A 115343-nucleotide genomic window follows, 5' to 3' on the forward strand; every position below is an offset into this window, starting at 1 on the left:
AGGTTGTTAGAACAACCCGGATAATTTTAATTTGAATGCTCGCAGCCTTGCGCTAAAGAAAGATCTACCAACGCGCACATGGACCTCGAGCGCTTCAATTGCCCTGAGCTTTAGCTCGGGGTATTTAATGGATATAAATTGGGCTTTAGCCCTTTAAAAGAAGGCTGTTAGAACAACACAGAATTTGGACGCAAGATTAAGCCTCTCGGCAAATGATTACACAATCATCCCTGCCGCTACTGTTTCATTTGTTCCTTCATCAATCAAAATAACACTTCCGGTGATTCTGTTCTTACGGTAACTGTCGAAAGATAACGGCTGGGCTGTGCGTATCTTGACGCGGGCGATTTCGTTCATGGTGAGATGGTCGACGTTTTCGATGCGTTGTAGGGAACTGATGTCCAGCTTATATTGAATTTCTTTTAATACCCCACGGACTTCTTTAGTATTGTGGCGCACATACAATTTTGTATTCAGGTTCACCGGACGTTGATTCATCCAGCATAACATCAGATCAATGTCTTGTTCAGTCTGCGGATGGTTATTCGGTTTAGCAATGATGTCGCCGCGGCTGATATCAATCTCGTCTTCCAATGTCATGGTAACAGACATCGGCGCAAACGCTTCGTCCAACAATTTTCCGCCTAACTCAATGGTCTTAATCTTGGAAGTAAAACCTGATGGCAACACCATGATTTCTTCTCCCGGCCGGAAGATACCGCCCCCTATCCTTCCTGCATAGCCTCTGAAATCAGGATACTCTTTGGACTGCGGACGAATAACATATTGCACTGGAAAACGGCTGTCAATATGATTGTAATCGCTTTCGATATGGACAGTCTCCAGCATGTGCATTAAGGTTGCACCGTCATACCATGGCATGTTTTCTGAACGATTTACAACATTGTCGCCTACCAATGCGCTGATTGGCACAAATTGAATATCCGAGACCTCCAGCTTGGATGAAAAAGCTTTATAATCTTCTACGATTTTGTCAAAAACTTCTTCGCTATAATTAACCAGGTCCATTTTATTCACACACACAATAACGTGCGGGATCTTTAACAAAGAAGCGATGAACGAGTGGCGATGCGTTTGCTCTACCAGTCCCTTGCGTGCGTCAATTAAGATTAACGCGAGGTTAGCGGTTGAAGCGCCTGTCACCATGTTTCGTGTATATTGAATATGCCCAGGTGTGTCAGCAATAATGAACTTGCGCTTGGGGGTTGCAAAGTAACGGTAGGCAACATCGATCGTGATCCCTTGTTCACGTTCGGACTTCAGCCCATCCGTTAATAAGGAGAGGTCGACATAATCAAAACCTTTTTTGGCACTCGATGCTTCAACAGCCTCAAGTTGGTCTTCAAAAATAGATTTACTATCGTACAACAAACGGCCGATGAGTGTACTCTTTCCATCGTCAACGCTACCGGCGGTTGTGAAGCGGAGTAATTGATTATTAATGTACATTGGCTGGGTGTTTGAGTGTTTATGTGTTTGGGTGTTTATGTTAGGGACACTGCAAGTTTGTAAGCCGACGCGTTGTTAACACTTCATTCCCCTTCACATCAACAGTTTTATTTTTCGTATTTTTTAATTCTGATTTCAATTTCAAATCTGTCCGACTAAAAATAACCGGACTTCTTCCTGTCTTCCATGGCTGTTTCAGAGCGTTTATCATCGGCCCGTGTACCTCTTTCGGTTTTACGGGAGGCTGCTACTTCTTCAATAATTTTTTCCAGTGTATCGGCGGTTGATTCGACGGCGCCTGTGATCGGCATATCGCCGCACGTGCGGAAGCGTACTATCTTTCTCGTTGGGGTCTCACCTGGTTTTAGTTTAAGCCATGGAGAGGTGGACAAGATTGCATTATCACGAACGATGACTTCACGTTCGTGTGAGAAGTACAATTTAGGAATCGGAATTTGTTCGGTGTAAATATATTGCCAAACATCCATTTCAGTCCAGTTGGAAATCGGAAACACGCGAAAATGTTCACCCATGTGTTTACGTCCATTAAATAAATTCCATAACTCGGGGCGTTGGTTCTTCGGATCCCACTGACCGAACTCATCACGGTGTGAAAAGAATCTTTCTTTTGCACGCGCCTTTTCTTCATCGCGCCGTGCACCACCCATGGCCGCATCAAACTTATATTTTTCGATCGTGTCCAGTAGGGTCACCGTTTGAAGCGCATTTCGGCTGGCATTCCATCCTGTTTCTTCTTTCACACGACCTTTATCGATGCTTTCCTGTACAGAGCCAACGATTAATTTTACGCCGAGCTCGTTCACCAGCCAGTCACGGTATTCCATCGTCTCCGGGAAGTTATGTCCGGTGTCGATGTGGACCAAAGGAAAAGGAATTCGTGCGGGATAAAATGCCTTTCTCGATAAGTAAGCCAGCACAATCGAATCTTTTCCACCTGAAAATAACAAAGCAGGCTTCTCAAACTGCGCCACCACTTCGCGAATCACAAATATCGCTTCCGATTCTAATTCTTTTAAATGACTTAAATAATATTGGCTCATGTTTAAATTTTCAGCTACATTCAATTTTGTCATACGTTCTTCAACAAGTTTATTGGTTTTACCGTGGACTAATTCTCGGTAAAACAAACTCCATTAACTTTCCAATCGATTCATCAACACTCAAGCTTCCCGTCGGGATAACCACATCGGCATGCGTTGGAGCTTCATAAGGCGAATCGATTCCCGTGAAATTTTTCACCTCACCCGCACGGGCTTTTTTATACAATCCTTTTACGTCGCGTTGTTCGCATACTTCAATGGGAGCGTCAACAAACACTTCGATATAATTTTCTGAACCTACAATTTTTTTTACCTGGTCCCGGTCAGCCTGAAAAGGTGAAATAAAAGCTGAAAGGACAATGACACCAGCGTCGAGCAAAAGTTTAGACACCTCTCCTATCCTGCGAATGTTTTCAATCCTGGCTTCATCGGTGAATGACAAATCTTTATTCAGTCCTGCGCGAATGTTATCGCCGTCCAGCAAATACGTTTTATATCCAAGATTATGGAGTTGGGCTTCTAGTTGAACAGCAAGTGTCGATTTTCCGGACCCGGATAATCCTGTGAACCATATCAACGTAGCATGTTGATTCATCAACTGCTCACGTTGCTGCTTACTCACTTTTGTTTTAATGGGATATATATTATTCACGGGCGTCAATTACAATGTTAGGGATGATGGTTGAGACCGCTTAAATACTTAAGTACAGCGAACCAAAATATGCGAGACTCATAGTTTAAAGCCTGAACAATTTGCGGGGATAAGGCCGACCGTTTATGCTGCATATTCAATAGAAATCTATAAATCCACCAAACCACTAGATTATTGGGATGCAAAGGTAGAATTTATGGATAAATGTACAACTAAGGAATGTCGCGGCGGCGATTAAGAATGTAGAATTTACCCTCGCCATTTGCGTCGTGCGAACCTGGCTTGGGACTAAGCAACAATTTGGGTTTTAAATAAATAGGATTCGTAGGTCGCTTCAATCGTTTGATGTGATCTGCTGGTTGGCTCATGAGATCAACATGCAGCCGTCAAAGAAACTTTAGACTCAATTTCCAATAAGTATGAATCATCCCTAAAAATTCCGCCATCTCGTCCAACGGAATCATGTTCGGTCCGTCGCTTAAGGCTTTTTTAGGATTAGGGTGAGTTTCAATGAAGAAACCGTCAACCCCAGCAGCTGCTGCGGCGCGGGCCAAAAACGGTGCAAATTCACGTTGTCCGCCAGAAGATCCACCCATGCCGCCCGGTTGTTGAACCGAATGGGTTACGTCAAAGATGACAGGAGAATATTGGCGCATGATCGGCAAAGAACGCATGTCGACCACCAGGTTATGGTAACCAAAGCTTGCTCCGCGTTCTGTTAAGAACACTTTGTCGTTTCCTTCTCCTTTAACTTTGTCAACGGCATATTTCATGTCCTCAGGAGCCATAAACTGTCCTTTCTTAACCTTGACAGCTTTGCCAGTGCGTGCGGCAGCTTTTAATAAATCGGTCTGACGACACAAGAATGCCGGTATCTGCAAAACATCTACTACCGTTGCTACTTCGGCGCATTGATAGGATTCATGTACGTCGGTCACGATAGGAACATTAAGATCCTTTTTTACGCGTGAGAGAATTTCGAGGCCGTCTTCAATGGAAGGTCCGCGATAAGAACCCGATGAAGTTCGGTTAGCTTTATCAAACGAAGATTTGAAAACATAGTCAATGCCGAGGGCTTCACACAACGTTTTTACTTTCGTTCCAGTCTCGATGCAAATGTCATAACTCTCAGCTGCACAAGGCCCGGCAAACAACACCATCCGGTCGCCACCGAGAATGATGTTATCTGTGATCTGTACTTTATCTGTATATTTTTCCATTTCGTTATGTAGTTAAGTCTGGAAGGGCACACCTCGCAAAAAACGTTATCGCTCCTGCTTATGAACACCGTTTCGATGCTTACACCTTCCTTCTTCGCTCCGCTTCAAGCATTGCTTCAAATTTGTCCTGCGCAGCCAATACCAGGTCGCCAACCTCGCGCAGTACTCCCTCGCCCCCTTTCGCGGTTGTTGTGAGGTCAGTTCTTTCTTTTATATATTCAAAGGTATCCGCAGGACAAATGCTAAAACCTGCCAATTCAAAAACACAAAGATCATTGATATCATCACCGATAAAGGCAACTTCTTTCAACTTAAGGCTATAGTGATTAGCCAGTTTCTCAAACGTTGCAGCTTTGTCAACAATGCCCTGATGACAAAAATCGAGCTTCAATTCTGCACAACGTTTCTGGGTTACACCGGAATCACGCCCTGAAATAGCGCCTACGACAATTCCGGCTTTTTTCAGATGACTGATAATGTAACCATCTTTGACACTGAAGTTCTTGATTTCTTTACCGGTTTCATCATAGATGATTTTTCCATCGCTGAGCACCCCATCGATATCAAAAAAGATGGCTCTGATATTCCTGGCCTTCTTTATCTGACCCTTTGAATATTGTGAAAGAATGATCTTCAACTGATTTACGTTATATTTCTACAAATATTACCGGCCGAAAATAATAAAAGGTTTTTACTTTATACCGGATTTAAGGTTTGAGGCATGCAATTGGAATTTTAGACGCGGTTAAAGCGGGAAATTCCTGGCCTGAATGCGATCAATAGTGTAAGAATTCTTGGCATTAACGTCAAGATGACAAACCTCAAGCCTTAAACTTTGAACCTCGGACTACAACATGCGTATCAAATTCTTTTTTTCTTTAGCCATAACGTTATTATTAATATATCTGCTGGACAATCGTTGGGTTGTCGGTGATACGCCTGTTCCAGCGATCGGAAGATTTTTAGATCCTTTCCATGGGTTTTGGCAGAATATAGAATCAAGAACACCGCAGGGCTTCAATGCAGTAAATCTTCCACACATTAAGGACAAAGTCAAAATTGTATTTGATAGTCTCGACATACCCCACATTTTCGCAAACAATGACGAAGACTTGTATTATGCACAGGGTTATGTCACGGCCATGCATCGTTTATGGCAAATGGAATTTCAAACCCACGCCGCCGCCGGCAGAGTCTCGGAGATAACGGGTGCAGGGAAAGACAGCGTCATTTTAAACTATGATCGAGGGCAACGCAGGCAAGGCATGACCTATGCGGCGGAAAATGCGCTGGAGGCATTGAACGATGACAAGACAGCAAGAATGATGATCAGGCAATACACGGCTGGTGTAAATGCTTATATTAAATCGCTGGAATATAAAAACCTTCCGTTTGAATATAAGCTGTTGAATTACGATCCGGAACCGTGGACACCACTGAAAAGTGCATTGCTTTTAAAATCGATGGCACAAACGCTTAACATGGGTGACAAAGATATCGAGATGACCAACGCCCTTAAACTGTATGGAAAAAACATCGTCGATTTGCTCTATCCAGACCGTGATATCCAGGAGGATCCAATTGTTAGCAAACCAGAAAACTGGAAATTCAAACCGGTACTTTCGGACAGTATTCCAATGGCTATTCCGGAAGAGCTGGTTAAAATAAGCAATAAAATTCCACAACAGGATCCTACCACCGGCAGCAACAACTGGGCTGTGAGTGGCAGTAAAACTAAATCAGGATCTCCGATATTGTGTGGAGATCCGCACCTGAACTTAAACCTGCCGTCGCTTTGGTATGTGGTGCAATTAAATGCCCCGGGAATAAATTGCATGGGTGCGTCGCTGCCAGGTACCCCAACCGTTATCATCGGCTTTAACGATTCGATCGCATGGAGTGTTACCAATGCCCAGCGCGACCTCGTAGATTGGTTCAAGATTACTTTCCAGGATCAGAAAAAAGAAAAATATTTGCTGGACGGTAATTGGGTGGATTCAAGAAAGGTGATTGAAGCATTTCGAGTACGCGATCAGCATGTCTTTTACGATACGGTGGTCTACACCCAATGGGGACCGGTGACGTATGATGAGCGTTTTAATGCAGAAAATAACTTAAAGCACTATGCTTTCCGTTGGATCTCGCACGATGCTTCCAATGAATTCCTTACGTTTTATCAGCTGAACAGAGCCAGGAATCATACTGAATTCAGCGAGGCGCTAGACTCCTATGCGTCACCTGCGCAGAATTTTGTTTTCGCTTCAGCCTCTGGTGATATCGCCGTACGTGTCCAGGGAAGATACCCTGCGCGACGGAAAGACGAGGGGAAATTTGTATTAGACGGTAGCAAAAGTTTTAATGGGTGGCACGCTTATATTCCAAACGAACAAAATGTGATGGATAAAAATCCTACACGGGGATTTGTTAGCTCAGCCAATCAATATCCGGTGGATGATCAATATCCGTACTTTATAACGGCAACGCATTTTGAAAATTATCGTAACCGGAGGATCAACCAGGTACTCAGTGAACTATCTGCCATTACGCCCACTGATATGATGAAATTGCAGAATGATAATTACAACCTGCGGGCTGCTGAAAGTTTACCGTATTTTTTACAACACCTGGATACGACAGCATTCAGTGCGGAAGAAAAGAAGGCCTATCAGGTTCTAAAATCGTGGGATTACACTAACTCAAAAGAATCTATCGGTGCAAGTTACTATGAAGCCTGGTGGGGTAATTTTATGCCGCTTGTGTGGGATGAACTAAATCAGGAAAAAGTTTCTTTAAGCAGGCCTACTACCTTCAACACCATTAAACTTACCAAAGAAAAACCGGACTTGATTTTCTTTGACATTCAATCAACACCAGAAAAAGAGACAGCACCGGATGTCATTCGAAAGTCATTTAGCTTTGGCGTTGAAGATATCGAGGACTGGGTCGCGGAGCATACCGACAGTATGGCTACGGAGAAGACCGTACCCGCTTGGGCGGATTATAAAGATAGCTACCTCACCCATCTCTTGCGGTTGGAGCAGATGAACATACATATCAGGGCCGGTGGTGGCCGTGATATCGTCAATGCCCACTCACGTACGCACGGACCATCGTGGCGCATGATTGTTAGCCTGGAAAAGACAGGCCCGCGCGCCTGGGCTACGTATCCAGGGGGACAATCTGCAAATCCTGGAAGCAGTCACTATACCGACATGTTAGGCCGGTGGTTAGATGGCAAATATTTTCCTTTACATTTTTTAAAGACACCGGTAGAAGCAAAAGGTATTACCACGCGCACCTTTGAACTAAATCCTATTCAGCAATGAAGGACTACTCCACTTTGAATCTAACGTATCGCGGTGTTGTATCGATCGCGGATGACTATAACAACGACCCATCGCATAGGCACTTCATGTCTGCGCCTCAACGTCCCGCACTTCAACGACTCCCCGCATGAAATTCCTCCTCCAGATATTCGGTATTATCGTACTAGGACATATGTTCTCCATATTTTTACCGTGGTATTTTATCGCATTGGCCGCGTTTGTCATGGGCTACGGTTTAAAATCAAAGGCCAATTTTGTTGCGGGATTTCTCGGTGTCGCTATGCTTTGGGTTCTCAAGGCATGGCTGATGGATTCAGCGGGCAATTCTGATTTGACCGAACGCGTAGCAAGTATTTTTATGCTGAAGAACAAAGCGTTATTATTTATGGTGATGGGAGTTGTGGGTGGGCTGGTCGGAGGTTTTGGCGCGTTGACCGGGGCACTCTTGAAAAAAAATGTGGAGACGCGGAAAATATAAGTGCACATGGTGTTAGAGACGCAATGCGTGTGGAGACGCAATGCATTGCGTCTCTACGACATGTTTTTTAACAATTCCGCTTTTAACTTTTCCATGCCGGTAGATGCCTTCTCCGGAATTTTATGCAGGTAGGGTATGTGCGTTAAGGCAGGAATGTTTGGATCTACAACATATTTTGGGGATTCGAACGGGACGTAATCAATTAACCCTGCGGCTGGATACACGACCATCGACGTCCCAACAACAATAAAAATGTCGGCGCGTCGGGCATGTTCAGAAGCCACTCCCATAAGTGGAACCATCTCCCCGAACCAAACAATGTTCGGACGAAGCTGAGATCCTTCTTCGCACTTGTCACCAAATTTAAGTTCCCACCCATTAATTGGGTAAACCAGATTTTCGTTCTTCGTACTTCTGGATTCAAACAAACTTCCATGAAGATGGATTACGTTGGAAGATCCCGCGCGTTCATGCAGGTTATCAACATTCTGTGTGACGATTGTAACATCAAAATATTTCTCCAGTTCCGCGAGAATTTCATGACCTCTGTTCGGCATAACTTCGAGGGCACGTTTTCTCCGTTGATTATAAAACTCTAACACCAACTGCGGATTTTTCTCCCACCCTTCGGGCGTTGCCACTTCCATTACATCATAACCTTCCCACAAACCATCTGCATCACGAAAAGTTGGAATCCCACTTTCCGCGCTTATACCTGCCCCGGTGAGTACGGTTATTTTTTTCATAACGTTTGGTTACGCTGCCTTAGTCAGCATCAGGTAGCGTGTTAGTGCGTTTTTTTTTAACGGAATTGTCGTTACCTATGATGCACCGTCAATTGTCTTTTACACAATACTACCGTCCAGGCTAGACGCTTCTCCCTTGCATGACTTATTTCTTTTTCTTGGCAGGAGCCTTCTTCGCCGTCTTTTTCGCAACCTTCTTGGCAACTTTTGCCGGCTTTTTGGCAGCTGCTTTGGCAACCTCTTCCTTAACAGGTTCCTTTTTCTTTGCCGCACCAAAACGGCCGCGTTTTTCGGGAGCATTTTCTGCCAGCGTCAAACATTCCTCAAGTGTAAGGTCCTTCGGTTCTTTACCTTTAGGAATCTTAACGTTCTTCTTCCCTACTTTAATATACGGTCCAAATCGTCCGTTTAGAATTTGTACTTCAGGATTTTCATCAAACAGCTTAATCGTTTTGTTGGCGTCCGAAATACGTTTTGCCTGGATCAGTTCGATCGCACGCTCTGGCGTGATGTCATAAGGATCAATATCCTTGGGAATAGAGACGAATTTTTTATCGTGCAGCACATAAGGGCCGAACCTTCCGATATTGACAACCACCGGCTTCTCTTCAAACAGGCCGAGGTCGCGCGGCATTTTGAAAAGTTCAAGTGCATCTTCCAGGGAAATATTTTCTATGAACTGCCCTTGACGCAGACTGGCAAACTTTGGTTTCTCACCACCGCTATCGTCCGGGTTTTCTCCAATCTGCGCATACGCTCCAAATTTTCCCAGCTTGGCATAGACATTCTTACCGGTCTTCGGATCAACACCTAACTCTTTGGATTTACCTACTGAAGAGCGTTCAACTTTTTCTGTAGCAGATACTTTCTTATGGAAAGGCCGATAGAAATTGTCGATCATCTTCTTCCAGTTGAGTTTGCCGGATGCAATCTCGTCGAACTCTTGCTCTATTTCCGATGTGAAAGAAAAATCAGTGATATCAGGAAAATGTTCCACCAGAAAATCATTCACCACCATCGCGGTATTGGTAGGGAATAATTTATTCTTTTCCGCGCCGGTAATTTCAGTATCCTCTACGTTGGTGATGTTGTTTTCTTTCAAGGTAAGCACCTTGTATTTCCGTTCCACACCTTCCCTCGCTTCTTTTACAACATATCCCCTTTTCTGGATCGTTGTAATGGTAGGCGCATAAGTAGAAGGTCGTCCAATCCCTAGCTCTTCCAATTTCTTCACGAGACTTGCTTCCGTATATCGCGGCGGATGCCTTGAAAATATCTGACGGGCTACCAGTTCATCGAGAGACAAATTTTGTCCGATAGATAACGGCGGCAATACTTTGCTGTTTTCTTCCTCATCCTCATCATCACCGGATTCCATGTACACTTTTAAGAATCCTTCAAACTTCACTACCTCACCGGATGCAATCAACGTTTTGGGGTTTGTCGAAATGCCAATCGTTGCAGTGGTCTTTTCTAATTCAGCATCTGCCATTTGAGATGCAATGGCCCGTTTCCAGATGAGTTCGTACAACCGAAGCCCGTTCCGGTCCATACCCGGGTCCATCATGGAAAAATCGGTGGGTCTTATCGCTTCGTGAGCTTCCTGTGCTGAAGAAGATTTTGTTTTGAATTGACGCGGCTGAAAATATTCTTTACCAAAGGCTGCATAAACCTGGTTCTTAGCACCTTCCCGCGCTTCATCCGAAAGATTAACCGAGTCGGTACGCATGTAACTGATCTTCCCAGCTTCATAAAGTTTTTGCGCGACCATCATCGTCTGTATGACAGAGAATCCCAATTTACGCGCAGCTTCCTGTTGCAATGTTGAAGTTGTAAAAGGCGGCGCAGGACTACGCTTCGAGGGCCTTGTCTGCAGATCGGTGATCGTAAACTTCGCACCTTTACATGATTCTAAAAATTGATTGGCTTCCTCTTCCGTGTCAAACCGTTCGGGAAGTTCAGCTACTAAAGTTTTGCCATTACCAAGGTCGAAAAGCGCATTTACCTTAAATGACGACTTTGTTTTAAAATCACTGATTTCGCGTTCGCGGTCAACAATCAACCGTACGGCTACCGATTGTACACGGCCAGCAGATAAACCTGTTTTTATTTTCTTCCATAATATAGGAGACAGCTCGTATCCTACCAGCCGGTCCAAAACGCGTCGCGCCTGTTGTGCATTTACAAGATCGATATCAATGCCACGCGGACTTTGTAACGAGTTGAGGATAGCCTTCTTAGTGATTTCTGTAAACACGATGCGACGTGTCTTGGCATCGGTCAAGTCAAGCACCTCTTTTAAGTGCCAGGAAATTGCTTCTCCCTCACGGTCCTCGTCGCTTGCCAGATACACAGTTTGCGCATCGTCAGCAAGTTTTTTCAGTTTTGAAATTATGTCTTTCTTGTCAGGACTAACTTCGTAAGTGGGCTCAAAATTATTTTCAATATCGATTGCACCGCTTCCTTTCGGCAAATCGCGGATGTGGCCCATGCTTGATGCCACTTTAAATTCCTTCCCTAGATATCCTTCTATGGTCTTCGCTTTCGCAGGTGATTCAACTATTACTAAATTCTTTGACATTCTATTTTTTTATCGTTCAAGGGCACCAAATATCCGCAAATTTTTAAAAAATCAAATTTCGCTTCCGTCAGAGGGGTTAATTATCAGGTGCAAGCGAGTCTTTGTTTAATGCCATTTTAGCTCTTAAATCCACTTGTTTAGCAATTTTCTTATACAACATTAATCTTTTTACTTTACCTTAAGAATTTACTTTATAAACGTGATTTAATTTCAATTATGCCGAGATACTTGTATTTGGTGCGACATGCGGAAAGCAAAGAAAAACAAGTTGGTCAGGACGATTGCGACCGTCGACTTACTCCACGCGGAATGCGCGAAGCGCTTTTAATGGGTACTTATCTTTATAAAGAAAAGACTACACTGGATGTTATTATCTCAAGCACTGCCGAACGTGCAAAAGCAACGGCCGGGCTCATGGCCGACGGATTAAAACTTGATCCTAAAGACATTGTGTTTACGGACGAGCTATACGAGGCGTCAACGCGAACTTTCTTTCATTATATATCTGAGCTGGATGACACAAAAAAGAAAATCATGTGTGTTACGCATAATCCGTTCGTCTCATACGTCGCCGAGTATCTTACGAAAGAAGAAATTGGAGATATGGCACCAGGCTCTTTAGTTACTATTAAGTTCGACATCGCTTCGTGGAAAGAAATTGGTGAAGGCAATGGCGAGTTGGAAAACTATATTTATCCCGAAATGTTAAACGATAACTAGTTTTAACATTGTTTTGTGCATGACAAGATCCATGTACGACTGGGGCACGGCGCAGGGATTTTATTTTTTTACTTCTCTGTTATTCGTGCCTCTCTTGTAAGTGGACTTTGTTGAAACTGCACAACCTAAACCCTTATGCCATCCAAACAAGAAATCATCAACAGTTTCGATCCAAACGGTCCCGGAGTTGCCGGAAACTTATTTGGTTTGCCTTTTACTGAAGAACACGCCGAGATTGTAATTTTACCCTTGCCCTGGGAAATTACGGTTTCCTATGGCACGGGCACATCCGCCGGGCCTCAAGCTATTCTCAAAGCGTCATCGCAGGTTGATCTGTATGTAAAAGACATTCCCGACGCCTGGAAACTTGGCGTGTCCATGCTTCCCATTGCTGCTGAGTTAGCAACTGAAAGTAAAAAGTTGCGTGAGCTTGCTTCCATGCACATTGCACGGCTGGAGAAAGGCGAAGCTTTTGATCCCTCCGATCCATTATTAAAAACCATGAATGATGCCAGCGAAAATCTTAACATCTATGTTAAATCAACCACACAGAAATATCTCAAAGCTGGCAAACTGATCGGTCTTGTCGGAGGTGAACATAGTGTCCCGCTCGGATTTTTCCGCGCATTGAGTGAAACGTATGAGCGCTTTGGAATATTACAGATCGATGCGCATGCAGATCTCAGGAAAGCTTATGAAGGCTTTACATACTCACATGCCTCCATCATGTACAACGCTTTAAAGCTACCTGCCATCGGGCGGATCGTTCAAGTTGGTGTTCGTGATTATTGTGAAGAAGAATCGAATGTTATGCAACGGGCGATGGGCCGTGTTGTAACATACTTCGATGAGGACATTAAAGAAAAATTGTATGGAGGAAGAACCTGGGATGCGCTGTGTGATGAAATAATCGGACAGCTTCCAAAATATGTTTACATCAGTTTTGACATCGACGGCTTGGATCCGAAGCTCTGTCCTTGTACGGGAACACCCGTGCCAGGTGGATTAGAATTTTATCAAGCGATGCACCTGATCAAAAAGCTTGTTGAATCGAAACGGAAAATTATAGGTTTCGATCTTTGTGAAGTTTCACCAGGACGTGATGACTGGGATGCTAATGTCGGTGCACGGGTTCTATATCAACTCTGTAATTGGTGCGCCGTGTCACAAGGGAAGTTAAGTAAAGTCAGTTCGAAGTAACGTCAATATTACCAGCATCATATTGGAAAGCTCAAAACTTCCGGCAGCAATCACTATATTACCCGACTACCGATCACACGATAACCGCTTACCTTCAAACAATGAGCAACCTCATCAGTACACTCGCTACCGGCATATGGACACCGGTACTGTTTCTGCTCATCCTGGGCGGTTTGTTCTTTCTGATTTACTCCCGATTTATTCCATACAAATATATAGGGCATTCCATCGCGATTCTGCGCGGAAAATATGATAATCCAAATGATCCCGGACAGATCAACGCATACGAAGCATTGTCAACGGCGCTCGCGTCAACCGTTGGAATGGGAAATATTGCAGGGGTTGCTGCGGCCATTTCAATCGGTGGGCCCGGAGCATTATTTTGGATGTGGGTTACAGCATTGGTTGGGATGTCGACAAACTTTTTTACAAGTACATTGTCAGTGATGTACAAAGGAAAAGATTCTGAAGGTGAAATTCAGGGAGGCCCCATGTATGTGATCCGTGAAGCACTAGGGAAACCGTTGTACCCGTTGGCAGTAATGTTTTGCCTGTGTGCATCCATAGGGTGTTTGCCGATTTTTCAGGCCAATCAGTTGACGCAGATCATCGTTGATATCGGTATTTCATCCGCGGGTATGAAGTCGGCCGCTTTTCATATTGGTAACTTTGAAGTCAACATTGCCAAGCTCGTCATTGGTTCGACTTTGATGATTATTTCAGGCGTTGTAATTATTGGCGGCATTCAACGCATTGGAAACTGGGCGGGTAAGATGGTCCCGTTGATGATCGTTATTTATTTCCTTTCAGTCATTACAATTCTTATTATTAATATCAGCGAGGTACCAACCTACCTGGTCATGATTTTCACGGATGCATTTGCTGCCAAGCACTACCATGGTGATCCTTTGTTTGGAGGCATTTTAGGCGGACTTATCGTTACCGGTGTTCGTCGGGCCTCGTTCTCGAACGAAGCCGGAATCGGTACAGCGCCCATGGCATTGGGCGCATCTAAAAGCAGAGAGCCTATCCGTGAGGGACTGGTGTCTATGCTTAGCCCTGCCATTGATACCTTGCTTGTCTGCACGTTGACGGCGCTTGCCATCCTCGTAACAGATGTTTGGAAGACCTCAGGCGCAAATGGTGTTACGTTAACAGTTACCGCCTTTGAAAAGGCACTGGGCGAACCGGGAAAAATCCTGCTCTTAATCAGCGCCTTCTTTTTTGCTATCACATCATTATTTTCCTACAGCTATTACGGGAATAAGGCTATGTCATTTTTACTAGGTGTGAAAGTCGGCAAATTTTACGATTACTTTTATCTGCTGACCATCATCTTTGGGGCAATTCTTTCTATGCAAGACATTATGAACATTATTGATATAGCCTATGCGTTAATGTCTATTCCTACCATGGTTTCAGGATTTATACTTGCGCCTAAAGTGATGAACGAAGCAAAGCGTTACTTTGCCCGGCTACGTGCAAAAGAGTCTCATTAGAACGGATTCAAAAAACCGTAGATAAGTGCCGCGCTTCAGAGATTGAGTCGAAATGCAAAGATGATGAGTTTGTTAGATGATAGTGATTAGACATTCAAAAAATGGTGCCACCTTTTAATGCAACCTCCGGCGTACACCCTTAATCCCACTTGCCTTCTCCCCTGGAAACACTGTATCGACCGGCGCCGCTAAATACCAAAACAACCGCGGTCATCAGATACAACATATTTGTTTCAATCATCCATCCACCGTAATCATTTACCGAGAACACGATGTCCGGATGAGCTATGAGAATACTCAATAACATGTTGAAGGCAATTATCAATGCTGCAATTCGTGTTTTGAAACCTAGCAATACAAAGATGGGTGCGACAAATTCTCCAACGATGTTGCCATACGCCAAAAACTCCGGCATTCCGGCGTTTGCGACAATTACCTTGACGTGATCGATTTCAACAAAAACTTTATGAAAACCATGAAATAATAAAATGCCTCCGCAGGTGATGCGAAGTAAGAGTTTAGCCAGGTCTTGGTTATCCATGAATGATTGATTTGCTAACTAGCCATGGAGATGGGCTTTACTTCCGACTTGACAGGAAAATCAAACAACCCGTGTGCTTTGATGGCCTCCTCAACTTTGTGAGGCACAAATTTTTCCCAGCCTGCTTCACCCTTCCTGATCATGGCCAATACATTGTCGGAGATGATGTGCAAATTTTTGACATTGGCTTCACCAATCTCTTCCAGTTTGTTATTATCCACCAGGTAACGGAATAAGCTCTTTAGGTGTGATGGAAGCTCAGCTTCAAAATCCTTTAACGTGAATAACTCTTTCGAGTTCTTTTTCCACGCGGGGTAAATATAAAGTTTCACATTTGTTCCGAACAGGGAAGCAAAACATTCTAATATACCGCCACGAAGATTTTCATAAGTTTTCTCTTCAAATACTTTCTGCAAAGCATATATACCCAACGTGATTCCGATCTTTTTTCCCTTCGTAATCTTCGAGAGATATTCAACCAGCCGGTAATATTCAAAGTAATTGGAAATCAACACATTTTGTCCGAGGGAACAAAGAATATCAGCGCGATGTAAAAAATCTTTGTCATCAATATTTCCATCGAAGCCTAAATCGTTCAGCGTTAGTTCTGAAATCAATACAATGTTCGAACGATCAACATCCGATTCCTGGCGAAAATGCCTTCGGGACGCGAGCAACATGTCGACATTGACATGCGTAGGCGGCCGAAATCTTCCGCGTAGCACAAGTACATTTTTTTTATACAACTCATCGGACGGCTGCATAACATTTCCATCCGGACCAAACATAGCGGCTTTGGTCAATCCGCCCTTTACCAGCTTCAATGCCATCAACCGGTTATCTACATGTTTAAAATCCGGACCATTCAGCCGGAACATATCGATTTCGATTCTTCGCAAGGTCAGACCGTCCATCAATGACATGAGAATTTCTTCCGGATCTGACAGAAACATACAGGAATACAAGAGGTTCACCCCGACAATTCCTAATGCATATTGTTGTTGCAGCGGATCGGTATCATGCATCTTGACGTGAATGATGCAGTCATTGGATTCACTTTTGGGCGTAAGTTGAAAACGCAGGCCGATCCAACCATGTCCCTGGTTGGTCCGCTCGTAATTCAATACTTCCACAGTGTCAGCAAAAGCAAAAAAGCGCGTTGTATCAATCCGGTGCGGGAGACGTTCCGGTAACAACACATATTCATGATCCAGCATTCTGATCAACCGCTCCTCGCACACATACCGATCGCCCACACCATAGATTGCGTCGCTGAACTTCATATCGTAAGCTGACATCGTTTTAGCAACCGTGCCTGACGCGCCACCGACCTTAAAAAAATTGGCCGCTACTTCCTGACCTGCACCAATTTCAGCAAATGAACCGTAAATGGCTTTGCTTAGATTGATGCGTAATGCCTTTTCTTGAGTAGTAAGTTTTCTGAATTCTTCCATACGCATTATTCTCTTCCTGAACGCCAATCAACCGTTCCAAGATACCGTTAATCATGGACGGTTGAAAGTTAAATTTTGCCTAAGTTATTACAGCTAAAATAGTAAACCGCGTATTGATGAATTTGGTTTTAATACGGAATTCTAACAACTATAAACTTCTCATGCTCACTTGTTTCGTTATTTGATAATTAAACTTTAACGTCTATTTTGCCTGCTATTCAAACGATTCAATACGTCAAACATGTCGAGCAGGGGTAATTTTTCAGGCCGGATTGGTTTCATTTTAACGGCCGCCGGTTCAGCTGTAGGCTTAGGCAATATCTGGAAGTTTCCTTACCTCGCCGGGCAGAATGGCGGGGCGGTATTTCTTTTCATTTACCTGTTTTGTGTTTTTGTATTGTGTTATCCAGTGATGGTAGGAGAAATCTCGATTGGACGACATGCCGGCCTCGACGCCTACGGCTCTTACAATAAGTTAGGGGGTAAGAAATGGGGGTACCTCGGTCTGTTTGGAATTATGATCGGCATTTTTATCCTTTCATTTTACAACGTAGTGGCCGGATGGGCCTTTGGATATTTTCTGCACATATCCTTTGGTGATCTCCTGAACGAAACAGACTTCAGCTCTTTCTTCGGATTGTTTGTTAACGACATATTTGATCTGACAAGCGCTAAGGGTTTGGCTAATTCAAATTTTATCTTCTCCATGGTGTTTATGGCGATGACAGCTTTTATTGTAGCCAAGGGTATACAAAAAGGTATCGAAGCAGCAAACAAAATCATGATGCCGACGCTGTACATCATCCTGATATGCATTATTGTCTATAGCTTGACGTTGCCGAATGCCATGTCAGGTGTCAGATATTACTTGATTCCGGACCTGGAAGAACTAAAAATTCAAACGCTTTTCGAGGGGTTGAAGCAAGCATTTTTTTCGCTTTCCCTTGGTATGGGGACGTTGATGACCTATGGTTCTTACTTAAAGAAAAGTGAAAACATCACCTCCTCCGTTGCGACTATATCATTGGCAGATACTTCCGTTGCCTTTCTTGCAGGACTAATGGTTTTTCCGCTGATACACTTCCTCCAGTTTAAACTTCAGATTACAGAAGTAGCACAAGCTGGGCCGCCGCTGATATTCATTGTGCTACCACAGATATTTCATGAAATGGGACCGCTGCTTGGACGCATCGTAGGAGGACTATTCTTTCTACTGGTATGTTTTGCCGCGCTGACATCAACTATTTCATTACTGGAAGTTCCTGTGGCGTACCTGGTTGACCAAAAGAAGATGGACCGTAAAAAGGTGTCTTGGGGTACCGCCCTGCTTATCTTTGTTATTGGCCTTCCTGTGATGGCTAGCCAGGGGATGATTCCAGCGTTGAACAATCTGCCCTTTTATAAAGGGCAAGATTATTTAGTATTCGTCGCCGACATGTGCGACATCGGTCTGACAGTGGGCGGTTGCCTGATGTGTATATTCATTACCACCCGTTGGAAAATTGAAAACATGCACAGTGAACTGGAAAATGGCAATCCAAATTACCGAACTTCTTTCCTTAAAAAATATCTGAACTTTACCATCCAATATGTTTGTCCGGTGTTGCTCGGCATACTTTCGATATTGATTATTTACGACAAGTTTGTTGGAATTTGAGTGGATGATTTAAAGTGCTGAGTTAATGCTGTTGTCGATCGTAACTCAGTGCTCAAAACTTACTGTCGCATAAAACTATCCCTTGCCTCCTGTTTCATCTCTTCCCATTCTTCAGGCGGCGGCGGCGTACCACGATCAAATTCTTTTAGTAGCCAACTTACCAATTCCTTTTTCATTCCAAACTGTTGAACAGCGTTTTCACAAAATTCAATCTCGTGCGGGTCAACCACTTCATCCGCATACACCATCAGAATAAGATCGTATAACAAGTTCATACGATCATTATGATTATCGGGGACATTCACCTCAAATTTTTCATCTGCCTCTATCAGCAATCTTACTTGCCGATCTTTCATGCCGTATTTGTTGCCGATTTTATAAAGTAATGCTTCTTCTTTCGGATGCATGTTGCCATCAGCTTTTGCCAACGCCAAAAGATTTTTAATGTGATTCTTTTTGTATGAAAGATATTGGTGTTCGAAAAAACCCATCATAGGAGTTAATGTTAATGTGATTTGATTAGGAATTAAAAATTACTGAGTTGACTGTATCCCCATATGCTCTTCCTTAAGAACACGTCTTAATATTTTTCCGACGTTGCTTTTTGGTAGGTCATCTCGGAAAACAATATGCCTGGGAACTTTATAGTTAGTAAGATTTTCATGACAATAGGTTTTAAGTTCTTGTTCGGTGAGGGTCGGATCTTTTTTAACAACATATATTTTAATAACCTCACCTGATTTTGGATCGGGCACCCCAATCGCAGCTACTTCCTTCACTTTCGCAAAAGATGCTATCACATTCTCCACTTCGTTTGGAAATACATTGAAGCCGGACACTTTGATCATATCTTTCTTGCGATCTACGATTTTGAAAAAACCGTCAGCCTCCATTAAACCGATATCGCCCGTGCGGAACCATCCTCCTGGAAAGAACACACCTTCATTGTCTTTTTGCCAATATCCCGACATAACCTGTGGGCCACGCGCACAGATCTCTCCGGTTTCGCCTTGTGGTAACTGGTTTCCGCTGTCATCGAAAATGGCAACTTCAGTGTTGGGCATAGGTAATCCAATCGTTCCTTTTCTATGTGTGCCATCCAACGGATTACAACATAACACAGGAGATGTTTCGCTTAACCCATAACCTTCGACGAGCGGTTTGCCCGTTACTTCGAGCCATCGATCTGCAACAGCATCCTGGACAGCCATACCACCGCCAACGGCACCGTGCAAAGCGGAAAAATCCACGTCTTTAAAATCCGGATTGTTAAGCAATCCATTAAAAAGCGTATTTACTCCAGTCAGGATGGTGAATTTGTGTTTCTTCAACTCTTTCACAAAACCCTTGATGTCGCGCGCATTGGTAATCAAGACATTTTTGACGCCCGTATTAAACATGAGAACACCATTTACGGTAAGTGCAAAAATATGATAGAGTGGAATAGCAGTAACCATTACATTCTCCCGATTAACATTCATGTAGGGTTTGAACCATTGTTTAATCATGGAATTGTGGCCTATGATGTTTGCATGTGAAAGTTGAGCGCCTTTCGATACGCCTGTAGTCCCACCGGTATATTGTAGCACGGCAATGTCGCTCAAAGCAAAGTCTGGCTTGGTCAGCGTGAGTGAAGCTCCCTTCTGGAGTGCTTCTTTAAAAGAATGCGCCTGAGGTACACGGTAAGCAGGAACCATTTTCTTTACTTTCTTAACTACAAAATTCACGAGGGCACCCTTTAGCGTGCCGAGCATATCCCCTAATTGGGTTATGATGATATGTTTGATGGGATTATGAGCAACAACTTTTTCTAGATTGAAACAAAAATTAGCGACGATCACAATCGCCGAAATTTCTGCATCCTTAAACTGGTATTCCATTTCACGCGCCGTATAGAGTGGATTTGTGTTCACGACGATCAATCCCGCCCGTATGGCACCCATGAAAGCAACAGGGAACTGTAAAAGATTAGGCATTTGGATCGCGATGCGTTCCCCTTTTTTTAGGCCGAGGTCTTTTTGAAGATAGGCCGCAAAATCACCGGAAAGTTTATAGAGCTGATCATAGGTTAGTTTTACACCCATGTTTTCATATGCAACCTGGTCTTTATAACGTTTACAACTATCTTCAAAGAGTTCCACGAGATTTTGATATTCATACAATGGAATTTCGTGGGCCACTACTTTTGGATACTTTTTAAACCAGGGGAAATCCTTCATAAAAAATGATTGAAGATGAATACATAAAGCAAACGATTGTTGGCCAGCAAATCAATAGGATGTCAGAAAGCAGGCAAAAAAAAACCCATCCAGCCATAGGCGGGATGGGCAGCTCCGAATAACTCATTAACCTAAACTGAGCTTGCTGTAGAGGAAGGAGTCGAACCTTCACGGAGAGGTTAGGTTCAGAAACCTGATCTTATCTAAGAATTCTTGAGATAAGATCAGGGTGCTTTACTTTATTCCTTTATTCCACCCTCGAGACCAGAGGGCATGTCTGCCTCCCGATAGTTATCGGGATCAACACCCTACAATGTTATCCGCGTTTTGCGGTTTGTGTGTGTGTGAGTGTGTTTGCTGTAGAGGAAGGAGTCGAACCTTCACGGAGAGGTTAGGTTCAGAAACCTGATCTTATCTAAGAATCCTTGAGATAAGATCAGGGTGCTTCACTTTATTCCTTTATTCCACCCTCGAGACCGGAGGGCATGTCTGCCAATTTCAACACCCTACAATGTTATCCGCGTTAAACGGTTTGTGTGCGTGTGAGTGTGTTTGCTGTAGAGGGAGGGATCGAACCTCCACGGAGCAGTTAGGTCGCCAAAGGCTGGACTTTATCCCGTACTCTCCACCCTCGAGACCGGAGGGCTTGTCTGCCAAGTTTCAACACCCTACAATGTTGGATTTTATAACTGGTGATTCGCTGTTTTGAATCTGGTCCGTTGTAAAATCTTTAACAAAGTAACGAATAAACTAGTGGTTCAATCAATAAATGATTCGAATATTTATATATTTTTTAATATTATTTCATAATTTTGAATAATACTTAAAACCCAATACAAATATGACGGAAAATTATAAAGTTGATAATATCGACTTGAAGATTCTCGAAATTCTCATGCAGGACGCCAAAAAACCATATACAGAGGTAGCGAAAAAGGCTTTTGTATCTGGAGGGACAGTCCACGTACGGATGAATAAATTGGAAGAGGCTGGAATCGTGGAGAAAACTACATTAAAGGTTAACTATGCAAAGTTGGGATATGATATTACTGCGTTTATCGGGATATTTCTCCAAAAAAGTGCCTTATATGATCAGGTGATGGCAAAGCTTAAAGCCATTCCTGAAATAACGAATATCCATTATACCACCGGCAACTATAGCATGTTTACTAAAATCCATTGTAAGGATACAAACCATCTGAAAATCGTTTTACACGATAAAATCCAACAAGTTGAGGGAATTGAAAGAACTGAAACAATGATCTCGCTTGAAGAAAGCCTGGATCGAAGTCTTAACCTGACCTAACCAGGAGTTTTGGAAGGTAAATGTGAATCCGACCTAAAAAGCGGCTTTACGCCCGAAACTTTAAACTTTAAACCTTCTAGTTTAAACTTATTAATTGTTACTTTTGTATTGTTTAAAATCAGTCTAAATAGGCTTCAATGAGTAAGGATAATCAGGTACTTGAAGAATTAACCTCAAAAGAATACGAGCACGGCTGGACTACTAATATAGAGACAGACTCGGCGCCGAAAGGTCTTAATGAGGATATCATCCGTTTTATCTCTGCCAAAAAAAATGAACCCGAATGGTTACTTGAATGGAGATTAAAAGCATACCGGCAGTGGACCAAGATGGTGGAACCGAAGTGGCCGAACGTCACGTACCCTCCTATCAATTATCAAGACCTGATTTATTATTCTGCGCCTAAACAAAAGGTTCAGCCAAAAAATTTAGAGGATGTCGATCCGGAATTAATCAAGACATTTGAAAAACTAGGCATTTCACTCACGGAACAAAAACGTTTGACTGGTGTCGCGGTAGATGCCGTGATCGATAGTGTTTCAGTAGCTACCACATATAAGTCAACATTAGCAGAACTCGGAATCATTTTCTGTTCCTTCAGCGAAGCTGTAAAAGAACACCCGGACTTAGTGAAAAAATACATGGGCTCGGTTGTGCCTGTGAACGATAATTACTTTGCAGCATTGAATTCTGCCGTATTCACGGACGGATCATTCTGTTATATTCCCAAAGGGGTTCGTTGCCCAATGGAATTATCGACATACTTTAGAATCAACGCCGCCAATACAGGGCAATTTGAAAGAACGCTGATCGTAGCAGATGAAGGCTCGTACGTGAGTTACCTCGAAGGATGTACCGCTCCCATGCGCGACGAAAATCAACTCCATGCAGCGGTAGTGGAAATCTATGCGATGAAAGATGCACAGGTAAAATATTCTACCGTACAAAATTGGTACCCTGGCGATAAGGATGGCAAAGGCGGTATTTACAACTTTGTGACTAAGCGCGGTCTGTGTTTTGGGGATGGATCAAAAATTTCTTGGACACAGGTTGAGACCGGTTCTTCCATTACATGGAAATATCCATCCTGCATTTTGAAGGGCGATAACTCCATGGGTGAATTTTATTCAGTTGCTGTAACGAACAATTATCAGCAAGCTGATACGGGAACAAAAATGATTCACATTGGGAAGAACACAAAGTCGCGCATCGTATCAAAAGGGATATCGGCAGGACACTCTCAAAACAGTTATCGCGGTCAGGTAAAGATTATGAAGCGTGCGGAAAATGCAAGAAACTTTTCCCAATGCGACTCTCTATTAATGGGCGATAAATGTGGCGCACATACATTTCCTTATATCGATGTTGAAAACAAAACAGCACGCATAGAACACGAAGCAACGACTTCGAAGATCGGTGAAGACCAAATCTTTTATTGTCTGCAACGCGGAATAGACGAGGAGTCAGCGGTTGCTTTGATCGTGAACGGCTATGCAAAGGAAGTGCTGAACCAATTGCCTATGGAATTTGCAGTTGAAGCACAGAAGCTGCTTGCCCTGACGCTGGAGGGAAGTGTAGGCTAGTCAACAATCTTAATTCGAACTACAGAATATGTTAAGCATAAAAAATCTTCAAGCAAAAATCGAGGATAAACAAATCCTGAATGGTATTAACCTGGAAATAAAACCGGGCGAAGTCCACGCCATTATGGGCCCAAACGGTTCGGGCAAAAGTACATTGGCATCGGTACTTGCCGGAAGAGAAGAGTACGAAGTAACCGCCGGGCAAGTGGACTTCCTGGGAAAAAATCTATTGGAAATGGCGCCAGAAGAGCGTGCTCGCGAAGGGGTTTTCCTGGCGTTTCAATATCCCGTGGAGATCCCAGGGGTGAGCACCATAAACTTCATGAAAACAGCCATGAACCAAATACGAGTTCATCGCGGTCAACAGCCGTTGGATGCTGTTTCCTTTTTAAAAGTGATGAAGGAAAAAATGAAATTGGTTGAAATTGATCAGTCGCTCTTAAATCGTTCGCTGAATGAAGGATTTTCTGGTGGTGAAAAAAAGCGGAATGAGATTTTTCAAATGGCAATGCTTGAACCTAAGCTTTCCATCCTGGATGAAACTGATTCTGGTTTGGATATAGATGCCTTAAGGATTGTTGCCAACGGTGTAAACAAATTAAGAAATAAAGCAAATGCAGTTATTGTTGTAACCCACTATCAACGACTGCTCGATTATATCGTACCTGATTTTGTCCATGTGTTATATAAGGGAAAAATAGTTAAGTCGGGTACTAAAGAACTTGCTCTTGAGCTGGAAGCGAAGGGCTATGATTGGATAAAAGATGAGTTGGCCTTAGCCTAAAGTTGATGCACATGGATGTAACAGTAAATGAAAGAAACATATCTTCAGAAGTTGGACAGTTAATTGAAAAGACACTGGCTGTTGAGCAATCCTTTCCGGATTTACGAAAGGAAGCTTATCTCACGTTTCAACGGTTAGGCTTACCTGCCAATAAAGCCGAAGAGTACAAGGACACGCCGATCGCCCGCACATTACAAAAGAATTTTAATTTTCAGTCTGCTTCCGTTAAGGGAAAGATTGACCCGACACAATTCTTCATTCCCTTAGTTGAAGCAAATGTTATTGTTTTTATAAATGGTTTTTTTTCGAAAGAACATTCAACCATTATTTCACCTGAATCTGAAATATCCATTTTACCACTCAAGGAAGCAGTGAAAGGTAATAATCCACTTGTGTTGAAACATTTGGGTAAATACGCAGATTTTAAATCAGATGCGCTGACGGCCTGGAATACGGCCGCGTGGACGGATGGCGTATTCTTGCATATCAAGAAAAACCAAACCGTTGAAAAGCCTGTTGTCATTTATTATATTCAGGATGGTTCTGACCAGGAGGGCCTAAGCATAAACAGAAATCTGATCGTCTCAGAAACTAATAGTAAATGCACGATCATCGAGAAATCTGATTCAGTTGGAAAACAAAATCACTTTTCAAATACCGTTACCGAAGGTGTGGTCAATGAGAACGCCGAATTAAATTTTTATTTCATCCAGAATGATTCCGGAAACCGGTATCAATACAATCTGACACAATTTTATCAATCGAATTATAGCCGCGTTAATACATTTACATTCACCTTGAATGGTAAATTGATCCGTAATAACCTGCAGCTTTCACTTGATGGGGAAGGCATTGAATCACACATGTTTGGTTTGTACCTGCTGGACAATGATACCCTCGCAGATAACCACACCGTTGTTGATCATAAAAAAGCTAATTCCTTTAGTAACGAATTGTATAAAGGCATCATGGATGGTAGTTCAAAAGGTGTGTTTAATGGTAAGATATATGTAAGGCCAAATGCGCAAAAGACCAATGCGTTTCAGGCAAATCGCAACATCCTGCTAACAGATAAAGCTACTGTCAATACAAAGCCACAGCTTGAAATTTGGGCAGATGATGTAAAATGTTCGCACGGTTGCACTACGGGACAACTGGATGAAGAAGCTATGTTCTACCTGCAGACTCGTGGTATCAGTAAAGAGACTGCACGAGCTATGGTATTGTATGCCTTTGCAGGAGAAATTTTGGATAACGTTGCCCATGCTGAACTAAAGACCTACCTGGATCAGTTAGTAAGTGAAAGGCTACACAAAAATTTTTGAGTTATGACGACCTCCCCTGCTCCTTCCATACGATTTGATGTAGAAAAAATCAGGAAAGAGTTTCCCATACTAAATCAAAAAGTAAACGGGCATGATTTGGTTTACTTTGACAATGCCGCAACTTCCCAAAAACCACTGCAGGTAATTAATACTTTAGTTGATTACTACACAGGCTACAATGCCAATATTCATCGCGGTATTCATACACTCGCGGAGAAAGCTACACGCGCTTACGAAGCCACGCGTGAAGCAGCTAAAGACTTTATCAATGCACAGCATCTCGAAGAAATTATATTTATAACACGCGGGGTAACGGAAGCAATTAACCTGGTTGCACATTCCTATGGTCGCACGTTCATCGGCAAGGGTGACGAGATCATTGTTTCTGAATTAGAGCACCACTCCAACATTGTACCCTGGCAAATGGTCTGCGAAATGAAAGACGCAGAACTTAAAGTGATACCAGTACTTGATAATGGCGAAATAGATTTGGAAGCATTTAAAAAATTGCTGACCTCCAAAACCAAACTGGTCGTCGTTAATCATGCTTCCAATGCATTGGGTACTATCAACCCTGTAAAAGAAATGGCAAGGCTTGCGCACGAAGCCGGTGCTTTGATCCTGGTCGATGGTGCTCAAGCTGCAGCGCATTTACCTGTTGATGTTCAAAACCTGGATTGTGATTTTTATTGTATTTCAGCCCACAAGATGTATGGTCCCACCGGTGCGGGAATACTATATGGCAAAAGATCACTGCTAGAAAAAATGCCTCCTTTTTTTGGCGGTGGAGAGATGATCAAGGAGGTCACGTTCAAAAAAACCACTTACAATGACTTGCCCTATAAATTTGAAGCAGGAACGCCGAACATTGCGGATGTTATTGCACTGAAACCTGCTATTGAATTTATTCAGTCGCTTGGAAAAGCAACCATTGCCGCACATGAACACGAGCTGCTGAAGTACGCAACGAGTGAGCTATCGGCATTAAAAGGAATCAGGCTCATTGGAACTGCTGCTCAAAAGGTAAGCATCGTATCATTTGTCGTTGAAGGTATCCACCATTTTGATATCGGCCAAATGCTCGATACAAGAGGTATTGCGGTAAGAACAGGACATCATTGTGCACAACCCCTGATGGAGCGCTTTGGTATAGAGGGAACGGTTCGGGCTTCATTTGCTGTTTACAATACGAAGCCGGAAATTGATAAACTTGTAGAAGGCTTGGATAGAGTAATCAGCTTTATGAAATAACGATACTCATCCATGAAACTTTGAATCCTGATAAGGCACCTATGACGATCAATGAAATTCAGGAAGAAATTATAAGCGAATTTTCCTTACTCGACGGCGATATGGAGATGACAGTCTTTTACATCATGGAGTTGGGTCAGAAGTTGCCTGAGATGAACAATGCCGATAAAACGGACACCAATATTGTAAAAGGTTGCCAGTCCAAGGTATGGATGACGGCTTCTTTTGATCATGACAAAGTATATTTTATTGCTGACAGCAACACAGCGATAACAAAAGGCTTGGTTAGTCTTTTGATTCGAATATTTAATGGGCAAACGCCTGATCAAATTCTGAATGCTGATCTTTACTTTATGCGGAAAATTGGCATGGAACGATTCATTGGTACCCAGCGTTCCAATGGTTTCGCCGCCATGATAAAACAGATGAAGCTATACGCATTAGCTTTCAAAACTAAAATGGAAGTTAAACCCTGATGGAACCGGTAGAAAACATTGATCAAAAAAAAGTCTCAGACACAGTCATCCCTGATCTTCAGGAGAAAGTACTGGCTGCAATCAAGACTGTTTATGACCCTGAAATTCCCGTCGATATTTATGAGCTCGGTTTGATTTACGAGATCAATATTTACCCTGTAAATAATGTTTATATTCAAATGACTTTAACTTCTCCCTCCTGCCCGTCTGCTGAGGTTATTCCAGGGGAAGTGGAGCAAAAGATAAAAACTATTGAGGGCATCAATGATGTAAAAGTCGAAGTTACCTTTGATCCTCCGTATTCACAGGACATGATGTCGGAAGCGGCCAAGCTTGAACTTGGATTTCTATAATTTGTTATAATTTTTACGATATAATTCAAATAAAACTATGTACCCAGAACAATTAGTAGCCCCCATGCGCAACGACTTAACCAGTCTGGGCTTCACTGAATTTAAAACTCCTGAAGAGGTTGAAAGCAACCTAACCGATCAGAAGGGGACGACACTTTTGGTGATCAATTCAGTATGCGGCTGTGCAGCAGGAGCAGCACGTCCGGGAGTAAAATGGGCGCTTCAGCATTCAGATAAGAAGCCGAATCGACTAGCCACTGTATTTGCCGGAGTAGATAAAGAAGCCGTGGCAAAAGCACGGGAATTTACCCTCCCATATCCACCGTCTTCACCTTCTATTGCGCTTTTTAAGGATGGTGAATTGGTTCATTTTGTTGAACGCCATCATATTGAAGGACGTAACGCGCAAATGATCGGCGAACATTTACTAGAAGTATTCGACGAATACTGTTAAGCCCAAACATGTTATGTAGAGACGCAATGCATTGCGTCTCTACATAACGTTTTTATTTGCCCAATTAAAGACCACGCTCCAAAATCAATCGCGTCTCCTCCAGGTCTAACTCATATTCAATCTTCCTTAAGGCCTCATCCCCTATTTTCCCATCACGGCGCAAACGGATCACCAATTGGCGTTCTTTATCCAGCAACTCTTGTTGAATGCGATGAAATTCAATTATCTGTTGATCGTCTATTTTCTTTTTGCTTTGGACCTGATCTTTAAGAATTCTTTGCATCCGGATTTCATATTTGGTTTTGATTTGATTCAAAACTTCATCACTAAGTGCTAAAGAATAATTCTCTTCGATGTGCTCAATAATGGAAGAAGCAATTTGTAATCGGGCTGCTTGTTCAATTTCATGTTCATGGTTATCCTGTTTGATTCCCAACATTTTTATCAGTGGGCGCAAGCTTAGGCCCTGGATTACCAAGGTAGAAAAAATAACTGTGAAGGTGAGAAAGATAATCAAGCTTCGGTTTGGAAATGGCGCTGAACCGGCCGCCGTTAAGGGCAAGGCAAGGGCTGCGGCCAATGATACAACGCCACGCATACCCGACCATGCTACGATGGTAACAAGTCTCAGGCTCACCTCTGGCTCCCTTTCACGAATTTTTTTACTTAGCCGCGGAATATACGCTCCTGGATATACCCAGATAATCCTCCCTACAATTACAGCAAGGCTCACAATGCCTCCATACTTGAGCAAAGTTGTAAATGAATGTTCCTCAATGGTCTCTAGAATTAAGGGCAACTGTAATCCAATCAGAATAAAAATGACCCCGTTCAGGATGAAGGTAACCGTATTCCACACTCCATAGGATTGCAAGCGCGTCTGTTGTGAGAACACGACAGAAGAATTGTAGGACATATACAGTCCGCAGGTAACAACACTTAACACACCGGATACATGGATGCTTTCCGCCGTCAGGTAGCAGATATAAGGAGCCAGCAATGTGAACGTGGTATCAGTCGTCGGGTTATCCGGTGTGATTTTATGAATCCATTTAAAAACGATCCCGAGCACAAGCCCTAAAACGATTCCTATGCCCGCAACAAATACAAATTGAATGCTGGCATTCCATAAACTGAAAACACCAGTTACCACCGCAGCCACCGCGTACTTATATACAATCAAACCCGTTGCATCATTAACCAAACTCTCCCCTTCTAAGATGGTCGTTACTCGCTTAGGCACAATCAACCCTTTAGTAGCAGCAGCTGCGGCAACAGCGTCTGGCGGGGATATAATGGCTCCTAAAACGAAAGCTTCATGCCACCCGAAACCGGGAATAAAACTATGTGCAATCCAGGCAACGGCACAGGTGGTGAAAACAACACAGCCGGTCGCTAAAAGCGTGATGGGCCTCCTGGCTTTTTTAAAATCAATCCAGGAAGTTGTCCAGGCTGCGGCATATAGAATTGGAGGAAGAAAAACCAGAAATACAACCTCAGGGTTTAAGGTAATGGGATGTAAGTTGGGCACAAGTCCGATGCCAATACCAGTTATTACCAGCAGGATTGGATACGGTATTCTGATTTTGTCTGTGATCTCTGCCAGGGCTGTAACAACAGCCAGCAGTATAACCACCGTCGCCATGTTCTCCATTAAGTTCTATTGAAGAGATGCAAAATATCCGGTGGATACAACATTGACAAACATACCAGGGGTTTAAGCAAAAACAAACTTTAAAAGAAGTCATCGACGCATCCTCCGTCTCTAACCCCCTTAATCTATTGTTAGAAACTAAAGCGTGACAGAAAATCGCGGAGTTCGTCCTTCAGGGATCTGGGATTGCTGATTCCCAAACTTCCATTGATGAGGTCGTTCGACTTTACATTGATCTCATTCATTTTTAAATGTTGATTGATGAAGATGAACTCCAGTTCAGGGATTAATTGTTTGAGTTCGTCTACGATGTCGAAAACTTTGATGCTTCTCTCGACTAGGTTGTACGTGCCGCTGGGAACGTTGCTGGATAATAAATTATTCAGGGCTTTAGCAACCAGATCTATATGGATAAATGGTCTCGATTGTTTACCATTTCCCTGAATGGTTACGATCTTGTTGAAGTTAGCTTCGAAAGCAAATTTGTTCATCACAGAATCAAACCTCATACTTTTACTGTAACCATAAACATTGCCACAACGGAAGATATAGGTGTCAATTTTCTTGTCCATCAAACGCCGTACATGCTCCTCTCCCCGGAATTTTGAAATCGCATAAAACGTCTTGGGGTTGGGCTCGGCATTTTCATCTAAAGGTACTTCAGAAGCCCCATAAATACCTGTACTCGAGGCAAATATGAACTTCTTGATAGAGTTACTTTCCTCTACGGCATAGACCAACTCGGCTGTTCCCCAATGATTCACTTGTTCGTAAGCATGGGAATCAGAAACAGCAAAAGGCGTGGTTACTTTGGCGGCCAGATGGAAAACAACATCTACTCCTTTTAATGCTTTTCGCAGCGATCGGGAGTCGAGTAGCTCACCCTTTACAAAAGTCAATTTCTGGTGCTTTTGAAGCTTCAGGCCGAGAAACAAATTGTAATTCATCCGGCTTAGATTATCATAAACGATAACCTTTTCGACCGCCTCATTAGATACTAACAAACTAACTAATTCAGTGCCGATGTAACCGGCACCACCCGTAACCAATACCTTCATTCCTTTTTTACTTGTTAATTAAATCTGTGTGCAGGCCGCATTCGATTTTGTTCATTCCGAACCATCGGGCTTCACGCTCCTGCATTTCGGGGTCCAATTTACGAGTGCAAGGCTCACAACCTATGCTCACAAATCCTTTTTCTTCAAGCGGATGCTTTGGAAGGTTATGTTCTTTTTGATACAGCCAGATCATACGCGCATTCCAATCCAGCATAGGATGAAAGCGAAGGCACCCGTGCTTGGCAGGCTGTTCAACCTTCATGGCAGCGCGGATTGCACTTTGATCCGCACGCACACCATTGATCCATACATCGTGCGCTAATAAGATCGCGTCCATTGGCTGGGTTTTATTCAGGTGGCAGCAGTGGTCAGGATCCGAAGTAAAAAGTAGTCGTCCTTCCGGGTCACGTTGCATAAACTTGGGCACATCCGGTTTTAAATCAATTGTATTGAGTTTAAATAACTCGGTGATGTAGTCCCTGAACCTAACGGTTTCCGGAAAATGATACCCTGTGTTAATAAAATAGACCGGTATAGTATTGTCGATTTTGCTGAGGATGTGAACCAAAACCAGGCTGTGTGATTGAAAGGATGAGGTGGTAAAAAGGCTTTTCCCCGCAGCTTTGTAGGCTTCGACTTGCTGTTTAATTTCGTCAATTTTCATTTAACCCTTTGTTTACTTAAAGTACCCTAACTTGCTTATTTTCAGAAATAATTTAAACAATTTGTGAATAATTACTTTAAACGTATTATTTTCGAATCCCTTAATCAAACTTTTTAAACTTGAACCCTAAGTACCGATTTCTTTTAGTAGTCCTGCTCACGCTTTTAGCCCTTTGTAGCCAAGTGGTATTTTAAGACAAGCACCAAAGGTAAGAATGCTTACATGGGAGTCCAGGCCTTTCTAACAAACATTCTGCATGGAAAAATCCATTTCATGCCCGATTACTTTTTAAGTATATCGCAGACCTGTTTTGTAACTTTAACAATTAATGCGATCTAATATTGACAGGTTTAACGTAAACGACAACGCGACGTTGATGAATTCGTTAACTTGTATTCATGGTCAATCAAAGGATTGCTTTAGATTGCGGTCGATCAGATGAGGAACCTTTTAGGTAGAATCATGTTATTTTAAACACGATGAAGGTAAAGGTATCGCGGAAGGAACATTTTAATGCAGCACATAGACTTTACAATCCCGAATGGTCTGATGACCAGAATGCCAAAGTTTTCGGAAAATGCAGCAATCCCAATTACCATGGCCATAATTATGAAGTGATCGTAAGTGTCACCGGAGAACCTGATCCGAGAACAGGATATGTATTCGACATGAAATTATTAAGTGATTTGATCCGCGAAAATGTGTTATCGAAGCTGGATCACAAAAACTTGAATTTAGATACTGAATTTTTCAAGAATCTGAACCCGACGGCTGAAAACATTGCAGTTGTTATCTGGAGGATACTCAGACAGAAAATAGACTCCGACCTTGAACTGAAAATCACTTTATATGAGACAGAAAGAAATTTTGTTGAATATCCAGCCTCTTAAAACCCCAGATGACGATAGCGATGATCATTTCATGTCATCCTTTGAAACACCTCTTAGGCCGGATGCATTCGAATTGGATGATGAAGTGAAAATCGAACGCATTGAAAAACACTTTCGCGAAATCATGACGATTCTAGGGTTAGATCTAACGGATGACAGTCTGAATGGTACGCCCAGAAGAGTAGCCAAAATGTACGTGAAAGAAGTGTTCAGCGGGCTGAATCCAAAGAACCGGCCCCATGCACGCCTTTTTGAAAATAAGTATAATTATGATCAGATGCTCGTGGAAAAAGACATCACGTTTTATTCTCATTGCGAGCACCACTTCGTACCTATATACGGCAAAGCACATGTCGCTTATTTTTCCGCTGGAAAGGTTATTGGGCTTTCAAAAATTAACAGGATTGTCCAGTACTTCTCTAAAAGACCACAGGTCCAGGAAAGACTTACGGTCCAGATTGGCAAAGAGATTGAACGTGTTTTACATACGCAGGATGTTGGCGTTGTAGTCGATGCTAACCATATGTGCGTTGCTTCCCGCGGTGTTGGGGACACCAACAGTAAAACAGGTACTGCCTACTTCTCGGGCAAATTCAAAGACGAAAATATCAAACGGGAATTTCTTAACTACATCAACGCTAAGTAATTGAAAGAGATTTCTTGATCGGATAAGTGGCTGGCATTGCTGTCAGCCATTTTCTTTACTAACAAACACAGCAAGCGACGCACTCTGCAGCCGGTAACTATTGGACATCCATTTATGGAAAAAGCCAGTGGGTCACCCTCAGCAGCCGCTATTCGGAACAAAAAATTATTACTTTTGCTTCTGCTAAAAAATTAAACCTATGGTATTCGATTTAGACATGATCCAGGCTTTGTACAGTAAGATGCCGTCGCGCATTGCCAAAGCCCGAAGTATTGTAAAAAGACCTCTTACACTTTCTGAAAAAATCCTTTACTCCCACCTTGACGCTAATCAGAAAGTTGAGAATTTTGGAAGAGGTAAGTCGTACGTGGACTTTGCGCCAGATCGTGTAGCCATGCAAGATGCCACAGCTCAGATGGCACTTTTACAATTCATGTCTGCCGGTAGGCCAAGGGTAGCTGTACCTTCAACGGTACACTGTGACCACCTTATTGTTGCTCGTACGGGTGCCAAAGAAGATTTGACCATTGCAAATGATGAAAGCCGCGAAGTATTTGATTTTCTTTCTTCAGTCTCCAATAAATATGGGATAGGTTTCTGGAAACCTGGCGCCGGGATTATTCACCAGGTAGTCCTTGAGAACTATGCTTTTCCGGGCGGTATGATGATCGGAACAGATTCACATACAGTAAATGCCGGCGGTCTTGGTATGATTGCCATTGGTGTCGGTGGAGCTGATGCCGTGGATGTTATGTCGGGTATGGCATGGGAACTTAAGTTTCCGAAACTTATTGGAATAAAACTGACCGGAAGACTAAATGGCTGGACCGCTGCAAAGGATGTAATATTAAAAGTCGCCGGACTTCTTACCGTAAAAGGCGGAACCGGCGCGATCATAGAATATTTTGGAGAAGGTGCCACGTCCATGAGCTGTACCGGTAAAGGTACTATTTGTAATATGGGTGCAGAAGTTGGCGCAACTACGTCTACTTTCGGATATGATGAATCGATGGAACGGTATCTGATTGCGACGGGGCGAACGGAAGTGGCAAAGCTTGCCAACAGTATTAAAGAACACCTTGTAGGTGACCCAGAAGTTTATGCAGAGCCTGAGAAATATTTTGACCAGGTCTTAGAAATCAACCTATCCGAACTTGAGCCACATTTGAACGGACCTTTCACGCCCGACCTGGCAACTCCGATTTCAAAAATGAAAGAAGAAGCGGCACGCAACGGATGGCCAACACACATCGAAGTAGGTTTGATCGGTTCATGTACAAACTCTTCTTACGAAGATATCTCCCGTGCGGCAAGTCTTGCACGACAGGTATCGGACAAAGGACTAAAGACGAAATCAGAATTTACAATTACGCCAGGATCTGAACAGGTTCGCTATACTATCGAACGCGATGGCTTTATCGATACTTTTGACAAGATCGGCGCCAAGGTATTTGCAAATGCGTGTGGCCCTTGCATTGGTATGTGGAACCGTGTTGGCGCAGAAAAGAAAGAGAAAAATACGATTGTTCACTCCTTCAACAGAAATTTCCAGTCACGTAATGATGGTAACCCCAATACCTATGCTTTTGTGGGTTCCCCTGAACTTGTAACTGCATTGGCAATTGCGGGAGACCTTACTTTCAACCCGATGACGGATACCTTAACCAATGAATCCGGACAACAAGTAAGACTTGATCCTCCAACGGGAGACGAACTGCCGGTAAAAGGCTTTGATGTTAAGGATGCAGGGTTCGTTGCTCCGGCAAAAGATGGAAGCAAAGTGGAAGTTAAGGTAAGCCCTACCTCTGACCGCCTTCAGTTGCTGGAACCTTTCAAACCTTGGGAAGGAACGGATCTGAGAGACTTACGCGTGTTGATCAAGGCCAAAGGCAAATGTACCACCGACCACATTTCGATGGCGGGTAAATGGTTGAAATACCGCGGGCACCTGGACAACATTTCAAACAATCTGCTTATCGGCGCGACCAACTTTTTCAACGAGAAAATTAACAGCGTTAAAAACACAATTACCGGTCAATATGATGAGGTGCCGAAAGTTCAGCGCTTTTACAAAAGCCAGGGAATCGGAACTATCGTAATAGGTGATGAAAACTATGGAGAAGGTTCCTCACGAGAACACGCTGCTATGGAACCTCGCCATCTGGGGGTGCGGGTTATACTCGTAAAATCTTTTGCGCGGATTCACGAGACAAACCTGAAAAAACAAGGTATGCTCGCATTGACTTTTTCAAATAAAGAAGACTACAATAAGGTTCAGGAAGACGATAAGGTCGATATCATTGGCTTAACTGAATTCACGCCGGAAAAACCATTGACACTTGTTCTTCACCATAGCGACGGCACACAGGATAGTATTTCCGTCAACCACACCTATAATAAGAACCAGATCGAATGGTTCAAGGCAGGATCCGCACTAAACCTGATGGGCATTATTGCCAGAAAAGCGGCAGAAAAAGCTCAAGCGGAAAAAAAGGGTATCCTTGAAAAAGTAGCAACAGCTGTTAAGAAAGTCGTAAAAAAGGTAATGCCAAAAGCGACTGTTAAAAAAAGTGCCAGCAAGGTTGTTGCTAAAAAGTCAGCAAAAAAATCAGCTGTAAAGACAGCCAAAACACCTGCTAAAAAGGTTGTAGCTAAAAAAGCGAAAGCCAAAGTTTCGGCTAAACCCGCGAAAAAAGTTGCAAAAAAATCGGCGCCTAAGCCTGTCAAAGTGGTTAAAAAGCCATCAAAGAGCGCAGCTAAAAAGAGAAGATAGATGTAATGATTATTCGATTGAAAGAGTCCTGCAAAACAGGACTCTTTCAATTTTCGCCTATTCCTACCGTTGATCGAACCCGGTGATTGCGATGAGTTTTTGTCAGCACAATCTGAGCTAGCCGATTTTCTTTCTCTTTGCGTTTTCTTCCCCACCAGATATAAAAACCTGTAATGGGTAGTGAAGCTACAATCAAACTCGCGAAGAAAGCCAGCATCTTACCGGGCAATCCCAGAACAGCGCCGGTATGAATATCATAATTCATTCGAATAAGACGGTCTGCAAAAGTCGCACTTTCCAATTTTCCAAAAACATGCTGTACGGGAAGTTCCGCCAAAGTATACTGGTCAAAATAACGGTAATCTGTTTGCCAGTAAGTTTCATCATCCGGATTGATGCTTACTTCAATACTTGAAGATGGCGTCACAGGAATGTGCACTTCAATAACACTGCTTCTCGGCGTTTCAGATTTTATTTTAGCATAGATCCTGTCTATTGCCGGAATTTGTTCTGTAGCTATTTGAACCGTTGTGTCCGACTCGGGCTCAGCGTACATAAGGGACTTTTCGCCACCGGCAAGTTTATGGTAGCCCTCGGCAAACCATTGAAATCCCCACACCAATCCGGTAACGGCTAAAATAATCGCCACCCAGGACGCATAGAAACCGAGTACATTATGCAAGTCGTAATTTTTTCTGCGCCACCGCGCATTCCAACGAATCGAGAATCTTTGTTTGGTGGCGTTTTTATTTTTGGGCCACCAAAGGATGATACCGGAAATCAACATTACCGTGAACAGTAGCGTAGCGGTTGCAGCCACGGGTTGCCCGATTTCATGGGGTAGCCACAAATAAAAATGACCATCGAGTATAAAGGGAAAAAATCCTGCCTGAGCGTCTTTAACTTTCAACACCTCTCCCGTGAATGGATTTAGGTAGACGAGATAATAGTATTCCGGCTCTGCACTGTAAAATATCACCTCGGCTGCATGCCCTGGCTTGGCATAAAGCACAGCATGGATATGCTTTCCTGGTAACTCCTTTTCTGCAATAGCCTTTAATTTTGATGGTGGTAAAACGGGTGCTTCCCGATGTTCTACAAACCGGTAAGGTTGTGTCAGGTTTTGAATCTCTTCCTGAAAAGCATATAGGCAACCCGTGATGGCAAGGATGAACACCACCAACCCGGACGATATACCAATCCAAAGATGAATTCTGCTTATAGTTTTTTTAAATGTCACCGTACTTTACGTTAAAATTTATAGCCAATACTGAATCTCGCATTACGCGGAGCGTCTGTCTGCCAGTAATAGGCATTCAGGAACGGATAATAAGAACCGCTGTACAAGTATTCATTCAGAACATTAAAAACATTGAGCGTAACGCGGATATTATTTCTTTCCCAAAAAGCTCCTGCATCAAGCTTGAAATAATCCGGAAGATTTTGATTCGGATCTGGCGAAGGATCCCAATACGTTTCTCTCTCCGATAAATAAGTAAAGCCTGCCGAGAAACCTACTCCTTTAAATACACCTCCTTGTATTTTATAATTTAACCATGCGTTAGTAGTATGCTTTGCGAATCCTGGTACGATGTCGCCTTCTTCCACATCCGTAATACCGTCGGCGACCTTCACGACACGTGAGTCTGTGTAAGCATAGTTAACAATAATACCGAGACCCTCGATGATTGTTCCTTTGACATCAAACTCTACGCCCTGCGACCGCTTTTGACCTAGCTCTATGCTGAGACCGGATGCAGGCGGACTATTGGGATCGGTTACCAGCTCATTGTTTTTAAGTATCCGATAAACAGACAGGGTAGAATTCCACTTCCCTCCTGCCCAATCTCTTTTAATTCCAGCTTCTATATTGTTTCCAGTAATTGGCTGCACATCATCTCCATTGGCAAGTCGTCCTGCCTGGGGAATAAAGGCCTGGTCATACAACGCATAGGCTGAAGTAAACTTATTTAAGGACACACTTAAGCCGACGCGCGGTGTAACATGCTTGGCACTTTGAGCTTCTCCACCCCATTCGGATTGTTTTATGTTGGTATAACGGCCGGCCAGCGTAAGCCGGACCTTGTTCTGCGCAAATGCAAGTTCATCCTGCACATAAACAGCAGTGTACCGTTGATCCATTAACCCGCCGGCTGCCTGCGCCCGTCCTTCAAGTGGAGAAGAAAAATCGAACTGGGGATATCCATTAACCGGCGTCGAATACACTGGAGCATTGGTGTCGAAAGCTGCGCCGGCAGAATCCAGCATGTGATATTGACCCCAGTCTGCAAAGTATTCCTTGTTTGCAACATCGATACCTGCTAATATTCTTTGATAAATCATCCCAGTAGTAATTTTTCCATTGACAAAAAGCTGCGCCATGTTCATATTGCTTTTCGCATCCCAACTACTGGTAGCTCTTAACATGGTACCATCGGGATTTACGGCTGCTGGCCATAAAGAACTTCCTTGTTGACTATAGTTAAAGCGAGATGCTTGTGCCGTTACTTTCCATTCGTTGTTTAACTCATGTTGCAGATTTAAAAAGAAACTGTGGTCATTGATTGTGGTTGCTGGCATACCAGCTGGTAAAGATGTGAAATCACGAGGAAGTGTGGCGTAGCCATCGGTAGAAAACACATAGAAGGATCCAACATCGCTCATTTTTGCACGTTGGAAGGTATATTCAAACGTAAGCTTGGTTTTTTCATCAAGTAGATACGACAATACGGGCGCAACAACGTATCTATTATTAAATTCGTTAGCCCTATGCGATTTCTTATTCTGAGCTGATACATTAAGCCTGTATAAAAATTTCCCATTCTGAGTGAGTTTTCCATCCAAGTCCAGCGCCGTTCTGTAGAGATCAAAGCTACCAATAGTAAAGGTAACCTCTCCTTTCGTCTGTCCTGTAGGTTTTTTTGTAACCACATTATACAAGCCACTAGGGTCACCGTTGGCCAGCATAAACCCAGCAGGCCCTTTTACAAATTCAATGTGATCGACAAAACTCATGTCTTCGGTAAGCGGACCCCAATAAGAATTTACTACATTAAAACCGTTTCTAAATGCCTGAATTTGAGAGCCCCGGGCTGTTATGTTGGTATAAAGATCACCCCAATGCTCGAGTCTGACTGCACCGCTTACATTGCGTATCAAACCATCACTCATGCTAATCACCTGCTGATCTTTCAACATATCTTTAGTAACGATTTGAATATTCTGGGGCGTCTCCAACAGTGGTGATTGAAGGCGAAGCGTAGAGGATGGTGCGTCCACTTTGTATCCATCGCGATTACCTTCTATGACGACTTCGGATAATTGTGCTGAAGTTTCATGCAAAACAAAGTCTACGTGCGTGGTAACGCCACTTTGTACCTGAATCACTTTTTCGATTGGATTAAATCCGATGGAACTTGCCAGTAATACATGAGTACCCGTAGAAACGTTGGATATTTCGAATTTTCCTTCATGATCTGTAGTGGCACCTTTTCCGGTGTCTTTTATGGATACATTTACATACTCGGCTCCCTTGCCGTCTACTGTAGAGATAGTGCCTGTAATATTTCCTGTCTGCGCCAAAAGCGGCGTTGTGAACATTATTAACAGGGTTGTCACCAGGAATCTATGTATCGGTTTATTGAGATAAAAACATTTCATTTGAATACTATGGTTAGTTTATTTTTAAAATTGTTCAAAGTTATATATGTGTATATGCGCACATCAATCGCTTTAAAAGGCTAATTATTACCTACCCTCTGGAGGGTAGGCCAATACCCTCGAAAGGTTTACGGCGGGTACTTGCTAATCGGAAGACCAATCGGCTATCACGTAAAGGATAGACGATGTTCGGATATGTTTTACGTTTTTCCCCGCGCGGTACGTTCATGCAGCCTGATCTATTATGGTTCATGAGATCAAAAGAAGAAGGTCTATTGCTTTTATGCGTAGGAGTTTGTTTCGATGCTGAGGTCATAAATGATCAATAATTATGTGTATTGAATTCTGACAAAAATATCGTCGCAGCACCCTGCGGCACAATCGCTTGTCAAGGCGATTCTTAACTACCTTATCGAGCGTATACAAATCGCGGTAACCGTTAATGAATTGGTAAATGGGTTTGCGAAATCGCATTTAAGTTTGAAAATTTCAGTCTGAATCGTTTATACTTACGCCCCGTTATGAAACATGCTATTCGAACTTGCTGCTTACTTGTTCTTGCCCTCTCCGGATATTGCCAGAAAGCGGATACCCCTTACGTTATTATGATATCTTTTGATGGTTTCCGGTACGATTATGTAGACAAATTTAATGCGCCGCATTTCAAACGATTTAGAATGAACGGTACGCAGGCAGAAGCGCTAATCCCCGTATTTCCAAGTAAAACTTTTCCGAATCACTACAGTATTGTAACAGGATTGTATGCAGGTCATCATGGTCTGGTGGACAATAATTTTTTCGACCCTCATCGAAATGAATTTTACGAAATGAAAAATACGGCGCGTAAAACCGATCCATATTACTATGGCGGTAAACCGCTCTGGAAATTGGCTCGTGAACAGGGAGTAAAATCAGCATCATTTTTTTGGGTAGGCTCTGAGTTACCGCAGCCCGGATTACATCCGGATTATTATTATCCATACGATGACACGATTCCAGACACGGTCCGAGTCCGACAGGTTATTAATTGGTTAAAGCTTCCTGAAAAAGAACGGCCCCATTTAATAACACTTTATTTTTCATCGCCTGATCATGAAGGGCATACTTATGGGCCCTCGTCAACTGAAACGCGAAACGCCGTGCTGCATGCCGATCAAATGGTTGGCAAACTCCGGAAAGCTATTGAAGCTATTCCACTGCCGGTGAACATCATCATCGTTTCCGACCATGGCATGGAAGAATTAACGGAAAATCCTGAAACCTATATTTTTCTAGATGATATTCTTGATCGAAGTGATACTACCATTAAAGTTTCAAACGGTGGCACTCAGGCTCATGTTTATATTAATAATAAATCAAAAGTTGACTCAATCTATCGCCGGCTCAAAACAGGATCAAAAAAATATTCCGTTTACACCGCCGACGAATTTCCAAGCCATTGGCATTACAGCTCGACGCGCGCTGGAGATATATTGATGACAGCAAATCAAGGGTTTTATATTGTTACTCAAGAGAAGAAATCATTTTTGTCTTCTATCAAGACGGGGAAATATTTTGGAGCGCACGGATATGATGCGTCAGTCGTAAAGAATATGCGAGGCATCTTTTACGCAATGGGCCCTAATATTAAATCTGGAAAGAAAATTCCGGCGTTTGAAAATATCCACATCTACCCATTTATTGCTTCCTTGCTGGGGCTGACAACGCCTGTGGTAGACGGAGACCCACGCGTGTTAAAAGACATTATCGTACGTTAAATCGTTTGACCTGCGGGTCGTGACTAACTTAGTGCCTTATAAGTTGCCAGAATTCCACAGGCGAAAAAGACATGTCCAAATACAATGGCAACCAAATATTGAGCAAGGGATAAGCGAGGAGGATTTGGATGAATAGCAATGAATATTCTCCATCCGATAGCTCCGACGATTCCGTTAATTAATCCTAACCAGCTTGCCGTAAAAAAGTCTTCCCCAACGTAGTTGTTGGTCCATAACCAAAAATAAACGAAGGTAAATCCGATACCTACTAAGTAGTGAGCAATAATACCAACTACAATGGCCGATGGTTGATCAGACAAACCCTTTTCAGTAGTGGTTTGAAAAGTGAGCATGGTGCCTAAAATTTTGACCACCTTAAATCGATCGTTGGCTAAATAAGCGATGCTGTACATCACAGCAGTCATTACTGCCGTGCCAATCACACCTGCAACTCCAATTTTAAACAACATCGGGTATAAGTTTTTTCATCAACAGTTAAACCCTGCAATATGTTATACGGGTAATTCGTACTCCCCCACCACTCCTGGCAACAATCGGAACAATTTAAAAAAGAATAAGTAAAAAATTCACTTAAATCTCCCAGGTATGAATAATAGCAAGTAGTGAAAATTTCTCCTCTAGCTTTTATTCAAATTTGCTCGGAAAGAATAGATAAGTACTGATGATAAGTTTGTTGGCAATTCTGGTTGGAATACTCGTATGCTCATATACAATATCACAGAAATCTAATCCCAATTTAAAACACCAAACAAGTGAGCATGGCTTATCTCAGCCCCACTTTATCTATCCGCAACAACGCCGAATAGCATCCGTTCGTGCCTGTAACGATTGCAATTTGAAAAAATTTGATCGATATAAAATAAAGCAGACTCTATCGATACCACTGGCATCGAATCCTGCGATCGACGATTATATCGATAAACCCTTAAATTAGGTACCTGGTGTATATACTGAGGAAATGTATACAGCATTTAAATGCAAATAACAAATTGGCCTCGTAAGGGAATGAAAACAACATCCACATACACATCATCACTCTTAAACATTAGGGCGCCAATATATCTCGTTCAAGGGCTGCTGGTTCTATTCGTTCTGTCCAGCCCAGCGTTTTCTCAAAACAATATTAAGTTTGATAATATCGGCATTCGTGAGGGGCTATCTCACAGCCACGTTAAGGGTATACTGCAAGACAAGGATGGTATCATGTGGTTCTCAACACATGACGGCTTAAATAAATATGACGGCTATAAATTTACGATCTACAAAAACATCCCCAACGATAGCACTAGTCTAAGTCATAATAATTTATGGCGGATCATTGAAGACAGGCATGGTAATATATGGATTGCTACATGGGGTGGTGGATTAAACATGTTTGATCGTACAACCGAAAACTTCATTCAATATCGTAACGATGTCAATAACGAAAACTCCATTTCAGATGATTTTGTTTACAGCGTCCTGGAAGATCGTGAAGGTAACATCTGGGCGGGCACAAACAATGGCGGACTAAACCTCTTGGACGTTAAAACAAAAAAAATTACACGTTTCGTCTTCGACGAGAATAATCCCAGCGGCATCAGTGACAACGAAATAAGACACTTGTATGAGGACCAAAATGGAAATATCTGGGTGGCTACCGGAAATGGTGGGCTAAATGTACTTAATCCCAAAACCAGAATATTCAAACACTATAGACACGACGTCAATAATCCTAACTCCATTGCGAGTGATCACCTTCGCGTCATTACACAAGATAAAGCAGGTCGAGTGTGGGTTGGTACTTATGGAGCAGGTTTCGATTTATTTCTACCCGACAAAGAACAGTTTCAGCACTTCGTTCATGCCCTAAACAATAACAACAGCTTATCACATAATGCAGTACAATATATCCAGGAAGGCCCCAACGGAAACCTATGGATAGGTACCGAAAATGGAGGATTAACAATCTACGATCCATCATATAATACTTTTTGGAATTATCTGCATGACGATATCGATCAGCAAAGCATCAATGATAATTCATTATACTATCTCTTTAAAGACAAACAAGAGATCATGTGGATAGGTACTTTCAATGGTGGTGTCAATTTGGTGAACCCCGATAACAAGTTTACACATTACCGTCACACTTCATCGCCGAATAGTCTTAGCAACAACCTGGTGCTCGCCATCTACGAAGATAAAGATGAAAATTTATGGATAGGTACGGATGGTGGAGGTTTGAATAAGTATGAAAAAAAATCAAGAAAATTCACACACTTAAAAAATGAGGTTGGCAATCCAAATTCAATTTGTGGAAATTACGTGATAACTGTAACAGAAGACAGAAAGGGAAACATTTGGGCTGGGACGTGGGGCAATGGGATAACAGTCTTTAATCCGAAAAAAAATACATACCGGCATTACAACAATGATTCCTCAAATCCCGGTGGTCTAACCAATAATAACGTTTGGGATATTTTTGAAGACGGCGAAGGTATAATTTGGATTGGTACATATGGCGGCGGGCTCTATGAATACGATCCGGAAACCGAAAATTTTTCACAATACCTTTTCAAATCAAATGATCCAGAAACTGTCAGTCTTAATACCATCTATTTTATTACTGAAGATAGTAAGGGATATATCTGGGTGGCGACAGATGGTGGCGGGATAAATCGATTGGATAAAAAAACAAAAAAAATTAAACGGTATGTTCATGATCAATCGAAAAATAGTTTAAGTCATAATCGCGTGATTAGTATTCACGAAGACAGATTTGGCAATTTATGGATAGGTACAAATCATGGCTTAAACTTTTTTAATTCAAAGAATGAAAAATTTACCGTTTACGACACGAAAGATGGCCTTGCCGCTGACGGAGTATTGGGTATTCTGGAGGATGATCAGGGAATGTTATGGGTAAGTACAAATAAAGGAGTTTCAAAATTCGATCCAGTCTCAAAGAGCTTTCAAAACTACACAACTGCAGATGGTCTTCAACCTGGCGACCTTAGTCAGGCATTCTGCCGAAGTAAATCAGGATTAATGTATTTCGGAGGAAAAAGCGGCTTTAGCGAATTTCATCCCGAACGAATGACCTCCAAAACCTATATACCGCCATTGGTTTTTACAGGGTTCGACATTTTTAACAAACCAGTATTTAAATCTTCCGACCCAACTGTTAATGGCATTTTATCCGTACCAATTTCGCAGGCGAAAGCGGTAACATTATCTTATCAACATTCTGTCTTCTCCGTTCAATTCGCCTCGCTCAATTATTCTAATCCACAACGCAGGGCATACCAGTATCTACTCGAAGGTTTTGATAACGACTGGACTATACTGAACGAAAACCACGCAGCAACTTACACTAACCTTGATCCCGGGTCTTACACTTTCAAGGTCAAGTCATTGAACAGCGAAGGAGCATGGTCAGATCAAATTGCTGAACTGAAAATCACCATCACTCCCCCGTTCTGGAAAACGTGGTGGTTCAGAACGCTAGGAGCAATTCTTCTTATTGGAGGAATAGTTTATTTCTTACGTGTCCGAGTTTATCTTATACACAAGCAAAAACTTGAATTGGAAACCCAAGTTCAGTTGCGTACGGAAGAAGTTATTCGTCAAAAAGAAAGACTGCAATTACAAGCAGGCGACATGAAGGTGCTAAACGAACAGCTACAGGCACAAACTGAATTCCTTCAGACTATCAATGTTGAACTTGAACATCAGAAAGAGGACGCTGAGAAAGCGCGCCATGAAGCTGAGCGCGCGAATCAGGCCAAGAGTGTTTTCCTGGCGATGATGAGTCATGAAATACGTACGCCAATGAACGGAGTTATTGGCATGGCTTCCCTGCTAACCGAAACAAAACTGGACGTGGAGCAGCAAGAGTACGCAGAAACAATTCGAAATTCCGGCGAGAATTTGTTGTCCATCATTAATGACATTCTGGACTTTTCAAAGATTGAATCCGGTAAAATGGAGCTCGATGTACAAGACATGGATTTACGTTCATGTATTGAAGAAGTGCTCGACCTTTTTGGAGCTAAGGCTGCCATAACAGGCCTGGATCTACTCTATCAAATCGATCATGACGTTCCAACGATGATTCTGGGCGACGCCCTAAGGATAAAACAAGTTCTTATAAACCTGGTCGGCAACGCGATCAAGTTTACAAAAGCAGGAGAAGTGTATGTGGGTGTCAGCGTAAAAAGCCACGAGCATGATAAATATGAACTTTCCTTTGAGATACGTGACACAGGAATAGGCATACCACAGGAAAAAATTGATAGGTTGTTCAAAGCATTCTCCCAAGTTGATTCTTCTACCACGCGTAGATATGGAGGAACGGGCCTCGGATTGGTAATATGCGAAAAGCTTGTGACGTTAATGGGTGGATCGATATCTGTTCACAGCATTTCCGGTCAAGGGACTACATTTACTTTTAGCATACAGGTATTGCCAAGCAAAAATGCAGTACTCAATTATGTAAATTTCAACGCAGACGGACTACAAGGCAAAAAGGTTTTGGTCATTGATGATAACCGAACGAATAGAAATATTTTAAAAACACAATTGATACAATGGAAGTTTGTTCCGTGCCTTGCTAGCAGTGCTGCAGAAGCCTTGCATATGCTCTCGGAAGACCGAATGTACGACCTCGTGATTACGGATATGCAGATGCCTGACATGGATGGCATCAGTTTAGCCGCCAGGATACGCGACATGAATTATAAGCTACCAATTATATTGTTGAGCTCCATTGGCAATGAACAACGGAACGAGTATGGGCATTTATTCGCACAAGTATTAGCAAAACCGGTTAAGCAAAAGGTATTATCAAATGCCATCGCTGGCGTGTTAAAAAAATTAGCTAGAAATAATATCGCCGTTGAAACGTCAACCAAGCTGTCTGAAGATTTCGCACGACAATTTCCGTTGAAGATATTGATTGCCGAGGATAATCCAGTGAACCAAACGCTGGCACTACGCACACTTACAAAATTGGGCTACAGTGCAGCAGTTGCTGAAAACGGTCTCCGCACACTCGAAGAATTTCAAAACCATCAATATGACATTATCTTAATGGATGTTCAGATGCCTGAGATGGATGGTCTTGAGACTACACGTGTGATGAGACAGAGTAAAACTGCCCAACCGATTATTATTGCGATGACCGCAAATGCCATGGCGGAAGATAAGGAAGCTTGTATCCAGTCAGGTATGGATGATTATATTAGTAAACCCATCCGTCTGGAAGAATTGGTGCGAATTCTGGAAAAATGGGCCGTGTTTTTGAGAAATAAGGAGAAGCGCAGTACCCAGAATGACCAATGGATGCCATAGGAATTATCGCGTTCATCTGCAAAAAACCCTATTTGACACCATTTTCAGTCATCCTGAAGACACAGTTAACAGTCCACATTACTGTTTTGTGAAAGATCAAATGCACCTTACATGCGCTCTTTATCGCTGGCAATTCACGATATAATTCTTCAGAATAGCATAATCTTTAACGTGAATTAGAGCGCAACCCCTGCGTTCGTTCGAAATCTCTCGAAAAGGCATTTGAATTTTGAAGGCGACGGATATGAGTAAAATTATTCTAATATGATTTTCAGTCGTTATTTGCTGGTTTCCATCCTTCAAATATTTCCGGTCATTGCATTTCCCCAACAATCAAATCTGAAATTTGAGCATATCGGCTTGAATGAAGGGCTATCGCAAAGCAACATCACATGTATTTTGCAGGACAGTCGTGGTTTCATGTGGTTTGGTACACGTGATGGCCTTAATAAATACGATGGCTATACCATAACGGTTTACAAGAATGAGGAAGAAAATCGTAACAGCATCAGCGCAGATTACATCAGGGACATTATAGAAGACTCGAAGGGAAATCTTTGGATTGCAACGTTAGGGGGCGGGCTCAATATGTTTGACCGCCAAAAAGAAAAATTCATTCGTTTCACCAATGATCCAAAGAATTCGAAAAGTATTAGCAGTATGCTAATAAATACCTTGGAGGAAGATGATAAAGGAAATATCTGGGTGGGCACTGATGATCTAGGCCTCGAGTTATTTAATCCCGAGAAAAAAGAATTTTATCATTTTCCAGCTACCGAGGGCAAGGGCGGTTTAGGGGACAATACGATCTTAAGTTTACGTCATGACAGCAACAACATCTTGTGGGTTGGAACAGACAGCCACGGTCTTTACGTTCTTAATGAGGAAAAAAAAGAATTTATAGGATTTCGTCACGATTCCAATGACCCAAACTCTCTTAGCCACAATAGCGTTTCCTCCATTCATGAAGACAAGGAAAAAAATCTGTGGGTTGGAACTATTGGCGGTGGTCTCGATAAGCTAGACCGGTCGACTAAAAAGTTCAAACATTTTCAAAAGCAAAATAACAATCCCCATAGTCTAAGTGATAACTATATTTTTTCAATTGCAGAAGATCCTTCCGGAAACCTTTGGATTGCAACAGAGAATGAAGGACTCAATTTTTTCAACACAACAACTGAAATATTTAAACATTATAAACACAGCGAATTTGACAACGCCAGCCTTAGCAGTAGTTCCATCAATTGCATTTTTATGGACGCAACCACCGGGTTATGGGTTGGTACATACAATGGTGGTGTAAACCATACGAATTTTGACGCTAATAAGTTTTTGCACCATAAGCATATCCCGGACAACAAGAACAGTTTATCTCACAATAGCGTATCCAGCATCTTTGAAGACTCAGAGGCAAATCTCTGGATAGCAACCGACGGCGGTGGGGTCAATTTATACGACCGGCGATCAGGCATCTTCAAACATTTTAAACACGAAGAAAATAATTCAAAAACGATTTCGGGGAACTATACCTTGAGCGTGAATCAAGACAGCCAGGGTAATATTTGGATTGGAACCTGGGGGGATGGCGTCACGGTTTTCAATCCTAAAAAAAATTCTTTTAAACATTTCAAGCATGATCCGTCAGATTCTCTCAGCATATTGGGAGATAACGGATGGGCAATCCTCGAAGATAAAGAAAAAATTATGTGGATTGCTGCGCACGGGTATGGATTGAACCGATACGATCCTTCCACCGGCACTTTTACTCATTTTAATGATCTCAACAGCAATATCAGCAGTAACAATATTGTTTGTCTGTATGAAGATCGCGCGGGAAATCTTTGGATAGGAACGTTCCATGGCGGACTAAACTTATTTGATAAGAAAACAAAAAAGTTCAAGCACTACAAGCACGACAGCGCGGTGAATAGCATCAGCAATAACAACGTAGGGTGCATTCATGAAGACGATCGCGGTAATCTTTGGATAGGCACAGATGACGGTTTAAATTATCTGAATGTTAAGACAGGAAAATTTAAAACATATACAATGCGCGACGGACTTCCACACAATACTATTGCAGGAATTCTGTCCGATGCAAAAGGCAATTTGTGGATTAGTACGAATAAGGGCATTTCGAGATTTTCGCCGCTAACCAATACTTTTAAAAATTACACTGTAGCCGATGGGTTGCAGTCAAATGAATTTAGGCAAGCATGTTTTAAAAGCCGTACTGGGGCCATGTATTTTGGAGGCATCAACGGGTTTAATGAATTCTTTCCTGATAGTATTAAGGAACGCACATACGAACCTCCGCTTTTAATTACGCAATTCTCTATCTTCAATAAACCTGTATTCGTTTCTGACGATAAGGATGAAACTGTACTTTCAAAACATATTTCAGAATCCGATGAAATCATTATCAGCTACGACCAATCTGTAATTTCTTTTGAGTTCGCATCACTCAACTATGTGTTAGAAGATCGGAAACGTTACGCCTATATGCTGGAAGGTTTTGATAAGACTTGGAACGATATTGGCATTAAACATTCCGCTACTTACACAAATCTTGACCCGGGTGAGTATTTATTTAAGGTGAAGGGCCTGGCCAACGACGGAAATTGGTCTGACAAAACAGCTTCTATCAAATTGATTATCACGCCACCATTTTGGCGTACGTGGTGGTTTATATTCTTAACCAGTGCGTTGATTATAAGTTGTTTTATCGCATGGTATAGGATACGAGTCGCAATTACTAAGAAACGCGAACTGGAACTAACTAAACAAGTGAACTTACGAACGGCCCAGCTTGCAAGATCGACGCAAAAGGAACGCAGAGCACGAGAAGAGGCAGAAAAAGAACGACAAATGGCAGAGCTTGCACGAAAGGAAGCGGAACGTGCTAATCAAGCAAAAAGTATTTTCCTCGCCACTATGAGTCATGAGATCCGAACACCAATGAATGGGGTTATCGGCATGGCGTCACTTCTGTTTGAAACTAAACTAGATCCCGAACAAGAAGAGTATGCAGAGACGATCCGGACTTCTGGAGAAAGTTTGCTGTCGATCATCAACGATATATTGGATTTTTCAAAAATTGAATCTGGTAAAATGGAGCTTGACACGCAAGTCTTTGAACTGCGGAGCTGCATAGAAGAAGTGCTTGACATTTTTGGCGGCAGAGCTGCTGCAGCAGGGCTTGATCTGTTGTATCAAATTGACGCGGATGTTCCAATTCAAATTCTGGGCGATGCGCTTCGAATAAAGCAAGTACTTATCAACCTTGTCGGAAATGCAATCAAATTCACAAAAGAGGGTGAAGTGTTTATAAGGGTGAAAATTAAGGATCAACAAGACGAGTTAATTGAACTGGCTTTTGATATAACAGATACCGGTATTGGTATTCCCACGGAAAAGGTTAACAAATTATTTAAAGCGTTTTCACAAGTGGATTCATCTACAACGCGAAAGTACGGTGGCACAGGGTTAGGACTTGTGATATGCGATAAACTCGTGGCGCTGATGGGCGGATCAATTTCTGTTCAAAGTGTTCCCGGAAAAGGGGCAACATTTACTTTTAGTATTAAAACTAACAGGATTAAAGATGGATATACCATGCCACTCAACACTCAAGGGATGGAAGGAAAAAGGGTGTTGATTGTGGATGATAACAAAACCAATCTCGATATTCTATACACGCAATTTCTTGAATGGACATGTAGGCCTACCGTAGCAGGATCAGCGCATGAAGCTTTAGCAATCTTATCGGAAGATTCGGATTTTCAACTTATTATTACTGATAGACAAATGCCGGTTATGGATGGAATTGCCCTGGCGGAAGAAATCTCAAAAACAAAAGCTGAAATTCCCGTTCTACTATTGAGCGCAATTGGGAAAGAGGAACGCAAGCACTATCAACATTTGTTTATCCAGATTTTAACTAAGCCAGTAAAACAAAAAATACTTTTTAATGCTGTCAGCAATGTGTTAACGGATCTTAAAAAACCTCTCATTGAGGAGCCTTCGAAAAACACACTTAATGAAGACTTTGCAAACAAGTATCCATTGGATATACTCATCGCGGAAGATAATCCCGTCAATCAAAAACTTGCTTTACGTGCATTGAAAAAATTAGGTTACAAACCAAGGATTGCAGAAAATGGAATTTTAACCGTCCAGGAGATGGAACACCGCGCATACGATATGATTCTCATGGATGTTCAGATGCCAGAAATGGATGGGCTTGAGGCAACACGTCAGATAAGAAAAAATAGGAATATACATCCTGTTATCATTGCTATGACCGCCAACGCAATGGACGAGGATAGGGAGGCTTGCATACAAGCCGGCATGGACGATTACCTCAGTAAACCTATTCGCTTAAACGACTTAGTGACAGTTCTTAAAAAATGGGCGCTGCTTTTGCAAAGGCAGGGTAAGTAGATTGCGCGAGTAGTTGCAAAAGACGGTCGAATATATCGCCGGGGTATTTTGCTTCTGCTACCTTTGCAAAATTCACGTTGATGAAACCAATTCTTTTTAAACTTGCTAAAACACCTTTTTTTGGACGGTTCATGGTTCGCTGGGAAAATCCCTTACCTGCCGACGAACTGAACCAATGGAATTCATTCAGCGTAAAAAGTAATTCTGGTGGATTGATAAAAGGACTATGGTTGCCAGCCCGGTCAGAAGCGGCAGGTTCCATTGTGTTGGGGCATCCGATGGGTAAAGAAGCTAAAGGGTACTTCTTAAAACATGGCTACGGTCAATTATATCAAGAATGTGGACTCAACGTGTTCGTATTTGACTTTAACGGCTTTGGTGAAAGCACCCACGGCAATTTTTCATACTTTGAAGATATTCTGGCAGTGGGACACTTCGCAGTTCAACAATTTCCTTCAGTCCCGCTGTTTTATCACGGTATCTCTATGGGTGGGCAGTGGAGCACGATCACTTTTACCCAAAATCATGCTTATGATTATGCCATGCTGGAAAGTATTCCTACAACGTTGGATGAATTCTGGATTCGGTTTCCTCTCCCCTATCGCTTTTTAAAATTGTTATATCTGATGATGCCCCGCTATTCGAAAAAGGTCAGGATGATAGATCGCATCTCCGAATTAAAGCGTATTAAATCGCTGCTGTTGATATATTCTGAGAATGATGTCTATACACCGGTTTCTATGGGCGCGCGATTTAAAGCCAAAAGCAACGTGTTAACTGAATTGTGGACGGTTGACGATGCTGATCATGCGAAAATCATCAAGTCGAAGCACAGGAAGGAATATGAAAACAAGTTGAAGGACTTTATCAGCAATTGTTTAAAACCCAAAGGCTAAAAAGTAAAACCCGCGAAATTAGCGCGTAAAAGCATTCAATTGCATTACACCCTGATGCGGTATCAGGGTAATCCCTGATCTTCCTCATGGTATTCCTGATTTTTAGTAATTCAGTCATTCACTTACAGTTTAGGTTCGGCTATGCCCTACTTTTATAATATCAACGAAACAAAAAAGGTTATGAACACTGCTAAATATCAAGTCTGGGAAGGAGAAATGGAAGCTGCAGGATTAGAAGAAAATGGCGTATCATTTTTCTCTGCGTTTTTCTCAGCAATACTTGGCATCGTATTATTTTTCATCCTGATCGCCAAGACGATGATTGAAAAAGTTTTCAGAGTAAGGTTTAGTGCAAGGAAAAAAGTATCCAATGCATTAAAAACCCAGGAATTTAAAATGAGTGTTTCTTAATCTCATAGGTTAAATTTTTATCGCATCATAACATCCATAGATTAGGTGGCTTGTGTTCCTTCAGCAGCAGGTTAACGGCTTAAGCTGCGAAGTGAATGCAAGCCATTTTCCTTTATTGCTAATTCTCTTTTTCAGAACACTTCGTACGTAGGCCGAACTCGGGCAGCACAACAATATAGCCTTAAAATTACCACATCCTTAGTTGTATCTGTGCTTTCTGACAGAAAGTTTATTACGGTATACAATAGCTAAACCAGTTTTGTGCATGGTGTGAAAGCAGCTAGCATTCGCTAACGTTGTCAAGGCTTCTATACCGTGTGATCGCCTATGACCGGATGATTAACCAAAGGTTTCTCCCTTTATATTCCCCATGATATAACCTAGTGGCTAACTGCAAGCCCCTTACAATAAAAAACTGTCTGAACGAAACTACTTAATTCTCAACAGCCCGCCACTAATATGTACATCTCGCGTTCAGCAAAGGATTAAGAAGTGCACTACCAGGCATAGATAACAAAGAATAAAGTCATCGGCGATTTTGTTATAGGATAGCTGGAGCGAATAAGAAGGCTGATGAATTTCTTACATCTTTCCGAGAAAGGAGATGCAATCATTGCAGCCCATTCAATTAGTAAGTGGTACGGAAAAATAAAAGACTGAACCCCTATCTGGCTCACTTTCTACCCAAAGCTTACCACCATTTTTCTCAACAAAGTCCTTGCATAAAATCAGTCCAAGACCCGTGCCTTTTTCATCCGCAGTCCCTTTCGTTGTGTGCTTAGCATCAATGCGGAATAATTTATCAATTACTTCCGGGCTCATACCTACGCCTGTATCGGCTATAGTTACCAGTACATGACTCTGATTTTGTTTTACGCCGAGTTTAATCAATCCACCTTCCGTCGTAAATTTAATTGAGTTAGAAATTAAATTGCGCACAACCGTATTCAGTGAATGTTTATGTGCTGTAACAAGAACTTTACCATTAAAATCTTCCAGAAAACTGATTTTCTTAATTTGAGCCTGAGCACAAAGTAATTCCTTGTTTTCCTTGAGTAGTGACGTGATGTCGAAGGTCTCCGGTTTAAATTCAATATTACCTGTTTGCGATCTTGACCATTCCAACAAGTTATTTAAAAGTGCCAGCAGGTTTTTAAGAGACTTGTCAAAATCTTTGGCCAGCATTTGAATCTCTTCTTTTGACAGGCTATCGGTATGATTAATTAAAAGCCCGGAGAAAGAAGTAAGTGAATTGAGTGGACCTTTCAAATCATGACCAATGATGGAAAAGAATTTGTCCTTTGTAGCATTTAACTCCTGAAGTTGCAAATTCTGATGATTTACCCGTTCATTGATCTCCTGCAATCTTGCATGAGAACGTTGTTTGACTTTATACAACTTGAGAATAAGGCCCACAATTATTAAACCCAATGCAATCAGGCTAATCAGAAAATTCCTGAGGTTCTTTTGACGGTGCAGTTGCTGTTCTCGTTTTTGTCTATCCACCTCCAAGCTTTCTATCTGAGATTCTTTGGTATCAATAACATACCTGCTTTGTGATTCTAATAGCCGTTGATCATTTTTTTGATTCTGAATAAAATCACTGACGACAACAAACTGTTCGCGCTTCATTAATGCTTCTTCATACTCTCCAAGTTCTTTGTGTGTTAAGCTTAAGAAGTCATAACTCTTTTGCTGTTGTTCTAAGGTTTGGGATTCTAGCGCGGCCTTTAATCCAGCGTTAAGACTTGCAATGGCACTAACATATTTTTTTTGTTGATAATACAAGAGTCCAATATTATTAAACGATTCGGCCATGCCCCGTTTATCATTTAAGTTTTGCCTGATTTTTAATGCAAGTCTATGATTGGCCAATGCCCGGCCATCATTTCTCATTCTTCGATACAACTCACCAATCTCGTTAAGGCTAATTGCTTCTCTTGATTTATCTTTCAACACCCTGCGAATCGCCAGCGCGCTTCTGTGGGTTTGCAACGAACGATTGTAAATTCCTTGCTTGCTATAAATGTCGGCGATGTTAAACAACGCTTGAGCCTCTGCCTTGGGATTATTGATGATATTTTTATACTCAAGCACTTGCTCATAGTTTCTGAAGGCTTCAAGCATTTTACCAGACGAAGCTTTGATTTGCCCAAGTTTATTTAGAATCAAAACCTCGATGTGTGGATTCTTTGTGGCTTCGTTAAAAGATAACGCTTGCGCTATCAGTTGCTCGCTTTTGTCATAATTTCCAACTTCTTCAAAAACCTGAGCCATGGCCAGGTATGTAAAAATTCTTTGCTCCTGGAGATCGAGCGAATCCTCAATAGCAAGACATTGAATTAACAAGTCCATTGCCACTTCATAATCGTTCGTTTGTGTTAAATGTGTGAGGGCAAGTTCTTTCAGCGCTCTGGCTTGTCGTTCAGCATTTTTTGCTTTTGTAGCCTGGTTTAGACGAGTAGTAATTTCTTTTATATTTCTTTCAACTGTACCTTTGTTGTTGTTTTCGAAGAAATTTTCATACCACGCAACTTCGGGATTCACTTCTTGGATGGCCAAGGTGAGCAGAGGAAAATAAATTAAGATAACAGCTGCAAGCAACTTCACAACAGGCGACATCAAAAACTATTTTTGCAAAAATTCCGAAATTAATGGATGATAATAAGTCGTTTTCTTTCTCTTCCGTCTGTGGCCTACGAGCAAACATTAGATTATTCAAACGGTATGGCTATTACAATCCAAAATCAGGCCGATAAAAAATAGGTATGAGTTGAAATGGATACCTAGGTTGGATGGTAGATATTCACCGCTAAATTTGATTGTTTGACTGGAATAATTGACGTAGTAACAACAATTGCTTAACCTAATCGTTGCGTCGGTTTTAGTCACTGCCAGCGGCCTCCAGGTCCTTCAAGATGCGGTTCACATCCTCTTCTGTGGATGACAGTTTCAGCTTGCAAATGCGTATGAGCTGTGTTGCGCGTTTAACCTTTTCCGACAGCTCGTCCACAGAAATCTCACCATTTTCGATTTCAGTAACGATAAGTTGAAGTTCTTCAAATGCTTCCCGATAGTTCGTTGTTTCATTCATATTCTATTCCGGTTTAGAACTCTTTACCTCGCTTATAATTTCACCGTCTGTCACAATTGTTGTAATCTTATCACCAGCTTGAACTTCTTTACTGCTTCTTAGGGCCACACCGTTGTATAACGTAATAGAAAATCCGCGCCTTAGTATGTTTACAGGATCCAGGATAGCAACTTGTTTTTCAACGCGAAGTAAATTGTCCTTTTGCTTACTTAATTGGATTACTGTTATTTGTTTGGTTTCAATTATCAACTCATTGAGTTGTTTTTTACATGCACCCACCTGAGAATTAACGTTCTTTTCAAGTCCGACCATCGACCACTTCAGTAAACCCTCGTTTTTTCTGATGAGAAATTTCGAGTTTTGTAAAAGGGATTCCGACTGGCTTCGGATTTCAACACGGCTTTTCATTAGTCCTGCATTGGTCGCCGACCGAAAATACCTGATCATATTTTGAAACTTTGTTTTCTCATCTCTTAACACACGCCTGGCTCGCTCTACTATAATTTCTTCCCCGCGTTTTATAGGATTCGAAAAGTGATGAAATTTTTGAATTAAAAAATCGGCTAGTTCGGTAGGTGTTATCGCATTCTTAAAAGAAACCATTTCTGCTACTGTTTCATTCGTTGAATGACCTATGCCCGTGAGAACCGGTATGGGAAAAAGGGCGATCGCTTTAGCGAGCTCAAAATCATTGTATGACGATAACCCGACGTCTCCCCCGCCGCCCCTGATAATTGCTACGACATCAAAATGATGAACAACTTTTCTGATTTGCTTTAACTGATTACAAATAGAAGCAACAGACTTCTCACCCTGAAGCAACGACGGAAACAGGTGTTTAAAAAATTTGTATCCCCAAGGATTATGATCGATTATTTTCAGAAAATCAGAATATCCTTTACTTGTCTCAACAGAAATGATTGCCATTCTTTGAGGTAGAAGAGGAAGGTTTAATGATTTGTTGGCATTAAAAATACCTTCCTTCTTGAGTTGCGCTAACGTATCCTGTTTTTCACGTTCCAGTTCCCCAAGGGAAAAGCTAGGGTCTATATCCAGAATACGAAGGCTCAGGCCATGTGATGGATCGAAACTTATGGATGCACAAAAGAGAATTTTGATACCATCTTTTAAAGGCTCTTTTAAAACCTTCAGAAAGTTGTTGTTAACTCTCTCAAAATCGCTTTTCCATAAATTGGATTTCAGCTGAGCGATCACTTTTCCCTCCCGCTTCTCCACTAACTCGGGATAACAATGACCTGAATGCGAATAATAATTGAGCTTGTTCATTTCGGCCATCACCCAAAACGAATTCTTATATCGCTCAGCAATCGTCTTTTGAATACTTAAAGTAACTTCTATCAGGGAAAAAACTTTCTTATCGTTTATTGTAGCAGGCATTTTATGTCTTTCCTTGTAACTGCCTTGCGGCAGGCTCCAATAATCTCATTTTTTCGGATATCAGCAAATTTATAACGCCCTAATGAAAAACTTCTTTAGCCCAGGTGTGCAACAAAGAGAAAAAATTCAGTTTTTCATGATAACCACTACCATGATTAATTGCCTTTGACGTAAAAGGTTCGGGATCAAAGCAAAAAAAATTTTTACTTACTTGCCTCGCGGTGGATTGCTTTAAGCAGGGATTTCGATTTTGGCGCATCTCCTAAAACCTGCCAAATCATCACGCCCGATGCTTTGTCCTTTGCCAACAAGGTCTTTCTTTTGATAGTAGGCAATCCGTTATAATAAATAATCTTTCCATCGGGCATGGTCCATTGATCAACAAATTCGGATCCCGGAAAGGATTCCACAATTTTTCCGTAGCTCATACTGATGGCTTCCGATGAAAGCGCAGGTCCGTATCCATAGCCATAAAATGGAACTCCCAAGGTCATCTTATCCTTAGGTATCTTCCTTTCAGTTCCAAAGTATTCAAGGTCCTCCACAGCATGTTCGTATGTGGCATGAGGTCCTGGCTTATCCGGTCGCCAGGGGCCGGTTCGGTCATAACTCATCACATTTACAAAATCGTATTGTGCCAATGCACGGTCGGTAAATTGATCCTTATAATAAATTGCTATGGCGGCGGTGATTAATTTATGATGCGCGCGTAAAGCGGTGGCTAGTTCAACAACAAACGGCTCATAATAGGTATCAATATCGCTGCCCTCGAGATCAACATCAATACCATCAATGTTATATTTGATTACCTCGCTCACCAAATTCCTGATTAACGTTGGCCTGTTTTCATCTTTTAGGAGCCAGTGGTATTGCGGTTGCTTGCTTCCACCACCAATCGAAAATAAAACTTTTACGTCTCTACGATGCGCTGCTTCAATAAAAGGCGTAAGGCCGGATAGATCGCGAACAAAATTGCCAAGTGAGTCTGGATTTAAAAACCACAAGTTTACATGGGTGAGTTTCTTTAAGGTAGATTTGTCGACATCAGACATTGCGGCATTGATTGAATAATAGCCAACAATTTTGAATCCGGGCTCTTTGGACTGACCAAGAATATTGATTGACCAAAGAAAACAAAGGGAAACAAATAATACCGGCTTGATTTTCATGGATAATATTATTCTATAATTTAAGACGAATTCCTGCACGTATCAGCCCGCCAGTGATGAGGGCACATAGGACAGCAAACAGAAGAGACTTAATTAAACCCACCATACCGGTGAGCAAAACCTCCGGAAGGTGGAATCCAACTAATCTCGTAAACCCGTATGCGAAATAAGGGATAAGATAACAAAGTAACGTATCCGTACCCGCAGGTCTGATAATATTAAACCAACTTGCTTTTTTATAAACATCGGCGGTCCAGTAAATGACTGTAAATGCTAAAATTGTGAAAGCGCTACATAAAAAAAGCCACGCAGGTGTCGCTCCCAATTTAGCTAAGCCCCAGTACGGCCGTACGATAATGGAGAGAATTATTAATAAAATGGATATGGCTATAAAAACGACAGTCAGAATTTTGTTATCGTTCTTAGATCTGAAGTACTGAAAGATTAACGAAGTTACAACGCCTCCCATAGTAAGTCCCGCAAGCGTACCTCCTAAGATTGCGTTTGGAATAAAATGAAATACTTCCGGCACATTTCCGCTGTGATATAACATGCTTAATGCCGCAAAAAAAATCCATGCCGCCACCACGACGAGAAAATTATTTTTGCTGAAGACGGTAATGAGTCCACTTGCCAGGTAAGCCCAACCAATCAGTCCCAAAATGCCCCACCATTGCGGTCCAAAATAGCCGATGGCATTATCAGGTCCACCGCGATAAATCATTGCCAGAAAAACCAAAGTAGCTATAGCAACACCTTTTAAGCTATAGATCAGAATTTGGTTTAGCGTTTTGGGGTATGTATTCCATATCGCGATAAAACAGATGCAGCAGATCGCATTCCACAACGGTCGCACCATACCAGTGGCCGCGGCGTTTATGCTTTCGCCATTAACCAGAAACACACCCATCACGAGCAACGCTATTGTTCGAAGCAAAACGTGCTTGACGAGTTGCCAATCAGTGTCTCCTTTTTTTCTTCGGTTAGTGATGGCATAAGGTAAGGACAGACCGACGATAAACAAAAACGCGGGGAATACTACATCTGCTAATCCAATACCATCCACACCCTGTTCAACATGCCCCAGCCATGCCGGTATATTTTTCAACGACCACAAATCGTTCACAAAAATCATGAGGATCATGGTGAGCGCGCGCAGAATATCAATCGAAGTGATATGTACTTTCGCGGTAGCTGCCGTTGGTGACAAGATTGCGGGGTCTTTCATTATCAAGAGTATAGTTGTTGGCACCGGTTAAGGGACCCGTGCAACCGTGCAATCATTTCGTTTTGGTTGAAAATTCAGCATCCCAGTCAGGCCGCGAAATTCCGTTTAGATCATACACTACTTTACCCTCACGAACGGTGAGTTCACACTGCAGCTTCTGATTTCCCTGCATACTAAATCCCCCGGAATCAACATAACCAAATTTACCTTTCAGTAAGGAAAATACAGCTACATCTGCTTCTGTTCCAGGCGAAAGATTGCCGAGGTCTTCCCGGTGAATAACCTGCGCTGGGTGCCATGTGGAAGCCGCAATCACTTGCTGTAAGGTCATACCCATGTTTAGAAACTTTGACATAACGTTGAGTTGATCCTTCATACCTCCGTTCATGCTACCCGTGTGAATGTCGGTGCTTATCGTGTTGGGAATGAAGCCGCTTTTCAGAGCAGGAATTGCCTGAGAGAAACGAAAACTTCCGCCGCCATGACCAACATCGAATACAATTCCATTCTTCTGAGCTTCTACCACAAATGGTAAAATCTTTCCTTGTTCATCAACAATAGGCTGCCGGCTTGGTAGTTGCGCAAAAGTATGGGTAAAGATATCACCTGGCCGAAGGTGTTTAGTAAACAACTCACGAATAGGAAGGGGTGGAAGATGTCCGCCAAAATCTATCATCACCGGTACATTTGCAATGTTACCGGCCTGAACAGCGCGGTCGACGGGATCCCATTCCCCACCCATATAATGTGCTACTTTAATACCAACAATTTCCTTGTGTTGTTTTACGACCATGGCCGTCATTTTTGCATCCATATCGCTTAGGTTCTGTTCATAGGGGCCGCCACGCATCCCCTCGCCTACGATGTTTAAAAATGAGAGCACTCTTGTTTTTGCGTGATCGATTGTCTGTGTTTTAAAAGCGCTAAAAGTTTTCCATCCCGCTCCACCTGCGTCAACTACGGTGGTTACGCCGCTACGAAAAGTAAACCCGTCTGGTGGAAGTGCTTCCAATCCATTACCGAGGTAATGGTCGGGCTCTGTCCCGAAAAAGTTGTGAGAATGTATATCAATAATTCCAGGAGTAACATATAAACCTTTTGCATCAATGACCTGCGCCGCTTTTTTTGCATCTATATTTTTGGCAACACTGACAATCTTATTTTCCAGGATTGCCACGTCCATTATTTCATTGATGTTATTCTTCAAATCGATAACGTGTCCGCCTTTAATTATCAGCGTATATTCCTGGGATTTACCGGCCACCACAGTAAATACCAAAGTCAAAAGGATTAACCATTTAAATTTTGAATGCATTGCTTTAAGTTTTATCGTTGTGTTCCAATGTTTGCGCTTGAATCGTAGTGGGGCCAATTAAATATAAGCGATGCAGTCCATCTCCACAAGAGAATCGCCGGGCACCCCGCCGTATACTGCAACCGTTGTCCTGACCGGAGGTTTGTTTCCAAACCGTCCTTTATAGGCCTCATTCATTGCTTTGTAATCATTTAGATCATGAAGAAATACGCTGACCTTTAAAACTTTTTGCATGGAAGATCCTGCCTTCACCAGTTCCTTTTCAATTTCATCTAAAACGTGCTTGGTATGGGCCGTAATGTCACCATCGAAGTGGGCACCTTTGCCTGCTACGAAAACCATGTTTCCAAACTTTGTAGATCCGGAAAACAACGGAACGTCCTGGTCGTCCTTCACTACATTAAACACTTCTTTTTCAGATGCTGTATCGGCCTTGGCCTTCGTTGCTAATCCTAGTCCTGTAACCCCTGCAATGGTAGCAAACAATTTTTTTAACGTTGATCTTCTCTGTTCTTTCATGATAATGGATTTGATTTAGTTGAAACAATTTATTTATATCAAGATGTTGGTTTCTAAAATTCATTTGAAGGTCTTGTTTACACTGCTGGCCTTGTTACCAAAAATTTTAACTGATGCAGGTCAGCACCTTCATGGATAAATCGTCGAAATAAAAAATTACAATTGTCGTTCAAAATAGGTTATTCAAATACGATCGTTCCGAATTTTTGGTATTCATGGAAATTTCCTGCTTTTGCCAGGGTAGTTTTTTGCCAGCTCCAAGTGTTATAGCCTTCATCATAATCAATCCTATAGAAATTTGCGCGCCATCGTGCTCCCGACGATGGTGGTCCATCAATTAAGGAACCTAACAATGCGAAGGGGATAAAAAATTCGGCAGACCAATTACGGATTGCAGCGTGACTTTTTTTTTCTCCTCCTTGCACACTAGTAGCATGCTGTGTTCTTCGTTTTCCTTCATAACGCCAGGGCGCCCATCCCTGGACCCTACCTTTTATATTGGGAATGAGAATAGGCAATTCAAAGTTCAAAGGAGAAAGTTCATACTCAAAATAAATTGGAACAGACTGGTCAGGCCATAAATAAACTTCCACGACATCTTCTTTAAAAAGTGGCGCAAAATCTTCCTGAAGGGTCGCGGTAATTTTTTGATCATCACACCTGAATAAAAAATATATACCCTGAGAAGAGTATAGTAATTTAACCTGCGTTAATAAACTTTTGCTGGAAGATGATTCCTGCTTCGTTATCGTTAGCCAATCCGCATTGTTCCAGTTTACTGAATTTCCATCACCGGTTACTATAAAATCAGTAGTTTTTCTTACAATTATTTTTGCTGAATCATTAAGCAACACCGACGAAAAGCTCTCCGTTGATGCGATCCCTATTATTAGAAATCCAAGAAATGTATACAATATCCTGTTGTGGATCTGTCTCATTATTTACGCCGTCGCCTTAGTGAATTCTTCTTTAAGCCGGGTTGCTACAATTTTTTCCTGGCCGGGTTTTAACATAAAGACTGTCAGGTTTACGCTGTTTTCTGTTCCTCCGCCTAATTCTATAGAAGGGCTTCCATTTCTCAATGACTCACGCAATTGCTTGTCGGTAACTTTGATTTTAGATTGATCCCACGTGACGCGAAGTGTAGGCGTATGGTTGCCGAGTGGGGGAACGTGAACTTCAGTTGTAATACCGGATAACTTGTTAACCGTATTTTCAATATGGGCAATGTTTGTTTCCCACATAGCCCATTCTTTGTCATGATCCTGGTTAATATATTTTTCCAATGCTATATACATTCCAAAAATTTCCTCCTTATTTATCTTCATCCCACGTCCGATGTTAAATCCACGAGGAGGCATGTGTAAACGAGCCGCTGCAATAATATCCTTTCTTCCCATGAGAAGACCAGCGCTTTGAGGGCCTCTGATTGCCTTTCCCCCTGAGATCACAACAAAGTCAAATCCCATGTCATTGAATCGCCATAAATTTGAAACAGGAGGAACATCTGCTGCGATATCAATCGATGTGGGAACATTGAATTTTTTTCCAAGCGCCACCCATTCCTCATGTTGGATTTTTCCTTTATCAGATTCAATGTGTAAAAAATGCATGAGGGCAGTCCGCTCGTTCACTGCCTTGGCAACGTCCTCGGCTGTTTCAACCTGTATGATCTTGCAGCCTGTATTCGTCAAGGCATGGTTATAAACAATGTCATGGCTCTTTTGGCAAATTACTTCTGATTTCATTCCTGAATACGCAAGATGAGGAACTTGCTGCACCTTCTTTTCGTCTATACCGGTAAGGATACCCGCCAATCCCAACGTCATCCCGGAAAAGGCACCTGATGTTACCACGGCTGCTTCAGCGTGAACTAACTTGGCTATTTTTTCTCCAACTTTGTCTTGAACCTCGTCAAGCAAGCAAAACTCCTTCGCTGTCGAATTAATTGCCTCCAGCACTTCATCATGCATGAGCGAGCCGGTCATATACGTTAAGGTCCCGGCAGCATTGATAAAAGTTCGGACTCCCAGTTCTTTAAAAAGATCCCTCTTGGGTGGTTTCCCTCCTGCAAACGCAGTTGTAAATGGAATGGAAGTCATTATTCCTCCTAAAACAGGAATGGCAGTTAAGCGTTGAATTAGCTTTCTTCTGGTAAGCATATAAGTGTTGAGAATGTTTGACGATTACAATATCGATTTATTAAGTTATTACTTTCAGCGCACTTGTTTAGGATTAATTACACTTTTTGTATGAAAGGTGCATCACAACCTGCACACTGCGCACATTATTACTCAGAAGGTTTCAGGTTCCTAAAAATGATAACCAAATTTGACTGACAAAAATCTTCTATACAATGATAACAACACATCATTCAATAGCGAAAAGTATTTCTATTGCCGTAGTATTTTTTTTCCTTTTTTCACCGACACACGCACAAAAAAGAAAACCTATTGACCTCTCAGCAACCAGGGAGACAAAAGCCCTTTTTAAAAACCTGGGTAAGCTCTCTAAAAAACATATACTGTTTGGGCATCAACATGCAACAGAATACGGTCATGGATGGTCTGGCGAAAAAGGGCGTTCAGATGTTAAATCTGTTACAGGTTCTCATCCCGCAGTTATTGGTGTTGACCTGAGTGGGTTTTCCGGAAGGCCAGGCGAAGCCATCGCACGTGCTAAAGAAACTTTACGGGAAAACGTTGTGGACACATATAATCGTGGGGGCGTTACGACTATAGCTTGGCACTTTTCAAATCCTGTTTCGAAAGGCGGGTTCTATTGGGTCGATACGCTTTCATTACCCGCGGTGAAATACATTATTCCTGGTGGCGAAGCGCATCACCAATACAAAGTCATTCTTAAAGATATTGGCGAGTGGGCAAATAGTGTGAAAGGGGCAGATGGGAAATTAGTGCCGATGATTTTTCGGCCGTACCACGAGTTCGACGGTGGCTGGTTTTGGTGGGGCAAACCCCATTGTACACGTGAAGAGTTTATTTCTCTGTGGCGATTTACAGTCTCGTACCTAAGAGACAGTTTGAACGTACATAATTTCATTTATGCATTTTCTCCTGACAATAAGTTTACAACAGAAGCACAATTTCTGGAACGTTATCCCGGTGACGAGTGGGTCGATATGTTAGGCATGGACAACTATGGGGATATGGGTCGAAACCGTTATGACTTGGACACTGCTGCCTTAAAATTGAAAATCGTTTCTGATTATGCTCGAAAGGCCGGAAAGCTTGCAGCGTTTACTGAAACGGGATTGGAATCCATCCCCAATGCAACGTGGTGGACGGAAACATTGCTCAAGGTACTTAAGGCCTACCCTAAAATGCGATTATCATATGTGCTTGTGTGGCGAAATGACCAACGAAGTCCCACACATTTTTATGCGCCATATCCCGGACATTCCAGCGTACCCGACTTTATAAAATTCTATAACGATCCCTACACTTTGTTTGAGAAGGATTTGAAGAACATTTATAATAAAAAGTAAACCTTAAGATTTCAGACGTTGAAGGGTTCAGGGTTGAATGTACGCGCAAGCCAGAAGTTTATAAAAATCACGTGAGACGGCCTTTGTGATAAAGAAAGAAGACACATTTACCTCACAGCTCAGGAGCGATTGATGGCAGCATACCGAATAAAAAAAGGAGACCCATCACAGTCTCCTTTTTTGGCAATTTAAAACGTGCATCGCTATTTCACCATCACTTTCTTAAATTCTGAGCCCCGTGCATGAATAACCTGGAAGTAATAAATTCCAGATTCAAGTCCTTGGGATGAAACACTTATGCTGGTTTCATTATTAACAGCAACACTGCGATGTTGTTTGCCATTCAAGTCAAGAAGTTTTACTTCCCGTGATTCATCTGGAAGCTCTAATGTAAAGTCATCTCCTTGTTTTACAGGAACAGGATACACGGCGAATTGGTTTTCTGCACTTTCTTCAGGAAGTGCATTCACAAAATTCTCAGGCGAACCTCCTCCCCCACCTGAACCGGCTGTCGTTGACAGATAAGCACTGCCAATGATGGATTGAGTTATTCCAGGTCCCTGCCAGTATACCGCGACGTGATCAATTACACTTCCTTCTTTATGAAGTGCTTCGATAAAGTAATATTGGCCGGCAATTAAATTTTTTGTCACCGACTTCTGTTGCGGATATCTTGTTAATTCTCCAGGGTTTGCCCACCCTGGTAGACTGGCAATAAGTGACTTATTTGCCGCATTTTGATCGGTACTTAGATATAATTCGCAATTGTCATCGCCCGTGATCCAAAAAGTATAACTTCCAGAAGTCTGTGGTCTGATATAACCATAAATTCTGCTGCCGTAATTGTCAGCCCAGTTGGTTGGGCCAGCGAACGTCGATACAGTGGAAGTACTGCTCGGATTATTCGGATAATTTGAATTTGATTTCAAGGTGCTTAATTGATCACCACCAAGGTTTGACCACACAGCCCTGGTCAACAATCCATTCCCGCCCGTAACGGTTTGGACAGGTGTCGGTGTACTTACGGATGAAGGTGCTGTCGAGATATAAGCACTTCCTATTATGGATTGTGAAATCCCGGGCCCCTGCCAATAAACAGCAACGTGATCACCACCTACACCTTCTTTATGCAATGCCTCGATATAATAGTACTGGCCCGCTACCAGGTTTCTGGCCGCAGATTGCTGTTGAGGATAGCGCGTAAGTTCGCCTGGGTTTGACCAGCCAGACAAGCTCGCGATCATCGTTTTGTTTGCTGCATTCTGGTCGGTGCTCAAATACAATTCACAGTTGTCATCACCCGCTATCCAGAAGGTGTAACTTCCAGACGTCTGTGGTCTGATGTAACCAGAGATTCTGCTACCATAATTATCGCCTGCATTGGACGGCCCGGCGAAACTTGAAACCGTTGAGGTGAGGTTTGGATTGCTTGGATAATTTCCATTGGACTTTAGTGCCGATAATGATTCTCCGGCAATTCCGATCCAGGCCGACCTAGTCAACACACCATTTACACCACCACCAGACGTAGATGAGGGCGGCGTTACGGTAACCGTTGCGTTGGCCGTTTTCGCTCCATCGGTAGTTCTCACCGTAATAGTGGCAGTACCTGCTGCCACACCGGTAACAAGGCCGCTTGCAGCATCAACGCGCGCAATGGCTGCGTTGCTGGAACTCCATGTTACAGCTTGGTTAGTTGCATTGGAAGGGGTGATGGTCTTTGAAAGTGTGCTCGTTGCATTTACACCCAGTGTCAGGGATGCAGGTGATATGGCCACACCTGTTACTGCCACCGTCGTAGGACTCGTAGAAGATGCAGTTGTTGATATGTAAGCACTACCAATAACAGATTGCGATACGCCGGGACCTTGCCAATAAACGGAAACATGGTCTCCCCCTGTTCCTTCTTTATGTAATGCCTCGATATAATATGATTGCCCCGCAACAAGGTTTTTTGCAACCGACTGCTGTTGAGGATACCGCGTAAGTTCACCTGGGTTAGACCATCCAGATACACTGGCGATTAAAGTTTTGTTCGCGGGATTTTGGTCGGTGCTTAGGTATAATTCCGATTGATCATCGCTTGATATCCAAAACGTATAACTGCCGGTTGCCTGTGGTCGAAGGTATCCATAGATTCTTGTACCATAGTTATCGCCAGCATTGGCGGGCCCTGCAAAACTTGACACCGTTCCCGTACTGGAAGGGCTATTAGGATAGTTGCCATTTGACTTCAACACACTTAGCTGGTCGCCGGAGATGCCAGTCCATACCGCTCTCGTCAATACGCCATTACCTCCTGGGCTAGGCGCAGATGCATTAACAGTCACCGTCGCATTAGCCGTTTTCGCTCCATCGGTAGTTCTCACTGTAATGGTAGCAGAACCTGCTGCCACGCCGGTAACGAGGCCGCTTGCAGCATCAACGCGCGCAATGGCTGCGTTGCTGGAACTCCATGTTACAGCTTGGTTAGTTGCATTGGAAGGGCTAATTACTTTTGCGAGCGTAGTTGTACCATTGACACCAATCGTCACAGAAGCGGGTGAAACACTTACTCCTGTTACCGCAACCGTTGTAGGCGCTGGAGCAGGTGAAGAAGAGGTTCCTGCTGTACCAATAATGTTGTTATCACCACAAGCACCAATATCCGGGGCGCCTTCGATACCAACATATACGCCTTTATCGATCAGGTTTCCTCCTGCGCTATGGTTATAAAAAGTTTGTGGCTTATTGCCAGATCTAAGAATGTTAGATGTTCCAGTGGCGTTGGCTGAATAATTCCCCGGTACCGTGCCCTGCGTTATGTTTTGGAAGAAATTATTCGTTACCTGAAGGTTGTTGATAGAAGCATTATTACGAAGGTTCAATACTTTATTTGCACCGTTTGAGTTAATGATCAGGTTATTCTTCAAATTAACATTCGTTCCTACGCTTCCGTTATCAAATTCAACGAAATGGACTGCTTGGTTTGTAGAGGTGAGTTCAACCGTGTTATTATAAAGATTAAGATTCTGCACACCCCCCTTATAGGAGCAAACAACGGAGGTTGGATTCCCACCGCCAGATAAACCGTAAAACACATTGTGATGAATATTCCAATTGCTATACACCTTCGGTGACCAGTTGACAACGCCATAGGACCCGCCATGGAACCAATTGTTTCTTACTTCTACACTGCTGCTTGACAGCTCCATGCAATACCCAGCACCATTTGTTCGTGGGCTAAGGATGTCAAAGAAATTGTTGTAAATCTTAAGCGGTGTAGCCGACTGTGTGTTGTTAGGGTTAACAATTGATATATGGTTGTCAACGTACGTGTTATATATTTCTGTTCCGGAGTAACCGCTTGCCCAGAATTCAATGGTAATGTTTGGGGCACTTCCACCATTCCATAAACCTGCCTGATGAACAGATACTTTACCATGGTGTAACTTGACATTTGTTAAGGGCGCGTTTTGATCATGGCCTAAATTCTTAATTCCGTATCCCCTTCCTTCGTCAATGTCAAACCCCGAGACATCAAGATTGGTTAGATTACCAAATTGCAGCGCCGCTGAGCACCAACTTGAACTTCCCCACGCGCAATCTTTTAGCTTGATATCTTTAACGGTACAGCTATTGGAACTTGTAAGCCAAAGCCCACTAAAATTCACATATTGTATTTTAATATTTTCTACAACAACGTTATTCCTGTTATGAATAAAGATTCCACCGTGCAATTTTTTTCCATCGCCGTCAATCGTGAAATTTTTAATGCTTTGATTACCCGTGGACGAACCTCCTGAATAAAACCGCATCAGAAATTTTTCATTAGAAAAACCTGGGCTGGCGGGGTAATAATAAAACGAAGGGTTGGCTTTAATAATAGTAGCATCTACTCCTGCTCCGACAAGATGCACGCCAAGAGGGACATGAATTTGATTCTCAATAAACGTACCAGCAGCTATTTGGATCGTATGACCTTGGCCTGCGGGTACTTTAGCAGCAGCATTTTGGATGGTGCGCCAGGGCCGTCCTGAACTTCCATCATTAGCATCATTACCACTCAAACTGACATAATAAGTAGTGGCAAAGGAACACGGGACAAAAACCAGACAAAGAAATAGAATACTTACATACCTCATGTTTACATTTTGGTTAAAAATTGACTCATAGATTTATTTAGGTGTGGACTTACTTTCCAGACTAATTGGGGCGTTTCTTCCCCAGGGTCGCAAAAATGGAACTGTGAGTTGCGCAACAAAAATGCGGATCGGTAGAGTACCCTATTAAGGGATAAGCTGATTATTTATCAGAGGAACTGCGGTTACGTCCGAAATCTTACATTGGTTAATATGAAGGAATTTTTGTTTTTAACATTAAAATTTGACCCTTCCTCTTGTTTTTGTTGACTTAGCACCACACATTGCCTGGTTTTTTAAATTAGTTTTGGCTTAAACGCTAATAAATTGACCCATTCAAAGTGGCAGGGCAATGCTACAAACCATCCTACCTCATGAAGATTAAATCTTACACACTTTATCAAGTTCCGCCACGATGGCTGTTTTTAAAAATTGAAACAGACGAAGGTATTACCGGGTGGGGTGAACCAGTCATCGAAGGAAAGGCGGCCACAGTCAAGGCAGCCGTTGACGAAATGATGGAATATCTTATTGGTAAAGATCCCATGAATATAGAAGATCATTGGAATGTACTTTATCGGGGAGGGTTTTATCGAGGCGGACCAATCTTAATGAGTGCGCTCGCAGGCATTGATCAGGCATTATGGGATATTAAGGGTAAATTCTATAATGCACCAATTCATCAACTCATCGGTGGAAAAGCGCGCGATTCTATAAAAGTTTATTCCTGGATTGGAGGGGACAGACCTGCAGATGTTGGCTTGGCGGCAAAGACGATCGTCGGCCATGGTTTTACAGCTGTAAAGATGAATGCCACGGAGGAGCTACAGTACATCGATTCATTCCAGAAAATTGATGAAGCCATCAAACGAATTGCTGCGGTAAGAGATGCAGTGGGCGCAGCTATCGGAATTGGCATAGATTTCCATGGTCGGGTACATAAGCCCATGGCCAAAATTCTTGCAAAAGAACTCGAAGCCTTTCACCCAATGTTTATTGAAGAGCCGGTTCTTCCGGAAAACAATGAAGCGCTTCGTGAAATTGCCAATCATGTATCCATACCCATCGCTACGGGTGAAAGAATGTTCTCACGGTGGCAATTCAAAAATATTTTAATGGATGGTTACGTCGATATTATCCAGCCTGATCTTTCACACGCCGGCGGCATTACAGAATGCAAAAAAATAATTTCTATGGCCGAAGCATTTGATGTAGCAGCGGCACCGCATTGTCCTCTTGGACCCATTGCATTAGCTGCGTGCTTGCAGGTTGATGCAACATGTCACAATGCTTTTATCCAAGAGCAGAGTTTAGGTATCCATTACAATCAAGGCAGTGATCTGTTAGATTACCTGGCTGATAAAACAATTTTTAAATTTAGTGATGGCTTTGTTAAAATTCCAGAGGGCCCGGGGTTGGGCATTTCTATTGATGAAGAGCACGTCAGGAAGATGGCTGCCGTTGGTCACAACTGGAAGAATCCGGTATGGCGACATACTGATAATAGTGTAGCAGAGTGGTGATCGTTTGGATAGGCTCCCCAATTGCTTCACTTAAGCTCCTGTATTGGTGTTAGATTTCAAGTTAGCGCTGTCACGTGGTTCTTAATCTGCAGACAATTTTCTATGGACAAAGGTTTCTCAACATAATCAATTACTTGTGGGTAGGTATATGCTTTTTTTCTGTCCCTTGCATCAACGGACGATGTAACTACAACTACATAAATGCGTGTATCTTTTATTTTCTGAATCGCGTCAAGGAACTGCCAACCATCCATCTCAGGCATGTTAAGGTCTAACAGTATTAAAAACGAATCGTTGGCATGTGTCGCAATATATTGAAATGCCTGGCTTCCGTTATAAGCGATCACAGGTTTTTCGCATAGCCCGCTTTCCACAACCGATATTTTGTGAAGAAAAATTACCATTTCATCATCGTCGGTTATAACGGTTTCAAGTTTCATGCTTAACTGGATTATAAATGCCCTCTGTTTTTAAAACAATATCACGAATAATGTGATCTAACTCATGAGCAGAACTTAAAATATAATGCAGTACCTCTTTTGGAATTTGTTCGTACGATTCATATTTCGGCAGTATTTCAATCAGTCCCATAATCCGAGCCAACGGCGCTCTGACGACATGCGATTGAGTCCAGGCGATTTCTTTTAGCCGTTCATTCTGGTCTTCTATTGCCTGTATATAATTCATTCGTTCAGTCACGTCACGTTGTATGGATATGAAGTGCGTAAACTTTCCAGTATTGTCTGCTACAGGTGCGATAGCCATATTTAACCAAAATTTCTCGCCACTTTTTTTGTAATTAATAAGTTCGAGGTCACAAGGCTCTCCTGTAGTTAACGTTTTCCTGATTCTATTCAGCCCTTCCCTGCTTGTCAGGGGTCCTTGTAAAAAACGAGGAGATTTCCCAATTACTTCATTCTTTGAGTACCCCGTCATTTTTGTGAAGGCGTTGTTTACGTATACGATTCTTGGACCCGGATTATCAATTGGCGTGGCTTCCGTTATCATCACGGCGTCGCTGGCATTCGTGATAACTGATTCTAATAATTTCAGACGATGCTCTTCTTCTTTTTGTCGGGTAATATCGTGCATGGATCCTATCATGCGAATACCCCTGCCGTTATCATCTTTAATCAGGAATCCCCTATCAAAAAAATATTTATACGTCCCATCAGCGCAACGAAAACGATACTCATCAGTCCAATATGCATTGCAGTTGTTAATCGATGCATCTAATTTGTCTATTATTCTTTTGGATTCCTCCGGATGTAACTTATCAGTCCACCACGCTATTGTTGTTTGTGCTGTATCATAGCCGAGAACCGACCTTATGTTTTCGTTCCAGTTTAAATTACCAGTAGACAAATCATAATCCCATATAACATCGTTGGTGGCTTTCGACACAATGTTATACCGTTCAACGCTTTCACGTATCTTATTTTCACTTTCCAATCTTTCTGTCACTTCAATGGAGTTAGCCACAATTCCACCTACTGAAGGATCATGAATCAGATTTGTCAACTTTGTTTCTATCCATCTCGAATTATTATTATTAATATCTTTTATGCGGAATGGCTTTATATGAATCGACTTCTGTTGTTCGAGACGATTAAATTCCTGCCGTACTCGGGCCTTGTCTGCCTCATGGACAAAGTCGATAGCATTTTTACCAATCAATTGGTCCACGGTAATTCCTAAAATTGATTCAGCGGTCGGACTAACATAGGTGCAATTGCCTTCTGGGCTAAGAATGGCTATCATGTCCGTACCCTCTTGCACGAGTGCTTTGAAACGTTGCTCACTCAACTGAAGAATTTTTGCAGCTTTAGTCTTTTCTGTAATATCTGTGGCCAAAACAAGTCTCGCAGCTTTTCCATCAAAGTCTATCGAATCACTTTGCACTTCTACGAAAATCAGTTCGCCGGATTTTTTCACATGTTGTACTATTCCCCTATACGGGGCCGCAAATTTTTTAAATTGTTTAATTCTATCGAGTTGCTCTCCCACATTATTTTGAGTCCAGATAGCAGGAAGTTTCATTTGAAGAAACTCTTCTTTGCTGAAACCATACTGAACGATAGCAGCTTCGTTGACGTCTAAAAAGCTAAGCGTCTCCAGATCGTAAACCCACATGGGGAGTGGACTAAAATGAAATAAACGATGATATTTGGCTTCCGATTTTTTTAGCTGGTTCCCAATTCGTTTTCGTTCGACACTGTAGGCGATACTTTTATAGAGTTGATATGCATTTAACTCATCCTTTAAAAGGTAATCCGCGACGCCCATAGAAAGGGCTGAGATACCAAATTTTTGATCTGAAAAACCTGTAAGCACAACAATAGGAGTTGATCCTGCAATTTCAACCATGTCGTGCACTAACTTTTCTCCATATGCATCTGGCAGCGTTAAATCTAGAAGAATGGCATCGAAATTATGACGTTGTTCAAGAGTCCGTTCGGCCTCCTCATAGGTACTGGCCCGACGTAACATTATGTGAGCACCCTGCTCTCTCAGGTAATCCTCAATTAAGATAAAATCTCCGGTGTTATCTTCAACCACCAGTATTTGTAAATCAGGTCTTAGAGAAGGCATTTACCAATAACTTAACTTTATGAAAACCAGTTCATAACAATAATGTTAAATGTTGAAAATACGGATTACTTTTTGCAGATAACCTAATGCGATAAAAGAAACATTAGAATTCTGCGATTATTGGATAAAGTGAGGGTGCAGTGTTACAAACGGACGTGGTTTTGTCTCATCCATGCTCAAAATTAGCCCTCAATACAAATTACCGAAATGTTTTGGTATGGTGAAATGGAAAGTACTACCGACTCCCGGACTAGAGTCGACCCATATCTTCCCTTGATAAGATTCAACGATTTTTTTGCAAATAGCTAGACCTAAGCCGGTTCCCGAGAATTCATCCCGGTTGTGAAGACGTTTAAAAAGAACAAAAACAGCATCAAAATTCTTGGGGTCAATACCAATTCCATTGTCAGCTATTGAAAATTGCCAATGAGATAACGTTTCCGTAAATCTTATTTCGACTCGCGGCCTTTGTCCCGGCCTTTGATATTTTAATCCATTACCAACGAGATTATGAAGTACCTGTTGCAAAGGCGTTTTTGAAAATTGTATAACAGGTAAATCGTGCCAGATAACTTCAGCATTTTTTTCTTCTATTGTGGTTTGGTTCAGTTGGACAATTTCCTTCAACAACTCATTCATGTCAATCTTTTGCACCGCCGAATCCGATTTACCTACGCGCGAATACTCCAGTAAATCCAAGATGATACGTTTCATTCGAGCCGCTCCATCAACGGCAAAGTGTATATACTGCCTCCCCTTCTCGTCGAGTATGTCATTATATTTCTTCTCTATTTGCGTAAGAAAACTGGTGACCATTCTAAGTGGTTCTTGCAAATCATGTGAAGTGATGTAAGCGAATTGTTCCAGTTCGGCGTTTGATTTTGCTAATTCCATGGCACGTTTGTTAAGCTCGTTATTCAATTCAATCAATGCCAACTCATTCTTTTTTAGACGGGTAATATCTTGTAAGGTACCTTGCAAACGGATTGGAGTACCTTTGTCATCACAAACTCTAGAGGCTTCAATTAAAATATATCGCAAATCACCATCTTTTCGGATCAGTCGATAGTCAGGCTTCAAGAAAGGAATACCTTGTAATGCGGCACGATGGTTTTCAAGAAATTCTTGCCTGTCATCAGGATGAATAAGGTCAGCAAATTCCTGAATCGAAGCAACGTTTGCTTTTTTATCCAGTCCACATATTTCATAAATCTGAGTCGACCAATAATTAGCATTTCCAATCAAATCCAATTCCCAATATCCCAGCTTCGCGATTTGTTGCGCCGATAATAATTGGGTATGGGCTTTTTGCAATTGTGATTGTGCTTCTTTTTTTTCGCTTATATCTTCAATAAAGGCGCAGAAAAATTCTGAGTTATCTTGCTTCACAGGAAGGATGGTCAATGATATTGGAAACTCGATTCCCTGGCGATTTTTAGCCGTTACTTCCATAACCTTATTAAGCATGGAAGAACTCTGCGCTGTTCTAAGGTAATTTCCTAATCCCGCAAAGTGCCGATCCCTGAAATTTTCCGGTAATATCAGGTCGGAAATTTCTATTCCCAACACCTCTTCTTCTTTCCATCCGAATATTTTCTCTGCTTGTGGATTCCATAATGTTACTTGTCCTGCTGTATCTATACAGATAATAGCATCCAACGCCGCATTCATTATTAGTCGTCGCGTCTGTTCGCTTTTCTTAACCGCATCCTGCGCCTGTTTATTAATTAGAATTGTTTTTAGTATGATACTCGCTTTGTCGATAGAATCTTCCTCACTTGGTTTAACTTCATGCGTTGTCGTATAATAAATTGCAAAGGTACCGAGCACGTTTTGTTTGATATCCAGGATTGGATAAGACCAGCACGATTTTAATTGGAATTGCTCCGCCAGGGTACCATAATCTTTTGTGATTGGATCGCTTACGATATCCTTTACAAATACTTTGCGCTTTGTCTGGGCGGCTACCCCACACGAACCTGAGCCAACCGGAATCCCATCAATTGCCTGGTTGAATTCAGAAGGCAAATGTGGTGAGACCCATGTAAATAATTTATCATTCTTAACTTTTAAAATACTACACAACATGTGGGGATGTATACGTTGAAGACCATTTAACAGCAAGGTCAAAATTTCTTCAATGGGCGTTTCGCTATTCGTGTAAAATTCAAAAATATTCTTTTCAAGTTCTGAAATACTTTTTCGGCGTTTCGTCTCCGTGATATTTCTGATGAAAGCAGACACACCGTCTGGAGAAGGGTAAATATGATACTCCAGCCATATATTGAAGGGTTCATAATAAAATTCAGTATGCACATCTACCTGCTCAATCATCGCTTTATGGTATGCGAAATAAATATTTGAGCCCACGATATCAGGAAATTCTTCCCACATGTGTTTACCTAAAAGTGAATCCACCGTGCGGTTTGCCAACTCCGCTCCTCTTTTGTTAACATAAGTAAACCGAAAATTTCTGTCTAACGAAACAAAGGAATCAGACACTCTTTCAATCAATCCGCGCCCGCGGTCCTCAGCATTCCTTATCTTTTCTGCTTCCAGCATCTGTCGCTTTGAAATATCTACGACGCTAATACTGAACAAGTCTTCAGCGTAAACATTTTCAAGCGTCAACCATGAAACCTCACACGGAAAACGATCGCCGTTTTTCCGGATGGCGTAAGATTCAATCACATATTTTTCTTCGCACTTTGCTCGTTGAAACACGCGCTCAAAATTTTCTTCAAAGAGGATTTGTCTTGTGCTTGACTTTAATTCTTCCAACGCATAACCAAACATGGCTGCCGCATTTTCATTACCATCAACGATAGTACCATTAGCAATGGTGAGTAGAATTGCATTGGAACGTTCAACTATAGAGCGACAGATGCCTTCGTTGGACAAAGAAGGACTTGAATGATCAGATTTATTGAGAGGGCTACGCATTGAATCTCAATTTCTGAATTAATTACTAATGGTTCAATGCATTTGAGCATAAAAATAAAAAGTGAGTACCCGTATTTTTCAAATCCCGATTCCAGGAGGAATATAAATAGGCTAGTACCGCACAAAGTGCTGGGTCATTAGGGAAAGCACATCACCAGTCAAAGGCCACCGGTTTATCATTCATACCGCAGTGATCTTGCGGGATTAATCCGCGCCGCATTTATCGTGTGGATACTCACGGTTAGTAGTGCGATAGCCACAACAACAAAACTTGGAATACCAAAAATCCACCAGGCTAACGAAATCCGGTAGGCGAATTCAGACAACCATTCATTCATAATCCACCACGCGACTGGTACGGACAACGTGATTGCGATCAACATAAGTATGAGATAATCCTTACTCACTAACGTTAGAATACTTGGTACACTGGCACCCAACACTTTTCGTATGCCTATTTCTTTTGTACGTTGAATGGCCGTGAGCGATGACAATCCAAAAAGACCCAGACACGCAATAAAAATAGCGAGGGTGGAAAATATGCCAAACACCTTTCCAAATTGCTGATCGGCCTGGTACTGTTGATTATAGTGATCATCCAGAAAAAAATAGCTAAAGGGATTGCCGGCAAAAATGGCTTTCCAGGTATCTTCAAATCGGCTAAGCGATTCTTTTACATTTGATGTATTGAACTTAATAGAATATAGTCCACCAGGGGATGCGTTGTATCGCAGCACAAGAGGTTCAAAGGCTTTCTTTAAAGATTCCTGGTGATAATTTTTAACCACACCCACGATTCGAAATGTGTCCCCCCAGAAAAAAATCTGATCATTCAACGCATCTTCCGGTTTCTTGAAACCCATGAGTTGAAATGCCGATTCATTAAGTAAAACATTTTTCCACTCATTAGCAGTTTCCCCGGAAAATCCTCTTCCCGCAATTACTTTCAATCCATACAAGGGTATGAAATCGTGATCCATCATGATGACGCGATATTGTTTGGCTTCTTTTTCAGATTGACTTAGCCTACGGATTCCACCAGCATTCCATCCAGGCTGACGCCCCGGTACCTCAGAAGAAGCAGTCACAGCAACCACTTCCGGATATTGATGAATTTGTTGCTTAAAGACCTGAAATTTTGTTTCGTATGTGGAGTCAACGACGTTTGGTGACGGAAGTATCAAAGTTTGGTCGATGTTAACGCCCAATGCCTGATTTTGCATAAACTGTATCTGCCTGTAGACAGTGAAGGTTCCAACTATAAGGGTGATCGAACAAATAAACTGCACGATCACCATTCCTTTACGGAACCGTACGCCAGAATGCGTATTTTTAAACCGTCCCTTCAAAACCTCCACGGGTTTGTAGGAAGATAAAACAAAGGCGGGATACAGGCCTGAAAGCAAAGCTCCTCCAATAATCAATGCTCCCATCCAGATCCAAAACATATTTTGCTTGAATAATAAATAATCCAGCTGCCTTCCTGTTAGATCACTGAAAGCAGGTGTAAGCATTACTACCAGGACCACAGAAATTATAACAGCCACAATATTCAGCAATAACGACTCTACAAGAAATTGTTGAATAAGTTGTGATCTGATACTACCCATCACTTTACGAACACCAACTTCGCGTGCTCGCTCAATCGATTTTGCCGTTGACAGATTGATATAATTGATCCAGGCAATCACCAAAATCAGTATGGCTACGATAGACAAAAAATATGTGGATTGCCGGTTGCCATTTGGTTTGAATTCCATCATGAAATTAGAATCCAGGTGAATGTCGGTAACGGGTTGCATATGAAAAGCGATTCCTGCATTAAAACGCTTCATCTCCTCTCCTGTTTTTTGCTCGGCCAACGCAGGAATTTTTGCTTCGATTGCCTTTACGTCTGCTTTTTCATGGAGAAGAACGTAGGTTAGAAATCCATCCCAAGACCATGTAAGCATAGGATCATTTCTTACTGTAGTCAACGTGACGAAAGACATCAGGGCACTAATTTGCATATGTGTATTGGCTGGCAAATCTTCGAAGATACCCGTGACTTGATATTCCTCTTTGCCATTTACCCGCATCATTTTCCCCACAGGATCTTCCTGCCCAAAATATTTTTTTGCAAGGGATTGTGATAACACTATTTTAAACGGCTCCCTTAGTACCGAAGAATCCTCGCCCGCCAGAAGTTTAACGGAAAAGATTTTAAAAAAGTCTTCTGATGCATAATAGACATCAGTTTCCTTGAAATATACATCACCAACGGAAAACATAGGACGCGTCCCGCTTAGTCTTACAAATCTTTCCACTTCTGGAAAGTTTGCTTTCATATCGGGGCCAATACCTGCACATCCGGCCGCCCAACGGGTAGCCAACACGCCATTTTCATACCGATCCTGTTGCATCCTAAAAATCCTTGCCTTCTTCTCATGAAAATCATCGTAGCTAAATTCATGCAATACATACTGGGTGATGAGCATGCATGCCATCATTCCAATGGCTAGTCCGAGTACGTTAATAAACGTAAAACCTTTATTACGCAAAATATAGCGTAAAACGGAGGTGAGGTAGTTTTTAATCATGCGACAAAATTTATCTTAGGCGAATGGAATACTTGTGAACGCCTAAATCGTTACATTTAAATTAAGAAAACTTTTTAGAACACCGGTTCTGCACTTAACAAGGGTTGCCCAATCACATCCTATCAAACACGAACGAAATCAGCGCGCGAAATCTTACTTATTGCTTTCGAGTTTGCGACTTACTTGACGGATAATATCATCCAACTCATTTGCTGAAACCTGTAGGCGTGAAATAATTTCTTCGCGCTCATGGTTTAACTCTTTGACTTTAACCAACTCCACTAACCCTAAAATTCGGGCCAACGGTCCACGGACTTCATGTGCTGTAAAGAATGCATACTCCACCAGTTTTTGATTTTGCATTCGTATTTCCTCCGTGCGTGCCTGTACTTTTTCTTCTAACCCTTCATTTAATTTATTAATCTCAAGGTTCAACGTCTGTAGCGCCTTTCGCGCATGCTTATTATTTTCGTTAAGTATGTAAAGTTTATATCCGAACAACGTCACCAGTATAAGGATAATCGTTACGCCAACGATCGCCAGGTACTGTCGCTGAATTTGATGATCTCGTAATGTGAGCATTTGTTCTTTTTTCTCGAACTCATAAAGCATTTGCATGGTGGCGATCTGTTGTGACTTCTGCTTGTCGAATATCTCACGGTCTAAAACACTTGCTTCCCTGGTGTAATAAAGTGATGAATCAAGATGATCAATCGCTGAAAAATATCGCGCTAAATATTCACTTGCCTCCATTTCATTGGTCTTGCTGTTTTGTTGACGTGCGAGTTCTAGTGCTTTCTTTAAATAACGATAGGATGAATCATATCGGTTTGCTTCAAGATAAAGTTTTCCTAATTGATTATTCCCCTCGATGATTTGAATGTGATCGTTCGCCTTGGCTGCAGTTCTTATCGTTTCATAATAATATCCTGAAGCATAGGGCCAGTTCCGTAGTTGATGATACATTTTTCCCAATTGCAACATGGCATGGCTTATTCCCCAATTATTATTCAATAGCCTATATCTTTTCAATGCCTCCTTGCCAAACTCAAGTCCCTTGTCCACCAATTTCTTTTTCATGTAGATCTCTGACAATGCAAGAATAACATTCGCAACCCCCAGGCTGTCGCCGATCTCACGTTTCCACGCAAGAGACTTTGTAGAGAGATCGTAAGCTTTGTCGATTTCACCACGGGCTGTGAAGACCATTGCCATGTTATTCAAGACATCCGACTGCCCTGCTTTATCGTCATTGGATTCGTATAGCTTAAGGGCCTCGTAGGAATATTCGATTGCTTTATCATGCTCACCCTTTACGTAATAAGTGGCGCCGAGCGTTTTATATCCCTCCGCCAGGCCTTTTTGATAGTTGGTCTCTCGCGATTGCCCAATCGCCTGGGTAGCAAATTTTTCGGCATCGTCAATTGAGAAAAGCGTATAGCTGGAGGCAAGATTGTTTAGGAGGTCAATGCGTTTTGGACCGTCCTGTATCCTTGGGAGGGCATTAAGCAATGAATCAAGCTCATGTTTGGCCTGAGCATGACTCGAATAAAACGAGACAGTAACCAACCAAAACAAAAAGGCTATTCTTTCCATTTTAATAACAAACCTACATAACTGGAATGTTAAAGATAACCTAAAATAATTCTTTTGCTATGCGGTAAATCGGATCGGACTTACCCATGCTATAAAAGTGAAGTGTTGGCACATTGTGCTTCATCAGTTCTTTCGACTGCTGTATACACCATTCAATCCCTACTTCCTTGACAGCAGCGTTATCTTTGCATTTTTCGGCCGCGTCCGACAATTCTTCAGGAATATCAATATGAAAAGTCTTGGGAAGTATATTAAGCTGTCCTTTGCCTGTGAGGGGTTTTATGCCGGGAATAATAGGAACATTGATTCCTACCTTTCTGCATTCATCCACAAACTGAAAATATTTTTGATTATCGAAAAACATTTGCGTTACGATATACTCTGCTCCCAGATCGACCTTTAGCTTAAGATATTTCAAATCCGCTTTTAGATTAGGGGCCGAGAAATGTTTTTCAGGATAACCAGCTACACCGATACAAAAGTTGGTAGGAGAAGTGCTCTGTAACTCTTCATCCAGGTAAATACCGCGGTTCATTTTAACAACCTGTTCCAACAGCTCGGAGGCATATCTATATCCATCTGGTTCGGGAATAAATCGTGACTCTGTTTTAATAGCATCGCCCTGGAGCACAAGGACATTATCGATACCGAGAAAGTGAAGGTCGATTAGAGCATTCTCAGTCTCTTCACGTGTAAATCCGCCGCAGATGATATGTGGCACAGTATCTACCTTGTACCTGTTTTGTATCGCTGCACAGATACCAACAGTGCCGGGCCTTTTCCGCGTTGTTCTTTTCTCAAGAAGTCCGCTTGGCGTTTTTTTATAGACATACTCCTCCCGATGATAAGTTACATCAATAAATGGTGGTTTAAATTCCATCAATGGATCGATATTGTCAAACAACATCTGAATATTCTCACCCTTCAGCGGAGGCAGAATTTCAATTGTAAATAACGATTTACCGTTTGCTCTTTTCAAGTGTTCACAGACTTTCATGGACGATGGGCGTAGGTGTTTACGTGTTTATGTGTTTGGGTGTGGATGTATCTCGGCGATTGACTAAATATTTAATTAGCGCAACCGTAAGCGCTTTAACTTCATCAGATTTTGCCTGAAGTTCTTGTGTTTTTTCTTGCTCTAAATAATTCAAATCGTGCAGAACGTAAAGAATACTTTTCACTTCCGAAACAGAATTACTTGCCGTATCTAGATATCTAATGAACTCTTTAGCGCTAAATTTTCCAAAACCTTCGGCGATATTGTTCATTGTTGAAAGGGCAGCCCTTTTTATTTGACTTTTTGTATCGAAATCTTTGGCGAGTTTTCCATGCTCACTTACAAGATAAATTTCTTTTACAAGCTTGCGGGCTTCTTGCCAGCAGCGCAAATCCTCAAATTTTGTCACTTTACTCATAATGTTTTCGAACTAATGGCTAACATAAACACTTAAACACTTAAACACTTAAACACAACCCTTACACATCATAGGACAGATTCGGACCGAGCCATTTCTCCACTTCTTCCACGCTCATTCCCTTGCGCTGGGCGTATTCAACAACCTGGTCTTTCTCAATTTTTCCGAGGCCAAAGTATTTTGATTCGGTATTGGCAAAGTAAAAGCCACTAACAGAAGAGGCCGGATACATGGCATAGGATTCTGTGAGTATTATTCCAGCTTTCTCTGCATCAAGGATGTTAAACAGAATACCTTTTTCAGTATGATCCGGACAGGCAGGATAACCGGGGGCCGGACGTATGCCGCGGTATTTTTCCGCGATCAATTCGTCATTGCTCAATTTTTCATCAGCAGCATAACCCCATAATTCATGGCGTACTTTTGCATGCAAGCATTCCGCAAAAGCTTCAGCCAACCTATCGGCTAATGCTTTGACCATTATATCAGAATAATCGTCCTGGTTTTCCTTGTACTTCGCTAAAAGTTTTTCGATACCAATACCTGCGGTTACGGCAAACATCCCTATATAATCTTGCCGTCCTGACGACTCTGGCGCAACGAAATCAGCCAGGCAAAAGTTTGGAAGATTTTGGGCTTTCTTATTTTGCTGGCGGAGAAAATGAAATGTCGCGAAGGGAGATTCGCCTTCTTTCTTAAATATTTTTACGTCGTCCTGATCCGTTCGAACCGCCGGATAAAATCCGATAACACCATTCGCCTGCAAGCTGCGGCTTTGAATAAGCTGATCCAACATTTTCTGCGCATCATCGAATAACCGTTGTGCTTCTGTTCCAACAATGGGATCTTTAAATATTCCAGGATAACGTCCGGCTAACATCCATGTCTGAAAAAAAGGTGTCCAGTCAATATACTTTCTAAGTTCGTCCAATGGAAAGTTTATAAATGATCTGTTGCCGATGAAAGTTGGTTTTGTTATTGATGTTTTTTGCCAATCAATCTTCACCTGATTGTTTCGCGCTTCTACTAACGAGATATAATTCTTTTGTTCTTTTCGCTTGTCGTAGTCTTCCCGGAGTTTGGCATATTCATTTTTGAATCTAGTCTTTATGTTCTTAAAGGTATCAGGGTTGATGAATTCACTCGCCACTGGAACGCTTCGAGAAGCATCCAGCACGTGAACAACAGGTCCGTCATAAACAGGATCTATCTTAACAGCGGTATGAATGCGAGACGTAGTTGCACCGCCGATTAACAACGGCATTTCCATTTTTTCCCGCTGCATTTCTTTTGCCATGTGCACCATTTCATCCAATGATGGTGTGATAAGTCCACTGAGGCCAATCATGTCCACCTTTTCGCGCTTAGCAGCTTCAATAATCTTTTCCGACGGCACCATCACACCAAGATCAACAACATCATAATTATTACAAGCCAACACGACACCGACAATATTCTTTCCTATATCGTGAACATCGCCCTTGACCGTTGCCATCAGTATCTTTGCTGCCGGTTTATCAACACCACCGCTGTTTCTTTTCTCTTCCTCAAGATAAGGAGTGAGGTAGGCGACTGATTTCTTCATAACGCGTGCACTTTTTACCACTTGAGGTAAAAACATTTTTCCTGCCCCAAACAGGTCACCAACGACATTCATACCCGCCATGAGTGGCCCTTCAATGACGTTTAATGGTCTCCCATACTTTTGGCGCGCTTCTTCCGTGTCCTGGTCGATATAATCAATTACGCCTTTTACCAAAGCGTGTGTAATCCTTTCCTCAACCGTCCCCTTTCGCCACTCATCATCCAGTTCTTTTTTCTTTGCAGATCCCTTAACTGTTTCCGCAAAATCAAGTAGACGTTCGGTGGCATCAGCGCGTCTGTTCAGTAAAACGTCTTCAACGCGTTCAAGCAAATCTTTGTCAATGTCATCGTACACTTCGAGCATTGATGGATTTACGATACCCATGTCCATACCAGCCTTTATGGCATGGTATAAAAATGCTGTGTGCATTGCTTCGCGCACTTTCTGATTTCCGCGAAAGCTAAAGGAGACATTGCTTACCCCACCACTAACATGCGCATGAGGAAGGTTTTCTCTGATCCATTTCGCCGCCCTGAAAAAGTCAACAGCATAGTTACGATGTTCTTCAATACCTGTGGCGACGGGAAAAATATTAGGGTCAAAAATAATATCCTGTGGTGGGAACTTAACTTCGTTGACAAGAATATCATATGCCCGTTTACAGATTGAAATTCTTCGCTCATAAGTATCAGCTTGTCCATCTTCATCAAATGCCATCACCACAACGGCTGCCCCATAGCGCTTTACCAGTTTGGCCTGCCTGATAAATTCCTCAACCCCGCCCTTCATGCTAATGGAGTTTACAATGCCTTTTCCCTGCAGGCATTTTAGTCCGGCTTCGATGACATGCCACTTTGAAGAATCGACCATGACGGGTATACGCGCGATCTCCGGTTCGGAAGCCATCAGGTTCAAAAATTTTACCATCGCCGCTTCTGAATCAAGCATCCCTTCATCCATATTTACATCAATCACCTGAGCCCCGCCCCGCACTTGGTCAAGTGCTACCTCCAGTGCCTCATCAAACTTGTCCTCCTTAATAAGTTTCAAAAATTTAGCGGAGCCAGTAACGTTGGTACGTTCACCGATGTTGACAAAGTTGGATTGTTTAGTGATTTCGACGGCCTCAAGACCGCTTAGCTTCAGGGTATATGGATCCATAGTTTTAAAATGAAGTTCATGGCGAGTGGGCCATGATTCAGGTATTTACTTTTTATTAAATTTTTTACGCTTGAATTTTAGTAGGTCAGTAATTTTAAAAAAGCATTTTTTATCCCATCCTCGCTCCGATGAATTCTCACCCATCAGTCGCAGTCCTGTCAGTGCTCATACCAAAATTTATGATGCCTGCTGACCATCTGCCAAGGAGAGTACACTATGTACTTTTCTCGGCTTATACTTTTTCGCTAACTCAGCTATTACTTTAATATGCTCTGGCGTTGTACCACAGCATCCTCCTACGATATTTACCAAACCTTCTTTTAAAAATTCCTCCACTTGCGCACCCATGTTTTCGGGCGTTTCATCGTATTGGCCAAACTCATTGGGTAGCCCGGCGTTGGGATATGCGCTGACAAAAAATGGTGCGTTGTCACTGAGTACCTGCAGATAAGGGCGAAGCATAGACGCGCCCAAAGCACAGTTTAGTCCCACACTTAATAACGGCATATGAGAAACGGAAATCAAAAAAGCCTCCGTAGTTTGTCCTGACAGCGTTCTTCCGCTGGCATCGGTAATGGTACCCGATACCATCACCGGAACACGCTTGCCTGTTTCCTCAAACAATTCCTGTATGGCAAATAAAGCAGCCTTAACATTCAAGGTATCGATAATGGTTTCGAGAAGAAGCATGTCAACGCCGCCATCAAGCAACGCTTGGGCTTGTTGTTTGAATGCTACTTTGAGCTCATCAAATGTAATTGCACGGTAGCCAGGATTATTGACATCCGGCGAGAGGGATGCGGTCTTATTGGTTGGCCCCATAGCGCCCGCCACAAATCTTGGTTTATTTGGCTCGCGTTTGGTGAATTCATCCGCAACTTCACGCGCTATCTTTGCTGATTCATAATTCAAATCATACACAGCATCTTCAAGATGATAATCAGCTTGTGCAATGGTCGTTGAACTGAATGTATTTGTCTCAACGATATCCGCCCCGGCTTCGAAATATAAGCGATGAATTTCTTTTATGATATCAGGGCGAGTTATAGAAAGGATATCGTTATTTCCTTTCAACGGATACTGATGATTTTTGAAGCGTTCCCCTCGAAAATCTTCTTCCGTTAGCGTATGGCGTTGAATCATTGTGCCCATAGCACCATCAATCACCAAAATTCTTTCCTTTAAAATGTCTTCAATTTTCATAGACTCTCTTTTTTAGATGTGCTGTCCAGAGAGCCCGGCGTAAGGGGTTTACTTATCTTTTCCACCAGGTGGCGGATGGGATTTAGCACAACACCCCGCCAGACGGCAGGATAGGATGCTAAGATGTCATAGGGCCCAAACCCTCGATCTTTCTGGATAAGCAATGCAAATAAAAGTATAAGATGTGAATATACAAAGTGTTGAGGTGTTGAAGTTCTAATCCTTGAAGTCGTCAGCACGAGTTTGGGGGTTGGAAGCGGCCGTTGAACTTGCCAGGTCCACCTGTAACGATCCGTTTGTGAGGAATACCCTTAACGCTTACACTGCAATCGAATTCAAAACCATACAGAAAGCAATAAGGCTTCAATAACCGGTAATATCACACAACATTGCTTAAACTTTGATAGTTTTGTCTATGATGCATACGCAACTGACTACTTTATCTAACAAAACTATCCGTTCGTATTGAAACTCGCAGCAATTGACATCGGCTCAAACGCAATCCGCTTTCAGATCTCTACGGTATTGGATCACTCTCCGCAAGTGCTGTTAAAAAAACTTGAATATGTTCGCTTTCCACTGCGGCTAGGACATGATGTATTTAGCAGCGGGCGAATCAGCGAGAAAAGCATTGGAAAGTTTAAGAAGTTGATGAAAGCATTTCGCTTGTTGCTAGAACTTTATGAAGTAGACGACTATATGTTTTGTGCTACCTCAGCCATGCGTGAATCGGAAAACGGTCAGGAAATTGTGACTCAGGTACAGGAAGAAGTCGGCGTATTCATTCATGTTATTGATGGCAACCGGGAAGCAGAATTTATTAATCGTGCGATCAGTTCTTATTTATCATCAAAAACTTATTTACACATTGACGTCGGGGGTGGCAGTACAGAACTGAACTTATATACAGATGGTAAAAAAATTAAAACACGCTCATTTAAGATCGGATCTGTACGTGTGCTCGAGCATACTGATTCACCGATCATGTGGCAGCATATGGAGCAATGGGTGAAGGAAAATATTAAAAAGAGTTATGGAAAGGTTACCGCCGTAGGTACCGGCGGTAACATCAGTAAGATATTTGAACTGGCGTTATCAAAACCCGGTAAAACAATCTCCATAAAAAAGGTAAAACAAATCCGTGATATGATTGAAAGTTATTCGCTTGAAGAACGGATTTACAAGTTGCAGATGAACCCGGATCGAGCAGACGTAATTATTCCCGCCAGCAATATTTATCTTAAAGTAATGGAGTGGGCACACGCAGGAAGCATTCTGGTTCCTGAAGTAGGCCTGAAGGATGGAATAATTTTCCATCTTTACGAAAAAAACATTCTTCAGAAAAAAATTGAATTCTAACGCTTGTTGAGGCTGCGTTTATCAATTGTGCTTTTGCCTTTCTTCCGTTCTTCAGTTTTTAAATCAACCAAAAAAGCTAAGGAAATTCTAAAGCCCTGGTTACGGGCCTTAAATGGTTCGGCATAATACAACCCGGAAAATTTACCATCTGATTTTGCTAGATTACTATGACCCCGTTCGTAATGCACGGAAAACATAATACGTTGATTAACCCACGGTTCGAATACTATGCCGGCAACAGCATTCAGGCCAAGTTGAAGTCTGTTCGCTCGGGTTACTCCCATGATGTCTTCTGACGCATCTGTTTCCGCCGGGTTGAACTTTATTTTATAAGATAGCTCACCAAGGTTATCCTCTTCTAATTCTGAATTATAAAATTTGCCGCTGCCACCCAACCAATAACTGATGTTGGGACCAATACCCAAAAAATATTTAAACTCTTTACTCTTGCCGATTTTACCTTTGAAGTCAACGGTATAGTTAACAGGCAGATCTATATAACTGTAGCGTGAGGTGCTTTTCAGCATTCTGTCATAATTGCTTTTCAATAGCCTTCCTTTACTTGAGTACAGCAAAGAAGCGTGTAGAAAAAAACGTTTCCGAACCTTGAAGGCAATATGTCCACCAGCATGAAAACCAATCACAGGTTCAACAGAAAATCGGTCTTTTAAATCACTCTCGCGAAAAGAAGTCCATGAGTAATTTACGCCAACTTCAGGTCCAACCAGCAGCTGAGAAAACGCTGGTTTTTCAAGTATTAAAATGAAAATTAAAAGCACAAAGGAAGCTTTCACAAAAAAATTGATTAAAGAGTCTAAAAAGTTACATCATATTAATTCAGCAAAGGTAAGGTAGGTAAGTAGTTGAAAGAATGGAACGAAAAAACGCTGTATATTCGAGAGTTACTATGAAGTGACTTTTCACCGGGACAATAGTTCACTTACAGGCCAAGACTATTTTTTAACGATAAGTTGTCGATACCCCTGTTTCTTTAAAGTGACTTTTTGGCTTTTGTCCTTATTAATGGATGTGAATGCGCTATTTTTTTAACTTAATACTCTCATTAACGCTATGTCTATGCTGTTTTGCATATACAACATCGCATGCTCAAAATTTTCCAGTCTATAACAGTTTTTACATCAATCCGTTTTTATACAATCCGGCTGAAGCACTTACCGAATATACCCAGATTTTTGCATTACACCGACAACAGTGGATGAATATCGAAGGAGCGCCGACAGTTTCTGCGTTGACAATTAACACTTTGTTAAATGAATCACGGGCGGGTATAGGCGCAAAATTTTCTTCCTATAAGCGTGGATTGTTAAACACTACCGACTTCACTTTATCTTATGCCTACGGTGTACCTATGGGGCAAAAAAACTGGCTGTTTCTTGGCCTTTCGGGCGGGGCGATAACAAATTCCATTGACCTTACCAAGGTGAGCGACCCCAATGACCCAGCCATAGCAAATTATTTGGCCAACAATATTCAACCCGCAGCGGGCTTCGGGGCACTTTATCGATCGGGCTCCGGATTAAACGTCGGTTTTTCCTTTCCTCAACTTTTTCCGAACGTTTATAACAGCGATGCCAGCTTTTCCAACACTACAGTCTCTCCCGCAGATAACGTTTTTGTCACTATTTATTACAAGCGAAAAGTTGAGAGCAAGATTGTAAGTCGCAAGAAAGGCGGGCTGAAGCGAAAAGTAAAAACGCAGGAGGCAATTGCGCCACTGGAAATGTATTTCAACTACAAATATTCCAAATATGGCAACAGCCAGTTCGAACTGCTCGGCAAACTTAATTTAACTCAAAACTTCTGGCTAGGTGGGTCTTATCGCTTGCCTTACGGATTCACAGGAAATCTGGGAATTAATACACAGCGATTCATTTTAGGATATTCTTATGAGCCTAACAATCAACCTCAGGACGGCTTCTCACAAGGTTCGCACGAAGTAATCCTGGGGCTTAAGCTAGGAAGCATCAAAAAATTCAAACGTGCCGCACCAGTTCTCCGCTCTACATTAACAAAAACACCAAATGAAAAACACACGGCACGATTCCAGGACACTGGAGACGATCCGAATAAGCTCAACGCAGAACAGGGAACTGCTAAAAAGAAATACTATGTAGTGATTCGTGTGTTTAATGATTTTACACAAGCTGACAATTACAAGAAGAAACTAATCACCGAAAAATTCAATGCTGAGATATTCTATAATCCTCAGGATAAAAAATACTACGTTCACGTTCTTGAAACATTGAAAGCTTCTGAGGCTAACGAAGAGATCAGAAATCTTAAGTCTTACACGAAACTCAAGGAAGCACGTCTATTGGTCGTAACGAGCGACAAGTAACCTTAAATTCAGGTTACATTGAAGGCTGTGAAAAGGATTCAAGGATAATGAAACAAATGCAAAATACTGTGCGTGCTGTCTGTCTCTTTACTTTTATGATAAGTACAGTTTTAACTGCATTTTCACAAAAGCCAGAAATTAAATCTGTTGATAAATGGTCTGGACACGTTGAGGAAATGGTAACTATTAAAGGTGCCTTTTTTGGAACTGACGCCAGTAAAATCACGGTGACTTTTGGTGCAGCCAAAGCGGATATAGTTTCCATCTCTGATCAAATTCTGGAGGTCAAGGTTCCTTCGGGAACAACCTACTCCGGTATCGCCGTGACAAATGTGACTACGGGCTTATCGGGTTACACGAAAAAGCAATTTTTATTGAATTACAATGGCAATGCAGGGTTTGAACTTAGCAATCTCCAGGGCCAATTTAACTTTCCAGCCGGCGCTGCGGTATCGGAAGGCCTATACGATCTTTGCATGTGCGATTTCGACGGCGATAAAAAGGTTGATGTCGCTACTGCCAGTGACAATTTTAAGTTCATTAATATTTTTCCTAACGGTTCCACTGTAGGCACGGTGTCCTTCCCCAGTAAAACTGCCGTCAACATTGCGTCACTTTCGCTCCACATCAAATGTGGGGATTTGAATGGTGACGGTAAGCCAGACCTTGTTGCAACGGAAAGTGGAGTTACAGATAAAGTCTTCATTTTAAAAAATGGAAGTACTGGGCCTGGCAACTTTTCTTTCGCTCCACCCGCACCGATAACACTTTCTGGTAAACGCCCAAAGCGAATAGAAATAGCAGACCTGGATGCCAATGGAAAGCCGGAGTTGATCGTCACTTCTCAGGGAAGCAATTCAGTAACTGTTTTAGTAAATCAAAGTTCGGTCGCGGCCATATCCTTCTCTCCCACACCGCCCATCGATGTGGTCATACCAGGAGCAGTAACAACAGAAGGGCTTGCCGCAGAAGATTTAAATGGCGATGGTTTACCAGAGATCGTTACCAGTCAATTTCAGACGAACTCAAATATTTATGTCATTGAAAATAAAAGTTCACCTGGCTCATTTGCCGCAGGAGACATAAAAACGTTGACAGTTGGTACACCGATAAAAAATATTCGTGTCGGTGATCTTGATGGAGATGGTAAAGCAGACATCGCTTTTACACAACTTGTCTCAGCAGGCATTGGAATATTTCTAAACCAAAGCACAACGTCACTCGCCTTTGGCAGTCTCAAAACTATCGAAACCGACATAACACCTTGGGGGATCGATTTTGGAGACCTGGACGGAGATGGTAAAATAGACATCGCTATTGCATCGCTTACAAAGAAATCGTTAACCGTTTTAAACAATACCAGCACAAGCGGAAATCTTTCCTTTGAGAAATTCATACAGCCTACAACCTATATCAATCGCCATATCGCCATTTGTGATGTCGACACTGATGGTAAACCTGACTTAGTGTTCACCAGCATTGATGATAATAACCTTAATATTCCGGCATCAAAGATTTCCGTATTCAGAAATAAACATTGTATGGTACCCTTCATAAAGCCTGAAGGACCTCTAAATGTATGTGCTGGATTCCCATTGGAATTAAAAGCAACAAAAGGCGGCGGAGTCACCTACGAGTGGACCAATACGACAACAAATACAACCGTAGCAGGTACGGAAACATTTTCACCTGTGGTATCCGGCGATTACGTCGTTAAAGCTATTTCTGAAAGCAACTCATGCAACGAGCTTTCAAACATAGTAAAGGTGACAATCTCCCCCGGAGCCGCAGGAGACCCGCTACCTATCAACGACGGCCCTGTTTGTGTAGGTCAAACGTTGGCCCTCAAAATATCAAATGACCTGGGCGCAGGATTCACTTATGAATGGTCTGGTCCTGAAAACTATACAGGGACAGGCATTAACCCTTCACCTGTTACAAACTTCAAATTAGTAAATGCGGGACGCTACTATGTAGATGTCAAGGCTGCCAGTGGATGCATAGCGCGCCGCGAGTCTACATTGGTTGAGGCTATCGATTTGCCTGATTTTAAAGTTGGATTTTCAGGTTCAGATGTTATTTGCTCCGGCGATCTCAAACAATTGACAATTGTCCCAAACGCTCCCGGCTTTACTTACCAGTGGTATGAAACTACTTCGGGAATAATTACAGGCGCAACAACACCAACGCATACGATAGGCGCATCTGGAAATTTCTATTATACCGCAGACTCGTCAAATCCAGCTTGCCCTACTGTGACCTCCTCCAGCGCAACGTTGAAAGTTGTAACGCTGCCAGTGCCTGCATTTACAATGCCTGCATCAGCTTGCAAAGGCCAGGAAATTTCCTTCTCCAATCAATCTACTTTTGACAATCAAGTAACACCAGGCTATCAATGGAACTTCGGGGATGGAAACATCTCTACGGAAAAGGATCCGAAACATATCTACGCGAACACCGGCGCTATTACAGTAAAACTAACAGTGAGTTATGGAAGCAATGCTTGCCCTGTGACACTCACCAAGCCTGGTTTGACCATCACCGATGCGCCTGCAGTTTCCATCTCCAGTGATTTGAATAAGTTTGAGCTATGCCCTGAAGAAAAATTAAAACTTCTTGTAGCCGGAACATTCAATTCATATTCCTGGAGTACTGGAGCGGTTACACCTACCATTGATATTACAGAAGCCGGAACGTACAGTGTGACGGTCACTGCAGTGAACGGCTGCGAATTGAAAGCAACCAAAGAAATTACAAATCTTCCTGCACCAGAAGTAACGGTCATTGCAACACCTGAAATAATAGATGAAGGACAAAGCGTTCAATTGGAAGCTTCGGGGCTCGAAAGTTACAGTTGGACACCCGAAGAGACATTATCAGATCCGTTACTCGCCAACCCCATAGCGCTACCGTTAGTTACGACAACTTATGAGGTTACCGGCACTGACATCAACAATTGTAAAGGCAAAGCAACCATTGATGTGAAGGTGCGGGGTGAAGCTATTGTAAAAAAATTGAAGCCCGAGAACTTCTTTTCACCTAATGAAGACCTGGTTAGTCCCTATTGGAAGGTTGAAAAAATTGATGAATACCCGCAGTGCGAGGTGCTTATCTTTGACGATAAAGGCGTAAAAGTTTTTAATGCAAAGCCATACATGAATGATTGGGATGGCTCCTTTAACGGAAAACGTTTACCCGATGGTGTTTACTACTACATCATACGTTGTGAAGGCGAAGAAAGTGCGCCCAGATCGGGAAGTATAACATTGTTACGATAGAATTCTATGGCGGAATCTAATGATTTTGGAGTCGGCATAGGTTTTGTGTATAGCAGGGATTCCTCTAACCGCTGCATAAAACTTACACCTAAAAAGCCGTCTGTTTTTAGTATCAAATAAATAAACAGATAGTGTCATATTTCGCAAGTGCTTAATCAAAAATCCTGAGTTATGAAGAGGCTTCTTTACGCGGTAGTGTTTTTCTGCGCAGGCATTTATACGATACCCGCCTATGCACAGGTTAAAGAAATATGTGCGAACAGTATCGATGATGATGGAGACGGTTTCATCGATTGTTTTGATGGTGAGTGTGCAAAAGAAGTTGTCTGCAGCGGCGGATATATCGGAAATGATCTTAACTGCGAAGCAAAACCTTCTGAATTTCCTAAGTTCTCCTTAGCGCTTGAGTCCGCGTCTGAAAATGGAACGGCCGTTCACCTCGGTCGTATTGCAGTTGGTGATATCGATGGTGACGGAACGCCTGAAATGATCACCACAAATAGGTATTCTAAAAAAATCTTCATACTGAATGGTGAAAATGTGGCAGGTGTCAATACAATTCAAAAACAAATCACGGTTGGATATTCACCTAACTACACTGACATTCTAACTGCAAATCTGGACCCGACACAGAAATGCGCAACTATCTTCACGATCAGCACTGGTAACTATGTTCGTGCTTATGATTGCAATCTGAATTTTATTTGGGAAAGAGATATGACCGGAGACCCGGGAATGATGGGTCTCGCCGACTTCAATGGCGATGGTCAAGTCGAGTTGTATGCCCGAAATGCTATTTATAACGCCCATAATGGTGATGTAATTGTTGCACCTCGCGGATGGTCATATTCAAATGAAGACAGACGCCCCAACGGTGGACCTGTTGCTGTTGATATTTTAAATGATGCTACAAAAAATGCTCACCTATTGACCGATGCCATTAAAGATGACAACCTCGAACTTGTTGTCGGTGACACTATCTTCAGCGTCAATATAGCATCTAAAACAATTTCACCCTCCAAGGTCATGCCGAATTATGGGCGGCGTACACCAAGTGATGCGACCAGTATAGCCGACTTTAATCTTGATGGTTCACTTGACGTTATCATTTCTGGTAAGAATATGGCAGACGGTAATACCACCATTTTCTTTTGGGATGTTAAAACTGGTGTAGTTAAAACATATTCCGATCCAATCGCCGGCAATTTTACAATCCAAAATTGCCAGGGCGCTACTGGCACAACTACAGGCGAATATTACAAAAACGGGTGGCACCAGGGAACTGGACGTGTAAATATTGCCGACCTGGATGGCGATGGAAAATTGAACGCCGCCTATGTCTCCGGTAAATTCCTTTATGCCCTTAAAGAAGATTTAACCCTACTTTGGCGAATTACCGTGAACGAAGAAACGTCCGGAAATACCGGGTGTACGCTATTTGATTTTAATGGCGACGGCAAATCTGAAGTCGTCTATCGTGATGAGAAATTCATTTACATTATTGATGGAAGCAACGGTAACATTTTTACGCAGCAGCCTTGCGTATCAAGGACCAACCGGGAATATCCAATTGTTGCAGATGTTGATGCAGATGGTAATACTGAACTATGTGTGACCTGTCGAACAGTAGATTTTGTTCAAAATGGAACTATCACAGATCCGAACGATCCTGGTTATTTAACAGAAGATCAAAAAAACTTTTGTAACATCGACAACGCCGAATACTCCCAGGTAAGAGTATTCAGATCCGGTAGCGAACCTTGGGTACCGGCGAGAAGAGTTTGGAATCAACATGGTTACTTTAACGTTAACGTAAATGACAATCTAACCATCCCTAGGATTCAGCAGAAACATCATCTCGTGTTCTCTGAGAACGTTTGTACAGTAGGTAAGAATCGTCCACTAAACAGCTTCTTAAATCAGTCACCTTTCTTAAACTCGTTAGGTTGTCCAAAATATGCTTCTCCTGATTTAGCGTATGTCCAAAATTCCCTGACGGTTAATCAACCTACATGTCCCGAGACAGACTTCACCATTTCATTTCAGATCACAAATCTTGGTGATGTGTCTTTAAGTGGTACTGTGCCAATTTCGTTCTACAACGGTGACCCTAAACTGGTAAATGCAATCAAGCTAAATACAATCAATATAAACCTGGCAGACTTTAAAGTCAACAGTGTTCAAACCATTACGAATGCTACTGTAAATGGTCCCGGATCACCCTTTACACTTTACATTGTATTAAATGATGGCGGTACTACTGTGCCTACGCCTATCAAGCTTCCCAACACCAATTTTATTGAGTGTAATTATGCAAATAATGTTTTATCGAGCCCGGTTAATCCAATACTCGCTCCACTAACAACCTTAAAAATTAAGGATAATATTAAGTGTTCACCAGGCACCACGCCGGATAATGGTGCTGTCGAAGCTTTTGTTCCTGATGGCGCACTTAAAAACACAACAGACTATCAATTCTATTGGTCTATTGGAACAACCGCCAAACCCTTAGGATCGACCGACCACACCGGGGCGACATACACTGGCATTAAAGAGGATACCTATACAGTTTATGCGATACATAAAACAGCGAATTGTTACACAGTAACCAAAGACGTTGTCGTAGATAAAGTAAATTCCCCGGTCGTCGTCAAACTGATTTTAGAAAATCCATACGACAATTGTAAATACCCTAACGCCAAACTCCGGGCCGTTGTAAATGACACGGACAACGATGGTGTCGGCGACCCAACGGGAAATTACACTTACACCTGGTACGTTGGTAACGATGTGTTTGGAGAAGTAGTTGGCGTAAGTCATATCGTTACGGATTTACAACCTATAGCATATTCGGTTTTGGTGAAGAGCAAGGCAACAGGTTGCCAAACCCTTCAATCTTATACTGTCCCCAATCAAGCAGTTAAGCCCGTGCCGACGGTAACGAAGATCGATGCAACGTGCTCGGCTGTCGCTACGGGAAGTGCATCTGCAAATGTAGGAGGCGTGACTGCCGGTTATACTTTCGAATGGTCTATTGGCAACTCGGCTAAGCCTGTACCCGATTTTACAGGCGCGAATTATTCAAACCTGGGGGCCGGTACTTATACATTGGTTGTCACACGCAACTCTTCGCAGTGTAGCTCAGATCCCGTGCAGGTAACTATTATTCAAACCATACCTCCAGTCGTTGCGGCAACTGTTAACGCGCACCAAACATCATGTGATATTTCACTGCCTAACGGTTCCGCCACTGCCAATGTAGGAGGCACTACGACCGGTTATAACTTCGAATGGTTTTTTGGACAGAACACTGTACCTGCTAATAGGGTATCTACATCAAGCGCTCCTTCCAATCTAAACGTTGGAACATATACAGTAAAAGCAACTGACATTGTCACGGGCTGCTCAGACACAGAAGAAGTAACCATTAACTTCGCTGTCGTTACCCCTACCCTGACGTTGTCATCCACATCTCATGCTACGCAATGTTCACCCGCTAATGGATCCATTACGGTTTCAGTGAACCCTGGTACGGCAACAGACTATACATTCTCATGGTACATCGGAGAAAGTATTAAAGCCACACCTGATTTCACGGACACGGACCAGACATTGAGCGGATTGGCAGCGGGCAAATATACCGTTAAAGCCATTTTCGATGCGCGTCATTGCGAGACCGCACCAATAACAGTAACAATAAATGATCTAGCTCCGGTAACTACATTTAATCCTACGAACGTTGTACGTCCCAGTGATTGCAACGATAACAATGGATCGCTGTCAGTTTCGGTATTTGCTCCAGGCAATACGTTGGGATTTGACTTTGAATGGAGAAAAGGAGAAGAGCCATATCAGGAACCAGCCATCACCACTACAACCAATACGGCGACGTCAAGTACCGCGACACAATTGGTGACGGGAAAATATACGCTGATCGCCACGAATCGCAATACGGGTTGTGTTACTACAAAAACCTTTGATCTTCCATTTGATGATGCCCAGGTGTTAGCCTTTGATAAAAAGTTAAATATTGAAAATTGCGTTCCGGGCAATGATGGAGAAATTTACGTCAACTTAATTCCAACTCCTGGTTTTGATCATAGTGATTATCGCATTGATGTCTTTGAAGGGAAAAATGATTTGGGGGCATCCGGTGCAACATTTGGCTCTAAAAATGGCGTAAGTGGCACAACCAATTATTCTTGGATAGGTCTCGAACCAGGCTTTTACACATTTGTAGCGATAACCACTAATCCTGCAAGAAGCACGTTTGAGTGTCGTTCAGTGCCGGTCACGGTTGAACTCATTCAACAAACCACTAATCCTGTGTTCACAGCGAACCCAGTCGTAAACAATGTAAACTGTGATGGTGTTGCTGCGACTGGTCAGCTTTCTGTAAATATTGCAAATGCCGTTGACTACACTTTTGAATGGTTTGAAGGAACTGACATCACATCGGACCCCCTAGGCACCAATACGGGTGGCATTCCTGGTGGCGTACCTTCAGGAGTCAGTGCACTCAATCTGCCTGCGGGAAAGTATACGGTAAAGGTTACGAAAACTGCAGGTGTGTCGGCCGGTTGTTTCTCGACTGCAACTTATCAAGTATTTGATAACCAGCCGACAATTTCAATTGCGCAAGCGGATGTAGCGCTTGTCGACATCACACGATGCGATATGATGACAGCAGGATCGGCAACAATTAATACCATTATGGAAGGCGGCGTGGCCGCACCGCTAGGCAATTATACTTTCGAGTGGTTTACAGCAGATGTCGCAGGTCCTCAAATTATTCCTTTGGAAACAGGAAATTCCTTGCTGAACAGACCGGCCGGAATATACTATGTACGTGCGATTAACACGACGAGTATGTGCAGCACCAGTGGTTTGTTCGAGTTTGAAATTAAAGATAAAACGGCGAACACCGTTGGTGTCGACTTGGTCTCATTTGTAATACCTACACAATGCTTTAAGCCTGCGAATATCACAGGACGCCTTGAAGTACTCGCGACTGGAAACAGTGGCAGCGGTTATACTTACAATTGGTTTCAAGGTCAATCTACAGCAGGCCCACCTTTGCCCGGTGCGAACATCGGCGGAGGCGGTATCATAGCACAGGATCTGGCAGCCGGATTTTATACTGTTGAAGTATTGAACAACACGACGCAGTGTACAATAACCGCTACATACGAACTACCGCTCGACATACGTCCAATATCAATGACGGCATCGGCCGAACCGCTTTCGGTTTGTTTCGATACGAATAAAGATGGAAGCGTGTTCGCCACCGTTACCAACGGGTATAAAAATGAATACGATTACTTCTGGTATGCAGAAACTGTAAAAGCTACTGAAGATTTTACCAGCATGCCATTAGCACCAATCAGCAACTTAGGCATAGGAAACTTCATTGTAAAAATTATTGATCAGAACGATGCTTCGTGTATTGTGTCTGACACTGTTCGGGTTGAGGATGGACGCGTAATGCCAGTTGTGATCGCAGAACCATTGGCGCCGCTTACCATGTGTGATCCCACCCGCCCTGATGGTGTGGCAGCAGCACACGTGGATGGAGCAATCATCTATCATCGATTTGATTGGTTTACCAACGCACCGCCTAGTGGCGCAATAATATACTCAGGCTCACAGGCGTCAAGCCTCAGCGGCGGTCTGTATTCCGTAATTGCCACCGACTTTGTCAGTGGCTGTTCGGACACAACCCAAGTTACTATTGATGTACAACAGGTTCCTGTCCCTATGCCGACCATTAAAATTCTTTCTATGGTGACTAGTTGTATTACTGATAATGGTGCACTTTCAGTTTCTGTCAATGGAATCACAAGTGAATATGTGTTTGACTGGTACATTGGAAATGCAGAAAAGGCTTCACCGGATTTTGTTGGTGAATTTTATGATAGCCTGGCCGTTGGACCATACGCCGTAACCGCTACGAGCAGGATCACCGGTTGTAAGTCGCCAATAGCAGTCGAAAACATTACCAATAATCCAAAATTCCCTGATTTCAGTATCACTACTGTTCCCACGCTATGTCGTCAGGATTCCAGTGAGCCTGCTACCGGGTTTGCCGCACTCTTCATGACAAACAATGTAGATACTGATTCTATCATTTGGGAATTCAATAACAACGTGATCGCCACAGGTCCACTTGCTGACGGACTTGACGCCGGCATGTATCGGGTTACGGTGATTTCGTCCTTGGGGTGTGAGACCACTAAAGAGGTTGAGGTGAAAACCGAGATTCGTCCTTTCAACGGCGTGTCCAGAAACAGCGACGGGCAAAATGATATTTTCCATATCAATTGTATCGAAAGTTTCCCGATGAATCAGGTTAAGATTTTTAATCGCGCAGGAACAATGGTTTATGAGGCTGAGGGCTATGATAACAACGGGACTTTCTTTGATGGTCAATCTAACCGTGGGATAAGTATGCTTGGCAACACATTACCAGGGGGAACATACTTTTACATTATTGATAAACGTGATGGATCTAAACCAATAGCAGGCTACCTGGAAATTGTAAACTAAGAGTCACATGACACCAACTCGAAAGAGTATTTTTTTAACTCTATTGCTTACCCTGATCGTCGCAACGTACGGGCTTGCGCAGCAATACCCTGTTTTTACACAGTACTATTTCAATGAGCTTGTACTGAATCCTGCTTACGCAGGCAGTCAGGTTCAGCTGAGCCTTACTGCTATGTATCGTAATCAGTGGGTTAATTTTCCTGGCGCTCCAAAAACATTCAGCGTAAGCGGGCATACGGCACTTGCTAAAAACAAAGTAGGGATCGGATTGATGATTAACCACGATGAGATCGGTAGTTATCAGAATGAGCACATCTACGCGAGTTATGCATACAAGCTGCATTTTCAGGAAGCAACACTTTCAATGGGACTTCAAGCCGGGATTAACTTATTGGGAGCAGACTACAGCAAACTGGATTTACAAAATCCGGGCGACGCTTCTTTTTACAACATTTTGAATACAGTGAAGCCGAACTTTGGAGCCGGCCTATTTTACAGTAAAAAGAATTTCTTTATTGGATTCTCCGTTCCCTTTATTCTCAATAACAAAATCGCCAACGGTGTCGAAGGATTGCTCGGGCAACTAAAGGAGGCACGTTATTACTATCTTCGAAGTGGTGTAGTATTGCCTCTCGATCGTTTTAATAAAGTAAAAATAAATCCATCCATTCTCGTTCGTCAACAGGAAGGCCAGCCGCTTAGCGTCGATATTAACAACGCTTTTATTTTCCACGACGTTTTTAGTGCTGGTGTCTCCTATCGTACGGGAGATTCTTTTATTTCCTTTATCGATTTAAAAATCAGCGAAAAATTTCACTTTGGGTATTCCTACGATTGGACGCAATCGGACTTGAATCGCTTCTCCAATGGAACGCATGAATTCATGATTAATTACCGCACACGGATTAATGGGATTCATAAAAATCCAGAGTGCCCGCATTATTACAGTTACCGATAACTTTCAAGGGTAACGCGTGTGGCGCTTTGTAACTAAAGCAATTTTGCTTCCATCACAATCTCTTTTGTGACGTGATAAAATTCCTTGTGTATATTAAATGGAGGAAGGCCGTCCTGCTTTTTGATGTAGGTACCATCTTCCTGCATAATGTAGGCATTCACGTTATCCTTTAAATTGAAGCGAAGGTTATTAATTGCCTGCCTCTTTAATATCTCCTCATCCAGTAAGAAGAGTGATTCAATACGCCTGTCAAAGCTACGAACCATAGCGTCCGCGCTACCGATGTATACTTTTGGATTATCTGCGTTATGAAAATAATATATCCGTGAATGTTCCAAATATTCGCCGACAACAGAAATCACTTCTATGTTCTCACTGAGCCCTTTTCTGCCTGGGCGTAGGCAACACATTCCCCGAACCACCAGCTTAATCTTTACACCAGCCCTGGAAGCCTCGTATAATTCGTCAATGAACTCCTTATCCTGAAGGGAATTCAATTTAATAATCACGGCAGCAGGAATTCCATTACGGGCATTCTCCGCTTCCCGCTTCACCAAATTACAAAGCTGAATACGCATGTCACGCGGTGACGTAATCAGGTTCCTATAGGTCGAGGGTTGTGAATGCCCAGTGATAACATTGAAGAACTCAGAAACATCATTTGCATATACTTCCTTAGTCGTAAGCAAACCAATATCAACGTATAGTCTTGATGTGGACTCATTGTAGTTTCCGCTCGAAAGATGCACGTAGCGGTACACTTTATCCTCCTCCTCCTTCCGGACAATCAACAAAAGTTTGGTATGCGTTTTCAAACTGCTGATGCCGTAAATAACAAAGCAACCCGCTTTTTGTAAACGTTGCGCTTCTCGTAAATTGTTTTCTTCATCGAACCGCGCTTTGACTTCAAAAAGCACAGACACGTGTTTTCCATTTTCGGCGGCCTTTAACAACGCTGAGGTTATACGCGATTCTTTTGCAACACGATAAATTGTTATTTTAATTGAAAGAACGTGCGGATCATCAGCTGCTTTTTCCACCAACTCCAGAACGGGCTCCATAGAATTGTAGGGATGATGCAAAAGTATATCCCTTTCCTTTAGGACTTCAAAAAGATCACGGTCGCCTTGCTCAGGAAAATTTAACGGTTTGATGGGTTCCGGTAACTGCGCTCTTTTTGCCTTGAACTCTTTATGGTTAATGATTTGGAGAAGACCGGAAAAATCAATTGAACTTTCTTTCGGCGTGTAAAATATATTGTGCTCATCCAAATCCCACTGAATGCGTAGCAGCCGCATCATCCATGGATCGGGATTCTCCTCTACCTCCATTCGCACGACCCTGCCCGTTCTCCTCGTTTTTAATTTTATACGCAAATCTTCCAGGAAATTGGATTCTATGTCCTCACTTTCCTCCAATGTAAAATCCCCGTTCCGGTTTATTCTAAACAAGTTTGTACTGATGATTTCAACATTTCTGAAAAGAGAATGAATGTTATTGCGGATAATTTCTTCAATTGGAACAAATTGAATAACCTCCCCATCCCACAGCTCGTAATAGCGGGGAAGATTTTGCGGCACCTGAACAAACGATACTTTCTGTTGATTAAGATTTTCCGTTGGATTTCTTGACACGACACCCAACAACAGTCTGTTATTCATCAATACTGGAAAAGTATGATAACTATCAAACACCATCGGTGTAAGCATTGGAAAGATGGTCTTGTTGAAGTAATCGTTTACCCGTTGCGTATTTTCAACGCTAAGATCCCGATAGGCAACAATAGCAAATCCATTGGAACGAAAAAGGGGGCGTAAATGATTAACATAATAATCACTTTGGTCTCGACAGAATTTTTTTGTCTCACTTAACAAGTGAATACGAAATGGTTCTTCACGCAACCCACTGTAATCAAAACGTTCCTTTCCGTAGTCAATATAATTATATAAGCTTCCCAGCCGGATGGTACAAAATTCATCCAGGTTAGAAGACGTAATGGCCAAAAATTTTAACCGGTCGAAAATGCTTCGGTCGGTATGCATCGCCTGGTCAAGAACACGGTAATTAAATTTGATCCAGCTTAAATCGCGGCTAATATAATTACTCTCTTCTATCTGGTGGGCTATCTTTTCTACTGCAACAACATCCTCCATAAATCCGCTTAAAAAATGAATTAAATATCGATGCGGGCGTACTTTGCATTTTTCTCGATAAATTCTCTGCGAGGCGCAACTTCATCGCCCATTAACATAGAGAACAAATGATCAGCTTCTGCTGCAGATTCAATGCTTACTTGTTTCAGTGAACGTTTAGCCGGATCCATGGTTGTCGTCCACAATTGTTCTGGATTCATTTCCCCAAGACCTTTATAACGTTGTACGCCCACGGAATCCTCTTTGCCTCCCGCTAACTCTTTCACAATCGCCTCGCGTTCTTCTTCCGTCCAGCAATAACGTTCTTCTCGACCTTTCTTTACGAGATAAAGTGGCGGAAGCGCGATATATACGTAACCATTTTCAATAAGGTCTTTCATGTAGCGGAAGAAGAATGTCAGAATCAATGTGCGTATATGGCTACCGTCAACGTCAGCATCGGTCATAATAATCACCTTATGGTATCGAAGCTTATTCATATTCAGCGCCTTGTCATCCTCAGGAGTGCCGAAGGAAACGCCCAATGCGGTAATCATGTTCTTGATTTCTTCATTGTCATAGATACGATGCTCCTGGGCTTTTTCAACATTTAGAATTTTACCACGCAGTGGCAATATTGCCTGAAAGTTCCGGTCTCTTCCTTGTTTTGCAGAGCCGCCTGCAGAATCACCCTCCACCAAATACAGCTCACAGATGCTGGGATCGGCACTCGAACAGTCAGCCAGTTTACCTGGAAGGCCTGTACCGGATAATACATTCTTACGCTGAACCATTTCCCGGGCCTTTCGTGCAGCATGTCGCGCTTGGGCGGCGAGTATAACCTTGTTTACGATTAGCTTTGCCTCTTTAGGGTGTTCCTCCAGGTAGGTCTGTAACACCTCACCTACTGCTTGGTCTACCGCTCCCATTACATCCGAATTTCCGAGCTTTGTTTTGGTCTGACCTTCGAACTGCGGTTCTGCTACCTTCACGGAAATGATGGTGGTTAACCCTTCACGAAAATCATCTCCACTGATGTCGAGTTTTACTTTATCTAATAATCCGGATTTGTCAGCATAATTTTTTAGCGTACGCGTCAACGCCCTTCTAAAGCCTGCGACGTGTGTTCCCCCTTCATGCGTATTGATATTATTGACATATGACACAAGGTTTTCGCTAAAGGAAGTATTATAACTCATGGCTACTTGAATCGGAATCTCCCCCTTATCATTCTCAATATAAATTGGGGTCTGAATCAGTTTCTCCCGTGTAGCATCAATGTATTCAACAAACTCGCGAAGACCACCCTCGGAGAAGAATTCATCGTGCCTCGGTTCGCCTTTTTCATCTTTTTCTCTGAGGTCGGTCAGGCCTATCCTGATCTTCGGATTTAAAAAGGCAAGTTCCCTTAAACGGGTAGCAATCGTTTCATAATTGTATTCTGTGACAGGGAAAATCTGCTTGTCTGGTAAAAAATGTACAGTAGTACCACGGTTGTTAGATTCGCCGACAACGCGCACAGGATATTTAGGAACCCCACGTTCATATTCTTGCTCTGAGGTTTTCCCATCGCGGAAAACTGTCACGTGAAGCATTTCAGATAAGGCATTCACACAGGAAACACCTACCCCATGCAATCCACCTGAAACCTTATATGTGTTTTTGTCGAACTTGCCTCCGGCGTGCAGTACTGTCATTACCACTTCCAATGCAGAGCGTTTCTCTTTCTCATGCATGTCGGTAGGAATACCGCGACCGTTATCTTCAACCCGGATTGAGTTATCTTCAAGAATAGTCACCTTAATGTCATCACAATATCCGCCCAACGCTTCGTCGATTGAATTATCGACAACCTCCCAAACGAGGTGATGAAGACCTTTTACACTAACGTCGCCAATATACATTGCCGGCCTTTTACGGACAGCTTCTAAACCTTCTAAGACCTGAATATTATTGGCTGAATAATCAGCCGGAACTTTTGCTTTATTTTCACTCATGTTGCGTTGTTAGAACCGTCAAAAATAATGTTTTTGAGGTTATAAAAAGAGATTATTTCTGACAATTATTAAGCTGTTCGTGCGAATTAGAAATAGGGTGTTTGAGATCTGAAGAACTACATTTCCGCTGAAAAAGGGAGTCAGCCTTACAACCTAGCGTTCATTCATCAACATCTCCCGTCCTTTCATCAATTCGGCGCGCTGGGCGTCGGTGATTTTAGGATAGTCGATGGCCAATGCTTTAAACTGCTTGTAAATGACACCAGCGATGGCAAGACGTGTATACCACTTGTCGTCCGCAGGAATAATGTACCATGGTGCATACTTTGTAGATGTAGCATTGATGGCTTCCTCGTAAGCAAATTGATATTCGTCCCAATGAGCACGTTCCAGCAAATCGCCAAACGCAAACTTCCAGTGTTTCTCAGGGTCGTCTATTCTCTCTAAAAAACGTTTCTTCTGTTCGTCCTTTGAAAGGTTAAGAAAGAACTTCAGAATGATCGTTCCATTCTCACTGATGTTTTCTTCGAAGCGATTTATTTGTTTGAATCGCGAGTCCCAAAATTTTTCATCGATTTTTGCAACTGTGTCAATACCAGGCAGCTGTTCCTTCATGATGTATTCCGGGTGAACCCGCGTCACCAAAACGTTTTCGTAATGCGATCGATTATGAATCGCGATTTCTCCGCGGCCGGGTAATGCCACAATGTGGCGCCATAAGTAATGATGATCTAGCTCCTGAGGCGTTGGCGCCTTAAAGCTGTAAACTTTTACCCCAAGGGGATTGAATCCTGACATGATGTGCTTAACCGCACTATCCTTGCCTGACGCGTCCATCGCCTGTAGGATAATCAACACACTGTACTGATTTTGCGCGTATAATTTGTCCTGCACCTCTGAAAGGTGCGCGAGACCCGACTCGAGTAAGTCGCCGGCTTCCGATTTATTCAAAGATTTTCCTTCATAGCCCGTAGGAAAATCTTTTAGGCGAATCACTTTTCCTGGCTTGACCTTAAATTTTTCAATCGCGACAAAATCATTTTCAGAGAGCATACAATTAAAGTTATCAGCCAAAATAGAAAATAGGTTTCGGATGCTTGACGATTATGTTTCGGTAAAAAAAATATTTTTTCCCTAATCGGAAAAAAAGCCTTCGAAATCGATTGAATAGCAATTTTTTTGAGGTAAATTCATAGTATCACCAACGCACAAATATTATGAAAACGAGAGCTCGAATTTTCTGTGTTTTTTGTCTGGTATGCCTTGTTGCTCCTTTATTCGCACAAAAGAATAATGATATAGAAGCGATTAAATCCTTGATAGAAAAAGAGACGACTGCCTTTTTTGAAATCGACTATAAAACCTGGGCATCAAGTTGGGCGCAAACTCCTTACGCATTCTGGTCCTTTGCAGATACAACCGACGTCAATTCATTTTCTGGTTGGCCAAGCATTAATGCAGGGTTCCGAGAATATTTTCAAACGGCCAGACCTTCAAAAGCAAAGATAGATCGGACATGGCATGAGGTAAAAGTATACGGCAATGGCGCCTATGCACGCTTCACCCAAAAGGTCGATGACAATACGTTACGTCCCCCACAAGCGGAAGTTCGTGTGCTTGAAAAAATCAAGGGTGTTTGGAAAATTGTTTGCGTGAATGTTATCGCAATACAGAAAGACAACGAACCTAAACTCTGAATCAATAACTGTTCAGTATTGTCTTGAACGCAATAATACCAAGGTACATGCTTCAAGAGTCTCTACGCCTTGTTGTTGAGCAAGCTGTTCGAACTCCGGATTTTCCGTTCCGGGATTAAAAATGATGCGTTTGGGTTTTAAGCCAAGGAAATAGTCATACCATTCAGGCTGACGAGGAGGTCCAATGTAAAGCGTGATGGTATCAACATCTGAGATAGGGGGTCTTTCGCGAATATCTAAAATTTTATTTCCATTGATTTCACCCTTTTGAATACCTAACAAGACAGTATCATGGTTATATTCTGCCAGCATCCTGGCTGCCAGGTTAGCATACCGCGCCTGATTTGGCGTTGCTCCTACAACTACGCTCTTTTTCACTATTGCTAAATTTTTAAATTAAACTATTCAGTTCAATATTCCGTTATTTGTTGCAAGCAAACTTCTTCGCATTACAATTCAATTTAAGTGCCTACTTTGCCGATTATTTTAATATACAAATGCATGTAGCAGTTTTAACCCTCACAAGTATTACCGCACGCTTTCACGATTCTTTTAAAATTTAAAAATAAATGAAGCAGATCATAACATCATTTCTCCTCATTGCTATTTCGATATTTTCAGTTTTAGGCCAGGCCAAAAAAGCAAACACCTATCATTATACGGTGGACCTAACCCAGGTGGTAGACGACAAAGTGATGATTGAACTGCTACCCCCCCACATTTCGTCATCAGAAATTACTTTTTACCTCCCAAAAATTATTCCCGGAACGTATGCTATCGCTGACTATGGCAGATACGTATCCGATTTTAAACCGGTTGATAAAAAAGGCAGAGCACTTCCTTTTGAACGTGTTAACGACAATACCTGGAAGATTAAAAATGCTACACGTCTTCATAAAATTAGTTACTGGGTAAATGATTCTTTCGACACCGAGATTAGTGGGCCTAACATTTTTAAACCCGCCGGCACCAACATCGAGGAAAACAAAAATTACCTGATCAACAGTGCCGGATATTTCGGATACTTTGAGAACATGAAAGAAACTGCAATTGTTTTGAATGTTGTTCGATCAAAAGATTTGTATGGATCAACCGCACTTATTCCCCAAAATCCAAGTTCCAAAACAACCGTTAAATTGGAGAAGGGATCACAAGATAATAATAAAGTTGTTGATACTTACCTGATCGATGATTACGATGAAATGATTGACTCACCCTTGATGTACAGTCGCCCAGACACCGCCATTATCAAAATCGGAAACACGGAAGTACTTATAGGAGCGTACTCTCCATCACAAAAAATTACAGCAAAAGAAATCGCCAATAGCGTGCGCGAAGTATTGATGGCACAAAAAGAATATCTCGGTGGTAATTTGCCCGTCGAAAAATATGCGTTTATATTTTACTTCACACAAGAACCCGTTTACACCTATGGCGCATTAGAACATTCCGCCTCATCATTTTATTATATGCCCGAAGCTACCATAGAACAAATGAATCAACAGCTACGGGACTTTGCTGCGCACGAATTTTTTCACATCGTTACACCATTGACAATTCACTCTGAGGAGATAGAGAATTTTGATTACAACGATCCAAAAATGTCACAGCATCTGTGGTTATACGAGGGTGTTACAGAATATTTCGCCGGGAATGTTCAGGTTAAATATGAGTTAATCACACCTGAGAATTACCTGGATGTTTTGCGCGAAAAAATTCTCACCGCTGAATCTTTTAAAGATACCGTTCCCTTTACAGACATCAGCAAGTATACGCTTACACAGTACAAAGATCAGTATTATAATGTGTATCAAAAGGGCGCGCTGATCGGAATGTGCATTGATATCAAACTGCGGAAATTGTCGGATGGCAGCTATGGTCTTCAAAATCTTGTTGCAGACCTCTCGAAGAAATATGGCAAGGAAAAGCCTTTTGAAGATGATAAATTATTTGAAGAAATAACGGCGCTAACCTATCCTGAGATCGGGGAATTCTTGAACAAGTATGTGGCAGGCACCGAAAAGTTACCATTAAAAGAAATTTTTGAGATGGTGGGAATTAACTACATAGAAACATTTATTTCTCCAGAGCTAAATTTAGGATTGGAGAGTAATGCCGTCACAATAACGCAAGAGGATAGTTCGCCTAAACTTGCTATTGCCAATGCCCAGGCGCTTAATGACCAAGGTAAAGCATTCGGATTCAAAGATGGGGACGTTCTTCTCAAAATAAATGGCGAATTGATTCCTTACAACCAAGAATTCAGAGAATTTTTTTTCCGTCAGCAACAGAGTCTTCAGAAAGGCAAACCATTCTCTTACACTGTCCAGCGGAAAAACGAGGCTGGTGAACTGCAGGAAGTAGAATTAAAAGCTGAAGCGATAGTGGTTGAACGCGAAGTAAAACATTTACTGGGAATAAACGATCAGGCCACTCCCGCACAAGTATCGCTCAGAAAATCATGGTTGGATGATTGATTCAGGTGACTTTTATTTTCAACGCAACTGCCTCGGCACACCGTTCACCATCCATCGCGGCGGATACAATGCCTCCCGCGTAACCTGCACCTTCACCACACGGAAATAATCCACTAATTTGGGGGTGTTCCAGTGAGAGAGGGTCTCTTGGAATCTTTACAGGAGATGAAGTCCGGCTTTCCACGGCTACAACTTGTGCATCGTTCGTGAGATAACCTTTCATTTTTGTCCCGAAGTTCTTAAAGCCTTGCTGCAGCGCGCGGAGGATATCGGCAGGTAAAATCTCTTTAAGGTTAACGGACGACAGGCCGGGTTGATAGGAAGTTTCAAGCAATGAAGCGGAAACTTTGCCATCCACAAAATCAACAAGTCTTTGGGCAGGCGCTGCTTGTGTACCTCCTGCTATTTCACAAGCCTTCTTTTCAATGGCTGCCTGAAAATATAGCCCTGCAAGCGCACCATTTTTCTTGTATTCATGAAAGTCATTGTGATCGACTGCCACTACAATTCCGGAATTTGCAAATGGTGAATCGCGCCGTGATGGGCTCATGCCATTGACAACGATCTCCCCAGGCGCCGTTGCTGCAGGAACAATGAATCCTCCCGGACACATACAAAAAGAAAACACGCCACGTTCTTTTCCATTGATCGATGCCTGGTGCACCAACGCGTAAGATGAAGCCGGCAAATACATTCCACGATCAGACGCACAATGGTATTGCACCTGATCTATCAATTGTTGCTGATGCTCAACCCTTACACCTAACGCGAAGGGTTTTGCTTCAATCAGAATATTTTTATGGTGCAATAGAAAAAAAATATCCCTAGCAGAATGTCCGGTGGCTAATATTACCGCCTCACTTTGAATTCGATCTCCTTTATGAGTTATGACACCATAAATTTGGTTCCCCTGTAAATCAAGGTCCGTTACTTTTGTATTAAAATGTATTTCGCCACCGGCTTCTAAAATACTTTGCCGGAGTGCGGCCACCACACGCGGTAACTTATTGGTACCAATATGCGGATGTGCATCAAACAATATATCATCCTTTGCGCCGTGAGCCACCAGAATCTCCAATACACGCCTTACGTCGCCTCTTTTCTTGGAACGCGTATATAATTTTCCATCAGAATAGGTTCCCGCACCACCTTCTCCGAAACAATAATTCGACTCAGGATTGACCACATGGTCTTTATTGATGGCTGCGAGGTCACGCCTGCGTGACTGGACATCATTTCCCCGTTCTATTACAATCGGTTTGAATCCTGATTCGATTAAACGTAACGCAGCAAAAAGTCCGGCAGGCCCGCTTCCAATCACTACAACGGCCTTACTATTGCTTACATTTCTAAAATCTTTTTTATAGGATATTAAAGGCCGGGCTTCCGATGGCGAGAGGATTTCGCACTGAATGCGTACAACAACATTCTTTGACCGAGCATCGATCGACCGCTTGATAGGCTGAACGAAAACACTGCCGTCTTGCTTTAGCCCAAGTTTTTGATAAAGGATTGAATTGAAATTCTCTTCGTCGAAAGCCTCTTCTGGCTTTAAGACAAGTTCGGTTGTTCGCATAATTAGATTTCCTGTCCGCGTGTTGAAGTGAAGCCACCTCCCACCCTACGAACTGAAACCAAAATTACTGGAAGGAAAAAACATTTCCTAAGTTCAAACCAAAGTGAAATGTTTTGGAAAATTTGTCTTGATTGAGATCTGCAAAATGAGGCGCTGCCGTCGCGTCAACATTAAATCCGCGGTAACCGATATCCCCTGAAACAAATATATCCATGGTAAAGCCGGTGGAATTATTTCGGCGCATAATTCTGTAGCCAAATAATAGTCCCCATTCAATTCTTTGTTCCACCGCATTAAAAGTATAAATCGCATCGGGATAGAACCCACTGATCTGTTTTTCGTTTTCGAAATGTCCGAGGTTTGTAAAACGAACTTCATGACCGAAATACCACATTCCGGCCTTTAAGGGGTTGTAGAATTTTTGTTTGATACTGATGCTGTATCCTCGTTCAAATTTTTTGCCTGGTGCAATATTCAAATCTGAAGTAAAGAACGGATCGCGAATACCAATGAATTCAAATTCGTGTCCAATTCGTTCCTCCAAATAAAATTCAATACCAATGGGAAGTCGACCGGCTGCCAGCCATAACGGATTTGTCCCAAAGATCACCCCTTGAAATTCATTGATCCGCGCATCGAAATACCCGAAGTGTTTACCTTTTGTGATTTTTTTATCAATACTGCTTTTTCCAGCCAGTTCAACGATCTCGTTGCTTAATTTTTTATCGTCATAGAATGGTTTATAGTATCCGGATAATTTACCATCATTCTCATAGATTTCCCAGGTACCCGTTTTTAAATCATCCTCCAACGTTCCTTTTGTTTGTAAATTTCCGTTGGGAAAATAACCGTAATATGTTCCTTTGCCTTTTTCATATTCGCAGGCTCCTTCCAGTTTTCCATCTTCATAATAATACTCCCATTTTCCCTGCCGTTTTTCGTTGACGATATTTCCTTTTCTCCGCAGTTTTCCGCTGGGATAATATTCCCGGTATTCGCCAGAGCCTTTATCGTAAGTAATTTCACTTTTAAGTTTTCCATCAGCACTTAAGGTTTTCCAGTAGCCGTTTCTTTTTCCCTCCAGGAACGCTCCGCTAGCATTTAATGTACCATCTTCAAAAAAATACTCCCATTGGCCCGTAGGCTCATCGTTAAGGTAACTACCCTTGGATGCCATTTTCCCGGAGGCATAGTGATTTATCCAGACACCATTTTTCTTTCCGTCAATAAATTCGCCTTCATCCTTTAAGGTACCATCTTCTGCATAATACCTCCAGTAGCCTACGTTGCGTGTACCTGACTTCGGTCCTTCACCTAATATTTTTCCAGAATGAAAATACTCGGTATACCTTCCGAAATCTTCAGCATAATCTATCTCTCCTTTTAAAGCACCATCTTCAAAATATGCTTTCCAGTGGCCTATCCGTTTGTTGCTTTTGTATTCTCCAATTTCTTTTATCTGGCCATTTTCGTAAAAGGTCTTCCATTCACCTTCACGGTTTCTTCCATAGATAATACCCTCCATGCTCTTTTGGCCGCCTTCATAAAAGTATTCCCATAATCCATAATTTGAGCTTTTAAAAAGGATACCGCGCATCTTCAACTTGCCTGTCTCATAGAAGAATTCCCAAATGCCGCTCGTTTCGTTATCTGTAAATTGACCCTGCGATTCGACATTACCGTTGAGATAATAGGATATATAGCGCCCGTGAAGGATATTTTTTATAGTATCCTTTACCTGATAGACCTCCTTGATATTTTTCTTCTCAGGGTCGTGGTAGGTCTGGCGCATGAAGCCTTGTGCAAAAATCTGCGAGGCGGCAGCACTAAAAAATAAAAAAATGAGTAAAAAACTTCTCACTACCAGTGTCTTAGCCTTTTGTAAAGATAGTGAAAAAAGGTAACCGGCTGGGCGTAATCGGTGAGCAGTAAATAGTAAGTGGTAAGTAGTAAATAGTAAGTGGTAAGCGGTAACGAGTAATCGTTTGCCTTCTGATTACAATGCTGGTCTACGTTTTATCTTAATGTACAGCACTCAGAATCCCTTTTCCCCACTCAGCGTGTTCTTGTTCGCTCCATAATTCGGGAAAAAACATCACTTTTTGGATTCTCGCTGGAAGATATTTTTGCCAATTCGTGCCGCCTGTTGCTTTAATTTCCTTTTGATTTTTCTGCAAATAATGGCCGGCGGATTTGAGGTGCGCAAAACGCCAGTGAATGTTGGCTAATGCATCGTAGACACGCAAGCGTTCAATAATTTCATCGCGTTCCTCGCTCTGACTTAAATGTTTTTCAAAAATCTGAAGCAGGTTCTTGTCTTTATACTTCATTCCTGCGTCGTAGAATGTGCCCATGTATTTTGCTTCAAATTGTTGCAGCGTGAGGGTCTTTTTACCGGAGGCAAGTTCAGTAGCCCCACTGCGCCAATATAATTTTTCAAGTAATGTATTAAGTTCACGGTCTTGCAACCCTTCGCGCTCTTCAACGCTCACAAGGTTGATCATATCGGTTGAGGCAATCTCAATTAGCCTATACTGTGCCGATTGAAAACCGCTGGCGGGAAGTAATGCCATTCTAAACTTCAGAAACTGCTCTTTCTCCATTCCCACTACCATGATCTCGAAAGAATTAACCAGGTTTTGAAAATAACGTATGATCCTGTTTACACGCTCAATAAAAAACTTCGCATCAATATTCGGGCGGGTGGAAATCTGTTCCAGCTCCAGCATAATCATGCGAAAATATAATTCCGTAATTTGGTGATACATGATGAACACCTTCTCGTCGGGAAAACTGGTTTCAGGCGACTGGAGACTAAGTAAAGTGTCAAGACGAATATAATCCCAGTATGTAAGATAATCCGAATACAACAATCCATCGAGGTATGAAGACAGATCTTGCCCCATCACATTGTACTTTGCCTGAAGCTTTTTCAGTTGCTCCAGGAGGTGTGCGTCAACATTTTCGCCCATCTTTGTTTTTAATAAGTATTTAGGCCTGTCTTGAAAATAAAAGTCACACAAAGACCGCAAAGTGCGAACACACAAAAGCCCAGGAAAGTGTTTTTCCGACAATTGTGGGTAAATTTATGCTTGCAATACATGGACATTAACAAGTTCACCAAAGACAGACACTATTTAGTGGTGTAAATTTGACGCCATAGTTACGAATATTCCAAATCATTATGTCAGCCAAAACATCCCCATCAGCGACAAATTCAAAAAAATCTTCAAAGCAAGACTTATTTGAGCATCCCGATTTTTACGCAATCGATGATTTATTGACAGAAGAACATAAGCTTGTTCGCAATTCCATTCGTGATTTTGTGAAGCGTGAAATTTCACCTTTTGTAGAATATTGGGCTCAGCATGCCCATTTTCCACAGGAGATTGTTAAAAAATTTGGTGACATCGGCGCATTCGGACCCACCATTCCAACTGAATATGGTGGTGGCGGGATGGATTACATCTCCTATGGCATCCTCATGCAGGAAATTGAACGCGGCGATTCCGGAATGCGATCTACAGCTAGCGTGCAAGGTTCATTGGTAATGTATCCCATTTACAAATTTGGCTCAGAGTCTCAGCGAAAGAAATACTTGCCTAAACTTGCCTCGGGTGAATGGCTTGGGTGTTTTGGGCTTACTGAACCAGACCATGGATCTAACCCTGCGGGTATGGTAACAAATTTCAAGGATGCAGGTGACCATTATATTTTAAACGGCGCAAAAATGTGGATCTCAAATGCGCCATTTGCGAACGTTGCTGTGGTGTGGGCAAAAAATGAACAAGGCAGAATTCATGGACTTATTGTCGAAAGAGGAATGCCCGGTTTTTCGGCACCAGAAACGCATCATAAATGGTCGCTTCGAGCAAGTGCTACAGGTGAATTGGTGTTTGATAATGTTAAAGTACCAAAAGAAAATTTGCTTCCGGGAAAAAGCGGCCTAGGTGCACCGTTGATGTGTCTGGATTCCGCACGCTATGGCATTGCATGGGGTGCTATTGGGGCTGCTATGGATTGTTACGAATCAATACGAAAATATGCTGCGGAAAGAATTCAGTTTGGAAAACCCATTGCATCCTTTCAGCTTGTTCAAAAAAAATTGGCAGAAATGTTAACGGAGATCACAAAGGCACAACTCATCAACTGGCGCTTAGGTACTTTGATGAATGAAGGAAAGGCAACAACAGCGCAGATCTCATTAGCGAAAAGAAACAACGTGCAGGTAGCCCTTGCGATAGCGAGAGACGCGCGTGATATGCATGGCGCCATGGGCATTACCGGAGAGTATCCGATTATGCGCCACATGATGAACCTCGAATCTGTGATCACATACGAGGGAACGAATGATATTCACTTGCTGATTTTGGGAAATGAGATTACAAAGATTTCAGCCTTCAGCTAACGGCGTACAAAGACAGCATCCGCCTAAAATAACAGCAATATATTCTTGAAGCGCTCCATTTATAAGGACAAATCGAGCGCTAATTTATTCTACGTATCCGGAAAATGTAATTCGCTGCACAGGGTTTTGTGGATCATTGGAATAAATCGTCAGAGACTTTTGCAGGGATCCTTTCCTGTCTTGTGGGTTAAGCGAAATTTTTATCAAACTGCTTTCACCTGGTTTTATCGATGTCTTTTCTGCAGATGCTGTAACGCAGGTACAATTGCCCTGCAATGATTTAATATCAAGCTCCTTTTTACCGGTGTTATAAAATTGTATTTCTCTTACGCTAGGTACATTTGGTCTTAATCGTCCAAAATCCAATGTCGAAGCTTGAACCCGAAGCTGCGGCGCTTTGGCAAGTTCTTCAGCCGTAAGTTGAGGAAACTCATCTTCCAACGTTGCGTATACTGAAAATGATTTCGTGGCATTCAGCTCGTCATCCGTATACAGTTCAACGTTATCCGACTGAAAACCATACTTGGCTTTCATCTTTCCATTATAGCTTACCTTAATATTTCCCTTTTCGCCAGGAGCGAGTGTTTTTGGTTGTACATCGATTTTGATGTACGCAGGTCCTACATATTTTCCGCTGAATGTTACAGGCTTTGAACCTTCATTTAAGACCTGGAAATCACGTACCGTAAATTCATCTTTGATAAAAACCTTACCTAAGTTAAATGACCCGGATTTTAATTTCCAGCTGCCATTTGCTGCTTGAAACTGTACGTTTTCTTTTTCGCCTTCTACGGCTACCTGACCTTTGATCTGAAGAATAATTGGATTGGAATCTAAATCAGTTGTTACGGTAAGTGATTTATTAAAATAACCTGGTCTTCCAACCGGATTATAACTCGCTTGGATAAATCCTTTTTTGCCAGGTGCAACGGGTTCTTTAGACCAAGCCGGTGTAGTACAACCGCATGACGCCTGCACCCCGACAATTTTAACGTGTCGGCTGCTGTTATTCAAAAAAGTAAACTCATGCGTAACAGGGCCGGCTTG

77 protein-coding genes and 1 riboswitch (1 of these 78 only partly in view) are annotated in these 115343 nt (G+C 42.3%); of the genes, 32 read left to right on the top strand and 45 right to left on the bottom strand.

Annotated elements, in window-relative coordinates; genetic code table 11:
* Positions 1-216: 216 nt before the first annotated feature.
* The 5 genes from P2W71_RS22300 to P2W71_RS22320 all read right to left on the bottom strand — a co-directional run bounded on the left by P2W71_RS22300 (position 217) and on the right by P2W71_RS22320 (position 5040).
* Positions 217-1470: a GTP-binding protein gene (locus tag P2W71_RS22300; RefSeq protein ID WP_276373614.1), complete on the bottom strand. Its 1254-nt coding sequence runs from the start codon at positions 1468-1470 to the stop codon at positions 217-219.
* 155 nt (positions 1471-1625) lie between these two features.
* Positions 1626-2564 (bottom strand): sulfate adenylyltransferase subunit CysD, encoded by a 939-nt coding sequence (cysD, locus tag P2W71_RS22305; protein ID WP_276373615.1) that lies wholly within the window; start codon positions 2562-2564, stop codon positions 1626-1628.
* A 25-nt stretch (positions 2565-2589) separates the two neighbouring features.
* Entirely contained in the window at positions 2590-3183 is a 594-nt protein-coding gene (cysC, locus tag P2W71_RS22310; RefSeq protein WP_276373616.1) for an adenylyl-sulfate kinase, read from the bottom strand.
* A gap of 386 nt (positions 3184-3569) precedes the next feature.
* On the bottom strand, positions 3570-4403 hold the full coding sequence (gene kdsA / locus P2W71_RS22315; RefSeq protein WP_276373617.1) for a 3-deoxy-8-phosphooctulonate synthase: 834 nt from the start codon (positions 4401-4403) through the stop codon (positions 3570-3572).
* Positions 4404-4482: 79 nt separating this feature from the next.
* A complete protein-coding gene (locus P2W71_RS22320; protein ID WP_276373618.1) occupies positions 4483-5040 on the bottom strand; it encodes an HAD hydrolase family protein in 558 nt (185 codons plus the stop codon).
* A gap of 217 nt (positions 5041-5257) precedes the next feature.
* Here P2W71_RS22320 and P2W71_RS22325 point away from each other — a divergent pair, with 217 nt between their 5' ends.
* A complete protein-coding gene (locus P2W71_RS22325) occupies positions 5258-7729 on the top strand; it encodes a penicillin acylase family protein (RefSeq protein WP_276373619.1) in 2472 nt (823 codons plus the stop codon).
* A gap of 127 nt (positions 7730-7856) precedes the next feature.
* On the top strand, positions 7857-8207 hold the full coding sequence (locus tag P2W71_RS22330) for a hypothetical protein (RefSeq protein ID WP_276373620.1): 351 nt from the start codon (positions 7857-7859) through the stop codon (positions 8205-8207).
* 53 nt (positions 8208-8260) lie between these two features.
* Here P2W71_RS22330 and P2W71_RS22335 read toward each other — a convergent pair whose 3' ends face one another.
* Complete coding sequence (locus P2W71_RS22335) at positions 8261-8953, bottom strand: NAD-dependent deacylase (protein WP_276373621.1); 693 nt, start codon at positions 8951-8953, stop codon at positions 8261-8263.
* A 145-nt stretch (positions 8954-9098) separates the two neighbouring features.
* Positions 9099-11534 (bottom strand): type I DNA topoisomerase, encoded by a 2436-nt coding sequence (gene topA / locus P2W71_RS22340; protein WP_276373622.1) that lies wholly within the window; start codon positions 11532-11534, stop codon positions 9099-9101.
* Positions 11535-11750: 216 nt separating this feature from the next.
* Here topA and P2W71_RS22345 point away from each other — a divergent pair, with 216 nt between their 5' ends.
* The 3 genes from P2W71_RS22345 to P2W71_RS22355 all read left to right on the top strand — a co-directional run bounded on the left by P2W71_RS22345 (position 11751) and on the right by P2W71_RS22355 (position 14953).
* Positions 11751-12254, top strand: coding sequence for a histidine phosphatase family protein (locus P2W71_RS22345; protein WP_276373623.1), 504 nt, complete (start codon positions 11751-11753; stop codon positions 12252-12254).
* Positions 12255-12389: 135 nt separating this feature from the next.
* On the top strand, positions 12390-13454 hold the full coding sequence (locus P2W71_RS22350) for an agmatinase family protein (RefSeq protein ID WP_276373624.1): 1065 nt from the start codon (positions 12390-12392) through the stop codon (positions 13452-13454).
* 101 nt (positions 13455-13555) lie between these two features.
* Complete coding sequence (locus tag P2W71_RS22355; RefSeq protein ID WP_276373625.1) at positions 13556-14953, top strand: alanine/glycine:cation symporter family protein; 1398 nt, start codon at positions 13556-13558, stop codon at positions 14951-14953.
* 139 nt (positions 14954-15092) lie between these two features.
* Here the strand turns inward: P2W71_RS22355 and P2W71_RS22360 are convergent, their stop codons facing one another.
* Entirely contained in the window at positions 15093-15494 is a 402-nt protein-coding gene (locus P2W71_RS22360; protein WP_276373626.1) for a DoxX family protein, read from the bottom strand.
* Between the two features lie 14 nt (positions 15495-15508).
* Positions 15509-16948 carry a TonB-dependent receptor gene (locus P2W71_RS22365; protein ID WP_276373627.1) on the bottom strand — a complete coding sequence of 480 codons (1440 nt, stop codon included), beginning with the start codon at positions 16946-16948 and terminating at the stop codon, positions 15509-15511.
* Between the two features lie 241 nt (positions 16949-17189).
* Here P2W71_RS22365 and P2W71_RS22370 point away from each other — a divergent pair, with 241 nt between their 5' ends.
* On the top strand, positions 17190-18605 hold the full coding sequence (locus P2W71_RS22370; RefSeq protein WP_276373628.1) for a sodium-dependent transporter: 1416 nt from the start codon (positions 17190-17192) through the stop codon (positions 18603-18605).
* A 59-nt stretch (positions 18606-18664) separates the two neighbouring features.
* Here P2W71_RS22370 and P2W71_RS22375 read toward each other — a convergent pair whose 3' ends face one another.
* Complete coding sequence (locus tag P2W71_RS22375; protein WP_276373629.1) at positions 18665-19099, bottom strand: hypothetical protein; 435 nt, start codon at positions 19097-19099, stop codon at positions 18665-18667.
* Positions 19100-19138: 39 nt separating this feature from the next.
* The gene (locus P2W71_RS22380; RefSeq protein WP_276373630.1) at positions 19139-20824 is read right to left on the bottom strand and encodes an AMP-binding protein; all 1686 of its coding nucleotides are present in this window, start codon (positions 20822-20824) and stop codon (positions 19139-19141) included.
* A gap of 841 nt (positions 20825-21665) precedes the next feature.
* Between P2W71_RS22380 and P2W71_RS22385 the strand changes: the two genes are divergently transcribed.
* The 8 genes from P2W71_RS22385 to P2W71_RS22420 all read left to right on the top strand — a co-directional run bounded on the left by P2W71_RS22385 (position 21666) and on the right by P2W71_RS22420 (position 28356).
* Positions 21666-22130, top strand: coding sequence for an Lrp/AsnC ligand binding domain-containing protein (locus P2W71_RS22385; RefSeq protein WP_276373631.1), 465 nt, complete (start codon positions 21666-21668; stop codon positions 22128-22130).
* 137 nt (positions 22131-22267) lie between these two features.
* Positions 22268-23713: a Fe-S cluster assembly protein SufB gene (gene sufB / locus P2W71_RS22390; protein WP_276373632.1), complete on the top strand. Its 1446-nt coding sequence runs from the start codon at positions 22268-22270 to the stop codon at positions 23711-23713.
* Between the two features lie 28 nt (positions 23714-23741).
* Entirely contained in the window at positions 23742-24497 is a 756-nt protein-coding gene (gene sufC / locus P2W71_RS22395) for a Fe-S cluster assembly ATPase SufC (RefSeq protein ID WP_276373633.1), read from the top strand.
* Between the two features lie 11 nt (positions 24498-24508).
* Positions 24509-25822, top strand: coding sequence for a Fe-S cluster assembly protein SufD (sufD, locus tag P2W71_RS22400; protein ID WP_276373634.1), 1314 nt, complete (start codon positions 24509-24511; stop codon positions 25820-25822).
* Positions 25823-25825: 3 nt separating this feature from the next.
* Entirely contained in the window at positions 25826-27073 is a 1248-nt protein-coding gene (locus tag P2W71_RS22405) for a cysteine desulfurase (protein ID WP_276373635.1), read from the top strand.
* Positions 27074-27114: 41 nt separating this feature from the next.
* Positions 27115-27549 carry a SufE family protein gene (locus tag P2W71_RS22410; protein ID WP_276373735.1) on the top strand — a complete coding sequence of 145 codons (435 nt, stop codon included), beginning with the start codon at positions 27115-27117 and terminating at the stop codon, positions 27547-27549.
* Positions 27549-27902 (top strand): SUF system Fe-S cluster assembly protein, encoded by a 354-nt coding sequence (locus tag P2W71_RS22415; RefSeq protein WP_276373636.1) that lies wholly within the window; start codon positions 27549-27551, stop codon positions 27900-27902. The genes P2W71_RS22410 and P2W71_RS22415 overlap by 1 nt, the downstream gene beginning before the upstream one ends.
* 37 nt (positions 27903-27939) lie before the next feature.
* Positions 27940-28356 carry a BrxA/BrxB family bacilliredoxin gene (locus tag P2W71_RS22420; protein WP_276373637.1) on the top strand — a complete coding sequence of 139 codons (417 nt, stop codon included), beginning with the start codon at positions 27940-27942 and terminating at the stop codon, positions 28354-28356.
* A gap of 64 nt (positions 28357-28420) precedes the next feature.
* Here the strand turns inward: P2W71_RS22420 and P2W71_RS22425 are convergent, their stop codons facing one another.
* From P2W71_RS22425 to P2W71_RS22435, 3 genes are all read right to left on the bottom strand, one after another.
* Complete coding sequence (locus P2W71_RS22425) at positions 28421-30001, bottom strand: Na+/H+ antiporter (protein WP_276373638.1); 1581 nt, start codon at positions 29999-30001, stop codon at positions 28421-28423.
* 140 nt (positions 30002-30141) lie between these two features.
* On the bottom strand, positions 30142-31068 hold the full coding sequence (locus P2W71_RS22430; RefSeq protein WP_276373639.1) for an SDR family oxidoreductase: 927 nt from the start codon (positions 31066-31068) through the stop codon (positions 30142-30144).
* Between the two features lie 7 nt (positions 31069-31075).
* Positions 31076-31732, bottom strand: a complete 657-nt coding sequence (locus P2W71_RS22435) for a phosphoadenylyl-sulfate reductase (protein WP_276373640.1) — start codon at positions 31730-31732, stop codon at positions 31076-31078.
* Positions 31733-32211: 479 nt separating this feature from the next.
* Between P2W71_RS22435 and P2W71_RS22440 the strand changes: the two genes are divergently transcribed.
* The 3 genes from P2W71_RS22440 to P2W71_RS22450 all read left to right on the top strand — a co-directional run bounded on the left by P2W71_RS22440 (position 32212) and on the right by P2W71_RS22450 (position 36041).
* Positions 32212-32622: a 6-carboxytetrahydropterin synthase gene (locus P2W71_RS22440; RefSeq protein ID WP_276373641.1), complete on the top strand. Its 411-nt coding sequence runs from the start codon at positions 32212-32214 to the stop codon at positions 32620-32622.
* Positions 32582-33268 (top strand): GTP cyclohydrolase I FolE, encoded by a 687-nt coding sequence (folE, locus tag P2W71_RS22445; protein WP_276373642.1) that lies wholly within the window; start codon positions 32582-32584, stop codon positions 33266-33268. Before P2W71_RS22440 ends, folE begins: the two co-directional genes overlap by 41 nt.
* Before the next feature lie 199 nt (positions 33269-33467).
* A complete protein-coding gene (locus tag P2W71_RS22450; RefSeq protein ID WP_276373643.1) occupies positions 33468-36041 on the top strand; it encodes an aconitate hydratase in 2574 nt (857 codons plus the stop codon).
* A gap of 46 nt (positions 36042-36087) precedes the next feature.
* Here P2W71_RS22450 and P2W71_RS22455 read toward each other — a convergent pair whose 3' ends face one another.
* The gene (locus tag P2W71_RS22455; RefSeq protein WP_276373644.1) at positions 36088-37281 is read right to left on the bottom strand and encodes a PepSY-associated TM helix domain-containing protein; all 1194 of its coding nucleotides are present in this window, start codon (positions 37279-37281) and stop codon (positions 36088-36090) included.
* An 11-nt stretch (positions 37282-37292) separates the two neighbouring features.
* On the bottom strand, positions 37293-39701 hold the full coding sequence (locus tag P2W71_RS22460) for a TonB-dependent receptor (protein WP_276373645.1): 2409 nt from the start codon (positions 39699-39701) through the stop codon (positions 37293-37295).
* A 521-nt stretch (positions 39702-40222) separates the two neighbouring features.
* Here P2W71_RS22460 and P2W71_RS22465 point away from each other — a divergent pair.
* Entirely contained in the window at positions 40223-41458 is a 1236-nt protein-coding gene (locus tag P2W71_RS22465) for an ectonucleotide pyrophosphatase/phosphodiesterase (protein ID WP_276373646.1), read from the top strand.
* 23 nt (positions 41459-41481) lie between these two features.
* Here the strand turns inward: P2W71_RS22465 and P2W71_RS22470 are convergent, their stop codons facing one another.
* Complete coding sequence (locus P2W71_RS22470) at positions 41482-41928, bottom strand: hypothetical protein (protein WP_276373647.1); 447 nt, start codon at positions 41926-41928, stop codon at positions 41482-41484.
* Positions 41929-42484: 556 nt separating this feature from the next.
* Between P2W71_RS22470 and P2W71_RS22475 the strand changes: the two genes are divergently transcribed.
* The 4 genes from P2W71_RS22475 to P2W71_RS22490 all read left to right on the top strand — a co-directional run bounded on the left by P2W71_RS22475 (position 42485) and on the right by P2W71_RS22490 (position 52563).
* On the top strand, positions 42485-46813 hold the full coding sequence (locus P2W71_RS22475; RefSeq protein WP_276373648.1) for a two-component regulator propeller domain-containing protein: 4329 nt from the start codon (positions 42485-42487) through the stop codon (positions 46811-46813).
* Between the two features lie 264 nt (positions 46814-47077).
* Positions 47078-51256, top strand: a complete 4179-nt coding sequence (locus P2W71_RS22480; RefSeq protein WP_276373649.1) for a two-component regulator propeller domain-containing protein — start codon at positions 47078-47080, stop codon at positions 51254-51256.
* An 80-nt stretch (positions 51257-51336) separates the two neighbouring features.
* The gene (locus tag P2W71_RS22485) at positions 51337-52152 is read left to right on the top strand and encodes an alpha/beta hydrolase (protein WP_276373650.1); all 816 of its coding nucleotides are present in this window, start codon (positions 51337-51339) and stop codon (positions 52150-52152) included.
* Positions 52153-52332: 180 nt separating this feature from the next.
* Positions 52333-52563, top strand: a complete 231-nt coding sequence (locus tag P2W71_RS22490; protein WP_276373651.1) for a hypothetical protein — start codon at positions 52333-52335, stop codon at positions 52561-52563.
* A 624-nt stretch (positions 52564-53187) separates the two neighbouring features.
* Here P2W71_RS22490 and P2W71_RS22495 read toward each other — a convergent pair.
* The 9 genes from P2W71_RS22495 to P2W71_RS22535 form a co-directional block, all read right to left on the bottom strand.
* On the bottom strand, positions 53188-55185 hold the full coding sequence (locus tag P2W71_RS22495; protein WP_276373652.1) for a tetratricopeptide repeat-containing sensor histidine kinase: 1998 nt from the start codon (positions 55183-55185) through the stop codon (positions 53188-53190).
* A gap of 262 nt (positions 55186-55447) precedes the next feature.
* Positions 55448-55657 carry an exodeoxyribonuclease VII small subunit gene (gene xseB, locus P2W71_RS22500; protein WP_276373653.1) on the bottom strand — a complete coding sequence of 70 codons (210 nt, stop codon included), beginning with the start codon at positions 55655-55657 and terminating at the stop codon, positions 55448-55450.
* 3 nt (positions 55658-55660) lie between these two features.
* Positions 55661-57055 carry an exodeoxyribonuclease VII large subunit gene (gene xseA, locus P2W71_RS22505; RefSeq protein WP_276373654.1) on the bottom strand — a complete coding sequence of 465 codons (1395 nt, stop codon included), beginning with the start codon at positions 57053-57055 and terminating at the stop codon, positions 55661-55663.
* Positions 57056-57258: 203 nt separating this feature from the next.
* Positions 57259-58224 (bottom strand): glycosyl hydrolase family 18 protein, encoded by a 966-nt coding sequence (locus P2W71_RS22510; protein WP_276373655.1) that lies wholly within the window; start codon positions 58222-58224, stop codon positions 57259-57261.
* A 13-nt stretch (positions 58225-58237) separates the two neighbouring features.
* Positions 58238-59452 (bottom strand): DUF5009 domain-containing protein, encoded by a 1215-nt coding sequence (locus tag P2W71_RS22515; protein ID WP_276373656.1) that lies wholly within the window; start codon positions 59450-59452, stop codon positions 58238-58240.
* A gap of 52 nt (positions 59453-59504) precedes the next feature.
* Positions 59505-60767 (bottom strand): amidohydrolase/deacetylase family metallohydrolase, encoded by a 1263-nt coding sequence (locus tag P2W71_RS22520; RefSeq protein WP_276373657.1) that lies wholly within the window; start codon positions 60765-60767, stop codon positions 59505-59507.
* Between the two features lie 57 nt (positions 60768-60824).
* A complete protein-coding gene (locus P2W71_RS22525; RefSeq protein WP_276373658.1) occupies positions 60825-61286 on the bottom strand; it encodes a RidA family protein in 462 nt (153 codons plus the stop codon).
* Positions 61287-61465: 179 nt separating this feature from the next.
* A complete protein-coding gene (locus P2W71_RS22530; RefSeq protein ID WP_276373659.1) occupies positions 61466-62224 on the bottom strand; it encodes a carbohydrate-binding family 9-like protein in 759 nt (252 codons plus the stop codon).
* A gap of 3 nt (positions 62225-62227) precedes the next feature.
* Positions 62228-63448, bottom strand: a complete 1221-nt coding sequence (locus tag P2W71_RS22535) for an aminotransferase class V-fold PLP-dependent enzyme (RefSeq protein ID WP_276373660.1) — start codon at positions 63446-63448, stop codon at positions 62228-62230.
* Between the two features lie 194 nt (positions 63449-63642).
* Between P2W71_RS22535 and P2W71_RS22540 the strand changes: the two genes are divergently transcribed.
* Positions 63643-64791, top strand: coding sequence for a glycosyl hydrolase (locus P2W71_RS22540; protein ID WP_276373661.1), 1149 nt, complete (start codon positions 63643-63645; stop codon positions 64789-64791).
* A 203-nt stretch (positions 64792-64994) separates the two neighbouring features.
* On the opposite strand, the gene P2W71_RS22545 is transcribed toward P2W71_RS22540, so the two are convergent.
* Positions 64995-68915: a PA14 domain-containing protein gene (locus P2W71_RS22545; RefSeq protein ID WP_276373662.1), complete on the bottom strand. Its 3921-nt coding sequence runs from the start codon at positions 68913-68915 to the stop codon at positions 64995-64997.
* Positions 68916-69286: 371 nt separating this feature from the next.
* Between P2W71_RS22545 and dgoD the strand changes: the two genes are divergently transcribed.
* Positions 69287-70435 (top strand): galactonate dehydratase, encoded by a 1149-nt coding sequence (gene dgoD / locus P2W71_RS22550; RefSeq protein ID WP_276373663.1) that lies wholly within the window; start codon positions 69287-69289, stop codon positions 70433-70435.
* A gap of 56 nt (positions 70436-70491) precedes the next feature.
* Here dgoD and P2W71_RS22555 read toward each other — a convergent pair whose 3' ends face one another.
* The 9 genes from P2W71_RS22555 to P2W71_RS22595 all read right to left on the bottom strand — a co-directional run bounded on the left by P2W71_RS22555 (position 70492) and on the right by P2W71_RS22595 (position 85509).
* Positions 70492-70875, bottom strand: coding sequence for a response regulator (locus tag P2W71_RS22555; RefSeq protein ID WP_276373664.1), 384 nt, complete (start codon positions 70873-70875; stop codon positions 70492-70494).
* Positions 70865-73027, bottom strand: a complete 2163-nt coding sequence (locus P2W71_RS22560; RefSeq protein WP_276373665.1) for a PAS domain S-box protein — start codon at positions 73025-73027, stop codon at positions 70865-70867. Before P2W71_RS22560 ends, P2W71_RS22555 begins: the two co-directional genes overlap by 11 nt.
* 189 nt (positions 73028-73216) lie before the next feature.
* A complete protein-coding gene (locus P2W71_RS22565; RefSeq protein WP_276373666.1) occupies positions 73217-75970 on the bottom strand; it encodes a PAS domain S-box protein in 2754 nt (917 codons plus the stop codon).
* A 176-nt stretch (positions 75971-76146) separates the two neighbouring features.
* Positions 76147-78549, bottom strand: coding sequence for an ABC transporter permease (locus P2W71_RS22570; protein ID WP_276373667.1), 2403 nt, complete (start codon positions 78547-78549; stop codon positions 76147-76149).
* 153 nt (positions 78550-78702) lie between these two features.
* On the bottom strand, positions 78703-80145 hold the full coding sequence (locus tag P2W71_RS22575) for a tetratricopeptide repeat protein (protein WP_276373668.1): 1443 nt from the start codon (positions 80143-80145) through the stop codon (positions 78703-78705).
* Between the two features lie 40 nt (positions 80146-80185).
* A complete protein-coding gene (gene metF, locus P2W71_RS22580) occupies positions 80186-81142 on the bottom strand; it encodes a methylenetetrahydrofolate reductase [NAD(P)H] (RefSeq protein WP_276373669.1) in 957 nt (318 codons plus the stop codon).
* A gap of 19 nt (positions 81143-81161) precedes the next feature.
* Complete coding sequence (locus tag P2W71_RS22585; RefSeq protein ID WP_276373670.1) at positions 81162-81560, bottom strand: four helix bundle protein; 399 nt, start codon at positions 81558-81560, stop codon at positions 81162-81164.
* Between the two features lie 61 nt (positions 81561-81621).
* Positions 81622-84306, bottom strand: a complete 2685-nt coding sequence (gene metH / locus P2W71_RS22590; protein ID WP_276373671.1) for a methionine synthase — start codon at positions 84304-84306, stop codon at positions 81622-81624.
* A gap of 177 nt (positions 84307-84483) precedes the next feature.
* Positions 84484-85509 (bottom strand): homocysteine S-methyltransferase family protein, encoded by a 1026-nt coding sequence (locus P2W71_RS22595; protein ID WP_346659970.1) that lies wholly within the window; start codon positions 85507-85509, stop codon positions 84484-84486.
* 49 nt (positions 85510-85558) lie between these two features.
* Positions 85559-85672: riboswitch (SAM riboswitch) on the bottom strand.
* 302 nt (positions 85673-85974) lie between these two features.
* Between P2W71_RS22595 and P2W71_RS22600 the strand changes: the two genes are divergently transcribed.
* Positions 85975-86868 (top strand): ethanolamine ammonia-lyase reactivating factor EutA, encoded by an 894-nt coding sequence (locus tag P2W71_RS22600; RefSeq protein WP_276373672.1) that lies wholly within the window; start codon positions 85975-85977, stop codon positions 86866-86868.
* Here P2W71_RS22600 and P2W71_RS22605 read toward each other — a convergent pair.
* Positions 86865-87662 carry an outer membrane beta-barrel protein gene (locus P2W71_RS22605; protein WP_276373673.1) on the bottom strand — a complete coding sequence of 266 codons (798 nt, stop codon included), beginning with the start codon at positions 87660-87662 and terminating at the stop codon, positions 86865-86867. The two genes, P2W71_RS22600 and P2W71_RS22605, sit on opposite strands and share 4 nt — an antisense overlap.
* A gap of 239 nt (positions 87663-87901) precedes the next feature.
* Here P2W71_RS22605 and P2W71_RS22610 point away from each other — a divergent pair, with 239 nt between their 5' ends.
* From P2W71_RS22610 to P2W71_RS22625, 4 genes are all read left to right on the top strand, one after another.
* Positions 87902-89227 (top strand): PorP/SprF family type IX secretion system membrane protein, encoded by a 1326-nt coding sequence (locus P2W71_RS22610; RefSeq protein WP_276373674.1) that lies wholly within the window; start codon positions 87902-87904, stop codon positions 89225-89227.
* A gap of 95 nt (positions 89228-89322) precedes the next feature.
* A complete protein-coding gene (locus tag P2W71_RS22615; RefSeq protein WP_276373675.1) occupies positions 89323-92505 on the top strand; it encodes an FG-GAP-like repeat-containing protein in 3183 nt (1060 codons plus the stop codon).
* 171 nt (positions 92506-92676) lie between these two features.
* Positions 92677-99051, top strand: coding sequence for a gliding motility-associated C-terminal domain-containing protein (locus P2W71_RS22620; protein ID WP_276373676.1), 6375 nt, complete (start codon positions 92677-92679; stop codon positions 99049-99051).
* A 7-nt stretch (positions 99052-99058) separates the two neighbouring features.
* Positions 99059-100009 (top strand): type IX secretion system membrane protein PorP/SprF, encoded by a 951-nt coding sequence (locus tag P2W71_RS22625; RefSeq protein ID WP_276373677.1) that lies wholly within the window; start codon positions 99059-99061, stop codon positions 100007-100009.
* A gap of 32 nt (positions 100010-100041) precedes the next feature.
* Here P2W71_RS22625 and ppk1 read toward each other — a convergent pair whose 3' ends face one another.
* From ppk1 to P2W71_RS22640, 3 genes are all read right to left on the bottom strand, one after another.
* Positions 100042-102162, bottom strand: a complete 2121-nt coding sequence (gene ppk1 / locus P2W71_RS22630) for a polyphosphate kinase 1 (RefSeq protein WP_276373678.1) — start codon at positions 102160-102162, stop codon at positions 100042-100044.
* 20 nt (positions 102163-102182) lie between these two features.
* Complete coding sequence (gyrB, locus tag P2W71_RS22635) at positions 102183-104138, bottom strand: DNA topoisomerase (ATP-hydrolyzing) subunit B (protein ID WP_276373679.1); 1956 nt, start codon at positions 104136-104138, stop codon at positions 102183-102185.
* Between the two features lie 153 nt (positions 104139-104291).
* Positions 104292-105191 carry a polyphosphate kinase 2 family protein gene (locus P2W71_RS22640; protein WP_276373680.1) on the bottom strand — a complete coding sequence of 300 codons (900 nt, stop codon included), beginning with the start codon at positions 105189-105191 and terminating at the stop codon, positions 104292-104294.
* A gap of 164 nt (positions 105192-105355) precedes the next feature.
* On the opposite strand from P2W71_RS22640, the gene P2W71_RS22645 reads away from it, so the two are divergent.
* On the top strand, positions 105356-105835 hold the full coding sequence (locus tag P2W71_RS22645) for a hypothetical protein (RefSeq protein WP_276373681.1): 480 nt from the start codon (positions 105356-105358) through the stop codon (positions 105833-105835).
* 12 nt (positions 105836-105847) lie between these two features.
* On the opposite strand, the gene P2W71_RS22650 is transcribed toward P2W71_RS22645, so the two are convergent.
* Entirely contained in the window at positions 105848-106213 is a 366-nt protein-coding gene (locus P2W71_RS22650; protein WP_276373682.1) for a CoA-binding protein, read from the bottom strand.
* Between the two features lie 191 nt (positions 106214-106404).
* Here P2W71_RS22650 and P2W71_RS22655 point away from each other — a divergent pair, with 191 nt between their 5' ends.
* On the top strand, positions 106405-108312 hold the full coding sequence (locus tag P2W71_RS22655; RefSeq protein WP_276373683.1) for a peptidase M61: 1908 nt from the start codon (positions 106405-106407) through the stop codon (positions 108310-108312).
* Position 108313: 1 nt separating this feature from the next.
* On the opposite strand, the gene P2W71_RS22660 is transcribed toward P2W71_RS22655, so the two are convergent.
* The 3 genes from P2W71_RS22660 to P2W71_RS22670 form a co-directional block, all read right to left on the bottom strand.
* The gene (locus P2W71_RS22660; protein WP_276373736.1) at positions 108314-109891 is read right to left on the bottom strand and encodes an FAD-dependent oxidoreductase; all 1578 of its coding nucleotides are present in this window, start codon (positions 109889-109891) and stop codon (positions 108314-108316) included.
* Positions 109892-109952: 61 nt separating this feature from the next.
* The gene (locus tag P2W71_RS22665) at positions 109953-111749 is read right to left on the bottom strand and encodes a toxin-antitoxin system YwqK family antitoxin (RefSeq protein WP_276373684.1); all 1797 of its coding nucleotides are present in this window, start codon (positions 111747-111749) and stop codon (positions 109953-109955) included.
* A gap of 160 nt (positions 111750-111909) precedes the next feature.
* Positions 111910-112860 (bottom strand): tryptophan 2,3-dioxygenase family protein, encoded by a 951-nt coding sequence (locus tag P2W71_RS22670; RefSeq protein ID WP_276373685.1) that lies wholly within the window; start codon positions 112858-112860, stop codon positions 111910-111912.
* A gap of 212 nt (positions 112861-113072) precedes the next feature.
* Between P2W71_RS22670 and P2W71_RS22675 the strand changes: the two genes are divergently transcribed.
* A complete protein-coding gene (locus tag P2W71_RS22675; RefSeq protein WP_276373686.1) occupies positions 113073-114296 on the top strand; it encodes an acyl-CoA dehydrogenase family protein in 1224 nt (407 codons plus the stop codon).
* Between the two features lie 84 nt (positions 114297-114380).
* On the opposite strand, the gene P2W71_RS22680 is transcribed toward P2W71_RS22675, so the two are convergent.
* Positions 114381-115343: the 3' portion of a DUF1573 domain-containing protein gene (locus P2W71_RS22680; protein ID WP_276373687.1), read on the bottom strand. 117 nt of this gene lie beyond the right edge of the window; the window shows 963 of its 1080 coding nt (coding positions 118-1080); its start codon lies beyond the right edge, outside the window; the stop codon is at positions 114381-114383.

This window comes from Chryseolinea sp. H1M3-3, from assembly GCF_029360725.1.
Classification (GTDB): Bacteria; Bacteroidota; Bacteroidia; order Cytophagales; family Cyclobacteriaceae; genus Chryseolinea.

Excerpts from the sequence above, each read along its gene's own strand:
- P2W71_RS22460 (WP_276373645.1), bottom strand. The coding sequence starts at position 39,701 with ATGAAATGTTTTTATCTCAATAAACCGATACATAGATTCCTGGTGACA.
- P2W71_RS22440 (WP_276373641.1), top strand. The coding sequence starts at position 32,212 with ATGAAGGTAAAGGTATCGCGGAAGGAACATTTTAATGCAGCACATAGA.
- metH (WP_276373671.1), bottom strand. The coding sequence starts at position 84,306 with ATGGATCCATATACCCTGAAGCTAAGCGGTCTTGAGGCCGTCGAAATC.
- P2W71_RS22560 (WP_276373665.1), bottom strand. The coding sequence starts at position 73,027 with ATGCCTTCTCTAAGACCTGATTTACAAATACTGGTGGTTGAAGATAAC.
- P2W71_RS22540 (WP_276373661.1), top strand. The coding sequence starts at position 63,643 with ATGATAACAACACATCATTCAATAGCGAAAAGTATTTCTATTGCCGTA.
- P2W71_RS22480 (WP_276373649.1), top strand. The coding sequence starts at position 47,078 with ATGATTTTCAGTCGTTATTTGCTGGTTTCCATCCTTCAAATATTTCCG.
- dgoD (WP_276373663.1), top strand. The coding sequence starts at position 69,287 with ATGAAGATTAAATCTTACACACTTTATCAAGTTCCGCCACGATGGCTG.
- P2W71_RS22435 (WP_276373640.1), bottom strand. The coding sequence starts at position 31,732 with ATGAAAATTGACGAAATTAAACAGCAAGTCGAAGCCTACAAAGCTGCG.
- P2W71_RS22525 (WP_276373658.1), bottom strand. The coding sequence starts at position 61,286 with ATGAAAGAACAGAGAAGATCAACGTTAAAAAAATTGTTTGCTACCATT.
- P2W71_RS22415 (WP_276373636.1), top strand. The coding sequence starts at position 27,549 with ATGGAACCGGTAGAAAACATTGATCAAAAAAAAGTCTCAGACACAGTC.
- sufB (WP_276373632.1), top strand. The coding sequence starts at position 22,268 with ATGAGTAAGGATAATCAGGTACTTGAAGAATTAACCTCAAAAGAATAC.
- P2W71_RS22365 (WP_276373627.1), bottom strand. The coding sequence starts at position 16,948 with ATGGAAGAATTCAGAAAACTTACTACTCAAGAAAAGGCATTACGCATC.
- xseA (WP_276373654.1), bottom strand. The coding sequence starts at position 57,055 with ATGCCTGCTACAATAAACGATAAGAAAGTTTTTTCCCTGATAGAAGTT.
- metF (WP_276373669.1), bottom strand. The coding sequence starts at position 81,142 with ATGAAAGTCTGTGAACACTTGAAAAGAGCAAACGGTAAATCGTTATTT.
- P2W71_RS22405 (WP_276373635.1), top strand. The coding sequence starts at position 25,826 with ATGACGACCTCCCCTGCTCCTTCCATACGATTTGATGTAGAAAAAATC.
- P2W71_RS22620 (WP_276373676.1), top strand. The coding sequence starts at position 92,677 with ATGAAGAGGCTTCTTTACGCGGTAGTGTTTTTCTGCGCAGGCATTTAT.
- P2W71_RS22430 (WP_276373639.1), bottom strand. The coding sequence starts at position 31,068 with ATGAAGGTATTGGTTACGGGTGGTGCCGGTTACATCGGCACTGAATTA.
- P2W71_RS22585 (WP_276373670.1), bottom strand. The coding sequence starts at position 81,560 with ATGAGTAAAGTGACAAAATTTGAGGATTTGCGCTGCTGGCAAGAAGCC.
- P2W71_RS22355 (WP_276373625.1), top strand. The coding sequence starts at position 13,556 with ATGAGCAACCTCATCAGTACACTCGCTACCGGCATATGGACACCGGTA.
- P2W71_RS22575 (WP_276373668.1), bottom strand. The coding sequence starts at position 80,145 with ATGGAAAGAATAGCCTTTTTGTTTTGGTTGGTTACTGTCTCGTTTTAT.
- P2W71_RS22610 (WP_276373674.1), top strand. The coding sequence starts at position 87,902 with ATGCGCTATTTTTTTAACTTAATACTCTCATTAACGCTATGTCTATGC.
- P2W71_RS22625 (WP_276373677.1), top strand. The coding sequence starts at position 99,059 with ATGACACCAACTCGAAAGAGTATTTTTTTAACTCTATTGCTTACCCTG.
- P2W71_RS22425 (WP_276373638.1), bottom strand. The coding sequence starts at position 30,001 with ATGGCGACGGTGGTTATACTGCTGGCTGTTGTTACAGCCCTGGCAGAG.
- P2W71_RS22675 (WP_276373686.1), top strand. The coding sequence starts at position 113,073 with ATGTCAGCCAAAACATCCCCATCAGCGACAAATTCAAAAAAATCTTCA.
- P2W71_RS22420 (WP_276373637.1), top strand. The coding sequence starts at position 27,940 with ATGTACCCAGAACAATTAGTAGCCCCCATGCGCAACGACTTAACCAGT.
- kdsA (WP_276373617.1), bottom strand. The coding sequence starts at position 4,403 with ATGGAAAAATATACAGATAAAGTACAGATCACAGATAACATCATTCTC.
- P2W71_RS22545 (WP_276373662.1), bottom strand. The coding sequence starts at position 68,915 with ATGAGGTATGTAAGTATTCTATTTCTTTGTCTGGTTTTTGTCCCGTGT.
- P2W71_RS22380 (WP_276373630.1), bottom strand. The coding sequence starts at position 20,824 with ATGAAGGATTTCCCCTGGTTTAAAAAGTATCCAAAAGTAGTGGCCCAC.
- P2W71_RS22515 (WP_276373656.1), bottom strand. The coding sequence starts at position 59,452 with ATGAAAGACCCCGCAATCTTGTCACCAACGGCAGCTACCGCGAAAGTA.
- P2W71_RS22640 (WP_276373680.1), bottom strand. The coding sequence starts at position 105,191 with ATGCTCTCTGAAAATGATTTTGTCGCGATTGAAAAATTTAAGGTCAAG.
- P2W71_RS22330 (WP_276373620.1), top strand. The coding sequence starts at position 7,857 with ATGAAATTCCTCCTCCAGATATTCGGTATTATCGTACTAGGACATATG.
- P2W71_RS22510 (WP_276373655.1), bottom strand. The coding sequence starts at position 58,224 with ATGAAAATCAAGCCGGTATTATTTGTTTCCCTTTGTTTTCTTTGGTCA.
- P2W71_RS22485 (WP_276373650.1), top strand. The coding sequence starts at position 51,337 with ATGAAACCAATTCTTTTTAAACTTGCTAAAACACCTTTTTTTGGACGG.
- P2W71_RS22555 (WP_276373664.1), bottom strand. The coding sequence starts at position 70,875 with ATGAAACTTGAAACCGTTATAACCGACGATGATGAAATGGTAATTTTT.
- xseB (WP_276373653.1), bottom strand. The coding sequence starts at position 55,657 with ATGAATGAAACAACGAACTATCGGGAAGCATTTGAAGAACTTCAACTT.
- P2W71_RS22375 (WP_276373629.1), bottom strand. The coding sequence starts at position 19,099 with ATGATGGGTTTTTTCGAACACCAATATCTTTCATACAAAAAGAATCAC.
- sufD (WP_276373634.1), top strand. The coding sequence starts at position 24,509 with ATGGATGTAACAGTAAATGAAAGAAACATATCTTCAGAAGTTGGACAG.
- P2W71_RS22345 (WP_276373623.1), top strand. The coding sequence starts at position 11,751 with ATGCCGAGATACTTGTATTTGGTGCGACATGCGGAAAGCAAAGAAAAA.
- topA (WP_276373622.1), bottom strand. The coding sequence starts at position 11,534 with ATGTCAAAGAATTTAGTAATAGTTGAATCACCTGCGAAAGCGAAGACC.
- ppk1 (WP_276373678.1), bottom strand. The coding sequence starts at position 102,162 with ATGGAGGATGTTGTTGCAGTAGAAAAGATAGCCCACCAGATAGAAGAG.
- folE (WP_276373642.1), top strand. The coding sequence starts at position 32,582 with ATGAGACAGAAAGAAATTTTGTTGAATATCCAGCCTCTTAAAACCCCA.
- P2W71_RS22450 (WP_276373643.1), top strand. The coding sequence starts at position 33,468 with ATGGTATTCGATTTAGACATGATCCAGGCTTTGTACAGTAAGATGCCG.
- sufC (WP_276373633.1), top strand. The coding sequence starts at position 23,742 with ATGTTAAGCATAAAAAATCTTCAAGCAAAAATCGAGGATAAACAAATC.
- P2W71_RS22360 (WP_276373626.1), bottom strand. The coding sequence starts at position 15,494 with ATGGATAACCAAGACCTGGCTAAACTCTTACTTCGCATCACCTGCGGA.
- P2W71_RS22670 (WP_276373685.1), bottom strand. The coding sequence starts at position 112,860 with ATGGGCGAAAATGTTGACGCACACCTCCTGGAGCAACTGAAAAAGCTT.
- P2W71_RS22350 (WP_276373624.1), top strand. The coding sequence starts at position 12,390 with ATGCCATCCAAACAAGAAATCATCAACAGTTTCGATCCAAACGGTCCC.
- P2W71_RS22570 (WP_276373667.1), bottom strand. The coding sequence starts at position 78,549 with ATGATTAAAAACTACCTCACCTCCGTTTTACGCTATATTTTGCGTAAT.
- P2W71_RS22385 (WP_276373631.1), top strand. The coding sequence starts at position 21,666 with ATGACGGAAAATTATAAAGTTGATAATATCGACTTGAAGATTCTCGAA.
- P2W71_RS22655 (WP_276373683.1), top strand. The coding sequence starts at position 106,405 with ATGAAGCAGATCATAACATCATTTCTCCTCATTGCTATTTCGATATTT.
- P2W71_RS22300 (WP_276373614.1), bottom strand. The coding sequence starts at position 1,470 with ATGTACATTAATAATCAATTACTCCGCTTCACAACCGCCGGTAGCGTT.
- P2W71_RS22520 (WP_276373657.1), bottom strand. The coding sequence starts at position 60,767 with ATGCATTCAAAATTTAAATGGTTAATCCTTTTGACTTTGGTATTTACT.
- P2W71_RS22495 (WP_276373652.1), bottom strand. The coding sequence starts at position 55,185 with ATGTCGCCTGTTGTGAAGTTGCTTGCAGCTGTTATCTTAATTTATTTT.
- P2W71_RS22530 (WP_276373659.1), bottom strand. The coding sequence starts at position 62,224 with ATGAGACAGATCCACAACAGGATATTGTATACATTTCTTGGATTTCTA.
- P2W71_RS22370 (WP_276373628.1), top strand. The coding sequence starts at position 17,190 with ATGTCGAGCAGGGGTAATTTTTCAGGCCGGATTGGTTTCATTTTAACG.
- P2W71_RS22410 (WP_276373735.1), top strand. The coding sequence starts at position 27,115 with ATGACGATCAATGAAATTCAGGAAGAAATTATAAGCGAATTTTCCTTA.
- gyrB (WP_276373679.1), bottom strand. The coding sequence starts at position 104,138 with ATGAGTGAAAATAAAGCAAAAGTTCCGGCTGATTATTCAGCCAATAAT.
- P2W71_RS22490 (WP_276373651.1), top strand. The coding sequence starts at position 52,333 with ATGAACACTGCTAAATATCAAGTCTGGGAAGGAGAAATGGAAGCTGCA.
- P2W71_RS22615 (WP_276373675.1), top strand. The coding sequence starts at position 89,323 with ATGATAAGTACAGTTTTAACTGCATTTTCACAAAAGCCAGAAATTAAA.
- P2W71_RS22465 (WP_276373646.1), top strand. The coding sequence starts at position 40,223 with ATGAAACATGCTATTCGAACTTGCTGCTTACTTGTTCTTGCCCTCTCC.
- P2W71_RS22565 (WP_276373666.1), bottom strand. The coding sequence starts at position 75,970 with ATGCGTAGCCCTCTCAATAAATCTGATCATTCAAGTCCTTCTTTGTCC.
- P2W71_RS22335 (WP_276373621.1), bottom strand. The coding sequence starts at position 8,953 with ATGAAAAAAATAACCGTACTCACCGGGGCAGGTATAAGCGCGGAAAGT.
- P2W71_RS22325 (WP_276373619.1), top strand. The coding sequence starts at position 5,258 with ATGCGTATCAAATTCTTTTTTTCTTTAGCCATAACGTTATTATTAATA.
- P2W71_RS22475 (WP_276373648.1), top strand. The coding sequence starts at position 42,485 with ATGAAAACAACATCCACATACACATCATCACTCTTAAACATTAGGGCG.
- P2W71_RS22535 (WP_276373660.1), bottom strand. The coding sequence starts at position 63,448 with ATGCTTACCAGAAGAAAGCTAATTCAACGCTTAACTGCCATTCCTGTT.
- P2W71_RS22595 (WP_346659970.1), bottom strand. The coding sequence starts at position 85,509 with ATGAAAATTGAAGACATTTTAAAGGAAAGAATTTTGGTGATTGATGGT.
- cysD (WP_276373615.1), bottom strand. The coding sequence starts at position 2,564 with ATGACAAAATTGAATGTAGCTGAAAATTTAAACATGAGCCAATATTAT.
- P2W71_RS22645 (WP_276373681.1), top strand. The coding sequence starts at position 105,356 with ATGAAAACGAGAGCTCGAATTTTCTGTGTTTTTTGTCTGGTATGCCTT.
- P2W71_RS22470 (WP_276373647.1), bottom strand. The coding sequence starts at position 41,928 with ATGTTGTTTAAAATTGGAGTTGCAGGTGTGATTGGCACGGCAGTAATG.